Below are 113,821 nucleotides of genomic sequence, written 5' to 3'. Positions count from 1 at the left end.
TTCCTAAAGAAAAAGCCCGCCGACGAAGCCGCCGCCACGCCGGCGCCGGCGCAACCTGCTGCCTCGCCCGCTACCACTTCTTCCGAGCCGGAGGATACCAAAACCGCTGGCGGCCCGCGCTACCAGCGCCCGGCTTTTGCCGCCAAATCGGCCGCCGAAATGCAGCCGGCCGCTCCGGCTTTCTCCTCGGTTCCGGAGATGCCGCCGATGCCCGAAATGCCGCCCATGCCGCCTTTCGATCCGCAGAATAACCTGGAGAATGCGTTGCTGATGGCCTCGCAGGACCCGCAGTACCGCCTTGCCTTTTACCACGAGCTGCTGAACGCCGAAGTGCTGGTGCTCACGGCCGTGCCCGAGGGCGGCCAGCCCGGCGAAATGACGGTTGAGGAAGGCACCGAAATTCAGCTGCAAGTGCTGCACGACGGCCGCATTCCGATGTTCTCGTCGGAGGAGCGCATTTACGAAGGCGGCGCTACGCCCGAGCAAGTGGCGTTTATTCGGGTGCGTGGCGAGGGTTTCCTGCACATGACGCAGGGCGCCGAGTGCGTGCTCAACCCTTTCTCGCCCTACGGCAAGCTGCTGGTGCTGCCCGAAATCGAAGACCTGCTGAGCGGCCGCATCTTTGCGCCGCCCGCCGAGGAGCAGCAAGGCCCGCAGGCCCAGCTGGTGCCCATGGCCGAGCACCCCGCCGAGCTGAAAGCCGCGCTGCAGGATTTCTGCGCCCAGCACCCCCACATCGAAACCGTTTACCTCTCCGACGTACTCATCGAGGGCGAAGAAGCCCCCAGCCGCATGCTGCTGGCCTTTAAAGTCGACGGCGAAGACATGGATTTTCTGCAGGAGCTCGGCCCGATTTTGCAGGCCCACTTGCCCAACCAGAACACCATGGACGTTGCCCGCCTGAGCCCCGACCCCAACGAGCCGCTCACGCAGTACTTCAACCAGCAGGAACCCCTCTACGAGCGCACCCTGGCCTAAGCCCTAGGTGCCCGGGCCGAAAGCATTGCCCGGGAGCTAACCCAACAAAAAGCCCCGCGCCAAAAGGCTGCGGGGCTTTTTGTTGAATACACGTTTGGGGCTATTGCGCAACCTGAGCAGCAGCTTGGCGGCGTGCCACGCGCCGCAGCACCGGCAGCAAGCCCGCGTAGAGGGCCAGCGCCACCGGTATCGACCCAAGCAGCCACAAAATCAGCGCCCCGAGCTCGGCGCGCCAGAAAAGCTGAAACGCTGCGGCCCAGTCGTGGCTGAGCAGGTATTGCACCCGGGCCAGCGTTATCTGCGAGCTGCTGGGCCCGCCTAGTAAGCTGGCGCCCTGCCGTAGCAAAGGCAGCAACAGCAGCAATTGCACCGGGCTTAGCAAGTGGCTGATCAGCAGCATGGCGCCCACGTTCAGGCGCAGCCACACGGCTACCGCCGTACCCAGCACGCTGGTAACCCCAAGCAGCGGCACCAAGCCAAAGGCCGTACCCAGGGCAATGGTAAGGGCCAGTTGCGTGGGCGAAAGCCCTTGCCGCAGCTGGCTGAGCAACGGCTCGATTACACGACGACGAAAAAAACCTGGACGGGTGGGCGTAACAACTGATGACATGCCGGGCAGAAAAGCAGCGCGAGTACCTAGGATGAGTTGGCAGGTAACAGCCAACCCCGCCGCCGCGTTCTAACAACTTTCGCGCCGTGGCCGGCCAGGGTTGCTGCGCGGCTGATTATTTATGACAAAAATACGCCCCACCGGCCGGCTTCACCAACGTTGGCCCGATGTACTCGTTTTGCTGCGCCGCGCCGGCCGCGAGCTTTCGGCCCACGACCCGCTGCGGTTGGGCGCCGCAACGGCTTTTTTCACCACGTTTGCGCTGCCTCCCATCCTGATATTATTTATCAGCGTGCTCGGGGCCTTGTACCCGGCCTCGCAAATACGCGCGCTGCTGCTGGCCAAAATTGCCGACCTGGTGGGCACGACCGGCGCCGAGTTGCTGGCGCAAATCGTTACCAACATGGTCAACATCGAGCGCAACCTGATCGTGACCACCCTCGGCTTTGTATTCCTGATGTTCGTGGCTACTACCTTATTCGTAGTTATCCAAAACTCGCTCAACGACTTATGGCAGGTGAGGCCGCGGCCGCAAAAAGGCCGTCTGGGCAGGGTACTGCGCGAGCGGAGCCGCTCGGGCGGTGCTCTGGTTGGTACTGCCCTTCTGTCGGTAGTGGCCGTAATGGCCGACTCGGGCCTGCACTTGTTCGGCGAAATGGTGGCCGGCCTAGGGCAAAGCCTGTTGCTGATGCTGTTGCAGGGGCTAAACAACCTTATTTCGTTGCTGATCCTGGCGGCGTGGTTTGGGCTGGTGTTCCGCAACCTCAGCCACGCCTACGTGCCCTGGCCGGCGCTGTGGCGCGGCGCTTTGCTTACGGGGGTGCTGTTCGAAATGGGCGAGCAGGTGCTGCACTTGCTGCTGCGCCCGCGCAACCTAGGGCCCATCTACGGGCCGGCCTCGTCGGTGGTGCTGCTGTTGCTGTTCGTGTTCTACTCGGCCATGATTTTTTACTTCGGCGCCAGTTTCACCAAAGTATACGCCCAGTACACCGGCCACCCGCTGCGGCCCAAGCCCTCGGGCGTTCGCTACCGCCTGGTAAACATTGCGGAGCCCGAGGCGGCCTAGTTTCCCGGCCAGCCCGGTATTAAAGCCTGTTCCGCCAGCAGCACTAACGTTTCGTACCTTCGTGGCCTGCTTTTGAATTTCAGCCGATGTCCGACGCTCCGATTACGCCTGCCCCCGCCGCCCCCGACTTTGACAACCTAGGCCTGGCCGAGCCCCTGCAGCGTGCTCTGCAGGAGCTGGGCTACACCCAGCCCACCGCTATTCAGCAGCAGGTGGTGCCGCTGGTGCTGGCTGGCCAGGACATTGCCGGGCAGGCACCTACGGGCTCGGGCAAAACGGCGGCCTACGGCCTGCCGCTGCTACAGAAGCTTGATTTGCAGCTCGATGCCGTACAGGCCATTGTGCTGGTGCCCGCCCGCGAGCTGGCCCTGCAGGGCCGCGACGAGCTCAAGCGCCTGGGCAAGTACCTGCCGGGCTTGCGCGTGGCCGCTTTTTACGGCGGCCACGGTTTTCAGGAAGAAACCAAGAGCCTGCGCCAGGCGCCGCACGTGCTGGTAGCCACGCCCGGCCGCCTGTTCGACCACCTCGACCGCCGCACCTTCATCCCCAACAAGCTGCAGATCCTCGTTATCGACGAAACCGATAAGCTGCTGGAGCTGAAGTTTCAGGAGGCCCTGGCCAACATTGTGCAGCGCCTGCCGCGCCGCCGGCAAACCTTGCTGTTTTCGGCCACCATGCCCGAAAAAGTGCTGGAGCTGGTGCGCCGCAACCTCACCCGCCCGCGCCACGTGCAGGCCGGCGCCGAGGGCGAGTCGCTGCCCGAGTCGCTGACCTTGCTGGGCCAGTTTGGTCCGGCCGAGAAAAAGCCGGCTGCGCTGTTTCATTTGCTCCAAAAGCCCGAAACCGGCCGCACGCTCATCTTCTGCAACACGCGCCAACGCTGCGAGGAGCTAGCCCGCTTCCTGAGCAGCCGTGGCGTGGCCGCCGAAGCCCTGCACGGCAAAATGCCCCAGCCCGAGCGCGACAAAGCCCTGCTGAAACTGCGCAACGGCTCGGCCCTGGCCCTGGTGGCTACCGACGTGGCTGCCCGCGGCATCGACGTGCAGGACCTCGACACGGTTGTGCAGTTTGAGGTGCCCGACAAAGCCGACACCTTTCAGCACCGGGCCGGCCGCACCGCCCGCGCCGGCGCGGCGGGTACCGCCTACGTGCTGGCCACCCCAGCCGAGCAGCAACAGGTGCAACGGTGGCAACTACCGAAAGCCGTGCGCTGGCAGCCGCTGCACGCGCCCGCGCTGCCGCCCGCTGAGAAAACCATCCGGCCTACTACCGTTACGCTGCACGTTTCGGCCGGCCGCAAGGAGAAGGTTTCGGCCCACGACCTGGTTGGCGCCTTGGTGAACGTGGCCGGCCTGCAGCGCGAAGACGTAGGCCGAATCGAGATATTCGACCACTACAGCTACATTACCGTGCCGCGCGAAGCCGGCAAAGCCGTGCAGCAAAGCATGGCCGGCGCCCGCATCAAAGGCCAGAAAGTACGCGTGACGGAGGTACGCTAAGCGTACCCTCGTAGCCAGGCCGCCGCGGGGCTCCTGGGAGAACTGTTCTCCCGGGAGCCCCGCGGCGGCTTTTTAAGGCTGGTATTACTGCGCGCAAACTGCCAGGGAAGCTGGCGAGCGGCGGAGCTGGCACCGCCGCCAATGATGCGCTTTATAGGCGAAATGTGACCATCAGGCTTATCAATCTATTACAATCAACGAAAAATGCAGCAAGCTCGACAATTCCGGTATACATTGCGGTGCTCTAATCTTACCACACACCGATGCATAAACGTTTACTTACCCATCTGTTTACCTGGCTGCTAGTCATTGGCCTAGGTACCCACAGCTATGCCCAAACCCCGGCCGCGCCGGGTGGCGGCTACACTGCCTGGTTTGAGCTGCGCAACAACGTGCTGGTGCTGCACTCCGAAGGCAAAAACAAGCCCGTCAGCAAAAGCGTAACGCTGCTCAACGGCACCCGCCTCGATTACCAGACGCGCACCGCCACCCTGGCCGACGGCAAAAGCGTGGCCCTGCGCGAGGGCGACCAGGTAAGCCTCGACGGCACCATTACGCCCGCCGCCGGCGCTGCTACGGCCGCGGCCAAGCCTGCCGCGCCCGCCCCCGCTCCCCAGCCCACCGAGGCCGTGGCTTCGGTGGCGCCCGCTCCGGCTCCGGCCCCCGCAGTGGCCCCCGAGCCCGCCAAGCCTGCCCCGGCCCGCTTTGCCTACCAACCCGTAGCGCCGCGCAACGGCAAGCTCAAGGGCGTGGTGGAGCTGGGTTCGAGCGGCTTCAACTCGTTTGTGGTGCGCGTGGATGCCGACAAAAACTGGAAGCTGGAACGCTCGGAGTTCGGCAACAGCCTCGTGCTCGAAAATATGGCCACCGAAGACGACGTGCGCCGCGGCCTCAAAAGCTACATCGGCCAGATGCTCGACTACGGCGTGCGCGGCCAGGACATTCACTTCGTGGTGAGCTCCGGGGCGCTGATGGCCGACGTCACCAAGCGCATCGTACAAAGCCTCAAGGCCTTGGGCTACGTGGCCACCACCGTTACGCCCGAGCAAGAGGGCGTGTACGGCCTGCACGCCGTGCTGCCCTCCAGCTACACCGGCCGCGCCTTCGTCGTCGACCTGGGCTCGGGCAACACCAAAATTTCGTGGCTGCAGGGTTTGCGCCCCGTGAGCGAAGACACTTACGGGGCCAAGTACTACCAGAAAAACACCCCCGACGCCGCCGTAGCCGCCGGCGTGCGCGAGCAAGCCAGCAAAGTACCGGCAAGCCAGCGCGGCACCTGCTTTATCATCGGCGGAGTGCCCTACGAGCTGGCCAAGGCCGCGCGCCAGGGCCAGGAGCGCTACACCGTGCTGCGCGCCGCCACCGAGTACCCGCAGCTGACGGGCGCCAAAAACCTGGCCGGCCTCAACATTTACCAGGCGCTGCAGCAGGCCACCGGCTGCCAGGAGTTCGTGTTCGATTGGGACGCCAACTTCACCATCGGCTACCTGCTCTCGATACCCTAGGTGCCCACTGGGCCGCGGCGCCCCGCCACCTAGGGCGGGCGCCGCGGCCCTGGCCTGGCGCGCCCGCCGCGCCCCTCGTTTCCGGCTTTATGTATTGGGCGGCGCCTGGCAGCGCCTGTCCGTTTTTATCGTTTTCATGAAACTACGCGTTATCTGCTTATTGCTGAGCGGCTTGCTGCTGCTCGCCGGCCCGGGCCGCGCCGCCCGCCCCTGCGCCGATACCCCCGCTCCGGCCCGCACCCTCGACGGCCTCTGGAAAGGCCCCCTGAAAGTGCCCGGCGGCCAGCTCGAAGTGATTTTTCGGTTGGTGAAGCTAACTGGCGGCCAGTACTTTGCCACCCTCGATGTGCCCCTGCAGAAAGTTAGCCACATGGCCGTGCACGTGGATGTGCGCAGCGACACGGTGGTGTTTTTTGCCGAAGAAGCCGCCTCGCGCTTTACCGGCCGCCTCAGCCCCGATGGCCAGCAACTGATCGGCCAGTGGCACCAGCCCGGCTACGAGGTGCCCATGACGCTGCGCTACGCCCCGCCGGCCACCGCGCCCGGCGGCAAAGTGCGCCTCACGCCGCCCTACCGCGAAGAGGAAGTGGCCTTTGCCAACGCCGCCGCGGCCGTGCGCCTCGGGGGCATGCTCACGGTACCGCCCGGTCCCGGGCCGTTTCCGGCGGTGGTGCTGGTGAGCGACGCCGGCCCCCTCGACCGCGACGCCACCCTGGGCGAGTACCGCCCCATGGGCGCGCTGGCCGACTACCTTACCCGCCGCGGCATTGCCGTGCTGCGCTGCGATGCCCGCGGCGTGGGCAGCTCGGAGGGCCGCCCCAACCCCACCCTGGCCGAGCGCGTGGCCGATGTGGAGGCCGCCCTGAACTACATGCGCACCCGCCGCGAGGTTGATTTTGCGCGCCTCGGGGTGCTGGGCCACGGCGAGGGCGGCAACGTGGCGCTGCTATCGGCGGCGCGCGCCCTCGGGCCCACGTTTGTGGTGGCGCTGGCTGCCGCCGGCCTGCCCGGCCAGGAAATGGCCGTGGCCCAGCAAAAACGCGTGCTGCAGTCCATCGGGCTGGAGGCGGCGCAGGTGGCGGCCATGGTGCAGCGCCAGCAGCTCATGCTCGACGTGATTCGGCAAACGCCCGACAACCAGCAGGCCCAGCTCATGGTGGTGAACATGCTGCGCCAGAGCAATACGGCCCTGGAACCGGCCGCCGCGCAGGCCGCCGCCGCCGAGCTTACCTCGCCGCGCTACCGTTTCCTGCTCGGTTTCGACCCGGCCCCGCTGCTGGTGGCCGTAAAGTGCCCGGTGCTGCTGCTCAACGGCACCGCCGACGTGAGCGTGGACGCCGAAACCAACCTGGCTGCCCTCAGCAAAGGCCTGCGCGGCAACCACGCCGTAACGGTAAAAAAGCTGCCCGGCGTAAACCACGGCTTTCAGGCCGATGCCGCCGAGTGGCCCATCGTGTCGGGCGAGCGGCGGCCGGTGTTTTCGCCGGCGGCGCAGGAGCAAATCCGGGCCTGGGTAATGGCTCTTCAGAAGAAATAGACCCCAGGCACCTAGGGCCCCGGGCGCCCGCAACGCGGCCGGTGGGGCGGCGGGCACTGGCCCGCTGCTCCACCGGCCGCGGCCGTTGCAACCAACCTAGGGCGGGCGCGTTGTAGCGCAACATGACTTACCTGATTGGCCTGGCCCTGTTGGCTGGCATTTTCTTCCTGATTTACCGGTACGTAACGAGCGGCACGCGCGAGCGGGCACGCGCTTTGGCGAAACCTTTCCCCGAGGCCTGGCGCGAAATGCTGGCCGAGCGCGTAGCCTTTTACGTGGCCCTTACCGACACTGAGAAGCTGCGCTTCGAAAAACAAGTACAGCTGTTTCTGGCGCAAACGCGCATTACGGGCATCAAAACCCGCATCGACGATGCCACGCGGCTACTGGTGGCTGCTTCGGCCGTTATTCCCATTTTCGGCTTCCGGGGCGGTTGGGAGTACGACAACCTGGGCGAAGTGCTGGTGTTTCCGGATGCCTGGCAGCTGCCCGCCGACAAAGACAAGGAAGTAGCGCCGCTGGAAGGCACGCTGCTGGGCTCGGTGCAAAACTTCCAGACCGACCACTACATGCGCCTTTCCAAAGCCGCGCTGGAGCAGGGCTTCCGCGATGCCAAGGACAAACAGAACGTGGGCATTCACGAGTTTGCGCACCTGCTCGACGAAGCCGATGGCCAAATCGACGGCGTACCGCTGCTGATGCTGCCCCGTGAGCTGGTACCGCAGTGGAAACAGCTGATGCAGGCCGAGATGGAGCAAATTCAGGCGGGCAAATCAAGCATCGGCGACTACGCCGGCACTTCGCCGGCCGAGTTCTTTGCCGTGGTGCTGGAGTACTTCTTCGAGAAGCCCGAGCAGCTGGAAAGCCACCACCCCGAGCTGTACCAACTGCTCACGCGCACCTTCCGCCAGGACCCCGGCCTGCGTTTCGCCCGCTTCGATCCGCGCCGCCTGCTGAAGAAAGCCCCTAAGCGCCTAGGTCGAAACGACCCTTGCCCCTGCGGGTCGGGTAAGAAGTTCAAGCAGTGCTGTCAGCTGGAAGAAGTTGCCGAAGCCCAATCCTAGCGGTGTAGCGCGGGCTTTCCAGGCTGCGCTACAATGGATTCCGCAGCAGATGGTTATTTTGCCCACGCACCTCAGCCAGCTCCAACCCGGCTGCCATCCCCACGCTCTCCCATCATGAAAAAGCACCTCCTCCCGTTGTTCGCAGCTACGCTTCTGGCAGGCTGCGCGCAGAAAGCTTCGGCCCCAGCGGCCACCACGACCACCGAAACGGCGCCTGCCGCCGCGGCCCCGGCGCCGGTAAACTGGCGCGAGCAAGCCGATCAGTTTTTGCAAGCCTACTCGGCCAAGTACCAGCAGCTTTACACGCAGTCGGCCGAGGCTGAGTGGCGTTCCAACACGCGCATTGTGGCCGGCGACACCACCAACGCCGCGGCCACAGCCCGCGCCAACGAAGCTCTTGCTGCTTTCACCGGCTCGGTCGAAAATATCAACCGCCTCCGCGAGCTGCTGGAGCACAAAGCCGAGCTGACGCCCATTCAGGTAAAGCAGCTGCAAACCGCCCTTTACAACGCCGCTGGCTCGCCGCAAACCGTATCCGAGGTGGTGAAGCGCCGCATCAAGGCCGAAACCCAGCAAACCGAGAAGCTGTACGGCTTCGAGTACAAGTACAACGGCAAACCCGTAACCACCAACGACCTCGACCGCGTACTGCGCGACGAGAAAAACCCGCAGCGCCGCCTTGCGGCCTGGGAAGCCTCTAAAGCCGTGGGCCCCACCCTGAAGGAAGGCCTGCTGAACCTGCGCACCCTGCGCAACCAAGTGGTGCAGGCCCTAGGTTACCCCGACTACTTCACCTACCAGGCATCCGATTACGGCATGACGCGGGAGGAAATGATGCAGCTGGTGCGCAAAATCAACCAGGAGCTGCGCCCCCTTTACCGCGAGCTGCACACCTACGCTCGCTACGAGCTGGCCAAAAAATACGGCCAGAAACAGGTGCCCGACTACCTGCCCGCCCACTGGCTGCCCAACCGCTGGGGCCAGGATTGGAGCGCTATGGTGGACGTGAAAGGCCTGAACCTCGACGCCACCCTGCAAAAGAAAGGTGCCGAGTGGCAGGTGCAGCAGGCCGAGCGCTTCTACCAGAGCTTGGGCTTCCCGGCTCTGCCCAAAAGCTTCTACGACAAAAGCAGCCTCTTCCCGCTGCCAGCCGGCGCCAACTACAAGAAAAACAACCACGCCTCGGCCTGGCACATGGACCTAAACCAGGACGTGCGCAGCCTGATGAGCGTGGAGCCCAACACCGAGTGGTACGAAACCACGCACCACGAGCTCGGCCACATTTATTACTACCTCACCTACACCAACCCCGATGTGCCGGTGCTGCTGCGCGGCGGCGCCAACCGCGGCTACCACGAGGCCATGGGCTCCCTGATGGGCTTGGCCGCTACGCAAAAGCCCTTCCTGGCTGGCCTAGGCCTGGTTGATGCCAAAACCCAGACCAACGAAACGCAGACGCTGCTCAAGGAAGCACTCAACTACGTGGTGTTCATTCCGTTTGCTTCGGGCGTGATGAGCGAGTGGGAAAACAGCTTCTATGCCGATAACTTGTCGCAGGATCAGCTGAATGCCCGCTGGTGGGAGCTGGCCAAGCAATACCAGGGCATTGTGCCGCCCAGCACGCGCGGCGAGAACTTCCTCGACCCCGCCACCAAAACCCACATCAACGACGACCCGGCGCAGTACTACGACTACGCCCTTAGCTACGTCATCCTGTTCCAGCTGCACGACCACATTTCGCGCAACATCCTGAAGCAGGACCCGCACGCCACCAACTACTACGGCAACAAGGAAGTAGGCAAATTCCTGCACGACATCATGTACCCCGGCGCCTCGGCCGACTGGCGCCAACTCCTGCGCGAGAAAACCGGCGAAGACCTCTCGGCCCGCGCCATGGTAGCCTATTTCGAGCCGCTGATGACCTACCTGAAGCAGCAGAACAAAGGCCGGAAGTACACGATGTAATTCCAGGCCATTTAAGCACGAAAGCAAAATAGCGACGCCCAACAGCTTGTTGGGCGGCGCTATTTTGCTTCGGAATTGGGAGCTATACTTTACTAAGCAGGCAAACCTAGGTCCCCGATGGGTATAAATCGGGTGGCTCGTTGCCTTTTACCGGTGTATTGATTGGGTGCAGCGCAGTGGTTTTGTCCAGGTAGATAAAGGCATCGTAGCGCTGCGGAATTATGGATGGCACGTAGTTGCCAAATCGCTCCAGGCGCGGGCTGTATACCACCCCGATGGCTCGGTGACCTAGGCGCTTTTTGAAAAAGCTGATGTCGCGCAGGTCTTTTGAAAGCAGCAGTTTATCCGTCGGGCCAGCGGCGTGAAGCAGCTGCTCCCAGCTGCCTGTCTGGGCCTCGGGCACCAGCATTTGCTTAAGCGGGTCGCCCCAGGCATCGGCGGCAATTACCGAGCCCTGGTACGAGCCGAACCCCACGATGAACACGTTTTCGCGCCCAAGCTGTTGGCGTGCGAGTTGCCCCACGTTCACCTCGGCGCTGCTGGCCATGTCGGTGTAGCGGGCGTCGCCCACGTGCGTGTTGTGCTCCCACACAATGGCTTTGCTTGCGGGGCCGTGTAGCTCGAGCAAGCGGCGCAGGGTTTCCATCATGTGCCTATCGCGAATGTTCCACGACTCGGAGTTGCTGCGCGTCATGGCTTGGTAGTACCGCTCGCCGTTGTAGGCCACCAGGGCGTTTTGCTGGGCTACAAACAAACTTTCATCCTTTGGCACGGCACCGCCTGTCAGCCGCTCCATGCCTTTCCAGAGGCGGTTGGTTTCGGAGTAGCAGGTTTTGTCGGCGCGGGCTACGGCCATGGCGTACTCGTGCGCATCGCGGCCAAAGGGCTGAAAGCATTTATGGGCTTTTTGGGCGGCCTGCAACAGCTCGGGGTTGGCGCGTTGCAAGTGCGGCTGCAGGTCGGCCAGTGCTTCCCACAGGCAATACACATCGAGGCCGTAGAAGCCGGTGCGGTCGGCGGCGGGGCGTTGCTGGTTTTGCTGGTTGAGCCAGGTTACCAGCGAGGCCACTTCGTAGTTGCCCCACATCCAGGTGGGCCACCGGTTGAAGTGCCGCAGCACCTGCACCGCCGCGGCGCTGTCGCGCCTAGGCCCTTTCACAAAGTTGTTGACGCGGTAGGAGTCGGCCCACTCCCCTTCCGCGGCAATAAAGTCGAAGCCTTTCTCCTGAATCAGGCGCTTGCTCAGGGCCGCGCGCCAGGTGTAGTACTCGTGGGTGCCGTGCGAGGCCTCGCCCAGCAGCACCACCCGCGCATTACCAATTTGCTGGATTAATCGGTCAAGGTCTTTCTCGTTGCGCAAGGGGTAGTGCGGTATTTGCACGCGCACGGGTTTCTGCTGGGTTTGGCTGGCCAGCCGAACTGGCAACGCCGCGCCCGAAGGCAGCGGTGGCCCCGTGGGAGCAGGCTTTTTGTCGGAGCAGGCCAGCAGGTGGGCTCCCAAAAGCAGCACCGCGAGCCATTTAGCCAGGTGGTTTATCGTCAGCATCGGCTGGTGTTGTTAGCAAGTGCCCAGGGCAGGCAAATGCTACTTGGTACTCACGTGCGCATGCGGCTGTTGCGCGGCACCACACGTAATTCCGGCCCGATAAACCCTTAATCAATCAGGCATTAACCCCAACTATCTGGTAAGTATATTATGCAATGGCAGTGCTTGGGTGCCGATTGCCGCCAAAGCAAAAAGCCGACCTAGGGCCGGCTTTTCGTTGAACAGTAAAAATCCTAGGTCGGATCTTCCTTAATAATTGGCTTCGGCCGCGGGCAGGTCGATGAGGATGAACTGCGCGTCGCGCTCGGCCCGGATGTGAATAACGTGCTCGTCGGTGGCGCGTACCTGGTCGCCGGGGCCCATTTCGGTGCCGTTCACGAACAGGCTGCCCTCCTTCAGGTAAAGAAAGGTGTTGCGGATGGGGAACGTCTTGAATTCGATTTCTTTTTCGGCGCGCAGGTTGCTCCAGTAAATCGTGCTGTTGGAGTTGATGTACACCACGTCTTCGAGCACTTTTTGGCCCGACACCAGCGGAATCAGCTCGTTTTTCGAGTCCAGAAAATCAATGTCCTTCTGCTCGTAGCTCGGCGAAAGGCCCTTCATGTTCGGGATAAACCACAACTGGTAAAAGCGCAGCGGCTTGTCGGTGCGGTTGTACTCGGAGTGGGCCAGGCCGGTGCCGGCCGTCATGCGCTGCACCTCGCCGGCCTTGATGGTCGTTTTGTTGCCCATCGTGTCCTCGTGCGTGATTTCGCCCTCCAGCACAATGCTCACGATTTCCATTTCGTGGTGCGGGTGCTGCGGAAAGCCCGCGTTCGGGGCTACCGTGTCGTCGTTGAACACGCGCAACGGCCCAAAGTGCATGTTCTTGGGGTCGTAGTACTCGGCAAAGCTGAACAGGTGGAAGCTGCTGAGCCAGGCAACGGGCTGGGCGTGGTAACGTTCGGTAGCCGGAATGTAAGTGAGCATGGTCGTGGTCGGGCTTGGATGTCCTGTGTGGTTAGGATGCAATATAAGCTGCCCCGCATACGCGGCTCGGCCGGCTAAAGTTAGACCACGGATTCAAGCGGATTTTTCGGATTCCGCGGATTTTGAAACCGTCATACACGGCTGCGCATGTCTGGCGCGAGTCTTAGCACGCAGGGCGCGACTCGTGTTGCAGCATGGAGGGGAGTCTCCAGACTCCCGTGCCGTGAACGATGCCGCCTAGGTGCCGGTGATGGCTCAGAAGCCAAGGAGTTGACGCCAGCAAGCTGTTTCCTAGGTTACTATGGGCCGTTCAACGCCCGGGAGTCTGGAGACTCCCCTCCATGTTTGGGCACGAGTCGCGCCCTGCGGGCCCAGACTCGCGCCAGACATGCCAGGGTGCCAGATCAGTACAGTACAGCCAAAGCGGCAAACGCTGTTGCCAGCGCTGTGGCCGGCCTAGGGAGCAGTCTGCCAAGCCGCCGCGGCACTTCAGCGACCTAGGCTTGGGCTGAAAACGAAAGCAGCCCGACCAAACGGCCGGGCTGCTTTGTAGTTTATCGTCCAAAAAATCCGCGAAATCCGGCGAATCCGTCTAAATCCGCGGTCAGGCTTTCTTCATGGTGGTTACCTGCTTTTGCAGGTCGAGCACGATGCTGGCCAGGCGGTTGAGCGAGAGGTCGGCAATCGGGAAAGTGCTGCTGATGTAGCTTTTGGCTTCCCAGATTTCAAGTACGTCCTCCACGTCAATCTCGTAGGGCGAGTAAACGGGGTTGTCGGAGTGCAGCGTCAGCGAAGCGGCTTCCTTCAGGCGGTTGTACACGCGCTTGAAAACGATGCCTTCTTTTTTGCTTACTACCACGCAAGGCGTGCCGTCTTTCACCTCGTTCCAGTCGGCTACGTAGCGGCCCACGATTACGGTACCCGAGGCGATGGGCAGCATCGAGTCGCCCGAAATTTCGAAGGCGCGGAACGTGCCGTTCTGGCCCAGCATGGGCAGCCGGAACTTGGGCAGCTCCTCGATAAACTCCTGATCGGCGTAGCCATTCAGGTAGCCGGCCGAGGCCTTCAGGGGCACCAGCTCGATGTTTTCGTTCTGGTCCTGGTCAACCGTAAATGCCAGTACGCGCAGGTTGTCGCCTTTGGCTTTTTCGGCTACGGTTGCTACATCGGCGCCATCGGTACCGGTGGCACCCAGGGCGGGCACGTTCTGCAGCTGGCGCATCACGGCCGCGGCCTGGCGCTTCTTCGAGAAATCGGTGGTTACCAGGGCATCAAGCGAAATACCGAACAAGCGGGCCATCTTCACCAGCGTGGTGAGCTTGGGCTCGGCTCGGCCTTCTTCGTAGGCTCCGATCAGGGAGCGTTTGATGCCTAGTTTATCAGCAAGCTGCGCTTGGGTGAGTCCCAGTTCGCGGCGCCAAAATTTCAGGTTGGTGTTAATCATGGGGCGGGGTGGCCGGCTAACAAGATTCGCCCTCAGTGGCTTGCCGGCTCGTGAAGGTAGCAACAGGGAATTGCTTTTACTAATTCAATTAGCCAAAAGTTTTTCTGTTTTTGCACTTCGCCGGTTTGCTTCCGCATGGCGGGTGCTATTTACCACCAAGGTGCTTTTTCGTAGTAAGTGCCCCAACCGCGGCTCTTGTACTCGGGGCTGATATTGTAGCCGCCAAAGCGGCGCTCAAAGTCAGTGCTTATGGTGGCGGCATGATCCAGAAAATGCAGGCCCCACCTTACGCCCCGCCGCGGGGTGCCCGCCGGCCCCACCCACTGGCCTTCGAAGAGCGTGCCGGCTCCCTTGGCCTGGGCTTGCCCAAACCGCGTGATAAACAGCGGGAAGCCAGGGTTGCTGATGGTGAAGTTGGCGGCAACCGTTCCGGCAATCTGCCCTGCGTTAGGTCCATCTTCTTTCAGGCTGAACGTGCCGGTAAGGCCGTGCCAAGGCAGCGGTACCTGCACCCCAATCTGGTCGGAAAAATGTCCTACTTCAGCCGGATCCTGGGGTTTGAACCCCCACAGTTGCGTCCAGCGGACGGTGCCCCGGAAGGTTTTGATTTCGGATTTGTAGCGCGATTTGCCCTGTACCTGCCATGTACCCGGCTGGCCATCTACCGGTTGTACTTTGGTAAAAATCACCTCGTAGCGGGTGTTTTCAGCATCGCCAAAGCCATTCATCACAGCATCCGCGTCGTCTTCGGCTGTGGGCAGCAACCCCGGCAGTTGCTTGTGCCGGGCCAAAAATGCTTGCAGGTTTGGCAGCTTCCAGGTTTCAATGGCCTTCGCCACTGGCAACTGGGGGCGCCGGTAGGTTTGCATAGTCCTTACCCAGCTGTCCGTTTCCGGGTCGCCCCAGCCATCCGAGTCATGGGCGGTGCTGCCGCTTTGCTGCTCTGCCTGCATTGCGGGGGCCGCGCTTGGCCTGGGCCGGGTGCCAGACTGCGCGTGGCACGTAAGCACGCCCAGCAGCAGGGCGCCGGCGGCCGCCACCGCGGCCCTTGGTATATACATTTTTTACTTAGCTGGTTTTGGGTGGCAAAGCTACAGCCTGGCCGTCGGGCTTGCGGCCTCCACCCACCACTCGTCGTTTTCCCAGTAGGTATCCCAGCCGAGCTTCACGTATTTGGGGTTGATCTGCACCTCGCGCATGCCTACGCTAAACTCTTCCAGAATTTCGTTGCCGATGGCCGTGAAATCCTGCCCCCACAAAATGGGCTTGCGGTTGCCGGTTTTGTTGCTCACCCACTCGCCCTCGAACAGCGTGCCCGCGTTGCGCGCCGCTAGGTCCTGGCCCGCGTCAACCAGCAACAGGCCCTCGTCGCCGTCGAGCTGAAAATCGAGCCCGAAGTTGCCGCGGTACACGCCCGCTCCTTTGGTTGTGGGGTCTTCGCGCAGCTCAAATTGCCCCACCACCGAGTACGCCGGGTTGCTTTCGCTGATGAGGATTTCGGGGTCGGCCCTGAGGTCGCGGATTTCGCTGATGGTAAGCGTACCCTCAAAAGGCGTAATAATTTTTTTGTATCGGCTTTTGCCGCGTACGCGCATCAGCCCCGGCCGCTGCTCATCGCGGTGCATCTCCAGAAACACCATCTCGATGCGGTAGCGCTCAGCGCCGAAAAAGCCGTTGTTGGGGTACGTCGCGGGGCCCTCGGGGGTGGCCGTGCACCACACCTTCGTCAGGTCGTACTTGCGCAGAAAATCCTGCATTTCGGGCGTGAGCGGGGCCACAGCTTGGGCAACAGCCGACGCCGGGGCGGCCATTTTGTTGCTCGTGGCTACCGCCTCCGCAGCCGGCGCCGGCTGCGCACGCTGGGCAGCGGCCACGGGGCGGCTGGCTTCGGGCTGGCGCTGGCAGGCACCCAGGCACAGGCCGACCACGGCCAGGAGGTACACATACTTTTTCATGCGGGTACGGCGGGCTGAGCTTTGAGAGAAGGTTTGGGTGCAGCAAAATCGCGCAACAGCCGCTGGGCCACGCCGGCTTGCACCAGCACTTCGGCCACCAGCAAATTGCCCGTCCAGGAGAGCCACGTTACGGTGAGGTAGGTTTCCAGGGGCTTGGTCCCCAAAAAGTAGTACATGAAGTAGCTTTCGAGGCGCAGGCTCATGGCGGCCAGGGTTACGGCAAAGGCGCGCACCATCCAAGCGGTGTGCGGCTGCCACTGGCGGCGGCGCGCCAGCCGGTAGGCCTGCCACGTGGCCAGCCACCACACCACGCACTGCATGGTAAAGCCAGCTTTGGCTACCAGGCCGCCGTTGGCATACTGGGCCAAAATCAGCCCCGAGGGCGCCGCCAGGGCCAGAATGATAATCACGTACACGGTGCCTAACCGGCGGTGCAGTGCCCGCCGATGCCGCATCAGGCGCGGGAAAAACTGCGGCAAACCGACCAGCAGGGCTACCAGGCTGGTGGTGATGTGCACGTAAAAACCAATCCGAAAAAGCAGGTTGCCGTTGGTTTCGGCCGATTTCGTAGTCAGGAACCCAATGCCCGGCTCCAGCCCCAGGTATGGCACCGTGAGCACCAGCATACGGCCCGCAAACAGCAGCACGACAAGGCCAGCCAGTACCTGCAGGGCGCGGAAAACGGGCGAAAACCTAGGCATGACGAACCGCAATTGCTTGATGCCACAAAGTAGCAATTTGCTAAGCGCCAGTGTTGCGAAATGCGAAAAAACAAAAAACGCGTCCGGTAGGCAGCCGGCGTTGTGCAAGCGTAGTTACGGTTTAGTGCTTGCAACCGCTGCCCCAACGTGCAGTGGCAAGCAATACGCCCTAGGTCGCCGCTGCTTGGCAAGCGGGGTTGCGGTTTGCCCTAGGTCATCGATGCCTTTTAAGAGCCGCCAGCCCGGGCGGGCAACAACGACGAGCGGAACAAAAAGATAACATTACGGAAATGTTACGGGTCGGAACAATGCCTTAGTTTTGCGTCGTGCTTCATCCAAAACATCAGTTGCTGAAGCGCGGGGCCCTGCTCGACCAGGCACCGCGAATGGACCGAAAGGTCTGCGCCGCCATCGGTTTTCCCGATTTCGCCTCCGGCATTTCCGTTGTTTTTTCTGGGTTTTGCCCCGCCACCGTTTCGGATTCCGAAACGGTTTTTTTATGCCCAGAGGGTTCGGCCGTAGCTGCTCTGCAGCCGGTTGCCTCGTTCTGGATAGCGGCCGATACGACCTCATTTGTGCGTTTTAGCTACACGAAACTTCCTCAACTTCGGTATGGCACGTAAAGACCTGCTCGACATCGCATCCCTGCACCGGGAGGAAATCGAATTCCTGCTCGATCAATCCACGTCCTTTAAGGAAGTATTCACCTGCTCGGTGAAAAAGGTGCCCGCCCTCGAGGGCAAGTCGGTGCTTATGCTGTTCTACGAGCCCAGCACCCGCACGCACACTTCCTTCGAAGTGGCAGCCAAGCGCCTTTCGGCCGAGGTCACGAACTTCAACGTGGCGCATTCCTCCGTTACCAAGGGCGAGTCGGTTCGCGAAACGGTGGAAACGCTCCAGGCCATGCGCACCGATTACATCGTGGTGCGCCACAGCCGCTCGGGCCTGCCCGGCATGATTGCGCGCCAAACCAAAGCATCGGTCATTAACGCCGGCGACGGGGCGCACGAGCACCCCACCCAGGCCCTGCTCGATGCCTTTACTATTAAGGAGAAATTTCCCGATCCTAGGGGCAAAAAGGTCCTGATTATTGGGGATATTTTACACTCCCGCGTGGCGCGCTCCACCAGCACCCTGCTGCAAAAGCTGGGCATCGAAGTCGCCTACCTAGGGCCGGGCTCGTTGGTGCCCACCTACGGCCCGGCCACCATCCGCCGCTTCACCGATTACCAGGCAGCCATGGCCTGGGCGCCCGATGTGGTGTACCTGCTCCGGGTGCAGATGGAGCGCCAGGACGTGCAGTTTTTCCCCAGCCTGCGCGAGTACCACCGCCTCTACGGCATCACCAACACCCGCCTGGAGGAAATCCGCCAGCGCGGACTGTACCTGATGCACCCCGGCCCCGTGAACCGCGGCGTGGAGCTGTGCGACGCCGTGATGGACTACGAGCGTTGCCTGATCAACAACCAGGTGGAGAACGGCATTGCCGTGCGCATGGCCGTGCTCGACTGGCTTACGCCGGGCGGCGAGGCCCCGAAGTCGGAGCCGGCCTTCGAACGGTCGTTTGCGCCGCTGGTTCGCTAAGGGCCAGCCGGCTACGTGGCGCGGAGTGGCACTCCGCGTGGCGCCGCAAAGCGCCAAACCAGGGCTGCGCAGTTTCGCATGGCGGCTGTCAGCCACCCGCGGAGCATCACTCCGCGCCACGTCGCCCTGCTCGGTCCGCCTCCGATAGCCTGCTCCTCCCACCCCATTTTCCGTTTACCGAAATTCACCCCATGCTGCTCCTGCAAAACGCCCGCATCGCCTCCGAACATTCGCCCGAGCTCCGCGAAGCCGACGTCCTGATTGCCGAAGGAAAAATTCAGGAAATTGGTAGCAACCTGGCGCCTCCCGCGAATGCCCGCGTTATCGACGCCCGCGGCCGCATTCTGATGCCGGCCATGTTTGATGCCCACGTGCATTTCCGAGCTCCGGGCTTCGAGAACAAGGAAACCATTACCACGGGCAGCGAGGCGGCCATCAACGGCGGCGTTACGGGCGTGGTCATGATGCCCAACACCCGCCCGGCCATCGACTCGGCGGCGGTAGTGGCCACCGTGCTCGAAAGCGCCGCGCGCAAGGCGCGCATTCCGGTGTATACCTCCGGCTGCGTCACCAAAAACCGCGAAGGCAAGGAGCTGGCCGAAATCGACGGCATGCGCCTGCACGGGGTGAAAATGCTGACCGACGACGGCGACACCACCGGCGACCCGGCGGTGCTGCTGCGGGCCATGCAGTACGCCACCGAGTTCGGGATGTTTTTCGCCAGCCACTGCGAGGTGCCGGAGCTGGCCGGCCCGCGCGCCCTCAACGAAGGCGTAATGAGCTACCGCCTCGGCATCAAAGGCTCGCCGGCCTGCGCCGAGGAAATCATCATCGACCGCGACATCCGGCTGGCCCGGGCGGCGGGCGCGCACATCCACATCCAGCACGTATCGAGCAAAATGGGCATGGAAACCATCCGCTGGTGGAAATCGCGCGGCGACGTGAAGGTGACGGCCGAAGTGGCCCCGCACCACCTGTTGTTCACCGACGAGCACATCGGCGACTACGACACGAACTACAAGATGAACCCGCCGCTGCGCACGCAGGCCGATTGCGACGCGCTGCTCGAAGGCCTCAAGGAAGGCGTATTCGACATTATTGCCACCGACCACGCCCCGCACACGCCCTTCGAGAAAGCCCAGGATTTCATTAGCGCGCCCAACGGCATTACCGGCCTCGAAACGGCCCTGGTGTCGCTGTACCACTACTTCGTGCGGCCTGAGAAATTCGGTTGGGATTTGGTAGTGAAGCGCTACTCCGCCGAGCCGCGCCGCCTGATGGGCCTGCCGGTACCCACCATCGAAGCGGGCCAACCAGCCGATTGCCTTTTGTTCGATACCGAAGCAGAAACGACCTTCACGAAAGAGTTCATGAAATCCAAGTCCCAGAACACACCCTTCATCAACCAAACGCTGCAAGGCCGGGTGGATATGGTAATTCTGGGTTCGGAAATTCTGCTGGAGCGCGAAGAGGCCGTTGAGTCTATTGAGAAAACAAATGTTATTGAGTAAAACAAGAACGTCATGCTGAGCTTGCCGAAGCATCTCTACCGCTTCGTTATTGCTTCGTTCAACCTGCTGATATGATGGAAAGCGAAATAAGAGCCATCCGCCGCATAATAAACAATGAAGTTGTTTTCCGGCATTTTGGTTATTGGCCGGATTTCCTTGACTCTGAAATTACCAAAGTGACTTTTGAAACTCATCCAACCGGGCGGTACTCAGTCACTTTTGTAATAGCAGCCTTTGAAATAACGAAGGAGAAAGATGAAAGTGGTTTCTACAATCACAGGCATACAAAACATTGTGATGTTGAACTTCAACTCATAGGCATTAAAGAATTGAAGTTTGATTCTTTCAGTTCTCAAAATGTCATTCTCGATTTAGAGTTCGGAGAGTGCAGAGGCAATATCGAGTGTGTAGTAAATGCTTCTACCGGATTAGAATTCGCAATAGTAGCTGAAGAGGCATTTGTGTTAAGCCTAACCCCAACGAAGCGGTAGAGATGCTTGGCTTGCGCCTTCCTCCGGTTTGACTTCGCGCAGCCTGACGCCCAAATAATTTCGATGAGTACTTCTTCTCCTTCTAATGCTCCTAAGCCCCTGGTGGGCGTGGTAATGGGCTCCAGCAGCGACTGGAGCACCATGCAGCACGCCGTGCAGATTCTCACGCAGTTTGGCGTGGCCCACGAAGCGCGCGTGGTGTCGGCCCACCGCATGCCCGACGACCTCTTTGCCTACGCCGAACAGGCCGGGCCGCGGGGCCTACGGGCCATCATTGCCGGGGCCGGGGGCGCCGCCCACTTGCCGGGCATGATGGCCGCCAAAACCACCGTGCCCGTGCTGGGCGTACCGGTGGCCAGCCGCCACCTGCAGGGCGTCGACTCGCTGCACAGCATCGTGCAAATGCCCAAGGGCGTGCCGGTGGCCACGTTTGCCATCGGCGACGCCGGGGCCGCCAACGCCGCCCTGTTCGCCGTGAGCATGCTGGCCCTGCACAACGCAGACCTGGCGGCCAAGCTGCAGGCGTTTCGCACGGAACAAACCGCGGCCGCCCGCGCCATGGAACTGCCCCTATGAGCGCCACTGCCGACGTTGCGACGATGACCCCGATTTTGCCGGGCAGCCTAGGTGCCAAGGGCCGAATGGCTACCCTGGGGGTAATGGGCGGCGGGCAGTTGGGCCGCATGTTTGTGCACGCCGCCCAACGCCTGGGTTACCTTACCGCCGTGCTCGACCCGGACGCGCAAAGCCCCGCCGGCCTGGTGAGCCACCACCACATCCGAACCGGTTACAACGACCCGGCCGGGCTGGCGCAGCTAACCAACCTTTGCCAAGCCATTACCACCGAGTTTGAGAACGTGCCCGCCCAGGCTCTGCAAACGCTGGCCCAAGCCCGCCCCGTGGCACCGGGCGCGGCGGTGGTGGGCATTGCCCAAAACCGCATCGAGGAAAAAGCCCACTTCGCGGCCTGCGCCGCTATTTCGGGGGTAAGCTGCGCGCCCTACGCCGCGATTGAAACGCCGGCCCAGCTGCAGGCCGTCCAGGATGAGCGGGCGGATCTGCTACCCGGTATCCTGAAAACCGCCCGCATGGGCTACGATGGCAAGGGTCAGGTGCGCGTAAGCACCGCCGCCGAGTTGGCGGCCGCCTGGGCGGAGCTGGGTAGCGTGGCCTGCGTGCTGGAAAAAATGCTGCCGCTCAGGGCCGAGTGCTCGGTGCTGGTGGCACGCGGCTGGGACGGGCAGGTCGTCAGCTTCGCGCCGCAGCGCAACGTTCACGTGGCGGGCATTTTGGCCGTGACCCACGCCTACGAGGGTGCTTTGCCCGACGCCCTGGCCGAGCGGGCCCGCGAAGCGTCAGTGGCCATTGCGCAGCACCTCGGTTACGTGGGGGTGCTGTGCGTCGAGTTTTTCGTGGTGGACGACGGCAGCGCGCACGGCGGCCTGGTGGTCAACGAAATGGCCCCGCGCCCGCACAACAGCGGCCACTACACCCTGGATGCCTGCGACGTGTCGCAGTTCGACCTGCAGGTTCGGGCCATGGCGGGCTTGCCCTTGCCCAGGCCGCGTCAGCATTCCCCGGCCATCATGCTCAACTTGCTAGGTGACGTGTGGTTTGATAGCAACGGCGAGCGGCGTGAGCCGGATTGGCAAGCCGTGCTGCGCCTGCCGGGCACGCACCTGAACCTGTACGGCAAATCGGAGGCGCGCCTAGGTCGCAAAATGGGCCATCTGACCATCACCGGGCCCGATGTAGCGAGTGTGCAAACCGTAGCGCGTCGTGCCGCGGAGTTGCTCGGCTTGCCGGGGCTCAACGGTATCTAAACGCGCTTGTTTGCTGCTGGGCCTGCTGCGGACAGCCCCGGTCGCTCGCTTCAGAATAGCTACCTGAAAGTGAAGCCTGAGCATACTGTTCTGCTCCCTACCTCCAAGGGCAACCCGACGACCTAGGGAAACAGGCCGAGGCCCCGCCAACCTAGGGTTGGCGGGGCCTCGGTGTGATGCAACCAAATTATTTAAGCTTTCCAGCCGTTGCCGTAACCCAAAGCCGCAGCTGCCGCTTCCGCTAACTTAAGCTGGCACCTAGGCTTCGGCGGGTTGCGAGGGTAGCTCGCCGCGCATGCGCTTGTCGTAAATCAGGGCGATGCGCAGCTGGAAGTAGTCGTACCGCTCGCGTAGGTGGTCGAACAAGTCGCGCAGGCGCAGCTCCGGCCCCAGTTCCTGCACGGCCATTTTGATTTGGGCGAAGTCGTCCATGGTCAGGAACTCCTCGGTGCGCAGCTGGTAGCCTTTTTCGTACAGCGTTTCGAGGTGCGACTTCACGGTGCTGGGCGAGAGGCCCCGCTGCTCTGCAACTTGCTCCACGCTGAGGCCCTGGCGGTGCAGCTTCCACGAATCGAGAAAGGTGCTGCCCGGTGCGGGGCGCTTTTTGGCAGCGGGCACTTCTTCGTCGCCTAGGTCGGGGAGGTCGTCGGGCGAGGGGGCACCGGCCTGTTCGTTGATGAGCTGGATGAACTGCTCGCCGTAGGTTTCGAACTTCTTCATGCCCACGCCCGAAATGGCCAACATGGCCGTGCGCGTGCGCGGCCGCTCAATGGCCATTTCCTGCAGCGTGGTATCCGAAAACACCACATACGGCGGCACGCCCTGCTGATCGGCAATGCGCTTGCGCAGCTGGCGCAGGCGGTCGAACAGGTCGTCGGTAACCGACACGAGGCGCGGTCCGGCGGCCGCGGCTTTGGCGGCGCGGCCCTTGGGGGCTTTTTCCGCTTTTTCGGCCAGCTGAAACTGCTTGAGCTGCTGCTTCCGCTCGCCCTTCAGCACCTGCCAACCCAGGTCGGTGAGCTTCAGGGCGTAGCCTTGCTCGTAGGCAATGTACAGCAGCCCGTCGTTGAGGAGCTGGTGCAGGTAACTCTGCCAGTCCAAAAACGAAAGGTTGGCGCCGGCCCCGAAGGTCTTGATCTGGTCGTAGCCGCGGCTGATAACCGCTTGGTTGCGGCGGCCCAGGAGCACGTCGGCAATAAGCGTGAGCGGGGCTTGCTCGCGGGTGCGCGCCACGGCCGAAAGGGCTTTCTGGGCCAGCTCGGTACCATCGAAGGTAACGGGCGGGTTGCGGCAGATGTCGCAGTTGCCGCAGTCTTTGTCGAGCACTTCGCCGAAGTACGCCAGCAAAATGCGGCGGCGGCACGAGGCGGCCTCGGCAAACTGCTGCATGCGCTCGAGCTTGGTGGTGTTCAGCTGGGCCAGGCGCGGGTCGGCGTCCTTGGTAATCATGTCGCGCAGCTGGGCCACGTCGGCGTAGCTGTAGAACAGCACGGCCTCGGCGGGGGCACCGTCGCGGCCGGCCCGGCCGATTTCCTGGTAGTAGCCCTCGATGTTTTTGGGCAGGTTGTAGTGAATAACCCAGCGCACGTTGCTCTTGTCGATGCCCATGCCGAAGGCCACCGTGGCGCAAATAATCTGCAGGTCGTCGCGCAGGAACTGCTCCTGCACCTCGGAGCGCGAACGGTCCGTCATGCCGGCGTGGTAGAAACCCGCCCGGAAGCCTTTCTCCTTCAGCTTACCGGCCAGGGTTTCGCACTGCTTGCGCGAGAGGCAATACACGATGCCCGGCTCGGTGGGCCGCTGCTTCACGTAGTTGATGATGCCGTTTACGCGGTCCTGGCCCGGGCGCACGTTCAGCGACAGGTTGGGCCTATCGAACGACGAAAGGAACACCTGCGGGTCGTTCAGGCGCAGTTGCTGCTGAATGTCGCGCTGCGTGAGGCGGTCGGCCGTGGCCGTAAGGGCAATGATGGGCGTATCGGGAAACTGCTCGCGCAGCACCCGCAGCTGGGTGTACTCGGGCCGGAAGTCGTGGCCCCACGACGAAATGCAGTGCGCTTCGTCGATGGCAAACATGCTTACCCGAATGCGCTTCAGAAACGACAAAAAGCCTTCCGACAGCAGCTTTTCGGGCGATACGTACAGCAGCTTAAGTGCGCCGGCGTGGCAGGCTTTGCCGATGCTGTTCTGCTCGGCTTGCCCAATGCTGCTGTTGATGCAGGCGGCCGTAATACCGTTGGCTTTCAGGGCCTCCACCTGGTCTTTCATCAGGGCAATCAGCGGCGACACCACCACGCACACGCCCTCCTGCACCATGGCCGGCACCTGAAAGCACACCGATTTGCCCCCGCCCGTGGGCATGAGCACAACGGTATCGCGCCCACCCAAGATGGACTTGATGATGTCCTGCTGCATGGGCCGGAACGAGTCGTAGCCGTAGTACTGCTTCAGTACGCGGCGCGCCGAATCGAGCGAAGGTGCGAGGGGTTCGGTAGCAAATAACATTCGGTAAAAATACGGCTGTTTGGCGGTAGTTCCAGGCTAATAAAACTATCAAAAAACTAAAAACGTGCGTAAGCAACAGGGTTTCTGCCACACCGGCCGAGCTGGTTTTTCCGCAACTTCCATGAGCCTACCTCCTACCTCCCGCCTCCAGCGCCTGGGCCTGCTGGGCTTATCGGCCCTGTTTGTTACTGCGGGCATCTTCCATTTTGCCAAACCCCGGCCTTTCGAGCGCATCGTGCCGCCGCAGCTGCCCGCCCCGGAGGCGCTGGTGGCCATCAGCGGCGCGGCCGAAATTGGGTTGGGTTTGCTGCTGCTGCCGCGGGCCACCAGGCGGTCGGCGGCCTGGGGGCTGGTGGCGCTGCTGGTGGCGGTGTTTCCGGCCAACATTTACATGGCCCGCCTGCCCGGCGGCGGCCTGGGCCTGCCGCAATGGATGCTGTGGGCGCGCCTGCCGCTGCAGGGCGTGCTGGTGGCCTGGGCCTGGTGGTACACACGCCCCCAGAAAGTTCTGGACCTAGGGGATAATCGGTAGCCTGGCAGGCTATATTATCTGCCGATATGCAGAAGCCCTTCTTTTTCGACCCAAACAAAAGCCGGCTGTTTTACCTGGTGCTCTTTGTGGTGCTTACCGTGGCGGGGGTGGTATTCGCGCGGAGCCTCGGGGTGGAGTATTCCATTATTGGCAGCGTGGCATCGTTTCTGGGCTTGTTTGTGGCTTTCCAGAGCTGGCTGGCAGCCGATGCGGCCTCGCGCAAAACCGACGAAACCTTGGTGCAGATGCACCAGATGGCCGACGAAACGCGCCGCCTGGTGGCCAGCAGCAACCAGGCTGAGGAGCAAATCAGGATGGCCGTAACCACCATTTCCGACTCTACGCGCGAGCTGTTCAAGGGCTTTACCAACATCCAGAAGGAAATCCGGGATTTTCTGGCTGAGTCGGCGGGGGCCGAGTTCCTGGGCGTGATGGTGCCCACGGCCTCCATCGGCACCTTTTATGCGAAATACCACGTGCCGCCGCTCAACCAGGGCGAAATGCGCGGCCTCACGGGCCAGATTCACGAACAGCTGCTGCTCCGCTCGCACGACACGCGCGAGTTTTACCTGGCCACCCTGGCCGTCGACGAAGCCCAGAAGCACTACCCGCCGCCTTCGTCGAATATGCTCTACTACCACTATATCCTAGGTCTGTGGATGCAGTTCCGGGGCAACGAGCCGCTTACCGAGGCCACCTGGCTGGAGCACGTAAACCTGCACCTCACCACGCTGCGGCAAATCCGGGAATCGTTTGAGCTGTTTGCTGAGCACGACGATCAGAAGCAGGCCAAAGTGCCGCCTTGCCTAACCTTGCTCACCTTGCCGCTGCAGCTTTTTTTGTGCGTCGATAGCAAGGCCGCTAACCCTTACCGGGCCATGGTCACGTTCCTAGGTCAGTACAACCTGGAGAGCGTAACGGAGCCCCGCGCCATGCGCACCACCGACCCCGAGCTCGTGCGCACGCTCATCAGCATGTTCGAATCGATAACGGACCTGACGGAGTACCCCGGCTACAAGCAACTGCGCCAAAAGTACCCGCTGTAAGCAAGCCGGGCGGCGCGGCCCCGCGCGCGGCTTTTTCTATCTTTAACGCCTCCTTTCCCGTCAGCTTCCTACTATCCATGGCGACTCCCGTTTCGCAGGCTACTCCCCCACCCACCACCGGCCCGGCCACGGCGCGCAGCTACGCCCTGCCCATGGCGGCCATGACGTCGCTGTTCTTCCTGTTCGGGGCCGTCACGAACTTCAACGACGTGCTGATGCCCTACCTCAAGGACGTGTGCCAGCTCACGGATTTGCAGTCGTCGTTGGTGCAGTTCGCGTTTTTTGGGGCTTACTTTCTGATGTCGCTGCCGGCAGGCCGGGTGCTGGAGCGCCTGGGCTACAAGCGCGGCATTGTGGTAGGCCTGCTGGTAATGGCCGCCGGGGCACTGCTGTTTGTGCCGGCCGCCAACACGCGCACCTTTGGCGTGTTTTTGCTGGGCCTGAGCGTGTTGGGCGCGGGTGTTACGCTGCTGCAAGTAGCAGCCAACCCCTACGTATCGGTGCTGGGCCCGGCTAGCCGCGCCGCCAGCCGCGTGAGCATTGTGGGCGTAGCCAACAACTTCGGCGGTACGCTTTCGCCGCTGCTGGGCGGCATGTTGTTGTTTGGCGGCTCGGTGGCGCTGAAAGCCCGCTTGGCAGCCCTGCCCGAAGCGCAACGCCTGGCCGAAGAAGCAACGCTTGTTAAGGCTCCGTACATCGGCCTAGCGGTGTTTCTGACCTTGTTGGCCGGGGTTTTCTTCATGCTGAAGCTCCCCGAAATTGAGGGCATGCAAGCCGACGACGCAAGCGCGGCCGATAACACGGCCGCTACTAGCGGCCGCCGCTCAGCCCTCAACTTTCCGCACCTGGCCCTAGGTGTTGTGGCCATCTTCCTGTACGTGGGCGTGGAAGTCGGCCTTGGCTCGTTCCTGATCCGGTACGGCGAGGCCCAAGGCATTACGCAGCTGAGCGACTTTACCCAAAGCCTGGTACGCGGACTTAACGTGGCCACCAACTTTATTGCCGTAATGCTCGGTCAGCCGCCGGCCCCCATCGACACCACGGCCGGCTTTACCAAAGCTGTTGGGGCCGTAATGGTGGCTTCGTATTGGTTTGGCTCGTTGGTAGGCCGGGTGGTGGGCATTCCGCTGCTCACCCGCATCAACGACCGCAAAGCCCTCGTGGCCGTGTGTGCCGCGGCCGTGGCCTTCGTGCTGGCCTCCATTGCCACCCAGGGCGAAACGGCCTTGTGGCTGATTGTGCTCTGCGGCCTGATGAACTCGATTATGTGGCCGGTTATCTTCCCGCTGGCCATTAAAGGCCTGGGTCCGTTCACTAAGCAGGGCTCCTCGTACCTGATTATGGCCATTGTGGGCGGCGCCGTGGTGCCCCTGCTCATGGGCCTGCTCGCCACGTACGGCGGCGGGCTGCGCGTAGCATTTTTGCTGCCGGCCTTGTGCTACGCCTACCTGCTGTACTACTCGCTTAGCGGTTACCGCGTACGCTAGCCACCTAGGGCTGTGCCCCAAACGGCCGCGCCTGCCCCAATTTGGTGGCGGGCGCGGCCGTTTTCGTCCGGCGCCCGGCGCGTTGCACTACCTTTGTGGCTGCATTATTTCTACCTCCGTATGTCGGCCCAGCTCCAGCACCACGTTTCGCTTCTCCCCTACAACACGTTCGGTATCGATGTAAAAGCGCGCTACTTCGCCACCTTTGGCAGCGTGGAGGAACTGCGCGCGCTGCTGCAGCTGCCCGAGGTGCAGCAGGCCGAAAAGCTGGTGCTGGGTGGTGGCTCCAACCTGCTCTTCACCCGCGATTTTGGGGGCGTGGTGCTGAAAAACGAAATCCGGGGGCTCGAAACCACGGTGGAGGCCGATGGCGAAACTGCCCTCGTGCGCTCGGGCGCCGGCGAATCGTGGCACGGCCTGGTGGAGTTTGCCCTGGGCGAAGGCCTGGCCGGCATCGAGAACCTTTCGCTCATCCCCGGCACGGTGGGCGCGGCGCCGCTGCAGAACATCGGCGCGTACGGCGTGGAGTTGAAAGACGCCTTCGACCACCTCGAGGCTATGGAAATTGCCACCGGGCAGCTGCGCCGCTTTTCGCGCGAAGAATGCGGCTTCGGCTACCGCGAATCGGTGTTTAAGGGGCCGCTCAAAAACCAGTACATCGTGACGAGCGTGGCGTTGCGCCTGCACCGCCGCTACCAGCCCAACGTGTCGTACGGCGCCATCCGCTCCACCCTCGAAGACATGGGCATCAACGACGAGCCCACGCCGCAGCAGGTAAGCCAGGCTGTTATCAGCATCCGCCGCAGCAAACTGCCCGACCCTAAGGAAATCGGCAACGCGGGCTCGTTCTTCAAGAACCCCGAGGTGTCGCAGCAAAAGTACGACAGCCTGAAAGCCGACTACCCCGACCTGCCCGGCTACCCCGTGCCCGGCGGCGTAAAAGTGCCCGCCGGCTGGCTGATTGAGCAATGCGGCTGGAAAGGGCACCGCGCCGGCTCGCACGGCGTGCACGATAAGCAGGCCCTGGTGCTCGTGAACCTAGGCGGCGCCAACGGGGCCGAGGTGCACGCGCTGGCCCAGCAAATCATTGCCTCGGTGCGCGAGCGGTTCGGCATCGAGCTGCACCCCGAGGTAAATATTTTCTAGCCCAGGCAATTTTCGGCGCGACAAATCTTGCTCTTACGAAAGTGGGCTGCTTAGGTTTTGCTTGAAAGTGTGGATATTTAAGGCTCAACTTCCAAAGGTCTCTTCACAGTCACTTTTCCACCGCGCATGAAAACATCTATGCTTTTGGCTCTGCTGCTTGGGAGCAGCACCTTCGCAACCGCCCAAACGGTGGTAACCCTGTCGGCCGCCCGGGCGGCGGGCCCGGGGGCTTCCGTAACGGTTCGGGGCGTTGTGGTCAACGGTGCGGAGCTGGGGCCGTTGCGTTACATTCAAGACAAAGACGCGGGCCTGGCCGCTTTTTCAACGAAGCTGCCCGAGTTTGCGGGCTTGGTGGCCGGCGACAGCGTGCAGATTTCGGGTACGCTCAAAAACTACAACGGCCTGCTTGAGATGGACCCGGTTACGGCTGTATCGAAGCTGGCCTCGAAGCGCAACCTGAAAATGATTGAGGTGCCCGCCGCTTCGCTTACCTCGGTGTACAACGAAGCCCACGAGGGCCGACTCGTGAAAATCAAAGGCGTAACGAACCTTACCACCACCGGCGGCAACCCCGTATCGGGCACGCTCGCCGGCAACATGAACTACCTCATCAACGGGCAAGCTGGCGCCATTGTGCGCGTAAGCGCGGCCTCCAACGGCGCCGACGGCCTGGTGGGCCTGATTCCGCCCACCGGCAAGTTTGATCTGATTGGCATTCTGGGCCAGCATTCGCCCAGTGGCACACCCACGGGCTACCAGGTGCTGCCCCGCCTGAAATCGGATATGGAAGTGGACGGCGGCCTGCCGAGCATCGTGGGTACGCCCGTGCCTACCGAAATCGGCAAAAACGGCTTTACGGTGCACTTCAACACCATCAACCCCGGCAACACCAAAGTGGAGTACGGCACCAGCTCCAACCTGGGCAGCGTGCTCACCAACGCCGACATCACCACCGACCACGTTATCACGCTCAGCAACCTCGAGCCTTCCACGGTGTACTACGTGCGCGTGTCGTCAACCAACGCCAAAGGCACGTCGGTATCCGAAGCCGTGCCGATGATTACCGATTCGAAAAACCGCGTGGCCCCCAAGGCCAAAAAGTAAGCCCTAGGTCGGCAGCATAAAAAACGGGCGGCCCCTGCGCAGGGGCCGCCCGTTTGGCATTTGGGGGCTCGGGCGGGTTATTTGAGCACCGCCACGGTTACGCCGTCGCCGCCGCGGTCGGCGTGCTCGTCGGCCACGCTGGCCACCGAGCGCACCGAGCGCAGGTAGTCGCGCACCACCTGGCGCAGCACGCCGTTGCCGCGCCCGTGGATGAACTTCAGCTCGGGCACGCCCAGCATCACGGCATCGTCGACGTAATTCATGATGCGCTGCAGGGCGTCTTCGGCCCGCTCGCCGCGCAAGTCGAGGGTGGTGCTGAAACCGGCCATGCGGCCCGTTACGTCCATGCCGCCCGAGGCGCGGGCTTCGGTGGCGGGTGCTTTGCGCGCAGCTTCTTTTTCCCGTTCCCGGATTTCCGAGCGCGTAAGTTTTTCCAGCTGATTAACCTTCACCAGGGTTTTCAGGCCGCCAAACAGCACCTCGGCCGTTTTGCCCTTCACGCTTACCAGCTCGCCGTGGCCCTCCTGCCCTATCAGGGCAACTTTGTCGCCGGGCTTTAGGGCGTTGGGGTCGGCGGCTTCGCGGTGGGCCCGCGGCTTGGGGGCCTCCACCTTCAGCTCCGCCTGCACAAACGCATCGAGCTTCTGGCGGGCGGCTTTGGTTTGCTCCTTTTCGGCCTGCGCCGTCCGGATTTCGCTGATCGTAGCTTCGATTTGCGCGTTGGTATCCTTCAGCAGCAGCTTGGCTTTCTGTTTGGCTTCGCGGATTACCTCCTGCTTGGTTTCCTCAAGGTGGTTTTTCAGGTCCTGATACTCCTGCGCGGCCTTCTTCATGCGGCGCTCGTTTTTCTCGGCTTCGGCGCTGCGCTTTTCGAGCTGGGCCTTTTCGGCTTCCAGCTCTTCGAGCAGACGGTCGTAGCGCACTTTTTCCTTGCCCACCAGCTGCGAGGCGCGCTCCACAATGTTTTTGGGGAGGCCAATTTTGCGGGCAATTTCCAAGGCAAACGACGAGCCCGGCTTGCCAATTTCCAAGCGGTAGAGCGGCTGCAGGTGCTTGGGGTCGTAGCGCATGGCGCCGTTCACGAGGCCGGGCGTGCGCTCGGCCAGGTTTTTCAGGTTGGTGTAGTGCGTGGTGATGACGCCAAACGCCCGTACGCGGTTCAGCTCGCTCAGCACGGCTTCGGCAATGGCGCCGCCCAGCACGGGCTCGGTGCCGGTGCCAAACTCGTCGATCAGCACGAGGCTGCGCTTGTTAGCGAGCAACAAGAATTGCTTCATGTGCGTGAGGTGCGAGGAGTACGTGCTCAGGTCGTTTTCCAGGCTTTGCTCGTCGCCGATGTCGAGGAAAATATCGTCGAACACGCCCGCCTCCGAGCCGTCCTGCACGGGTATCAGCAGGCCGCACTGCAGCATGTACTGCAGCAAGCCTACCGTTTTCATGGCCACCGATTTACCGCCGGCGTTCGGCCCCGAAATCACCAGGATGCGCTGCTCGGGGTTCAGCTCCAGATCGAGCGGCACCACCTCGCGGCCTTGCTCCTTAAAGTTGAGGTACAGCAAGGGGTGGCGCGCGGCTTTCCAGTTCAGCAGGGGGCGCGAGCTGAGCTTGGGCAAGGTGGCCTCCAGCTGACGCGCAAAGCGGGCCTTGGCCCGGATAAAGTCGAGCAGACCTAGGAAGTGGTAGGCGCGGCGCAGATCCGGAATGTGCGGGCGCAGCTGATCGGTAAGGGCCGTGAGAATGCGCACCAGCTCGCGGTGCCAGGCGTTTTCGAGGTCCTTGATGTCGTTGTTCAGCTCAAACACCGCCTCCGGCTCGATGTAGACCGTTTGGCCCGTGGCCGATTCGTCGTGAATCAGGCCTTTGATGCGGCGCTTGTGCTCGGCCACAATGGGCAGCACTAGGCGGCCGCCCCGAATGGTGGGCTCGGCGCCTTCAGGCGTCCAGCCTTCGGAGCGGGCTTTGCGTAGCACGTCGGCAATCTGGCGGCGCAAAATACCCTGCCGGTTAATCAGCTCCTGCCGAATCTGGCGCAGCAGCGGCGAGGCATCGTCGCGCACCTGGCCTTCGTCGTCCACCACTTTGTCCATGGCGGCCAGCAGGTTGCGGTCGGCTTGCACGCCAATGCCCAGCAGGCGCAGCGTGGGGTACGCCCCCTCGGGTGCCTGCGTGAAAAAGGTAAGCGCCTGCCGAATGGTGCGCAGCGACATTTTCAGCTCGTAGAAGGCCGAAGCCTCCAGAAACGCGCCCGGCAGCTGCGCCCGCAGCAGGTGCGGGGTTACATCGTGGTAAAACTGGCTCGGAAAGTCGGCGCCGCTGTGCAGCAGCTGCCGGAACTCGTCGGTTTGCAGCAGCAGCTTGGTGAGCTCGTCGGCCCGCGGCTGAAACTGCATCTTCTGCACGTAGTTCCGACCTAGGGCGCTGAGGCACAGCTCGGCCAGCAGTTCGCGTACTTGCTGAAAGCCGATCTTCTGCTCGAATGTTTGCGGGTAAATCAAAAGGTATCTGGTACTGAGTAGTCCGTTGTCAGAAAATAAGGCTGCGGCGCTCGGCACCGACAGCCTTCCTTAACAGGCCAGCGGCCCGAAAGATTCAGACAAAGCTATACGATAGCGGCCCGAAAGTGTGCGAGCCCGGCGCCGGCGGTTGCCGCTATGCCCGCGCCAAATCGGCACCTAGGGCCGCAGCGAGGGCAGCGAAGGTAGCATCCCCTTGGCAGTGGTTCAGCACGATTATGGGGCGCTGCCCGCTGCGCAGGCGCAGTTGCAGCTTGGCGAGGCCGTCGTCGGAAATGCGGGCGGCGCAGCTTTCGACGTTGGCGCGCTGAATAACGCGGGCCCGGCGCCAGCCCATCCGCAGGCGAATCTCGGTTTCGGTAAGCTCTACCCGGCCCGGGCGGTTGCCGAGCCTGCACCCCAACCAAACGGACAAGCCAATCAGCCCCGCAACAAAGGCGGTTTTCGCCAGCCCACTCACTTCCATGCCCGAGGTATTAAAGGCGAACATCCCGAGTATCACCAAGCTAGTGGTAACCCACCACGAGCGCGCGTCGTCGTAAAACTTAACCGAAAACACCTGATTGGTTGCCTGCATAAGTCGACTGGGGTAAGTGCGCGGCCACGAACTGCAGCGGAGTGCCTGCGGGCCGCAAAATTTGGCCTCGAGTTACCTTTTTGGCGTAGCGTTTGGGGCTTAAATATATACATTAGTATTCCTGCACATTCCTGCTTGTGGTGCAGGTGACTAGCATTACCTAAGTATTGTTTTCTGCGATGAATATTTTGAAACGCAACAACGTGGTGCAATTTGGCAGCGGCGAGCAGGCCATGGTGTTTGTGCACGGCTTTGGCTGCGATACGCAGTCGTGGCGGTTTGTGGCGCCGGCGTTTGCCAGCAAATACCGCCTGGTGCTGTTCGACCACGTAGGCGCCGGCAAGTCCGATCTGCAAGCCTACGACCCCACCCATTACAACTCGCTGCAGCGCTACGCCAACGATTTGCTGGAGGTGCTCGACGAGCTGAAGCTAACCGACGTGATTTGCGTGGGCCACTCGGTGGGCGGCATGATTAGCCTGCTGGCGGCCACGCAGCAGCCCGAGCGGTTTGCCAAGCTGGTGCTCATCGGCGCCTCGCCTAGGTACATCAACGACGCCCAGTACACCGGGGGCTTCGAGCAAGCCGAGGTGGAGGAGCTGCTATCGTTTCTGGACAGCGACTTTAAGGCCTGGTCGAACTCCATTGCCCCATTGGTAATGGGCAACGTGGAGCGCCCCGAGCTTACCGACGAACTGATCAACAGCTACTTGTGCCTCGACCCGAAAGTGGCCCGCCAGTTCGGGCGCGTTACGTTTTTGAGCGATACGCGCGCCGAGTTGCCTAAGCTGCACGTGCCCACGCTCATTGTGCAGTCGGCCAACGACTTTGTGGTGCCGGTAATGGTGGGCGAGTACCTGCACCGCCACCTGGCCGCCAGCCGCCTGGCCGTGCTCGATACCGCCGGCCACTACCCGCACCTAAGCGCACCGGTGGCCACCATTTCGGTTATCGAGCAGTTTCTGAAGTCGCCGCAAAACTAGCGCCAGCGGCTGCCTGGCTTAAAAGTGCTCCTCGATACCTAGGCCGAACAAGGCAAAGTCGTACTTAACGGGGTCGGTGGGGTCGAAGCGGCGCAGGTTTTCGGTAAGCTCGGTGGCAGCTTGCCAATCGAGCTGCTTGCGCTGCAGCAACCCCAGGCGCCGGGCCACGCGCTCCACGTGCACATCGCAGGGGCACACGAGGTCGGCCGGCGAGAGGCGCTGCCACAGGCCGAAATCCACGCCGCGGGGGTCGCGGCGCACCATCCAGCGCAGGTACATATTCAGGCGTTTGCAGGCCGAGTTGCGGGCGGGCGTGGCCACGTGCTTGCGCGTGCGGTCGGGGGCATCGGGCAGGCTGAAGAACAAGTCGTGAAAGCCGATGAGCCGCTCGCGCTGGGTGCTGCCGTGCAGAAAGGCATCTTCCAGCGACTCGTGCTGCGCGTAGTACCAGCGCAGCCAGTGCACAAAGTACAGCAAGTCGGTGTCGCAGAACGTGCGGTGGCAAAAACGCTCCAGCCCGCGCAAGTCGTCGTCGTGGTGGTTCCGGATGAAATCGTAGGGCGCATTATCCATGCGGGCCAGCAGCTCGTGGCCTTTTTTCAGGATAATGCTCCGCTTGCCCCAGGCCAGCAACGCCGCAAACAACCCGCTGATTTCGATATCCTGCAGCCGGCTGAAGCGGTGCGGCAGGCTTATCGGATCGGGCGCAATAAACGACGGCTGGTCGTAGCGGTCGTATCGGTCGTTGAGCAGGGCTTCGAGCTGGGCGTGCGTCACGGGGGGGGCAGCGGGTAGTAAAGCAGTAAGCCCGACAAAGGCCGGGCTTACTGTAAATACGAACGTTTGGGCACGGCGGTACACCGCGGCAGCCTAGTCGGGCAGGTACGACGTTTCGACGCGGAAGCGCTGATCGGGCGTGTTCAGCTTGGCCACGGCTTTTTTCGACAGGCGAATAAGCACGGTGGAGTTGTCGCCGGTGTCGGGCAGCTTGCCGATTACGCGTACGTACACCACCTGCCCGTTCATAATGTTGCGCACCATCATGATGGTACCCACCGGGGCGGTTTTGTGCAGGGCCAGGTACTTCTCGGAGTTGCCGCCTTCGATTACCGCGGCCAGGCCGCTTTCGGTAACCTTGCGCACCACTTCGCTGGCGCGGGTGGGCTCGTCGGCGGGGGTTGCGGTGGGGCTGGGCGGGGCTACGTCCTTTTCGCGGGTGGCTTCGGCCTCCTTGGCTTTGGCTGCGTCGCGCTCCTTCTGCTCGGCTTCCCGCTCGCGCTCTTTCGTGCGCTCTTTTTCGGCTTCGTCGTCGCGCTCGGGGCGGGCGGTGGGCGGCGTGGGCACCGGCTTAGCCGCTACGGCAGGCTCGGCAGCCGAGGCAGCGGCGCCACCGGCCGGCACGATGATAAGGGTTTGACCCACGTTTACGCCGCCGCTGGCGGGCAGCTTGTTGTAGCGCTGCAGCGTGGCCGGCGCCACGCCAAACTTGCGCGAAATAGCAAACAGGGTTTGGCCGGGCTGCACTTTGTACACGCGGTTGCCTTTGGCATCGGTGGGCAGGCTGCGGGCGGCAGCCGTTGGGGCATCGGCAGCGGCAGCGGCCTTGGGGGCTGCCGCAGGCAGCACGGCCCGCACGCGCGGCACCAGCACCTCCTGCCCCGAAACCAGCGCCCCCTTGATGCTGGGGTTGGCTTCCATAATGTCCTCGACGCTTACGCGGTAGCGGCGCGCCAGCCCGTAGAGGGTTTCGCCGGCGGCCACGCGGTGGCGCACGTACGTTTTATTTTGGCGCGTAACCACGCCCACCGAATCGGGTGGCAGCACGGGGTTGGCAAGCGCCGCAACAGGTAGGCAGAGTAAAAAGAAGGCGGAGAGAGTATGCGAAATTCGGCTCATAAGGAGGGTGTCGTGCTGCGCCCGGGGCAGCCTAATTCGACGGGATAAGGCGCTGCCCGCGAGTGACTACGCCGGCGAAAGATACGGAATTATGCCTGCTGAGCGGGATTTTGTCATTGATCGTGCCAATTTTACCGCCCCTGGCAAGCCCGGCGGCTGCCAGCCGCTTGTTCTGCGTTTTCCTCCTCACCTTCAGCGCCCTTATGAAAAGCATCGGCATCATTCCGGCTCGGTACGCTTCTACCCGCCTGCCCGGCAAACCCCTCGTCGACCTAGGAGGCAAATCAATGATCCGGCGCGTGGTAGAGCAGGCCCGGCAGGCCGATTTGAGCCGCGTGGTGGTAGCTACCGACGATGAGCGCATTCTGGAGCACGTATTGGGCTTCGGCGGCGAGGCCGTGCTAACCCACCCTGAACACCCCAGCGGCACCGACCGCGTGTGGGAGGCCTACCAGCACCTAGGCGTCCCGGCCGATTGCGTGGTGAACATCCAGGGCGACGAGCCGTTTGTGCACCCGGCGCAAATAAACGCGCTGCTGGCCTTGTTTGCCGATGCCAGCACCCAGATTGCCACCCTGGTAAAGCCCGTGGTTAACAACGAAGAGCTGCTGAGCCCGCACTTGCCCAAGATGGTGCTGGGGGCCGCGGGCGAGGCGCTGTACTTCAGCCGGCACCCCATCCCCTACCTGCGCCAGCACCCGCAGGAACACTGGCTGCAGCACCACCGCTACCTGCGCCACATCGGGTTATATGCTTACCGCCCCAGCGTGTTGGAGCAGCTCACGCAGCTTGCCCCGGCGCCGCTGGAGCTGGCCGAGTCGCTGGAGCAGTTGCGCTGGCTAACGCACGGCTTTGCTATTCGCACGGCCGAAACCGAGCTCGAAACCATCGGCATCGACACACCCGACGACGTAGCCCGGGCGCTGGCTTACCTCCAGCAGGTCAGTTAGTACCTGGGCACCTAGGCAGTTACGTGGCGGCAGCTAAGTCGCCGAACCGGCCTGGCTTTTCTGCTCCACTACTTCTTCGGCCACTGAGGCCTGCTCCTCGCGCATCTCCTTCGATAAGAAGTAGTTGAGTAGCGTCCGGATAACGGCAATGGCCCCCAGCTGACCGATTTGCTCCCAGGTAGGCGCAATGGCCGTCGAGAGGATGTCGGCGCCGAGCTGGAACTCCAGTGCCAGTGCTAAGTAGCGGGCCAGCAACAAGCGCACGGCCGTGAAGTTGGCCGGGCGGCGCAGCAACAGCATCGGCACCAACCGCACCAAGGCCACTACCACCCCAATGCCGATAATGCCGGCGCCAACTGCCTCTACGCCAAGCTTTAGCCATTGCGCCAGCACCCGCACATTGCCTTCAACCAGTTCAAAGCTTCCACTCATGCCCGCGGCTGCTTTAGGTGATGACGACCGGACATAACACTCCCTAGGTGCAACCGCACCGGGTGCAGTGGGCAGGCAAGCCGGCCTGGTTTGCAGGGCAGCACAGGGCCAGCGTACAGAGGTAAGGGCGGGGCGGTTTTCATGCGGGGCGAAGGATGGGAGCTGGCTATACGTTGCCCCTCCTGCTGCAGCTACACGCCCGGGCTTAACCACCGATTTTTTTGGCTTTGTAGCCCTGGCTGATCAGCTCGGCCAGCACCTTGTCGCGGAAGTCGCCCTGAATCAGAATTTCGCCTTCCTTGGCATTGCCGCCTACCCCGCACTTGGTTTTCAGCAGCTTACCCAGGGCTTGCAGGTCTTCGTCGCGGCCCACAAAGCCCGTTATCAAAGTTACCTGCTTGCCGCCGCGCTGTTTGCGGTCGAGCTGTACCCGCAGCTGCTGTTGCTGCGGCGGCAGGGTTTGCGCCTCGCCGCCGGCATCTTCGTTCTGGTATTCAAAATCGGGGTTGGTGGAGTACACCACTCCGTCGCGGTTACGGTGGTTCTTAGCCATGGTCAGGCAATTAGGTAGTTGTTTGAAAGGTGCACGCCGTAACGCGCGGCCCTAGGTGCTACTGCTGAAACGACGTGCCCACCACCACCGGCAAGGCCAATGGCTCCAGGGTTACGGCTACGTCGGTGGCTTCGCCGGCAAAGTCGCCATCCAGATGAAAGCCCAAGGGCTGTTCGCTGCTTACGCGTACGGTGTGCGCGGTGTGGTAGGTGGCGGCGCCGGAGGTAGGCAGGTTGCCGGCGGCCAGGCCGTAGGCCACGCGCAAGGCACGGCTCAGGGGCATTTGGTCGATCAGGCACATATCGAGCAGCCCGTCGCGGATGTTGGCCAGCGGCGCGATGTACGCATTGTTGCCGTACTGGGCCGCGTTGGCAAAGGCCAGCACGTAGCAGCTGGTGCTCAGCTCCTGCTCGTTTACCTCGATGCGGATGGGCGTGGGGCGGTAGCGGCCGTACTCGCGCAGGGCCACGCGGACATAGGTGGCCAGGCCGCGCGTGCCTGCTTCGGCAAAACAGCGGCTCACGTGCGCATCAAACCCCAGCCCGGCCGTGCAGAAAAACGGCTTGCCGTTCAGCCGGCCTACATCAATGGGTAATACCCTAGGTGCCCGCAGCAAATCGATGGCCGCCGGCATCGTAAGCGGAATGCCCAGGTGCCGGGCCAAGCCGTTGCCCGAGCCACGAGGCAGCACGGCCATGGCCGCGCCGGTGCCCAGCAGGCCCCGGCCAACTTCGTTCACGGTGCCATCGCCGCCCACGGCCACCACCACGCCAAACCCTTGGTTGGCCGCCGTGCGAGCCAGCTCTTCGGCGTGGCCGGCGTACTGCGTGGGCCACACCTCGTAGTGCAAGCCGTGGTTGTTGCCCAGGTGCCGCCCCAGCAAGCCCGGCAAATCGAAGCGCCGGTTGGTGCCCGAAATCGGGTTAAAAATAAAGCAGAGGCGGCTGAGGTCGGGCGTCATAGCTGGGCAAGTTACACGATGCAGCGCACGCAGCAACGCCCGCCCCGCCGGGTGGCAGAGCGGGCGTTGCGTACGGTGGCTAAGGCAAATTACTTGTTGAAGTTGCCGAGCTTCTCGATCAGGTCGGCAGCGCGGGTGCTGTAGCCGGCCTCGTTGTCGTACCAGCCCACTACTTTCACCAGCGTACCGTTGGCCGAAGTCAACTCCGAGTCGAAGATGCACGAGTGGGTGTTGCCCACGATGTCGATGCTCACCAGCGGATCGGTGCTGTACTCCAGAATGCCTTTCATGGGGCCTTCGGCAGCGGCCTTCATGGCAGCGTTGATTTCGTCCTTGGTTACTTCGCGCTTCAGGATAGCCACGAAGTCAGTCGACGAGCCATCCGGCACGGGCACGCGCATAGCCACACCGTCGAGCTTGCCCTTCAGGTGGGGCAGTACCAGACCAACGGCCTTGGCGGCGCCGGTGCTGGTCGGGATGATGCTGTAGGCAGCGGCACGGGCGCGGCGCAGGTCTTTGTGCGGCGCGTCCTGCAGGTTCTGGTCGGAGGTGTAGGCGTGCACCGTGGTGATGTAGCCTTTCTCCAGGCCGAAAGCATCGTCGAGCACCTTAGCCATGGGAGCCAGGCAGTTGGTGGTGCACGAAGCATTCGACAGGATGGTTTCCGAGCCGGTCAGGATGTCTTCGTTCACGCCCAGAACTACCGTCGGGATGTTGCCGGTGGCGGGAGCCGAGATAACAACCGTTTTGCAGCCAGCCGTGATGTGCTGACCAGCGCCAGCCTCGTCGGTGAAGCGGCCGGTCGATTCCAGCACTACGTCCACGCCCATTTCGCCCCAAGGCAGTTGCTTCGGGTCGCGCTCGGCCAGAGCGGCGATGCGCTGGCCGTTTACGGTCAGGCTGGTTTCGTCGTACTCCACGGTGCCATCGAAGCGGCCGTGTACCGAGTCGTACTTCAGCAGGTGAGCCAGCGTCTTGTTATCCGTCAGGTCGTTAATGGCGACTACCTCCACGTTCGGGCGGCTCAGCAGCGACTTGAACGTCAGGCGGCCGATGCGGCCGAAGCCGTTGATGGCAACTTTAATTTTAGCCATAAGGGGAAGAAAAACGGGTTAGTGGCCCGCGCTCCGGGCCAGAGTGAGAATGCGCGGCGAAGGTACACGCCTGCGGGGGAAAAGCAAAAAACCCGCCCGGTGTGGTACCGGGCGGGTTTTGAAAGTATCAAGCGACAAGCGGTGTAGTCCGTAGGGGAATCGAACCCCTGTTGGCAGAATGAAAATCTGCAGTCCTAACCCCTAGACGAACGGACCAGTTAAGTTGCTTGCGCAGCGCCGTTGTCGTTTGATGATGCAAAGATAGCCGGCCGCCTTTTCAAGGCAATAGCCCGCGGCAAAAAAAACTCGTCAGCAGCCTGATGAAACTGATTCTCAAAGCGAAAATTTTACCCCGAAGCGGCCTGCAGCACCTGTTGGGCCGGCCGCGGCGCCCGGGCACCTAGGGCCGGCATGCGGCGCTGCCTTGGTTGCCGGGCAAAAAAAAAGCGGGCCGCCTGTCATGGCACGACACCACACCTGAAGTCGTACCAGTTGCCGCATTTGACAGGCAGCCCACTCTCACAAAGTAACGGCGCCCGAAAACCGGCTTGGGCAGGACTGATACGGATTTTGCCCGGCGAGAAATACGGATTTTACCACTGCGGCCCCAACATCAGCCCGCATGCAGGTGTTATGCAATGCCCTATATAAAAAACCCGATTCGTTTGATCCTTTGGGCACCTAGGCGCGTATAGAGCGCGGCAGCACCTGACACGCTGCGCTCAGCCATGGACGTGTACCACGAAATCCTGCCCGACCGGTACGTACTGTTGCTTACCGAAAGCCCCGTATCGGCCAACGGCACCGCCGCCGATACGCTGGCCCGCTGCCTGCTGCAAGCCTGGCGCAGCGGCAAAACCAGCGTGTGGGTTGATTGCAGCCGTTTGCACCACCTCCCGGCCAACGCCCGCGATTTGCTGCTGCGCTACCAAAAGCGCCTGGGCCGCCGCTCGGTTAAGCTGGTGCTCAGCAAGCCCAACGCCGAGGTGCAGCACGCCTTTGCCGATGTGGCGCCCGAAGCCCGGCCCGAAATCAGAAACACGGAGGCCTGACCAGCCGCCGGGCGGGCAAACTTACCGGTGCCGGGGTAGTTGTTAGGAGTCTTTCCTCCTACCTTCCGCGGCATGAAACTATTGTATGGGTACTTGCGCCAGTACTGGGGCTTGCTGGCGCTGGCATTGCTGTTGGCGGCCGTCAACCAGGTTTTCTCGCTGCTCGATCCGTGGATTTTCCGGAAGGTAATCGACCAGTACGTGGTGCTGCCGCCGGGCCGCAAGCAGGAGCTGGGCGCCACGGGCTTTATGGAAGGCGCCGGGCTGCTTATACTGGCGGCCATGGGCGTGGCCATGGTGTCGCGCATTGCCAAAAACTTCCAGGATTACTACGTCAACGTCATCACGCAGCGCCTGGGCGCGCAGCTGTATTCCGATGGCCTGCGGCACTCGCTCGACCTCCCCTACCAGGTGTTCGAGGATCAGCGCTCGGGCGAAACCCTGGGCAAGCTGCAAAAGGTGCGCACCGATGTGGAGCGGCTGATTTCCTCGTTCGTGAACGTGGTATTCACCTCGCTGGTGGGCATTTTGTTCGTGGTGGGGTACGCCGTTACGGTGTACTGGCTTATCGCCCCTATTTACTTCCTGACCATGCCGCTGCTGGGAGTGCTGTCGTCGGTGCTGAGCAAGAAAATCAAGGTAATTCAGAAAACCATTGTGGCCGAAACCACCGCGCTGGCCGGCTCTACCACCGAAAGCCTGCGCAACATTGAGCTGGTGAAAAGCCTGGGCCTGGCGCAGCAAGAAACCAAACGCCTGAACGATACCACCAGCCGCATTCTGGCCCTGGAGCTGAAAAAAGTGCGCTACATCCGGTCGTTGTCGTTCGTGCAGGGCACCTGCGTAAACCTGCTGCGCAACGGCATACTGCTGCTGATGCTGTACCTCGTGTTCGACGGGCGCATTACCGTGGGCGAGTTCTTCTCGCTGTTTATCTACTCGTTCTTCATTTTTGGCCCGCTGCAGGAGCTGGGCAACATCATCAACATCTACCGCGAAACCGAGGCGTCGCTGGCCAACTTCCAGCAGATACTCGACACGCCCCGCGACGTGAAACCCGCGGCCCCTAGGTCGATTGGGCAGCTGCGCACCCTGGAGTTCGACGACGTGCACTTCCGCCACCTCTCGGCCAGCACGGCCGCTCTCGATGGCATTTCGTTCCGCACCGACCTAGGGCAAACCGTGGCGTTCGTGGGGCCGTCGGGCTCGGGCAAAACCACCCTGGTTAAGCTGCTCGTTGGCTTGTACCCGCCGGCGCAGGGGCGCATTTTGTACAACGACGTACCCGGCTCGGAGCTCGACCTCGACGCGCTGCGCGAGCAAATTGGCTTCGTAACGCAGGATGCCCAGCTGTTTGCGGGCACCATCCGCGACAACCTGCGCTTTGTAGCCCCGCACGCCACCGACGACGAATGCCTGCAGGCCCTGCGCCAGGCCGCCGCCGACTCCTTGCTGCGCCGCGCGCCGCAGGGCCTCGATACCGTAATCGGCGAGGGCGGCGTGAAAGTGTCGGGCGGCGAAAAGCAGCGCCTCAGCATTGCGCGGGCCTTGCTGCGCCACCCTACCCTGCTGGTGTTCGACGAAGCCACTTCGGCCCTCGATTCGCTTACCGAAGAAGAAATCAGCCGCACGGTGCGCGAGCTTTCGGCTACGCGCCAGCACCTGACCATACTTATCGCCCACCGCCTGAGCACCATCCTGCACGCCGACCGCATTTTTGTGCTGGAACGCGGGCGCATCGTGGAGGCTGGCCGCCACGAAGAATTGCTCGAGCGCAAAGGCCTGTACTATGCCATGTGGCGCCAGCAAATTGGCGAACGGCAGCGCCCGGCTGCTACTGCCAAAACCGGTGGCGCGAACGGCCAGGAAGCTGCCGCTCACAAGCAACCCGCCTAGGTGCTGACTGGCCCGCAAATGGGCGAGGCCCTGCTAAGCATGCTTAGCAGGGCCTCGTTCTGTTATCAGGCTGATGATTAATGCTGCACCAGCACGCGGCGGCTCAACGGCTTGCCGCCGTCGGCCTGCCACTGCAGGGTATACAATCCGTTGCGCAAACCAGCTACGGGCACCTCGGCCGAGCTGCTGCCCGCAGGCAAGCGTAGCTCCTTCACCACGCGCCCGGCCGCATCGATGAGCACAATGCGAACCGTGGACGCCGGAGAGGCCAGCGGACCGCGCACCTGCAGCACATCGGCTACCGGGTTGGGGTAGGTTTGGAGTTCCGTAACGGCGCCAGCACCCGTAACCACTGCGGGAGAGGAGAAATGCTCTGAGCCATCGGTATCTACCTGGCGCAGGCGGTAGTAGCGCACCTGCCCGGCACCTAGGGGGCGGGCATCGGTAGCCTCGTAGGTGCGGCGGATGCTGCTTTGGCCGGCGGCGTTCACGCGGGCCACCTCCTGCCAGGTGGTAGCGTTGGCTTCGGCGGCAGCCTGCACAGCAAAGTAGCTGCTGCTCAGCTCGCTTGCCGTTGCCCAGCTGAGGCGTGTGCCGGGCAGGCCGGGCTCGTAGCGGGCTGCAAAGCCAATCAGCTCCACGGGCAAAGGCGTGGGTGCCTGCAGCAGCTGAATCAGGGCGAAGTCGCAGGGGTTGGGGCTTTTCAGGCTGAAATCGACCACGCTCAGGCCGCCGGCTACGTCGCTTTCGGCGCTGAGCGTGCGCGACTGCTGCCCGTTGGCAATGGCGTAGTGCATTACCGCCCCCGGCCGAATGATGTGGCCCAGCTGGTGGGCGTGGCCTTGCTCGTGCAGGGCCACGCTTTCAAAGTCGTACTGGGCAAAGGCCGGCGCCGTGGCGCTGAAGTTCCAGTTCGTGTCGTCGTTGAAGGTGAAGTCGGTTTCGGCCACCGACCAGTACGTGACGCCCCCGGTCGCGCAGCCGCTGTAGTACGAGGTGGTGCGGCCCAGCACGCCGGCCGGCAGCTCGGTGCCCACGTCAAAGCGCACCACGTTTACGCCGTCGGAGACGGCCGTGGAAGTGGTTACGTTGCTGCCAATGCGGCGGCTCAGGCGGGTGGCAGCGCCCCACGTACCCAGGGCGCGCTCAAACGACGAGCGGGCCGCGGGCCGGTCGGCAAAAGTAGCGTTGTACTGCAGCGTGTAGCCGCCCTGCTTGTCTTTGTTGATGAGGCGCGCCCGGGCCGGCACCGAGCCGATGTTGCTGTAGGAGAAAACGATATTCAGGCTGGTAGCGCTGCTGGCGCTGGCCCCGCCATCGGCGTACACCACAAACTTGCCCGAGCCGGCACCGCCGCTGCCCGTGCTCGAAGGCACGCGCACCTCAATTCTGGTATCCGACCACGAAACGTAATCCGAGCTGTTGGCGGCAACCTTGCTGAGCCCGCCTTGGTCGGCATTCGGAAACTCTACCCGGCCGGTACCGCGCGTACTTCCAAAGCCCGAGCCCTCGATGGTAAGCACCGCCCCCGTGCCGGAGGATAGGGTACTAGGCGAAAAGCTGCTGACGGCCGGGGCCGCCGCGCCGCGCGCCACCACTACGGGCGCCGTCAGCTCGGCATTGCGCCGCAGCTCCTGAAAGCGCCTGCCGGTGTGGCGCTCCACGGCCGGGTACAGCTCGTTTTCGATGGAGTTGTAACGCCCGAACGGCTCGGCAGCCACGCGGGTGGCCACATCGTAACGCACAAAGCCCTGCGGGCCGGCATACAACCGAAGCGCACCTAGGCCCGGAGCGGCCGGGTCGGCCTCCAGAAAGAACATACCCTGCTGGCCCACTTCGAGGCCGGCGGTGCCGCTTACTTCTTCGCGGCGCAAACCCAGGGTACCGCCGGGCTCGGCCAGCCGGATACCGGCGGCCGGCACCTGCCCCCGAAACACCTTGTAAACTTCGAGCTGGCTGATGGTGTAGATGTGCCCGGCCGCATCGGCTACGGCCTGCTGGCCCACAATGCGCGCCTCCACCACCAACGCCGATTCGGAGGCCCGGCGGCTCAATGCAACCGGCTCAAGCATGCACGTCTCTTGTGCTTGCGCGGCACCTGCGGCCGTCATCAACGAAAACAGTAAGAAAGCGAACGGTCGGCGTTTGGTCATACGTGCTGCTTTGTACTTGTCCGAGATAATACCTCGTCGGGGTTACTGATTCGGGGCAAACAGCTATCCGCGCAGCTTAATTCCGGCACGCATTTTTTTAGCCGAAATCAAACGAAAATCAGGGCAGGCTGCGTTACAGCTGAGGTAGTACGAAACACTGCTTCTGATTTAAAATTGGCAGCAAAATTGCACCACCCAGCCTCAGGCATAAAGGACTATTTCATGAACCACAACCGCATTTTTCGCCGCTTGTTTTCGGGCTTACTCCTCGGTTGGAGCCTCGTTTCGGGCGGGCAGGCCACGGCTGCTCAGCCAGCGCCGCAGCGCGATGTGCTGCGGGAAATCACGGACGTCGTGGGCCTGAAGCCGCGCTTTGAGCTGCGTGCTACTTCGCAAGTTGAAAACGCCGCCGCCGTGGTGTACGGGGGCAAGCGCTTCCTGCTATACAACCCCAATTTTGTGGGCGCCGTGAACCGCGCCGGCCGTACCGACTGGGCGGGCATCAGCATCATCGCACACGAAATGGGCCATCACCTGAACGGGCACACCCTGAAGCCCGGCGGCTCCAACCCGGGCGATGAGCTCGAAGCCGATGAGTTTTCGGGGTTTGTGCTGCGCAAGATGGGCGCCAGCCTGGCCGAGGCGCAAACGGCCATGTCGATGGTTGCTCAGGATTACGACTCGCCCACGCACCCGGGCCGCCCCACCCGCCTCACGGCAATCGGGCGCGGCTGGCAGCAGGCCAACCAGCAAATTATGGCCAGCGTACGTGGCGCGGTGCCCTCGGCCCAGCCGGTAGCCGTAGCTGCGCGTAGGCCCGCGCCGCGCCCCGTGGTGGTGCAGCCTGCCTCGACGGGCTTCTTGGGCAAGCTCACCTTCCGCAACAGCCCCAACGACCCGCTTTACGTTACCCGCAACCTCAACGTGGTACGGCTCGACTCGCAGGAGCGCACGGCCGCTGTTGTGGGCCGATTGACCCGCTCCACCAGCGCCGATTTCCCCTTCGTGCTGGTTGATGTGCAGCAGCGTATGCTTTACGTGAGTGCCCAGGGCGGCATTTTCAACCCGCAGGGTCAGCAAATCGGCCTCCTCACCGATCCTTCCTAGGTCCGTTGTCTTCCTGCTTTCCGCAAAAGCCAGCCTCTGTTCTAAGAGGCTGGCTTTTTTGTTGGCCGATGGATAACGCGCCCAATTCACAGCATCTGGCCGGTGAGGCTTATCATTGCTGCACCTCATCCAAACCGCTCCGCATATGCCCGCTTATCCTTTTCTGCTTGTCGATGCTTTTACCACGCGGCCTATGGGCGGCAACCCGTGCGCCGTGGTACTCGATGCCGACGACCTCTCCGCCGAAACCATGCAGCGGCTGGCGCGCGAGTTCAACCAATCCGAAACTGCGTTTGTGCGCCGCTCGTCGGTGGCCGATGTAGCCGTGCGCTACTTTACCCCTGCCGAGGAAATACCGCTGGCCGGCCACCCTACCATTGCCACGGCCGCCGCCCTGGTGCACGCCGGGCGCATCTCCCTCACCAACGGGCCGGTAGCCTTGCAATTTGAGCTGCGCGACGGGCCGATTGGGGTCGACATTACGCCTGCCTCGGCTACCCACCCGCTGCAGGTTACCATGACGCAGCGCCGCCCCGTGTTCGGCGCCGTGCACGACCCCGCCGTGGTAATGCCGCTGTTTGGCCTAGTGCCCGACGACGTGCTGCCCGGCGCCCCCATCCAAACGGTAAGCACCGGCACGCCGCAACTCATGGTGCTGCTGCGCGACCACGACGCCCTGCGCCGCGCCCAGGCCCCTGACGCTGACTTATATAATAAGTACCGGAGCAACAGCGACTTCTTCAGCCCGCACTTGTTTTGCCTGGGTGGTGCAACACCGGCCGGCCGCACCTTTGCCCGCCACTTCGGCACGCCGCCCGATATCATGGAAGACCCCGTAACAGGTTCGGCCACCGGCGCCATGGCCGCCTACCTCTGGCACTACAACCACCTGCCCGGCCCCGATTTTGTAGCCGAGCAAGGCCACTGGATGAACCGCCCCGGCACGGTGCAAGTGCGCGTGGTGGGCAGCCGCGAGGCCATCGAAACCGTGCAAATCAGCGGAGCTGCCGTGGTGTTGGTTGAAGGCCAGCTTCAGCTGTAGGCAGTTGTCAGTTGTCAGTTGTCAGTTGTCAGTTTCGAACGCGCTGGCTGAAAGCCGGTTGCGCGCGCAGTTGAGCTTTGCGGAACACTTTGCGCGCTGCGTTGGTAGTGTATAAGGTCGGGCTTGGAGCGCCTTGTGTGCTCCGGCTCCTACCTCGCTGTACCGACAACCGATTCATATGCCCGAGTTACCCGAAGTAGAAACCTACCGCCGCTTTCTGGATGAGCTTGTCGTGGGCCAGCGCGTTGTTGCCCTGGAGGTGCTCGACGCCAAAGTGCTGGCCGTGAAGGAGGACGACCTGCGCGCCGCCGTGGTAGGCGCCACCGTCACGGCCACGCGGCGCCTGGGTAAAAACTGCTTCCTGGAGCTTTCGAACGGGCAGGCGCTGGTGCTGCACTTTGGCATGACGGGCGACGTAGGCGCCTACCGCGACCAGCACGACCGGCCGCGGTTTACCCGCGTAGCCCTGCACCTGGCCGACGGCTTGCGCGTGGCCTTTATCGATCCGCGCAAGTTCGGCCGTATCCGGGTGGCCAGCAGCGTGGCCGCCTACCAGCGCGAAAAGCACCTAGGGCCCGATGCCCTCGACCTGACGCCCGACGAGTTGGCCACGGCCTTGGCCCGTAAGAAAACCCTGATCAAACCCGTGCTGCTCGATCAGCGCCTTACCGCCGGCCTCGGCAACTGGATTGTCGATGAGGTTTTGTTTCAGGCCGGCATCCACCCCGAGCGAGTGGCGGCCTCCCTGTCCCACGCTGAAGTAACCCGCCTGCACGCGGCCATACAGCTGGTATTGCGCACGGCCATCGGGCACGAAGCCAGCTACCAACGCTTCCCTCTTTCTTTTATTATACATGCCCGTGAGTGGCAGCCCTACCCCGTACCCAATTCCGACGATTACAAGCGCTGCCCCACCGACCAAACTACAATAGTAAAAAAGTATGTAGGCGGGCGTGCTACCTACTTCTGCCCTATTTGCCAAAAAGGCACCTAGGGCGTAAGTTTACAAACAGCCTTTAACCAAAAGCTGCTTAGCGTTTTACGCTGGCAGCTTTTGTATTTTACGGACGTAATAAAGTACAATATAAAATAGTATGGCACTTTCCGAACATAATGTTTGAATTATTGGCTTTTTCCGCGAAAGTCTGAAAAACGTTTTCTAGTTTAGCATTGTCAACGGCGACGAAGGGCGGTAGAAACCCCTTGAGGCGAGAAGTTGGAAAGTGTACAGAATGCAAAAAAGCCTGAGTGTAGTTGCTCATTTTTCTTCACCAAACCCATTACCTGTTTTCATGAAGAAACTGCCCGTTTACCTGAGCTTGGCGCTGGCCCTTACTGGCTTGGCATCGTGTGAGAAAGAATTGGAAGAAGTAGCGCAGCCCACCGCTAAAGCCGAAGCACAGGTGCAGCAGACCCCGCAGCAATTACTTGCAGCAGGACAATGGCATATGACGGACCTTGCCACCGTTTCGACCCCGGCTGGGGCCAAAGAGGCTGTAACCACCAGCATGTTTGCGCACATGAAAACCACGTTGCGCGACAACCTTACCCAGTTTACCACCGACGGCCGCTACGTGCTCGACGAGGGTGCTACCAAAGCCAACCCCCAGGCCGACCAACAAAAGTCCGGCTCGTACACGCTCAGCGAAGATGCCAAGACCCTGACCGTAAAGGTTGGCGACTCGGAGCGCACGTTCGCAGTAGAAGAACTTTCGGCTAACACCCTCCGCCTGAAAATGACCGAAGGCGAAGGTGCCAACGCCACCAGCTACGTGAGCACCTTCGCTCACTAAGCTTAACGATTTTCCAAGTCCCGTTGGCTCCACCCAACGGGGACGCCCGACCGCTGCGCGGTCGGGCGTTTTTTTGTTTTCCGGTTTCCCTAGGTGCCGGTCCAACAAAAAGCCGCCCCCAGGTTCGGAAACACCTGGGGGCGGCTTTGCTAGCGGCCAATGAAGGCGGCTAGGCTTCGGTTACAATGGCTTCGCGCAGAACCTGTTGCACCTGCGGCAGGGTAGCGTACAGCTGATCGAGCGACTCCAGCACGAAGTAGTTGGTCTGGAACTCGTCTTTGCGGAAGGCGGTATCGAGCACGGTGGGCACGCTGAAAGGCAGGCGCAGGGGTTCCTCGCCGAGGCTGAAGCGCGTTTCGCCCGCCGACGACAGAATACCCGCACCGTAGATGCGCGCCTCGCCGCTGCCCGCGTCGCGAATCAGGCCGAACTCAACCGTAAACCAGTACAGGCGCGCCAGCAGCTCCACGGCAGCCGGGTCGGAGGCGTGGCGCAGCCCAATGTGGCCTAGCTGGTGCAAGAAGCGGCAAAACTCGGCGTTGGTGAGCAAGGGCACGTGGCCGAACACGTCGTGAAACATATCGGGCTCCTCCAGGTAGTCGAGCTCCGAAAGCTTGCGCAGCCAGGTGGTGGCCGGAAACTGCTTGGCGGCCAGCATGCCAAAGAACGCGGCATCGTCCACAATGCCGGGCACGGCTACCAGCTCCCAGCCCGTGAGGCGACGGAGCAACGGATTTACCTGCCGAAAATCCGGAATGCGGTCGGCGGTGAAGCCGATGCGCGCCAGGCCTTCCATAAACTCCGGGGCAGCGCGGCCCGGCAAGGCTTGCAGCTGGCGTTCAAAGAGCAGTTGCCACACCTGGCGGTCTTCGGCGGTGTACTGGTCGTAGTGTTGTTGGAGGGGGGCTTGCATGGCACCTAGGGTTTGAAGTGGGGTAAAAACAAAAAGCCCCCGTCCGGCTATCGGACGGGGGCGGTATGAAGCGGTTTCGCGGAGACGTTAGTAAGTCTGCTCGGATGCCGTCGTACATACACGACCGTTGCCGAAGCCGGAGGGCTGGCAGGTCGGGTAATAATAATAGTACGACTGGCTGAACAGGTGCATGGGGTAAAGATGGGAAGAGTTTTGCCGGATTGAAACGCAAACCCGGCTATTTTTTTTCTGACGAGGTAAGGATCTGCGCTTTAAGCCGGATACGGCGAGTGGTTGTTCAGCTCGTTGTTTTCGCGTTCGGCCTTGCGCGTAAGCGTGGTCAGCCACGATCTGGTAACAGCCGATTCGCTCTCGAACCCGCGCCGCCGCTCGTTGCCCGCCTCGCCGGTGGGCCCGGGCAGGCTCCGGTTGGCCATGCTGAGCACGTTGGCCACGGTGCCCGGCGCGATGCCGTGGAGCAACGAAATGATTTTGGCCGGCATCCCCAGAATCAGCTCCGCGTCGCCGCGGCGGGCCGCATTCCACACTTGCCGGGCCGCGTACTGGGCGCTTACGGTAAGCACCGGCAGCGAGTCGGCCACCATAAACCAGGCAAACTCCAGCAAGTGCTGCCCTTTCACGATGGCCTGGCGCGGCGAGCCGGTGCGCATCAGGCCCGGGCACACGGTAGTAACGTACACGCCGTAGCGCAGTAGCTCGGCCCGAAAGCCTTCGGACAAGCCCACCAAAGCAAATTTGCTGGCGCAGTAAGGCGCCAGGTGCGGCACGGCTACCTTGCCTCCTACCGAGGCAATGTTGATGATGCGCCCTTCGCGGCGGCGCTTCATGTCGGGTAGCACGGCGTACATGGCGTGCAGCGCGGCCCAGAAGTGGATGTCCATCGACTCCTGGTAGTCGCGCACATCCATGTGCTCGAGCGGGCCGCCCGTGATGATGCCGGCGTTGTTGATGAGCACGTCAATCGGGCCCAACTCGTTGCGCACCTCGGCCACCATGGTGCGCACCTCGGTTTCGTCGCTGAGGTCGCGCGACAGGGCCAGAATTTCGGTGCCCTCGGCCAGCAGCTCCTTGCGGGCGCGCTCCAGCTCGTCGGCGTCGCGGGCGCAGATGGCCACGCGGGCACCCTCGGCGGCGGCCTGCCGGGCCAGTACCAGCCCGAGGCCGCGCGAACCGCCGGTTATCAGCACTACTTTGCCGCGCAAGTCGTACGAACCACGGCGGTTGGCCCAAAGGGCAGCGGCTGCTACGGCGGCACCTATGCCGGCGGCTTTGAGCCAGGTATTGCGGGAGGATTGCTGCTTCATGCTTCCTTCTATTGCTTAGCTACCCGAAAGGTTACAGGCACCTAGGGCGAACTGCCCCAACTTGTGGCCGAGCTTGGGAATAAATGCGGCCTCGGCAGCGTTTAGCAACCGAAAGAACTCTGGCACGCTATTTTCGCAGTGCTGCGCGCCAACGCCAAGCGTTGGCCCCTTTGCTTACCGAACGCGATGAACACTCTCACGAAATCGATTTTGCTGGCCGCCGTGCTGCTGGCGGCTGCCCCCACTGCCTGGGCCCAAACGGCTACCACCAAGCCCAAACCGGCCGATGCCACCGGCAAAACCCGGGGCTCTGCCACGCAAACAGCGCCCGCTCCCAAGCTCGACGATGCCAAAATTGAGGCGCAAGCCAACGGCCTTACGCAAGGCCTGAAGCAAGCCCTGGCCCTGAGCCCGCAGCAGGAAGAAAAAGTACGGCAGATAAACCTGCGCAGCGTGCGGCAGGTAGAGGAAGCCCGCATCCGCCACCGGGCCGATTTGCGCAAGCTGAACGTGATAATCGAAGACATTGGCCAGTCGCGCATGGCTGCGCTCAAGGACGTGCTGACGGCCGCGCAGTTCGATAAGTACCAGAAAGCCCGCGAGAAGAAAATGGGTATTCCGAACACGCAGGGCAACCAAGGCAACGCCGTACCCGGCCTGCCGCCCGGCCGCGGCGAGGAGTAACCCAGGCACAACCAAAAAACCGGCCCGGCCGCACCAATTGGTGCGGCCGGGCCGGTTTTTTGGTTGTAACGCGGCCGTAGCACGGACTTTGGCTACGCCGACCTTCGGTTGTAGTCCGCGTCCGCGGATAGTAACTTCTGTACCTAGGAATGTAGCGTGGGCTTCAGCCCGCGTTTGCGTAAACGATTGTATGTGCGCGGTTCTGCCCTAACGCCAGCCATTCTGGCACACGCGGGCTAAAGCCCGCGCTACACCGCGCTGCCTGCCTCGGTTACAAACGCAGTCCGAACGTATCAGCGCCGAGCTTGAGGATGATGCCGCCGACCACCGCCAGGAAAAGCACCCGCACAAAGCCCACCCCTTGCTTGAGGGCCGTGCGCGCACCTAGGCTGGAGCCCAGCATGTTGCAGGCGGCCATGGGCAGGGCCACTTGCCACAGAATATGCCCGGTGTAAGCGAAATAAGCCAGGGCCGTGAGGTTGGTGGCCACGTTCACCACCTTGGCCGAAGCCGACGCGCTGAGGAAGTTGTAGCCAAAAACCCCGACAAAGGCAAACAGCAGAAAGCTGCCGGTACCGGGCCCGAAAAACCCGTCGTAAAACCCGATTAGCACGCCGATGAGCACGCCGTAGTACGGCTCGCGGCTTTCGGGGAGGCGCGGCGCGTGGAGGGTGCCGAAATCTTTGCGCCAAAAGGTGTAGATGGCAATAACCACCAGCAAGCCCAGCACCAGCGGCCGCAGCAGCTCCGAGGGCAGCAGCGAAACCACCCGCGCCCCCAAAAACGAAAACAGCCCGGCCGCAACGGCCGCCGCCCCTACTGCCCGCCACCGAATGGGCACCTGCCCGGCGTAGCGCCGCAGCGCCGCCGCCGTACCGGCCACCGACGATACCTTGCCCGTGCCGAGCACCGTGGGCACCGGCACGCCCTTCAGCAGCAGCAGCATGGCGGGCAGCTGAATCAGCCCGCCGCCGCCCACGATCGAGTCAACAAAACCAGCCAGAAAAGCAAAGGCACAAAGCAGCGCCAGCGTAGCGTCGAGGTGTTCCATAAAAGGCCGTAAAGATAGCCGGTGTGTCGGGCCGATTATGCTTCTTCGCGGCCGTTGTAGCACTCCCGCCTGCGCATCTTACGTATGCAAGGCTTCAGCAACCCCAAGCCCAATGCACCACCCGCTTACGCACCGCGACCGAATGCTCACCCTGGCCGGCGTACTGATTGCCATGTTTCTGGGGGCGCTCGATCAAACCATCGTATCGACGGCGCTGCCGCGCATTGTGGCCGATTTGCAGGGGCTCGACCGGTTTACGTGGGTAGCTACGGCCTACCTGGCGGCCAGCACCGCGCTGGTGCCCATTTACGGCAAGCTGGCCGATACCTTCCCGCGGCGCAACATCGAAATCGTGGCCGTATCGGTGTTTTTGCTGGGCTCGGCGCTGTGCGGGCTGGCCGGCGAGTTCGGCCCGTTGCCGCTGCTCGGCGACGGCATGAGCCAGCTTATCTTCTTTCGGGTGGTGCAGGGCTTTGGCGGCGCGGGGCTGTTTGCCCTGGCTTTCATCATCATTGCCGATTTGTTTCCGCCGGCCGAGCGCGGCCGGTACCAGGGCTACGTGGGCGCAGTGTTCGGCATTTCGTCGGTGCTGGGTCCCTTCCTGGGCGGGCTGCTCACCGACCTAGGCGACAACCTGCTGCCCGGCGTGGCCGGCTGGCGGCTGGTGTTCTACGTGAACCTGCCCCTAGGTGCCGTGGCCCTGTGGTTTATCCTAAAGAACATGCCCAAGCTGCGTCCCACCGGCGCCAGCACCCGCCTCGATGTGCTGGCGGCCCTGCTGCTCATCGGCGGCGTGGGTGCCCTTATTGTGGCCCTGCAGCTCAACAAGGCTATTTATCCCTGGGCATCGGCCCCCACCCTGGGGTTGCTGGGCACGGCGGCGGCGCTGCTAGCCTTGTTTGTGTTGCGCTCGGTGCGCTCCGAGCATCCCATCCTCGATTTCAACTTGTTCGACAACAAGGTGTTTCGCTCGGCCAACGCGGCGTTGTTTCTGCTGGGCGGCACTTTCCTGAGCATCATCATTTTCGAGCCGCTGTTTATGGTGAATGTGCTGGGCACCTCGGCCACCCGGGCCGGCATGAGTTTGATTCCGCTTTCCCTAGGTGTGGTTACGGGCTCCAACGTGGCGGGGCAAATGGTATCGCGGCGGGGCGGGCACTACAAGCGCTGGATGCTGGCTGGCGGCGCGCTGCTGCTGGTGGGGCTGGGGCTGATGACCACGCTTTCGGCCGCTACCACTTACTGGCAGGTGCTGCTATACGTGTTTGTGTGCGGCGTGGGCGTGGGCCCGAGCATGCCGCTGTATACCCTTGCGGTTCAGAACGCTACCGAGCCGCGCCTGATCGGGCAAGCCACCTCGGCGAGCCAGTTTTTCCGGCAGATTGGCGGCGTGGTGGCCGCTGCGCTGCTCGGCACGGTGCTTACGCTGCAGCTGGCCACGGCGCTGCCGGCCCCAGCAGCCACGGCCAGCTCGCCCGCTGCCGCGCACAGCGCCATCGGCGAAGGCCCCGCTTTGCCGGCTGCAACCACCACGGCTGGCGGGCAAGCCACCCCGGCCGTTCGGCTGGCCTTCACCGAAGCAATCGGCACCATTTACCTGATTACGATGGGGTTGGTGGTGCTGGGCCTGGGTGCCACGTTGCTGATTCCGGAGCTGCCGCTGCGCAAAACCAACGCTGCGGCCCCGCCGGTGTTGGCCGAGTAAAACCTGGGCGCAAATCGTTAGCTTCCGGCCATGAAAAAGCTCGGTAAATCAGCTTTTTACCTGTGGGTTTCGGCCATGTTGCTGCTCACGCTCTGGAGCACGCTCAAGGGTTTGCTGCTGCACCCGGGGCAGCCTTCGGTGGCGGCGGCTTTTTGGCTGGGCGGCTTTGCGTGCACCACCGCGGTAGCCGGCGTATTTGGGATGCTGGGCCTGGCGGTGCCGGTGCACCGCTTGCTCGGCCCCGGCTTTTACCATTGCGTTGCCCCAAGCCACGTAAGCTGGCTTTACCGCGCGTTGCGGGTGGAGTGGCTCCGCCGATTTTTGTGCTGGGCCTACTACCACAAGCCCCGGCAGCGGCAGGCGTTTTACGGCGGCGGCCGGGCCCGGCTGGGCATTTTGCTCGATAACACGCAGGGCGCCGAAATCGGCCACCTGCTGGCATTTGCGGCGCAACTGCTGCTGCTGCCGTATTTCCTGCACCTGGGCCGCTACGATTTGGCGGCCGGGGCCGCGGTGGGCAACCTCATCGGCAACTTTTACCCCATTGTGTTGCAGCGCTACCACCGCATGCGCCTGCTACAGCTGGGTTTGGGGGCGCAACCCCACCCGGTTCGGCTACATCCTTCGCTTTAGCATCTGATATTTTGCATGGCCTTCTCCTCTGCCTCCCGCACGCGTTACCTGTACTGGCTTGCTGCCGGCGCCATTGCCGTTTCGCTCATCCTGAACTTGCAGAACGGCGGCACCACCTGGCCGCGCATCGCCAGCTCGGCGGCCCTGTTCACGGGCTTTGCCCTGATGGGCCTCTACCCCACGTACAGCCGCCCCAAGTGGGCCAGCACCCTGATTGTGGCCATGCTGGCCGTGGCTATTGTGCTGCTGATTTTGCGCGTAACCGGCCGGCTGGTGTAGGCCCGTAGGGCGGCGGTTTGCCTAGGTTCTGCGTAAGCTTGCAGCGCCCGGCACCTGCCGGCTATTTGCTATGCCATCTGCTCCTGCCTCCGCCACGCCGCCAAACCGCCCGGGCACCTTCCTCACCCGCCTCGGCCTCGATTGGTTTTTCTTCGGGCTGATTGCCGTGGTGGTGCTGGCGTACCTGGCACCGGGCATTGGCAGCAACAGCAGCCCGGTGCCGTGGCGGCGCATCACCACCCTGGGCGTGGCGGCTATCTTCTTCCTGTACGGGCTGCGGCTCAGCCCCGAAAAGCTGAAAGCCGGCATGCGCAACTGGCGCCTGCATGCCGTGGTGCAGCTCGTCACGTTCGGGGTGTTTCCGCTGCTGGCCCTGGCCGTGCGCCCGTGGTTTGGCCCCGAAGCCGGCCAAGCGCTGTGGGCCAGCGTGTTCTACCTGTGCACGCTGCCCAGCACGGTATCTACCTCGGTAGTAATGGTGAGCATTGCGGGCGGCAATTTGCCCGGCGCCATCTTCAACGCCAGCATATCCAGCCTGCTGGGCATTGTGCTCACGCCGTTGTGGGTGAGTGCAGTGCTGCAGGCGGGCGGCAACGGGGGGCACAACCTAAGTGGCATGGCTACCGATCTGGCCCTGCAGGTGCTGCTGCCGGTGGTGGGGGGCGTGCTGCTGCACGGGCGCCTAGGTGCCTGGGCCGAGCGCCATAAGCAGGGCCTGCGGCTGTTCGATCAGAGCATCATTCTGCTGATGGTGTACACCTCGTTTTGCGAGTCGTTTGCCGAAGATGTGTTCCGCGGCATCCGTACCACCGATCTGCTGCTGCTGGCCTTGGGTATGGTGGCGCTGTTTGCCGTGGTGTATGCCGTTATCATCGGCGTAAGCAAACTACTGGGCTTTACGGCCGACGACCAGATTACGGCCTTGTTCTGCGGCTCCAAAAAGTCGTTGGTGCACGGTACCGTAATGGCCAAGGTGCTGTTTGCGGGCACGGCCGCTACCGGCGTACTGTTGCTGCCCACCATGCTCTACCACGCCCTGCAGATATTGCTGGCCAGCGTAATTGCCCAGGCCATTGGCCGGCGCATGGCGGCCCGGCAGCCCGCCGCCACCTAGGGCGGCAAACAGGCCACAGCAATAGGCCAGGGCGGCGTTGGTTATGCGCAATTGGTAGCGCAACTCCTGCGCAGGTTGTTGGTTTTTTCGGGCTGAAAGACCGGTTGTTAAACCGCCCCGGCAAATAAGGAATTGCGCTGTACCGGGTAAGTAGTATTTTTACGGCTTACACCGCCCTACTTTACCTTATTGCAATGAAAAAATTCCTTCTCCTTTTCGGCCTGTTGCTGGGCGTGGTGTTTACGAGTGCTGCCCAGGCCCCCAACAAGGATTTGTTTAAGGCAGTGATGAAAAACGACGCTGCCACAGTGGAAGCCCTGCTCAAAGGTGGCGCCGATGCCAACACGCCCATCGAAGTAATGCCCGGCTTCAAAACCACTTACCTGATTACCGCTGCCACCAACGGCAATTTGGATATTGTAAAGAAGCTCGTGCAATATAAAGCGCAAGTAAACGCCAAAGATGCCGGCCTGGAAACCGCCCTGATGGCCGCCGCCGCCCGCGGCGACAAAGCCATGGTGGAGTTTCTGCTGGCCAGCGGCGCCGATGCCAAAGCCACCGACAGCCAGGGCAACACGGCCCTGAACTCGGCCAAAACCGGCGGCAACAAAGAAGTTATCAGCCTGATCGAGCAAAAGTCGAAGTAATAACACGCCGCTTCGCTACGCCTTACAACGGCCGGGCACCCTGCCCGGCCGTTTTGTTTTTAGCTTTACCTAGGCACGCTGTTGCTCATCTGCCTAAGCACCAGCTTTGGCCAACCTTCTCCGACACATGAGCAGTGCTGCACCCGCCCACCGCTACCAGGACTTTTCGGCCAAAGCCCGCTGCTCCGATGCGGCCCCGCTCGCGGCAGTGCTCGACCACCTAGGGGCGCATTTCATCGGCACCGACCACCAGCGCGACACCTACTACGCCACCTCCCGCGGCAAGCTTAAGCTGCGCGAAGGCAACATCGAGCACATCCTGATTCACTACGAGCGCCTGCCCGACGCGCACGGCCTCGAGCGCACCCACGTGTACCGCTACGACCAACACCCCACGCCCGAGCTACTGACCCAGGCACTGGCGGGCCGCGCGGTGCTGGGTGTGGTCGAGAAAACGCGCCGCATTTACCGCCTAGGGCACATCAAAATTCACCTCGACCTGTTTGCCACAGGCGAGCAGTTTGTGGAGGTAGAAGTACAAGACCACCTGGGGCAGCGCAACCTGGAGCAGCTACGGGAGGAATGCCTGGAATTCTTGCAACGGCTCGGCATTGCGCCCGGCGAGTTGCTGAACAACGGGTATTTGCCGCAGCCCAACACCTGATGCAATTACTGGCGCTCAAGGGCCATTTTTCGAGCTGTTTTGCAAGCTGATATCGTTACCGTTCCGCAATCCGCATGGCGCGCTTTCTCCTTTCCCTAAAGCATTGGCAACTCTTCTTGCTAAGCTTTATCGCTCCCTTTCTTATACAAGCAGTGGCTACCACACTGTCGTTTGGTAGCGCTAGCCCGGATATGTCAATCTTCCTGGCTGGCTTCGTTGCATCTACCTCGCTTATGATGAGTGTGTTGTTTGCTTGGTATTGGGCGGCCGGAACCACATTGTCCAGGCTGCTTCCCGGTACCGTTGCGGCGCACCCCAACCGCATCCGCCTGGCCCTGCTGGTCCCGGTTGTCTATATGCTTGCCATTTTGGCCTTGGTAGCTGGCGTAGTTCAACAGTCAGAGGTAAATCCCGCTTGGGCTGCGCTGATTGTGCCGTTGCACCTGCTGTCAATGGGCTGCATCTTTTACAGCATCTACCAAGTGGCGCGCAGCCTCAAGGCCGCTGAGGTACAACGCCCCGTGGGGTTTGGCGAGTTTGTGGCCGACCTGCTGCTGCTGTGGTTTTTTCCGGCGGGGGTTTGGCTGATTCAGCCACGCCTGAACAAGCTTGTTCAGGCTAAGTAACACCAACACGCCCCTTAACACCAACACCCACCTAGGCGCCTAGGTGGGTGTTAGTTTTAAGGGGCGAACAACCGATGAAAACAACCTAGCTGCCCACGGCTCCTCCTGCCACGGCTGGTTGCTGGGCTTGGGTAGTTTCGGGTGCGGGGTTCATTTGCAGCAGGCGCGCGATGAGGCCCGTCCAGCCGGTTTGGTGGCTGGCACCTAGGCCGTGGCCGTCGTCGCCGTGGAAGTACTCGTGAAAGAGCAGGTAGTCGCGGAAGTGTGGGTCGTGTTGCAGCAGCCCGGAGCTGCCGAGGGCCGGGCGGTGGCCGTTCTCATCGCGCAGGAAGAGCTTGTTGAGCCGGCCGGCCAGGGCCGTGGCTACCTCCAGCAAGGTGTGCTGCTGGCCCGAGCCGGTGGGGTACTCCACCTTAAACTCCTTGCCGTAATAGAAATAGAAGCGCTTGAGCGACTCGATGATGAGGTAATTGATGGGAAACCAGATGGGCCCGCGCCAGTTGGAGTTGCCGCCAAACAAATCCGATTCCGACTCGCCCGGCACGTACGTCACGGTAAAGTCGGCATCGAGGGTGCGGAACACGTAGGGGTTGTCGCGGTGGCAGCGCGAGAGGGCCCGGATGCCGTATTCCGACAAAAACTCCGTTTCATCGAGCATGCGCTCGAGCAGCTTTTTCATGCGGTGGCCGCGCAGCAGCGATAGCAGGTGCCGCTCGCCTTTGCCCGGCTCCTGCCACCTCGATACCAGCTCGGCCAGGTGCGGGCGGTTCTCGAACATCCAGCGCAGGCGCCGCGTGAAATCGGGCATGGCATCGAGCAGCTCCTCGTCGAGCACTTCCACGGCAAACAGCGGAATCAGCCCCACAATGGAGCGCACTTTTAGCTTGGTGCGCTGATCGTCGGGCAGGTGCAGCACGTCGTAGAAGAACTCGTCCTCCTCGTCCCACATATTAAATGAGCCGTCGCCGGCCTTGGTCATGGCCTCGGCGATGTAGAGGAAGTGCTCGAAAAACTTGCTGGCAATGTCCTGGTACACGGGGTTGGTTTTGGCCAGCTCCAGGGCAATGCGCATGAGGTTGAGCGCATACATGGCCATCCAGGAGGTGCCGTCGGCCTGCTCGATGTAGCCGCCGGTGGGCAACGGCGCCGAGCGGTCGAACACCCCAATGTTATCCAGACCCAGGAAGCCGCCCTCGAAGATGTTGTGGTTGTTGCGGTCTTTGCGGTTTACCCACCACGTGAAGTTGAGCGTGAGGCGATGAAACACCGACTCCAGGAAGTGCAGGTCGCCCACGCCGCCGTTCGCTTTTTTATCCATCTTGTACACGCGCCAGGTGGCCCAGGCGTGCACCGGCGGGTTCACGTCGCCGAAATTCCACTCGTAGGCGGGCAGCTGGCCGTTGGGGTGCAGGTACCAGTCGCGGGTGAGCAGGCGCAGCTGGCCCTTGGCAAAGTACGGGTCGACCATAGCCAGGGGCACGCAGTGGAAGGCCAGGTCCCAGGCAGCGTACCACGGGTACTCCCACTTGTCGGGCATCGAGATGATGTCGGCGTTGTAGAGGTGGCGCCAGTTGTTGTTGCGGCCGTTGCGGCGCTCGGCGGGCGGGGCCAGCATGGCCGGGTCGCCGTCGAGCCACTGGGCCACGTCGTAGTAGTAAAACTGCTTGCTCCAGAGCATGCCGGCCAGGGCTTGCCGCTGAATGTTTTGGGCGTCGCCATCGGGCAGCTTGTCCTGCAGCTCGGCGTAAAACTCGTCGGCCTCGCGCAGGCGCAAAGCCAGCACCTCGGCAAAATCGGCGAAGGGCTTGGCGTGCTCGGTTTTGCTTAGGCGCAGCCGCACTGTTCGCGCCTTGCCCGGCGCTACCACGGCGCGGTACTGGGCAGCCACTTTGGTGCCCTCGCGGGCGGGGTTCACGGCCGCGGCGTTGCCCTCCACCACGTAGTCGTTGATGCCGTCCTTGAAGTACAGCTCGGTGGCTTCGAGGTCGTAGAGGCGGGCGCCGTTGGTATCGTTGTCGCAAAACAGCAGCTCGGGCGCGTCGTCGCAGTACAGCCAATACGTGCCCAGCTCTTTGTGGTCGATCCGGACCACGCCGGGCGCGAGCTGGCGCATGGCGGGGCGGTAGTCGTCGATGCCCCAGGCCCAGGTGTTGCGGAACCACAGCTGCGGCAGCAAGCGCAAGGGCGCCGCCTCGGGGCCGCGGTTGTGGGCCGTCAGCTGAATCAGAATATCGTCGGGGCCGGCTTTGGCGTACTCAATGAACACATCGAAGTAGCGGCCTTCGTCGAAAATGCCGGTTTCGTGCAGCTCGTATTCGGGCTCGTGGCGCGTGCGGCGGGCGTTTTCTTCCACCAGCTCCAGGTACGGAAACTCCTGCTGCGGATACTTGTACAGCATCTTCATGTAGGAGTGCGTGGGCGTGTTGTCGAGGTAGTAATAGCACTCCTTCACGTCTTCGCCGTGGTTGCCCTGCCCGTTGGTGAGGCCAAACAGGCGCTCCTTCAGAATGCCGTCCTGCTCGTTCCAGAGCGCCACCGAAAAGCACAGCAACTGGCGGTGGTCCGAAATGCCGCCGATGCCCTCTTCGCCCCAGCGGTAGGCGTAGCTGCGGGCCATGTCGTGGGTAATGTGGTCCCAGGCGTTGCCTTCGGGGCTGTAATCCTCGCGCACGGTGCCCCACTGGCGTTCGGTCAGGTAAGGCCCAAAGTGTTGCCAATGCGCCGTTTGCGCTTTGGTTTCGGCCAAACGTAGTTGTTCCTGCGTCATAATGTACTCGCAAAGTATACCCGCGTTGCGGCGGGCATGATGAGGGATGCGGCGCGCGGCCGGCTATGCCCTAGGTGCCTTACCCGTTGCCAACAAAGCCGGGGTACAAGGTCATGCCGCCATCAACGTACAGGGTAGTTCCGTGTACGTAATCGGCCTCGTCGGATGCCAGCCAAACGGCCACTTTTCCAATGTCTTCCGTTTCGCCGATGCGGCCGTACGGAATCAGTTTCAGCAGCCGGTCGGCCGCTTCGGGGGTTTCCCAAGCTTCTTGGTTGATGGGGGTTTTGATGGCGCCCGGCGCAATGCTGTTGACCCGGATTTTGTAAGGGGCCAGCTCCTGCGCCATCGATTTCATCAGCAGCATCAGGCCGCCCTTGGAGGCGGCGTAGTTCACGTGCCCGGCCCACGGAATGGTTTCGTGCACCGAGCTCATGCAAATGATTTTGCCGGCGGCTTTGGACAGGCGCGGCTCGATGCCGCGCCGGATAAACTCGCGGGCGGCCTCGCGGGCACACAAAAACTGGCCGGTCAGGTTTACATCAATAACCTGTTGCCACTGCTCCAGGCTCATGTCAACCAGCGGGGCATCTTGCTGAATGCCGGAGTTGCTGACCAGGATGTGGACCGTGCCGAAGTGCTCCTTGGCTTGCCGGAACATGGCCTGCACCTCGACTTCCTTGCTCACATCGGCCTCAATGGCTATGGCCTGGCTGCCAGCCTGCCGAATTTGCTCGACCACTTGCTGGGCGGCCTCGGCATCGGAGCGGTAGTTTACCACCACCGATGCCCCCTCCGCTCCCATGGCCAGCGCCACACCTAGGCCAATGCCCGAGCTGGCGCCGGTAATCAGCGCCACCTGGCCGGCCAGGCGCTTTGCAGAAGTATCAGACATAGTTGGGTAACTGTTTCGCAGAACTCATCAGTATTGGCGGCAACCACATGCCCCTACTGATTTTTCGGCCAAACAGTTACCTAGGCGCTCGGGCCAAGGCAATGTGCAAACGGTTGCATAAGGCTTTGATAATGAAATAAATTACTGATTTCTTAAAGCTTAGAACCAGTGCGATACAGAAGGTTCTGTAGCTAATCTTTCGTAGCGGCGCGGCTACGATTAACTCCTTGGCCGCCGCCCAACTTCTTAAAAGCATACCATCAAAGCGCGGTAGTTGATTCTTCGTAACCTTGCCAATATGAAAGCCGCTTGCCCTTTACTGGTTTGCTTAAATCTTCTGCTGCCATGGTCGGCAGGCGCTCAAACGCTGAGTGTGCCTGCCAAAAAGTACGTCTTAATCGATGCGGCCCAGTTCAAGCGCGTGCGCCTGCAACGGGCGCTGCCCCAAGGCACGCAGCACCTCGAGATTTTTAACCTGGAGTTTACGCCCCGCCTAGCGGCCATGCAAAAACCCACGGGCCCAGTCGATTTTCGCTACGTGCCACCCGCCCAACGGCCAGCTCCAAACGACAGCATTCGGTATATACGCCCCGACGACCGAATGTTGATTGCCCTGGCCGTGCTACCGAACGAAGAATCGGGTCGGGTTGAATGGACCAAGGTAGACCGGCAAAGCCTCCCCGCCGAAGCCGTGCTCAGCCTACTGGAACTGCGCCAACAAACCGAGCACCGCATTATTGCTTACAAACGCAGCTCCGACCTCAACAACGACATTACCAGACGCTTCGATTTGCAGCCCGTGCTCTTCGACGGCACCCATTATTACACAACCCCAAACCTGACGGTAACGGAGGGCTTCGTCATCACCAACTTTGCCACTCGCCTGCCCTTCGACTCGGATAACGTAACCCTGAACCTAGGGGCTACTCCGTTTCCGCAGCGGCAGCTTTGGGCAAACGACTATAGAATATCCGACTACTTCGGCCCCAAATCAAGAGACTTAAATGATCTTATGCATTCATGCGTAGTGTTGGAGCGCAAAACTGAGGCCGGCTATTACTTCTCAACGTGTTCCCCAAGCATTATGGATGGGGGAGATTACTACTATGGGGCCGAGGAATTTATTTACCGCCCTGGAACCGGATTGGTGGCAGCCAAGTACACCAACTATTTCTGGTACAATTATTCTTACGACAGGGACAAGCTCTTTGAGCAGGTGCCGCCGGCCAGCCCGGCACCGAATAAACAGCGTGCTAATCGCTAAAACTCGCCGAGCCGCCGGCAAGTAGTTGACGGCGGCTCGGCGGTTTGTTTTTACATGGGTTGTTCGGGCCTAAGCTGGCACCGCCAGCCGCTGTGGCCGGTTGCTGCCTTCGGGCAATACTTCATCTAGGGGTTCCAGCGTAACCACCACCCACTTAGAGGTTGGCTGGTTGCTGACATCGGCCACGCTGGCCACGGGCACCAGCACGTTCATCTCGGGAAAGTAAGCGGCGCAGTTGCCCTTGGGGATGTCGTAGGGCACGGCCACGAAGCGCTCGGCCATGCGCTGCTGCCCCTCGAAACGGCTGGTGATGTTGACGAGCTGCCGCGCCCGGATGCCGCGCGCGGCCATGTCGTCGGGGTTCAGGAAAATGACGCGCCGCTCGCCGTGGATGCCGCGGTAACGGTCGTTGTAATCGTAAATCTGGGTGTTGAACTGGTCGTGGCTGCGCAGGCTCATCAGCACCAGCTGGTCGGGCGCCACGGTGTGCTTCTTGAACTCGGTGACGGTGAAGTTGGCCTTGCCGTTGGTGGTGGTAAACTTCCGCTCCCTAGGTCCGTTGGGCAGGTAAAACCCGCCGGGGTGCCGCACCTTGGCGTTGAAGTTCTCGAAGCCCGGAATCACGCGGGCAATATGGTCGCGGATGACGTCGTAGTTCTCCGTCATGGCCACCCAGTCGGTTTTGGTGCGGTTGCCCAGGGTGGCAATGGCCATGCCGCACACAATGGCCACCTCGCTCAGCACCTCCGGCCCAATCGGCTTCAGAATACCCTTCGACATGCTGACCACGCCCATGGAGTTTTCGCAGGAGGTAAACTGCTGACCCGCGCGCTGCATATCCACCTCGGAGCGCACCAAACAGGGCAGCAGCAGCGAGGTGCGGCCCGTAACCAAGTGCCCGCGGTTGAGCTTGGGCGCCACAAACACCGTGAGGTTTTGCTTGCGCATGCCTTCGGCAATGAACTCGGTATCGGCCATGGCCGAAAGGTAGTTGCCGCCCATGCTCACAAACGCCTTAATGCGGCCATCGTGCATGGCTTTGGCGGTTTCTACCGAGTCGAGGCCGTGCTTGTAGGGCGGCGAAAAGCCGAACTCCTTACCTAGGGCGTCGAGAAACTCCTTATGGGGTCGCTCCCAAATGCCCATGGTTCGGTCGCCCTGCACGTTGCTGTGGCCGCGCACCGGGCACAGGCCCGCGCCGGGTATGCCCACGGCGCCTTTCAGCAGGTGCAGGTTCACGATTTCGCCGATGCTGTACACGGCGTTTTTCTGCTGGGTAAGGCCCATGGCCCAGCAGGTGATGATGCGCTTTTTGGGCGCAATCATGTTGGCGGCTTCGCGCAGCTGCTCGCGCGCAATGCCGCTCACTTCCTCAATATCTTCCCAGGAGGTATTGCGCAGCTCCGCAATCATCTCCTCGTAGTGCGCAGTGTACTCCCGGATGAAGGCGTGGTCGAGCACCATGCCGGGGTTCAGCTCTTCGGCCTCGAGCAGGTACTTCATAATCCCACGCAGCACGGCCATGTCGCCGTTCACCTTCACCTGCAGCCATAGGTCGGTTATGGGGGTGCCGTCGCCGAGCAAGGCACCTAGGGCCCGCAGCGGGTTCATGAAATCCTGCGGGTTTTTGAAGTGGTTGAGGCCGGCTTCCATCAGCGGGTTCACGCTGATGATTTGGGCGCCGTTGCGCTTGGCTTGCTGCAGGGCCGTGAGCATGCGCGGGTGGTTGGTGCCCGGGTTCTGCCCCATAATAATGATGACCTCGGCCTCGTAAAAGTCGTTGAGCGTGACGGAGCCTTTGCCCAAGCCCACCGTGTTGGTAAGCGCCGAGCCGCTGCTCTCGTGGCACATATTGGAGCAGTCGGGCAGGTTGTTGGTGCCGAACTCGCGCACAAACAACTGGTAGGCAAAGGCCGGCTCGTTGGGCACTTTGCCCGAGGTGTAAAACGCCGCCTCGTCGGGCGACTGCAGCGCGTTTAGCTCATCGGCCACCAGCTGAAACGCCTCAGGCCAAGAGATTTGCCGGTAGTGCGTGTCGCCGGGGTGCTTTACCAAGGGATGCGTAATGCGGCCGGCGCTGTTCAGGTCGCGGTCGGTGAAGTGCGAGAGGTCGGCCAGGCTGTGCTTGGCAAAAAACTCGGGCCCAATGGTTTGGTGGTCGGTATCGGAAGCGGTAGCCTTGGCACCGTTCTCGCAGAACTCGGCCACCGAGCGGTGGTCGTCGGGGTCGGGCCAGGCGCAGCTCGAGCAGTCGAAACCGTCTTTCTGGTTTAGCTTCAGCAGGGCTTGCGTGCCGCGCGTAAGGCCGGCCTCGCCCCACGAAAACTGCATCGATTTGATAACGGCCGTAATGCCCGCCGCCACTTTGCTGGGCTCGGTAATGGTGAGGCCGGTAAACTCTTCGGGCGGCTGGGCCAGCACGGGGTGGTTGTGCTTGGCACCTAGGGTATCGGGGGCGTGCATGGGGCGTTTGTCGGCGTCGGGCTTGCCGCCGGCGTCGTAGTGGTCGTTGGTAGGCGCGGCCCCTTGGTCGGGGCGCTGTCCGCTTACCGGCACGTTGTTGCTGGCGGTTTGCTCGGGCGTTTTGCCGGCTTTATCGGGCTCGTGCGCGGGTGATTTTTCCATGGTGGCCTCACTCCCCGCCCCCTCTCCGAAGAGAGGGGAGCCTGACGACCTAGGGAGGTTGTTTATTTTGATGAAGAAAAGCGAATCAGAAACGGCTGCGCTCATCAGTCGGAAGAGCACGTTACCTGTTACGTGTAACCTGTTACCCCACTCAATGCCGGCAGCCTAGGTCCTTCTCCACCAGTATACGCAATTCGTTTCCGTCGGTCAGGCGCAGGGTGGCGCTCAGGCCGATTTGGTCGGGCGCCAGCCAGCGCTGCGCCAACGAGGCCGGCACCAGCACCGACAGGGTGCCCGGCGTGTAGGCCACGCGCAAGGTTTGCTCGGCGGCGGTCGAGTCGTCGTCGGCTAGTTGCAAGGCGTAAGTCAGGCGGCCATCGGGCCCCGGCGCCAGCGGTACCACCGAGGCCAGGTGGCCGGTTTGGGCAAACTGTTGCACTTCCTCGTCGGAAAGGCGCAGGCGCAGGGTACTGTCTTCGAGGCGGAGCTTCATTTATGAATTATGAATTATGAATTATGAATTATGAATTATGAATTATGAATTATGAATTATGAATTATGAATTATGAATTAAAGCGTATGTTCTGATTGGTCATGGGTTACGTTTGTAAGCTTTTATTTTCCTTTTATCTGCAATCGGCACTTAAGCTCCATTACTGATTACTTAATACTAAATACCCACTATCAACTACCAATTATCCGCCACGGGTGCGTGTAGATGTTGTAGCGCTGCTGCCGCACAAAGCCCAGCAGCGTCATGCCGAAATCGTGGGCGGCTTGCACGGCCAGGCTGCTAGGTGCGCCCACGGCAGCCAGCACGGGTATGCCTGCTACGGCGGCTTTCTGCACCAGCTCAAAAGAGGCACGGCCGCTTACCAGCAGCACGTGCGTGTTCAGGGGCAACTGGTTGGCGAGCAATGCGGCCCCGATAACCTTATCCAGGGCATTGTGCCGGCCTACGTCTTCGCGCAATAGTAGCAGCTCGCCGCTGGCATCAAACAAAGCCGAGGCGTGCAGGCCGCCGGTTTGCTCGAACACCGCTTGTGCAGCGCGCTGCCGCTCGGGCAAGGAGTGGATTACCTCGGCGGCAATCCTAGGTCCGGTGGCGGGCAGCACGGGGCAGGCAGCCGCATGCACCGCCTCGATGCTGGTTTTGCCGCACACGCCGCAGCTGCTCGAGGTGTAAAAGTGCCGCTCCAACCTAGGCAAATCGAGGAGCACGGTGGTAGCTAGCTCGGCGCGCACTACGTTTTCGCGCTCTTCGGGCTTCTGCACATCGGGGCAGTAAAGCAGGCCATTCAGGTCGTCGCGGCCGCGGATGATGCCCTCCGAGAGCAGGAAGCCAGCGGCCAGCTCCATGTCGTGGCCGGGCGTGCGCATGGTTATGGCCAGCGTGCGGTGCGTGCGGGCACCGGCCGGCCCGAAACCGACGCGTATTTCGAGGGGCTCTTCGGCGGCCAGCACATCGTTAGCCTCGGTAACCTCGGCCCCCACCACCTTATGCACGGTGGCGTACTCGTAGCTGGTGGGCGGCAAAAAAACATCCATTACGAGTAGGTAAGCAGTTGGGAGTTGAGGGCGGCAGCTTGGTAAAACTTACCTGCTGACCCTAGGTTTACGGCAGGCAAAGCGCTGCGGGCAAGGTAGCATTTCAGGCGCTTACCAGCGAGGATGTGCTGGCAGCAGCAAAACTGCTTTTATAAGCCCAACGCGTTGCATTGGCAACCGTACATACTAGCTTCAGGCTGCTTTACCTAAGCCGGCAGCAGCCTCATTCCCCTGCTGCTCCGCACCACTACCTAGGGCACTCCGGCCCACGTTGCATCTGCCACCTAGGGCCGATGTTGTTGCCGCCCACCCTTTCAACCACTACCCTACTGGCCTGGCCAGTGCGGGATACTCCGATACCAACATGGCAGACGAACAACCAGGACTTTCGCTCGACCACGACGAGCACAGCCAGGCCCGCCGCACTTTCCTGAAACAATCCTCTCTGCTTACGGCGCTGGCTTTTACGCCCGGCCCCGTGGTGCGCGCCGCCGTAGCCGAGTTCGACGAGAAAGTGGCCGCGGCGTTCGAGAAGGTGCCGCTGAAGCTCTCCGTGAACGGCAAGCGCTACAAGCTGCAAGTGGAGCCCCGCACTACCCTGCTCGATTTGCTGCGCGAACAGCTGAACCTCACGGGCACCAAAAAAGGCTGCGACTACGGCCAGTGCGGCGCCTGCACCGTGCACGTCGATGGCAAGCGCATTAACAGCTGCCTGACGCTGGCCGTGATGCAGGACGGCAAGGAAGTTACCACCATCGAAGGCCTGGCCGACGGCGACAAGCTGCACCCCATGCAGGAGGCCTTCATCAAGCACGATGGCTTTCAGTGCGGCTACTGCACCTCGGGGCAAATCATGTCGGGCGTGGCGTGCATCCGCGAGGGGCACGCCAATTCGGAGGGCGAAATACGCGAGTACATGAGCGGCAACATCTGCCGGTGCGGGGCCTATACCAACATTGTAGCGGCCATTCAGGAAGTCAAAAACGGAGGTCAGCGGGTCTGATTTCAATTAATAATTAAGAATTAATAATTATTAATTCCCTCCTCATGAACCAGTTCCAATACGTGCGGGCCACCAAGCAGAAGGCGGCCATCGATGCCCTGGCCCGCGACGCAAACGCGCAGTTCATTGCCGGCGGCACCAACCTGCTCGACCTGATGAAGCGTGGGGTGATGACGCCGCAGAAGCTCGTCGACATCAACAAGCTCCCGCTCGACAAGATCGAACGCGAAAACGGCAGCATCCGCATTGGAGCACTGGCGCTGAACGGTGCCGTGGCCGAAGACAAGCTGGTGCTCGAAAAGCTGCCCCTGCTGGCCCAGGCCCTGAATGCCGGTGCCTCGGCGCAGCTGCGCAACATGGCTACTGTGGGCGGCAACATGCTGCAGCGCACCCGCTGTTACTACTTCTACGACACCACCATGCCCTGCAACAAGCGCGAGCCGGGCTCGGGCTGCGGCGCCTTGGAGGGCTTCAACCGCATGCACGCCATTTTCGGCTTCTCCGACAAGTGCATTGCCGTGCACCCCTCCGATATGAGCGTGGCCCTGGCCGCGCTCGATGCCACCGTGCTCATCAGCGGCCCCAAAGGCGACCGGCGCATTCCCTTCACCGACCTGCACCGCCTGCCTGGTGACCAGCCCGAACTGGATACCACCCTAGGTGCCGGCGAGCTGATAACGGCCGTGGAGGTGCCCGACAACGTCTTCACCCGCAATGTGCATTACCTAAAAGTGCGCGAACGGGCTTCCTACGCTTTCGCGCTGGTGTCGGTGGCAGCGGCGTTGCAGCTCGATGGCAACACCATTAAAGATGCGCGCCTGGCTATGGGCGGCGTGGCGCACAAGCCCTGGCGGCTGACCGAAGCTGAAAAGGCTTTGGTTGGTAAGCCTGCCACCGAAGAGACGTTTCGGCAGGCGGCCGAGGTTGCCATGCGCGGCGCCAAGGCCTTTAAGCACAACGCTTACAAGCTGAAGCTGGCCCCGAACTCCATTGTGCAGGCCCTGAAAAACGCTGCTGCTGCCTAACCCCCGATTCCCGATGAATACACCTCAGAAGCAAATCGGAGCCCCGATGAATCGGGTAGACGGCCGGCAGAAAGTGACCGGTGCCGCCAAGTACTCGGCCGAGTACGAACTGCCCAACATGGCCTATGCCGTGCTGGTGGGCAGCACCATTGCCAAAGGGCGCCTTACCAGCATCGACACAAAAGCCGCCGAGCGCGCCCCCGGCGTGCTGGCGGTAATTACCCACCAGAACGGACCTAAGCTGCCCGGCCACAAGCCGGTAGGTAAAGACCCCTCGCAGCCGCAAACGGTAGGCAGCGCCCTGCGCGTGTTTACCGACGACAAAATCCGCTTCAACGACCAGCCCATTGCCGTAGTGGTGGCCGATTCGTGGGAGCGGGCCCGCTACGCGGCGCGTTTGGTGAAGGCGCAGTACGCGCAGGAAGCGCACCAGACCAACCTGGAGGCCAACAAGCCAAACGCCTTTCTGCCCACCCAAGCCAAGAAGAATCCCAAGTCGCCAGTGGCTGATTACCAGCGCGGCCAAGTAGACGCTTATAAAACCGGCGCGCTAAAACTCGAAGCCGAGTACGTGATTCCGACGGAAGTGCACCACCCCATCGAGATGCAGTCCATCACGGCGCACTGGGAAGCTCCCGACCGGCTCACCCTTTACGATAAAACTCAGGGCACCATGGCCACCCGCCGCGACTTTGCCCGCGAATGGGGCCTGCCCGAGGAGAACGTAAAGGTGATTGCCACCTACGTGGGCGGCGCCTTCGGCAACGGCCTGCACAGCTGGCCGCACGAGTCGGCCGCCATTATCGCGGCCAAGGTGGTAAACCGGCCGGTAAAGCTGATGCTCACCCGCGAGCAGATGTTTACGATGGTGGGCTACCGGCCTCACACCTGGCAGAAAATCGGGATGAGTGCTTCGCCAGATGGCAAAATCACGGCCATCACCCACGAGGCCATTGGGCAGACGTCGACTTACGAAGAGTTTACCGAAGCGACGCTGGGCCAGACGCGCATGATGTACGAGTCGCCGAACCTGACGACGCGCTACCGGCTGGCGGCGCTCGATATCGGCTCGCCCATTTGGATGCGCGGCCCCGGCGAGGCTACCGGCGCTTTTGCCCTGGAGTCGGCCATGGACGAAATGGCTTACCTGCTGAACCTCGACCCATTGGAGTTTCGGCTGCGCAACTACACCGAAAAAGACCCCGAAAACGGCAAGCCCTGGTCGAGCAAGTTTCTGAAGGAGTGCTACCAGGCCGGTGCCGAGCGCATCGGCTGGAACAAGCGCCAGCTCAAGCCTGGCTCCTTGCGCGAGGGCGACTGGCTGATCGGCTACGGTATGGGTGTGGGCACTTTCGGGGCGCACCGCGGCACGTCCAAAGCTACCGCTAAGCTGTTGGCCGATGGCACCGTGCTGCTGCAGAGCGCCGTAACGGACATTGGCCCGGGCACCGGCACGGCCATGACCCAGATTGCCGCCGACACGCTGGGCGTAGCCCCGGCGAAGGTTCGGTTTGAGTGGGGCAATTCCGACTTTGCAAGGGCGCCAACGCAGGGCGGCTCGGCCATTGTGAATACAGTAGGCCCGGCTGTGCAGGAAGCTTGCCTGGCCCTCAAGGATAAGCTGCGCGAGTTGGCAGCGGCCAGCAACGGTGCCTTTGCCGCGGCCCGCAAGGAAGACGTGACGTTTGCCGATGGCTACCTGACGCTGGCTGGCAACGCTACCGCCCGCGCTACCTACGCCGACCTGGTGAAGCAAGCGGGCGGGCAGGCCGTAACCGTCGAGTCGAAGCCCAGCGACAAGGGCCGGGAGTACTCGATGTACTCGTTCTCGGTGCATTTTGCTCAGGTGCGGGTGCACCAGCTTACGGGCGAGGTGCGGGTGAGCAAGCTGGTATCGTGCGCCGATGCGGGCACCATCATCAACGAGAAAACGGCCGGCAACCAAATGAAAGGCGGCGCCGTGGGTGGCATCGGCATGGCCCTGATGGAGGCAGCCGTGATAGACGACCGGTTCGGCCGTTACGTAACCAAAGACCTGGCCGAGTACCACGTGCCCGTGCACGCCGACGCGCCCGCCGTGGAGGTGTACTTCGTGAACCAACCCGACCCGCACGTAAACGCGCTGGGCACCAAAGGCATCGGCGAAATTGCGACCATCGGCGTGGCCCCCGCCATTGCCAACGCCGTGTTCAACGCCACCGGCAAGCGCATTCGGGAGCTGCCCATTACGCCCGATAAGTTGATTTAGGGTATCCTGGCGACTTAGGGAACGTCTGTCATGTCGAGCGAAGCGAGACATCTGGCGTACTGACGACAGATACTAACTGTCATCCTGACGAAGGAAGGACCTTATCACGCCGGGACCTCCCTCCCTAGCCCCTCTCCAAAAGAGAGGGGAGCGGTTAGTATCAGCCGACAGCACGCGAGATGCCTCGACAAGCTCGGCATGACGTTCTTAGGGCTACAAAAATCAAAACCCGCTCTTCATCACCCCTCCTCTATCCTTATGAGCGAGTTTTCACCTAGGGGGCCGCAGTCAGTAGCCGCCATCATTCTGGCAGCCGGCAGCTCATCGCGCATGGGCAGGCCCAAGCAGTTGCTCAACTACCAAGGCACTACCCTGCTCCGCCGCGTGGCGGAGCAGGCCGTGGCGGCGGGTTGCGCCCCTGTGGTGCTGGTAACCGGGCATTTGCACGAGCCGCTGCTGAGCGAGGTGCACGGCTTGCCCATCATCAGCGCGCACAACCCCGATTCGGCCCTAGGTATGGGGAGTTCTCTGCGGGTTGGCCTACAAGCGCTGGAGCAGCATGCAGCCTACGAGCAAGTTAGCGGCGTGCTGGTGCTGCTCAGCGACCAGCCGCTGGTAACTACCGCGTTGCTTCAGAGCCTTGTAGCCCTGCACCTCGCTTCCGATGCACCAGCAGTAGCTACGCAGTACGCGGGCAGCATTGGCGTGCCCGCCGTATTTGCGCGCAGCCAGTGGCAAACTCTTACTGACCTGCCGCCGCAGCAAGGCGCCAAAAAGCTGCTCGAGCACCTAGGCTCGGCGGTACAAACCATCGACTTTGCCCCCGCCGCGCTCGATATCGATACGCCCGAGCAGTACGCCGAGCTGCTTGCCCGGAGCTAACGCCATGCTTCTACCTTTGCCCTAGGCCTTGGCCGCTTGGTGGCCCTAGGTGCGTACACGCGCCCAGCGCCAACTAGCTGCTTGGCTTACCGTTGTTTTCTTACGTATTGGGCTGAACCCTGCCCCGCTTGCCGTGCTTACTCCCGACGAACGCCACCGCTACCGCCGCCACTTACAACTGCCCGAAATTGGCGAGGCGGGCCAGCTACGCCTGCGCTCGGCGCGGGTGCTGGTGGTGGGTGCCGGCGGCCTGGGCTGCCCCGTGCTGCAGTATCTGGCCGCGGCCGGCGTAGGCACCCTGGGCATTGCCGATGCCGACCAGGTCGAGCTGAGCAACCTGCAGCGGCAAATCCTCTACGGCCCCGCCGACCTAGGGCAACCAAAAGCCGCCACGGCCGCCCGCGAGGTGCAGCGCCTCAACCCGCTGGTGCAGTGCGAAGTGCACATACTTCGCGTAGGCCCCGACAACGTGCGCGAGCTGGTAGCGGCCTACGATGTGGTGGTGGATGGCTCCGACAACTTTGCCACGCGCTACCTGCTCAACGATGCCTGCGTGAGCTTGGGCAAGCCGCTGGTTTCGGGGGCTATCTACAAGTTTGAGGGGCAGGTATCGGTGTTCAACTACCAGGGCGGCCCAACCTACCGCTGCCTGTTTCCGGAGCCGCCCGGCCCCGACGAAGCGCCCAACTGCAACACCACCGGCGTGCTAGGCGTGTTGCCCGGCGTGGTAGGCACCACCCAAGCTCTTGAGACTTTGAAGGTGATTTTGCACCTAGGCAACGTGCTGAGCGGGCGCATGTGGGTGCTCGATGCCCTCACGTTTCAAACCCGCACCCTGCGCTTTGAGCGGCACCCCGAGCGCAGCCTCATCAACCTCGATACCGCCGACCCCGCCGCTTACCAAGAGGTGTGCGCGCCCAGCACCGGCAGCATCAAACCCCAGGAGTTGCACCAGCTGATGCAAGCCGGCCAGGCGCCCTACCTGCTCGATGTGCGCGAGCCCGACGAGTTCGAATTCTGCCACTTGCCCCAAGCTACCTTGCTCCCGCTTTCGCACCTCGCCGATGGCGTTGCCATGCTCCCGCGGCAAGGCAACATTGTGGTGTACTGCCACCACGGCGGCCGCAGCGCCCGCGCCATTCAGCAGCTGCAGCAGCAGGGCTTCAGCAACCTGCTTAATCTGGAAGGCGGCATTGATGCGTGGGCTACCGATGTGGATACGCAAATGCCCAGGTACTAACTCACGCCTCAGCGTTACCCCACCCGATCGGCCACCTTTACGCACCCAATGCCGCTTACCGCAACTCCACCTTCGCGCCCGCGCCTGCGCTTCGACCGCAACGAGCTGGCCGGCGCCTTCGGCGACCTGGGCACCGATTTGCCTTTGCTCATCGGCATCATCGCGGCTTCGGGCATCGATAGCGCGGGCGTACTGGTCATGTTTGGGCTGATGCAGGTTTTCTCGGGGTTGTGGTACGGCTTGCCCATGCCCGTGCAGCCGCTAAAGGCTTTTGCGGCCTTGGTTATTGCCCAGAAAATTCCGGAGCGCACCATTTTAGGCGGCGGGCTGGCAGTGGGTTTGGGCATGCTGCTGCTGTCGGTAACGGGGCTGATTGATGCGCTGGCCCGGCTGGTGCCCAAACCCGTGGTGCGCGGCATTCAGTTTGGCCTGGCCATGCAGCTTACCACACTGGCCCTGAAGGAGTACGTACCCGCCGACGGGGCTGCCGGCTACGCGCTGGCCGCGGCGGGTTTCTTGATAACGGTGGTGCTGCTGGGCAACCGCCGCTGGCCGGCGGCCTTGGTGGTAATTGCCCTAGGTGCCGCTTATGCCCTGCTGTTCAAGCTCGATTTAGCCACGGCGCAGAAGGCCATTGGCTTCCATCTACCCACCTGGCACGTGCCCAGCACGGCCGACATCCTTACCGGAGCGGTGCTGCTGGCCCTGCCGCAAATACCCTTGTCGCTCGGCAACTCGGTGCTGGCCACCCGGCAGGTGCTGCACGACCACTTTCCGGAGCGCAACATCACCGTGCGGCAAATCAGCTTCACCTACGCCCTCATGAACCTGGTGAACCCCTTCCTGGGTGGTTTTCCGGTGTGCCACGGCTCCGGCGGCTTGGTGGGGCACTACGCTTTTGGGGCGCGCACGGGTGGCTCGGCGGTGCTCTACGGGTGCTTGTTCCTGACGATGGGCTTGTTCTTCAGCCAGGGTTTTCAGCAAGTGGTGCAGATTTTCCCGCTGCCCATCCTAGGTGTAATTCTCTTGTTCGAAGCCCTGGCGCTGGCCGGGCTGCTGCGCGATGTAGCCGAATCGAAGGCCAACCTGCTGGTGGCCCTGCTGGTAGGCTTGCTGTGCAGTGGCTTGCCTTATGGTTACCTGGTGGGCTTGGTGGTGGGCACGGCGCTGTACTACGCTATGCAGCGCGGCTGGGTAGGGCTGGGCAAGTAGTAAAGCCGGGCTTATTGGCCAGAAAACCCGCTTTCGCTACAGCACTTCGGCCAATACCCGCAGGTATTCAGGGTTCTCGGTAATGCCGTTGTGCCCGGCGCCACCTAGGGTAATCAGCCGGTCGTGCGGCTTGAGCAAGGGCTGCAGCGCCTCGGCCGATGTGTAGGGTACCACCTCGTCACGGTCGCCGTGGAAGAGCACGATGGGCGCTTGGATGCGTGGCAACAATGCGTGAGTGCGCAGCGGATAGCGCACCAAAAAACCAGGCACCCACGGAAAATGATGCCGCGCCACGCGCTCGAGGCTGTAGTAAGCTGCCTGCAAAATCAGCAGGCGGGGCTGGTAGTTGGCGGCCAGCCAGGCGGCCGGGCCAGTGCCCAGCGAGTAACCCAGCACCACAACGCGGTCTTCGGGGTACTCGGCCAATACGTGCTGAAAGGCGGCGCGCACATCGCCCAACAACTGCTGTTCGCTGCTGATGCGGCCCTCGCTTTTGCCGTAGCCGCGGTAATCGAGCATGAATACGTCGTAGCCCAGGCGCGTGTAAGCCTCGGCCACATAGCCCCAGTTATCGAGGGCGCCGCCGTTGCCGTGCAGGTAAAACACCAGTCCCCTGGGTGCCGCCGTGCGGAAGAGCAACCCGTGCAGCCGCACGCCGTCGGGTGCGGTAATCCAGCGCTCCTCGAAACGGGTGCGAAACGTAAACCGGTAGTTGGCGGGCAGCTTGTCGGGGAAAAACAGCAGACGCTCCTGGCTCCAGTACAGCAGCAGGCACACCAGCATGTACAGCCCCGCGCCTACCCCCAGGGTTATCAGCAATGCCTTCATCGCAGCGCCTCGAATTGGTTTAGCCTAAGCCTACGCAAAAGGCCGCCCATTCGCCGCAAATTGCTTCTGTTCAGGCGCTACCCTACCGATTCGCATAGATAACTCCCCGAGCCCGGAGCCGGCGCACAAATACGTAAGATCAGCTAAATATTCGCGAAACCATATACGTACTCGCGCTTCGGAAAAGCCGTATTTCCTCGGTTGCGTGCAAGCGGCAGTAGTTGCTAGCTTGCTGAATGGCCGAAGCATCCTCCACCTCGCCCCTGCAAAACGCCGAGCAGCGCAGACGCGCGGTAACCTGGGCCCTGCGCTTAGCGAAGCATTCGGCGCTGGCGCCCGGTAAGTACGAGCGCCGGTTGCTGGCGCAGTTTATCCGCGGCGACCTTACCCTGGAGCAGGTGCTGCAGCGGCTGGAGTAGCCCCCTCAAACCCAGGCCCCTCGCCTCTCGAAATAGCCAACCCGCAACGCCGCCTACCCACCAATCGTCGACATCGACTCGAAGCTGATTTGATGCACCGGGCGCTGCTGCTCGGCCTCGAAGCCATTGGCGGCGCGGTAGCGGAAGGCAGTAGTTAGGGCCGCACGTAGCTCGTTGTCGGAGGCGCCGGCGCGCAGCAGGGCCCGCACATCGAGCACGCCCTGGTCGTAGAGGCAGGTTTTGAGCCCGCCCTCGGCCGTGAGGCGGATGCGGTTGCAGGTGCCGCAAAACGTGCGCGAATAGGCCGCAATAATGCCAACGCGCCCTGCGTGGCCCGGCACCAGGTAGCTGGTAGCCGTAGCGCCCGCGGCGGTAGGCAGCGGCAACAGCTCGCCCAAGTGGGCGCCTAGGTGCTGGCGGATGCGCACGTGGTTCCAGGGCAGGGCAGCCGGCGTAGCGTGGCTGCCCCCGTTGAAGGGCATCTCCTCGATGAAGCGCACCTCCACGGGTAATTCGCGCGTCAGCTCGGCCAGGGGCACCAGGTCTTCGATGTTCTGGCCGTCCATCACCACGGCGTTGATTTTCACCTGAATGCCGTGGGCGAGCAAGGCCTGAAACGTTTCGAGCACGCGGGGCAGCTCGTCGCGGCGGGTAATGCGCCGGAACCGTTCCCGATCGAGCGTATCGAGGCTGAGGTTGACGGAGCGCACCCCCAGCCGCGCCAGCTCGGGCACGTAGGGCGCAGTCAATACCCCGTTGGTAGTCAGGCCGATGTCGTCGATACCCGCAAGGTGGCTTAGCCGCTCGATGAAGGACATCAGCCCGCGGCGCACGAAAGGCTCGCCGCCGGTTAGGCGCACTTTGCGCACGCCCAGGCCGGCCAGCACCTGCACCACGCGCTCCAGCTCTTCGTAGCTTAGCAGCGCCTGCCGGGGCACGTAGTCGATACCCTCTTCGGGCATGCAGTAAAAACAGCGCAGGTTGCACCGGTCGGTTACGGCCACACGTACGTATTCGAGCGGACGCCCGTGGTTGTCGTATAGCACCGGTGAGGCAGAGTTAGGCATGTACTACAAGCCGAGCCGCTCCCCCACTCGCCATGGGATTGTCAGCTCCGCGTCAGAAAAACGTAAAGCTGGCATTTCTGTTCTTTTTCTTTGCCAATTGCCGCGCATTTCTTCCGTTGCTCCCTATGACATTATCCATTGCCCTGTTCGGCATTACCCGCGAAATCGTTGGCGCCCCCACGCTGGAGGTGGCCCTGGCGCCGGGCCAATCGGTGCAGCAATTGCTTGATCAGCTGCGCCAAACTTACCCGGCCCTGGGCCAGTTGCGCAGCCTGGCCGTAGCCGTAAACAACGAGTACGCCCCCGCCGATGCCCCGCTGCACGAGCGCGACGAAATAGCCCTGATTCCGCCCGTGAGCGGCGGCTAGCAGATAATTAAGAATTAGAAATTATGAATCAGGAATTGGGCCTCCCGATTGCGCGCCGGCTCGCTCATCAATTCATAATTATTAATTCATAATTCATAATTAAAACTCCATGCTCATTCAGCTCACCGACCAGCCCATTGATGTTGCGGCCGTACTGCAGGCCGTGCAGGCCGATGGCGCGGGTGCGGTAAATTCCTTTATCGGCACCATTCGTAACCAAAGCACCGGCCGGCGCGTGGTGCGCCTGCACTACGAGGCCTACGATGCCATGGCCGTGCACCAGCTGCGGCGCGTAGCCGAGCAAGCCCAGGAGCGTTGGCCCATGCTGCAGCAAGTAGCCGTGGTGCACCGCAAAGGCACCCTCGGAATCGGCGACGTGGCCGTGGTAGTTGCCGTGTCAACACCGCACCGCGCCGAGTCGTTTGCCGCTTGCCAGTACATCATCGACACGCTGAAAGAAGTAGTGCCGATCTGGAAAAAGGAAGAGTACGAAGATGGTACGGTGTGGGTGGCGGCGCATCCCTAGGTTGCCAGTGGTCTACTGGCACGAAGCCACTGACCAGTAGCCACTGAAGCTACCACTGGCGCGAGTCTTAGCGCTTTAGCGCGCGACTCGTGCCTAAACATGGCAGGGAGTCTCCAGACTCCCGGGCGTTGCACGGTGCGGCCTAGGTGTTGTGGGTGTGTTGTTGCCGAAAGAGTACGCCTAAGCTGTTCTCTAGGTGACGTTCACGGTACGGGAGTCTGGAGACTCCCCTCCATGCTGCGGCACGAGTCGCGCCCTGCGGGCTAAGACGCGCGCCAGTGGCCAGTATCCACTGAAGCTACACTCCGCAGCTTGGCTCAGTAACCACTACGTGGTGGTACCGGGCTTTGCTGTCAGATGCTTCCTTGGAATCGGGAGCAGCTACGTTGGTTGGCCGGGCATGAATAGGGTCGGTGGTGTGGGTGAGCATGCCGCCCGGCCGGCCTTGCCGTACGGCTTGTATCTCGGCCACAATCGATAAGGCAATTTCCTCGGGGGTTTCAGCCCCTAGGTTCAGGCCCACAGGGCTATAGAGGCGGCCTTGCAAACGAGCTTCGGCATCGGGTACCTCCTGGCTTAGCTCCTCGAGCAAACGGGTGGCCTTGGTACGCGGGCCCAGCAGGCCAATATAGCTCGTGGGCGCATCGAGCAGGCTCTGCAGCACGGCTAAATCGTAGGCGTAGTTGTGCGTAAGCAACACGGCGTAATCGGCCGTGAGCGGCAATGCGGGCACTTCGGCCAGGGGCACCACGCGTACTTCGGCGGCATCGGGGAAGCGCTCCGACGCGGCTTGGCGCGGCCGGCCATCCACTACCGTTACGTGCCAACCTAGGGAAGCCGCCAGCCGAACGAGGGGCTGGGCATCGTTGCCGGCGCCGTACACCGTGAGGCGCAACGGTGGGCGCAGCACTTCCAGAAACACGCGCACGGTACCGCCCGCCGGTGCCGGGTACTCGCGTATCAGCGACTGATCCTGCGTTAGGGCCTGAGCGGCATCCTGGCGAAGCTGAGCCGTGAGCGGGAGGTTATCGAGCACGGAGCCACGCACTTGCCCGGCGGGCATTAGCAGCAGGCGTTGGCCTAGGTCGGCTATAGCCTGGCCGGCGGCGCACCTGAACACCGTGGCCAGCACCGCCTGCTCGGGGTGCAGGGCAAAGCCGCGCAGCAGTTCCAGGGGATTATCAGGGTCGGTAAAATCGAGCGGTTCGAGCAGGATGCGCACTACGCCCTGGCAGCCGGGGCCGAGGCCGTGACGCGGGTCGTCTTCGTCGCTGGTGTCGTAGGTTACGAGCGTGGGGCGCTGCTGCTGCAAGGCCTGTCGGGCGCGCTGGCGGGCGTCGCCTTCGAGGCAGCCGCCGCTGATGGCGCCGGTCAGCTGGCCGTCGTCGCCGACGAGCATGCGGGCGCCGGGGCGGCGGTAAGCCGAGCCTTCTACCTCCACCACAGTGGCCAGGGCGCAGGCGCGGCCGGCGGCGCGGTAGTTGTCGTAGGCGGCAAGCAGGCGTTGGAGTTCGGTCATGAGTGAGCGGAGGTCGGAAGAATCAGCAGGGCAACAGCCAAGCAAGAGCCCTTCCGCGCAAGGTTGGTGTGGTGAAGCAAGCGGCTTTGGCAGTACGCCTGCCCAGGGCAAGCGGTTGTAAGTTGGCTAACCACCAGGATAAGCAACGCACCAAAACCCGTTTGCCGATTGGCAGGCTGCGGCGGGGTTACATCTGGTTACCTTCCTGAATTAAGCCCGGCGAAGGCAGTCGGAGTGCAAGCAAATCAGCAGGGCCCAGCAGTGTTTTCAACTTCAGCGAACCGCAGATGGAAACAAACGAAGCAGAAAACCAAGAACAACAGTCGCAGCCGTTTTACCATGGCACCAAGGCCAATCTGCACCTAGGCGACCTGATTGAACCCGGTTTCAACTCGAATTACGGGCAGCGCAAAAAGGCCGCTTACGTGTACCTGACTGCCACCCTGGATGCGGCCACCTGGGGCGCCGAACTCGCCTTGGGCGACGGCCCCGGCCGCATTTACCTTGTGGAGCCAACCGGCCCGTTTGAGGACGACCCCAACCTCACGGACAAGAAATTTCCCGGCAATCCTACCAAATCCTACCGCACGCAGCATCCGCTACGGGTTGTGGGCGAGGTTACCGATTGGCAAGGCCACTCGCCCGAGCAGCTCAATGCCATGAAAGCGCACCTCGAGCGGCTGAAGGAGCAGGGCATTGAGGCAATTGAGGACTAGGATTTAGCTATTTCGCCAAAAGTTTCCTTCCAGGTCATGCTCATCTGACGTCCGCGCAGTCGAAGCATCTACCGCTTTGCTGAGAATACTATCAGCGGAGATGCTTCGACTGCGCTCAGCATGACATGGGGGCGTCAATCTTTTCCTTTAGAGCAACTTATCCAGATAAATAGGCAAGCGGCGCACGCGTTTGCCGGTGGCGTGGTACACGGCGTTGCTAATAGCGGCAGCTACGCCCAGCAGGCCGAGCTCCCCGATGCCTTTTACACCTAGGGGGTTTACGTAGGGGTCTTCCTCCTCCACAAACAACACCTCTATGTTGTGAATGTCGGCGTTGACGGGGATGTGGTACTCGGCGTAGTTGTGGTTCATGTAGCGCCCGAAGCGGTGGTCGGGCACGGTTTCCTCCATCAGGGCCATGCTGATGCCCCACACCACCGAGCCGAGCACCTGCGAGCGGGCCGTTTTTTGGTTGAGGATGCGGCCCGCGGCGCACACGTTGAGCACCCGCGTTACGTGCACCGTGCCTAGGTCCTCGTCCACCATCACCTCGGCAAACACTACGTTGTGCGAGTGCATGGAGTATTTGGCCATGTTGATGAGGTTGGGAATGGCTGTGGAGTCGGCCGCTATTTCCCGTTCGCCGCTGGTTTGCAGCACGTCGCGCAGCACCACCGATTGCTCGGGAGCAGTGCGCAGGCGCATCTGGCCATTCACGAACTCCACGTCGTCGAGGCTGGCGCCTTTCAGGGGCGAGTCGTCCATCTTCTGCGCCAGTTTCAGCAGTTTTTCACCTAGGGCCTGGCAGGCCTGCTGCACGGCGGTGCCCACAGTGGCGGCCGTCCAGGAGCCGCCTTGCACGGGCGCTTCGGGCATGTTGGTGTCGCCGAGGCGGAAGGTTACGGCCTCGAGCGGCAGGCCCAGGGCTTCGGCCGCAATCTGCGTCATGATGGTGTAGGTGCCGGTGCCGTTTTCGCCGGCGGCGCTTTCTACGGTCAGGTACCCGTCGGCCGTGATGGTGGCTTTGGCCGAGGCCTTTTGCATTTGGGCATCCCACACGCCGCCGGCCACGCCCCAGCCTATCAGCCGGTTACCCTCGCGCATGGAGCGTGGGGCCACGGGCCGCTTGTGCCAGCCAAACTTCTCGGCGCCTAGGTGGTAGCAGTCGCGCAGGCGCTTGCTGCTGAAGGGTAGGTTCTCGCTCTGGTCGGTTTCGGCGTAGTTGCGGATGCGGAAGTCTAAGGGGTCAAGGCCGGCGGCGTAGGCCATTTCGTCCATGGCTACCTCCAGGGCAAACGAGCCGGTGGCGGCCCCGGGGGCGCGCATGTCCTGCGGGGTGTACACATCCAAGGCGGCCACCTGGTTGCTCAGGTGCACGTTGTCGCACTGGTACAGCATGCCCGACCAGTTCACCACGTTTTCGGTGTACTCCTCGAAGCGCGAAGTTTCGTGTAGGCAGTAGTGTTTGAGGGCGGCCAGGGTACCGTCGGGATTGGTGCCCATTTCCAGGGTTTGCAGCGTGTGCGGCCGGTGCCCAATCGAAAACATCTGCTGCCGCGTGAGCGTGACACGCACCGAACGCTTCAGCTCCAGCGCTGCCATTACCGACAAAAACAGTTCGTACTGCGGCCGCAGCCCCGAGCCGAAGGCCCCGCCGTTGTAGAGGTTGATGACGCGGGCATCATCCTTGCTCAGCCCGAACACCTTGGCTACGTACTGCTGGCAGTTGTACACGCCCTGCGTTTTGTCGTAGATGGTGAGCTTGCCATCGGGGTGGTAGTGCACCGTGCTGGCGTACAGCTCCATGGGGTTGTGGTGCTGCGTGCCGTGGATGTACTCCGCCCGAACGCGGTGCTCGGCTTCGTCGAGGGCTTTGTTGGCGTTGCCGCGGCTTTTGGGCGGCTTGTAGCCCGATTTCCCCTTGCCCGGCGCGTGGCCGTCGTCGCGCTTCTGCTCGATGTCGGTTTCGTGCTTTTCCTCCTTGTACTCCACCTCCAAAATGCCGGCGGCGTAGCGGGCCAGCTCGAAGGTTTCGGCCACTACCAGCGCCACGGGCTGCTGGCTGAACTTCACTTCGTCGTCGTGCAGGGGCCGGAAGGGCGAGCCGCCGGGCGCAATGTCGTCTTTCCAGGCGCGGTCGAACCAGGCCTGCCTAGGTACGTTTTCGTGCGAGAACACCTGCAGCACGCCCGGCAGCGCCAGCACCTTATCGGCCCCAATGCTTTTGATGCGCCCCTTGGCAATGGTGCTGCTCACAACCACGCCATAGGCCAGGTTGGGCACCTCAAACTCCGCCGAATACTTGGCCGTGCCGGTTACTTTCGCCGGGCCCTCCACGCGGTTGGGCGATTTGCCGACGTATTTGGTATTGATGCTCATGGGTTGCTGTTCAGAAATACGTCGGATGCTTTTCCGCCTGCGGTGGCTTGCTGCAGCGCGCGCACGATAGCGCGCCGGCCCAGCTCAATCTTGAAGTCGTTGGCGCCTTGCCCTACCGCATCTTTCAGCACGGCTTCGGCCACTTGCTTGAAGGTGCTGGTGCTGGCGGGTTGGCCAATCAGCATGGCCTCGGCGGCTTTGTCGCGCCAGGGTTTGTGGGCCACGCCACCTAGGGCCAACCGGGCATCTCGGATGGTAGTACCATCGAGCTCCAGCGCCGCCGCTACCGACACCAGCGCAAACGCGTAGCTGGTCCGGTCGCGCAGCTTCAGGTAGCTGAAGTGCTTCTCGAAGCCTTTTTGGGGCAGCTCCAAGGCCACAATCAGCTCGCCGGGCTCCAGCGTGTTGTCGCGCTCAGGTTGGTCGCCCGGTAAGCGGTGAAAATCTTCGAACTTAATAACGCGGCTGCCCCCGGGGCCTACCACGTGCACCTCGGCTTCGAGCGCGGCCAAGGCAATGCACATATCCGAGGGATGCGTAGCAATGCACTGCTCGCTGGCTCCCAGTATGGCATGAATACGGTTATAGCCGCCAATGGCGCCGCAGCCCGAACCCGGCTCGCGCTTGTTGCAGGGCGTGGCCGTGTCGTAGAAATAGTAGCAACGGGTGCGTTGCATCAGGTTGCCGCCGTTGGTAGCCATGTTGCGCAGCTGCGGCGAGGCGCCGGCCAAAATGGCCTGGCTCAGCAAGGGGTAACGGCGCTGCACCTCGGGGTGCCAGGCCGTGTCGGCGTTGGTGGCGGTGGCACCTAGGCGAAGTCCGCCCTCGGCCGTGGGCTCAATGGTGTTGAGCGGCAGCTTGTTCAGCCCGATGAGGTGCGTGGGGCGCGCCACGTTTTCCTTCATCAGGTCGAGGATGTTGGTGCCGCCGGCAATAAAGGCCGGGCTGTCGAAGTCGCTGAAACTGCTCACGGCGCCCTCCACCGTTTCGGCGCGGGTTAGGGTAAACGGGTTCATCGGCGGCTGGCGGTTTGGGCGTCCACTACTTCCTTCACCGCGTTCAAGATGCCTACGTAGGCGCCGCAACGGCACAAATTGCCGCTCATCATCTCCCGAATTTCATCCTCGGTGTGGGCTTTGCCTTCGTTGATGAGCCCCTGCGCCGAGCAGATCTGGCCCGGCGTGCAGTAGCCGCACTGAAAAGCGTCGTGGTCGAGGAAGGCTTGCTGCAAGGGGTGCAGGTTGTCTGGCTGACCTAGGCCTTCGATGGTGGTAATTTCACTGCCCTCCTGCAGCATGGCCAAGGTCAGGCAGGAATTAATGCGCTTGCCATCGACGAGCACGGTGCAGGAGCCGCATTGGCCGTGGTCGCAGCCCTTTTTGGTGCCCGTCAGGCCAGCATACTCGCGCAGGGCATCGAGCAGGGTCGTCCAGGGGGCCAGTGGCAGGGTCATGTCGTTGCCGTTGATGCGCAGCGTAACGGGCGAGGGGGCCGGCGGTGCCAGCGGCGGACTGTCGGCGGTGTTTGGTGTGGCTGAATTGCTCATACAAGCAGGGGTTAATGGTAGCGGCCTTATCCCCGGGCTTACGCTTTTACCGCCCCCGCGTTGACCCAACTCGCTATTCAGCCGGCAGTTGTGGCTTACGCTGTCGCCCCGACGCATCAAGCGTCAGCACGCGCCTCTGCCACGCGTTATGGACGCTGTCATTCTGATCTAATGCCCAGGACCTTGCCACGCCTGAACAGCTGACGTAACAACGCGTCAGTTATTCAGGCGTGGTAAGGCCCTGGGCTTTGCTGAAGGCAGATAAAGGACTACGCTTTACTTCAGCCCTGGCTTGAAGGCTGCCCAAGCTCCTGCTGCGCGGCGTCGCGCTCGGCGGGCGTATTTACGTTGCGCAACTCCTGCGGCGCCGGGGCCTGCAGCAGCTCTACATCGGAGTTGATGAGCGCTTTGCGCGGGCACGAGTAACCCAGCGCCAGGAACTGCAGCAACACGCCGTAGCTGCCGGGCTCCCAAATGGTAATCAGCGGCTCCGGAAACTCGTTTTCGGGGCTTTGAAATGCGGTAGCCACCCGGGCAGGGTTGCGGTGCTGCACCAGGTGTTGCAAAGTGGTTTCGGAGAGAAAAGGCAGGTCGCAGGCCACCACCAGCCACGCCGCGTTGGGGTCGTGGCGCAGCGCCGACAAAATGCCGCCCATCGGCCCTAGGTCGAGGAACTGATCGGGCAGCGGCTGCAGCCCGGCCGGCAACTCAGCGGCCTGCTTGGCCCGGCACGATACGAACACCTCCTGGCACCAAGGCGCTAGCAACGCTGCGGCATGCGCGCGCTGTTCGCGGCCGTGGTACTGCAGGCGGCCTTTATCGGTTTGCATGCGCTGGCTTTGCCCACCGGCCAGCACCAGGCCGCGCAGCGGCGGCACGCGTAGCTGCCACCACTGCCGCACCCAAGCGGCTATGCCGGCAGTATCACCTAGGGCCAACACGGGCAGCCCGGCGGCATTGGGTAGGTGCGCCCGTAAGTAGTCGGGCAGCTCGGTTTGGTTTTCGGTGGTCAGCACCAACTGCACGTCGGTCAGGCGGTCGAGCTTTTTCTCGAGCGGCTTGCGCGGATCGATAATGATAACCTGCTGCCTGGCCCGAAAATGGTTGCCGTTTACCAGCACCAGGCTTTGCCCGGCCAGCCAATGCTGCTGGCTGAACTTGTCCATGCCCTGCCGCGCATCGAGCCGCCGAAACTGGATTTTGTCGGTTAGTTCGGCAGCGGCTCCGGCTTGCAGAATGGCATCGGCTCCGCCCGCGCCGCCCTGCTCGGCATCGTCGCCGGCGGCGTGGTCGGCATCTACGTAGGCCACGCGCATAGCAGTGCTCAGCTCGGGCAGCAGACGCGCTACTAAGTCCTTGATTACCCCGCACGGGGCACCCAGCACGGCCAACTCGTGGCGGCCGAACTCGCCTAGGTCGGGCCGGGCCAAGGCAGCGTGTTTGCTGTGGGCAGGCTTATTCATCCTGGTAGTGGTAGTCGCTTTTGCCGCCGGTTTTCGACAGCAGGCGCGTATGCTCAATTACAATGTTGTGCGACAAGGCCTTACACATATCATAAATGGTAAGGGCCGCTACGGAGGCGCCGGTCAGGGCTTCCATCTCCACGCCGGTTTTGCCCGTTACGGTGGCCGTGCACTCAATTACCACGGCCTCGGGCGGCGCTACCTGTATGGTAACCTGGCAGTCGTCCAGACCTAGGGGGTGGCAGAGCGGAATGAGGTCGGCGGTTTTTTTGGCCGCCATTATGCCCGCCAGAATAGCCGTCTGGAACACCGGGCCTTTGCGCGTGGGCAAGTCGCCGTGCTGCACCAGCGCCAGAATATCGGCACCGAGCACCACGCGGCTGCGGGCGCGGGCCACGCGGCGCGTTATGGCCTTGCCGCCCACATCAACCATGGCGGGTTGGCCGGCGGCATTGAGGTGCGTGAGCTTGGAATTGGAATCGGACATGATCAGAAGTCGAAAACAAGCGGGGCGGGCACCGGCAATAGGCCACAACTGACCGTTGCGCGCCTAGCTGCGTAGAGCTGCCCGCCGGCGGCAAGTTACGGCAGCCAGCCGGCTACTGCCCCGCCACCCTTTACCTTAGCGCGCTGCCCAGGGTTTGGCTACCTAGGGCGGCCTCTCTCCTACCTGCCTGCTACGCAACCCGCATGCTTTCCGTCGACGAAGCTACCCGCCTTGTTCAAAGCACCGCCCGGCCGCTGCCCACCGAAACTGTTCCGCTGGACCAGGCGTTGGGTCGGGTGCTGCGCGAGCCCCTGCACGCCGACCGCGACTTTCCGCCCTTCGACCGGGTTGCCATGGATGGTATTGCCCTGCGCTACGCCGCCGTGGCCGCTGGCCAGCAGGTGTTTGAGCTTGAGCGCACGCAGTTTGCCGGCCAGGCGCCTACCCCGCTGCTCAACCCGCTCGCGGCCATCGAGATAATGACCGGTGCAGCCATGCCGCCCGGCACCGATGCCGTGGTGCGCTACGAGGATTTGCTGATTGCCGAGCACACTGATGGCCGCCGCACGGCCACCGTGCAAGTGCCGCCCACGGGGCCCGGCTTCAATGTGCATCGCCGCGCTTCCGACCGCCAGCAGGGCGAGCTGCTGCTGCCCGCCGGCACCGTGCTCGGCCCCGCCGAAGTAGCCGTGGCGGCTACTGTGGGTGCCGCGCACCTGCACGTGTCGCGGGCACCTAGGGTAGCGGTAGTGAGTACCGGCGACGAGCTGGTGGAGGTAACCGAAACCCCGCTGCCGCATCAGATTCGGCGCTCCAACGCGCAGATGCTGCAAGCCGCCGCCCAGCAAGTTGGTGCCACAGCCGAAGCCTTCCACTTCAACGACGACCTCGCTTCCTTGCGCGCGGGCCTGCCCGCTTTGCTGCTGCAGTTCGATGCCGTACTGCTAAGCGGCGGCGTATCGAAAGGCAAAGCCGACTACCTGCCGCAGGCCCTGCGCGAATGCGGCGCCGAGCAGATTTTTCATGAGGTGCAGCAGCGGCCGGGCAAGCCGTTTTGGTTTGGCCGGCACCCGCAGGGCGCGGTGGTGTTTGCCTTGCCCGGCAACCCGGTGTCTACGTTCGTCAACTACTTCCGCTATGCCGCACCGTGGCTGCGGGCCGTGCAGCTGCCCGAGCCGGCTTTTGCCTCGCCCGGCTACGCCGTGCTGGCTGCCGATGTGGTTTTCAAGCCCAGGCTCACGCACTTTTTGCTGGTGAGCCTGCAAAGCAGCCCCACGGGCCAGTTGCTGGCTACGCCCGAGCGCGCCCACGGCTCCGGTGACCTGGCCAGCCTGCTCCCCAGCGACGGTTTTCTGGAGCTGCCCGCCGAGCGTGAGCAGTTTGCGGCCGGCGAGGTGCTGCCGGTGTGGCGCTTTCGGTGGTAGTAAGCCTAGGCCGCCGCCCAACCGACGACGCCCTTTTCAGCCCCGCTTTCCACCTCATCGGTACAATTTTACGAAGGAAAACCCTGCGTTTACATGACTATTGTCATATAATTAATTAGCTTAGTTATATACATTGATTATCGAACCGTTACTGCGGTTCTGGCTGGTGTCGGTTGTGCCTACCGTCGGGCTTTTTAGCTTGGCCAACTCCCCCTAGGCGCCGGTTTAAGAGCATTTGCTCTCCGGCATATCTTACTGTCAGTGGCTTATAAGCAACCGCAACAGGCCGGCTTGCAAGCTCACGCCCGCGCTTTTTATCAATTATTACCGGTTACCCTTTGTATGCTACGTCTACCCAAGGCTGCTTCCGTTGGGCTATGCAGCTGTTTGCTTCCGCTGATTTCGGCAACCGCGCAGCCCACCATCACCAAACTATCCCCGGCCGCCAACGCAACCAACGTGCTGCGCACCGAGCCGGTGGAGGTGACTTTCAGGCAAGCTATTGGCCGGGCAAGCGCCTACGGCCTGCTGGTGCACAGTACCCTACGCGGGGGCATGCGGGTGGGCCATACGGCCTACAATAAAGTTACCGGTACGCACCTTACCTGCACGCCCGATTTTGCGTGGCAGCCCGGCGAAGTGATTACGGCCGTGGTAACCACCGCTGTGCACGACCCGCGCGGACAAGCCCTGAAGGCCCCCTGGGTCTTTCAGTTTACCACCGCAACGGGGGGCAGCGGCCGAGGCAATTTTACTCCGCCAGCCGCGGGCGGCGAGCTTGCAGTAGGCAGCAGCCCGGGCCAGGTAGTGATGGGCGACGTGGACAACGACGGCGACATTGACCTGGTAACCAGCAATGACCTGGCCGACGCCAACTCCAACCACACCATTTCGGTGCGCCTCAACAACGGCAGCGGGGCTTTCTCGGGCGGTGGCGAGTACGCCATGGCCCGGCCCGATGCCGGCGTGCTGAACCTTGACATGGGTGACGTGGACAACGACGGCGACCTCGACCTGGTAGGCTACACCTATGGCGCCAACGTGCGGCAAATGGTAACCTGCCTCAACGACGGCCGAGGAAAGTTTACACGCTCGGAATTGGGTTTCCCGCAGGTCGGCCGTTTTGTCAACGCGGTTACCCTAGGTGACATCGACGGGGATGGCGACCTGGATATGGTAGCCAGCAACAGCTTCCCGCCCCAGTTCGACGTGTGCAAAAACAACGGTAACGGCGTTTTTACGACAACAGCAACCCTGTTTTTGACACAGGGCGCCGGCATTGCCTCGCTGGCCGATGTAGACAACGACGGCGACTTGGATTTCCTTAGCCCGACCTGGGGAACGGGAACGGTTTCTGTGCTGCCGAACGATGGCAGCGGTACCTTCTCGAACGAGGCGCGATACAGCGTGGGTGCTGGTCCGACCATCGCCAAAACTGCCGACGTTGATCGTGACGGCGACCTGGACTTGATTTCAGCCAACACCAACAGCCTGAGCGTACGCCTGAACAACGGCCGGGGCGTTTTCGGGAATGGCTCCGACGTTGCCATTAACCCAGGCGCGCACAAAATGGAGCCAGCTGATGTGGATGCCGATGGCGACCTGGACCTGGTGCTGGTTAACCAGGAAACCAGCCAACTATCGGTGTTGCGCAACAACGGCAGCGGCAACTTTCAGGCAACGGAGTACGGCAGGGTGGGCAGCTTTCCGACAAGCATGGCCGTGGTTGATATGGATGGCGACAACGACCTGGATGTGCTAACGGCTAACAACGGCGCCAGCTCTTTGAGCCTCCGCATGAACCTAGGTGCCCCGTTGCCCGTGGAGCTGGCCAGCTTTACGGCCGAGCGCCGGGGCCAGGCCGCACACCTGGCCTGGACCACTGCCTCCGAGCGGGCCAACAAGGGCTTCGGGGTGGAGGCTTCGCTCAACGGCCAACAATTCCGGCGCATTGGCTGGGTACCCGGCAAAGGCACCTCAACCAGCCCCACCCGGTACCAGTTTGTGGACGCCCGGCTGCAGCAGTACGCCAGCCCAATTGTGTACTACCGCCTTGTGCAGGTAGATGCCGATGGCACCGAGCGCATCAGCCCCACCCGCGCCATAACCATCGAACGGGTTGGTAACCTGGTTGCCGAGGGCTGGCCGAACCCTTTCGGGGAGCAGCTGACGGTGCAACTCCAGGCGCCGCAGCCCGGCAAAGCCGACTTCGTGCTCTACGATGCCCGGGGCGTGGTTCAGCTGCGCTTTAGCAGCAACGTAGCGGGCGGGCCCAACCAGCTGCCCTTGCCGCTGCGCAGCAACCTGCCCGCCGGCCTTTATTGGCTGGCCGTGCAGCAAGCCGGCCAGCAACAAGTACTCCAGCTTTACCGGCGCAACGAATGACGCCCGACCCGGCCCAGGCGCCTACTGAAACAGCCCGGCAATGCGCTGCTCGTTTTTGGCGCTGATGATCTTGCGTTTCAGCTTCATGGTGGGCGTCAGCTCGCCGGTTTCCACCGTCCAGGGGTTGTGCAGCAGGGCTACTTTTTTCACCTGCTCCCACTGGGCAAAGGCGGCGTTGTACTGCTGCACCAGCTCTTTGTAGAGCTTTTGCACCCGCTCGTGCGCTACCAGAGCCGCATCGTTGGCAAACGATAGCTGCTGCTGCTTGGCCCAGCTGCGCAACTCCTCAAAAGCCGGCACCAGCAAGGCCGCGGCGTATTTCTGCCCGTCGCCCACCACCATGGCCTGCTCGATGAGCGGGGACTCCTTGAGCTTGTTTTCGATGACCTGCGGGGCCACGTACTTGCCGCCCGAGGTCTTGAACATCTCCTTCTTGCGGTCGGTGATTTTGAGGAAGCGCCCGTTGACGAACTCGCCGATGTCGCCCGTGTGAAACCAGCCCTCCTGGTCAATCACCTCGGCCGTCAGGTCGGGCCGGTTGTAGTAGCCTTTCATCACCGACGGCGACTTGGTCAGAATCTCCCCGTCGGGCGCAATTTTCACCTCCACACCCGGAATTACCGGGCCCACCGTGCCGGGCATGTTGTCCTCGCGGTTGTAGCGGCAGGCGGCAATTACCGGCGAGGTTTCGGTGAGGCCATAACCTTCCATCACGTGAATACCGGCCGCCCAAAACACCCGCGCCAGCCGCGGCTGCAGCGCCCCGCCGCCCGAGATGATGCACTTTACCTGATTACCTAGCGCTTCGCGCCACTTGCTGAACACCAGCTTGTTGGCCACAGCAAGTTGAGCGTTGTACACCGGCCCCAGGTTGCGTTGCGGGTCGTAGCGCAGGCCCAGGTCAAGCGACCAGAAGAACAGCTTTTTCTTCAGGCCTTCGAGCGTCTGGCCTTTGGCCACAATCTTGTCGTAAATCTTTTCGAGCAGGCGCGGCACCGTGGTAAACACCTGCGGCTGCACTTCGCGCAGGTTGTCGGCAATTACCTCCAGGCCCTCGGCGTAGTACACGGCCAAACCCAGCTTCAGGTACAGAAAAGTGGCCGTGCGCTCGAAGATGTGCGAAAGCGGCAGAAAGCTCAGGGCTTTCTCACCGGGCACCACGGGTATAAACTCGCGCAGCGAGTGGCAGTTGCTCAGGATATTGGCGTGCGAGAGCATTACGCCTTTGGGCCGCCCGGTGGTGCCCGAGGTGTAAATGAGCGTCAGCAGATCGTCGGGCTGCACGGCGGCTTTCAACGGCTCCAGCTCGCCCGCACCGGCCTGCTTACCTAGGGCCAGCAGCTCGTCGAAGTGGCGGGCGCCGGGCACCTGGTCGAAGGTGAATACGTGCTCGGGCGCTTGCTCCAGGTCTTTCAGCGCCTCCTTCACGCGGGCGTACAGCTTGCGGTCCGACACCAGCACCACTTTCACGGCCGCATCCTGAAAAATGTAGCGGTAATCCTCCACCGTAATGGTGGGGTACATGGGCACGCTCACGGCGCCGAGCTGCGCAATACCGAAATCGGCCTGCACCCACTCGGGCCGGTTGTTCGAGATGATGGCCACCTTATCGCCGCGCTCCACGCCTAGGCGGCGCAGGCCCAGGCTGCAGGCATCGGCTGCGGCCTGCACCTGTTGGTTGCTCAGGGGCAGCCAGTTGCCGCCGGTTTTGGCCACGAGGCAATCAGCCTGCGGGGCTTCGGCGGCGCGCTGATTCAGGATTTCGAAAGTGCGATGAAAGCGCATCGGTGTGTCGTCGGAAGTATGCGGAACCAAAGGAGCCGGCCCACAAAAGCGGGCGGCGCTAAGGCAAAAACGGCGAAAAGTTACGGCAAGTTGGGCTCAGCGGCCGGGTATCAGCCCCAGGATTGTTTTGCGGCCGGTGCTGGCCCGGGGTTGGCCGCCTTTTGTGGGCCGGCTGGCCTTAAATCCCCTTTTGCCGGTATCAGTGCTGGCCTCCCAGCCCCAAACCAAGCTCAACCCATTGATAAGCAATGATTAACCGCAACCAAAACCCCGTATTTATCCCTGATAAATCTCAGTAATATTATCTGCTTCAAACATGAACTATCCAAGCTAATTTTGCCTTATCCCGTCAAACATATAAACACGGTTATGCTAAAGGTGCAGTTGAGCGAGGCAGGTTTCTACGAAGTAAATTGGCCCCACACCGAGGTGGTAGCCGGCGTAACTTACGTTCGGCCGGGCATGCGCGAGTCGGTACGGGTGTTTCTGCCCGACGATGCGCTGGAGGTAGAAGTTTACGCCGGCGACCTGCAGAACGGCCGCCTGGTGTACCGCGGCCCCGCCGCCGAAGCCGCCCAGCTACGTTACCTGGCCAACCGCACCAACTAAGTCTCCCCCTACGCTCTTTTCGATACTACTCTGCAACCAAAACACCAAAAATGCAAAAGCCCGAGGCTCTAGCCCCGGGCTTTTGTGTGCCGGTACCTAGGGCCGGGCGGCTTACCCCACCGCCACCGTGCGCATGCTGATGCCGCCGTACGACACCTCCTCGAACAGGTGCGCAATGGGCTCGTCTTTGTCGGCCAGGGCTAAGGTGTAGAGCAGCGGCCAGTAGTGGTCGGGCGTAGGCACCGCAAGGGCTCCGCTGGCACCGGCATTCTGCACATCGAACAGGCTGCTGAACTCGCGGCGGTCGATGCGCTGCTTTACCCACTCGTCGAACTCCGCGGCCCACGCGTAGGGCTGCGCGTCGCCGCTCATTAGCTTGGGCATGCTCTGGCGCAGGTTGTGCACCACGTTGCCCGAGCCCACAATCAGCACGCCGCGCATGCGCAGCTCCTGCAGCTGGGCGGCCAAGGCAAAATGCTGCGCGGGCGTTTTGTAGAAGTCGAGGCTCAGCTGAAACACGGGCACGTTGGCCTCCGGAAAGAGGTGGTGCAGCACCGTCCAGGTGCCGTGGTCGAGGCCCCATTCGTCGGAGCCGTGCAAATCGGGCACCAGCGCCATGGCCTGCCGGGCGTACGCGGGCGCGCCGGGCGCGGGGTACTGCATGGCAAACAGCTCCGGCGGAAAGCCGCCGAAGTCGTGGATGGTTTCGGGCCGCTCGTTCAGCGTCACGAACGAGCCGCGGGTAAGCCAGTGCGCCGATACCACCAGAATGGCGTTGGGCACCTGCCGCTGCCGGATTGCCTCGCCCTGCCGGCGCAGCATGCGCGTAAAGGCGTTGTCTTCGAGCGCGTTCATGGGCGAGCCGTGCCCGATGAACAGCACCGGCATTTTGCTGCTTTTCTGAAACGACGAGGTGGCGGTACGGAGGTCTTGCAGGTTCATAGCAGAAGCAATGGGCAGCACAGCCAGGGCTTTCAGGAAAGTCTTGCGGTCCATGGCGGTTGTTGCGGTGTTGGTTACACGGCAAAATTACCCCGCCACCTAGGGCCCATGCCTTGATGTATGGTAAGAAATGGCCCGGTGTAGCGCGTGTAGCGCGGGCTTTAGCCCGCGTTGGCGTGAACGACGTCGTTGGGGCGGTACCGCGCGGCACCAATCGTTCACGCCAACGCGGGCTGAACCGCAGGAAGGCGTAGCCAAGCCCACGCTACACGCGCTGCCGCCCTAGGTCAGAAATCACTATCCGGGGACGCGGACTACAACCGAAGGTCGGCGTAGCCAAAGTCCGCGCTACACGCGTTACCGTTCAGTGCCCGGCCAGCTCGCGGCGGATGCGGCTCAGCGACTCCGGCGTTACGCCCAGGTACGCCGCAATCAGGCGCTGGGGCAGGCGTTGCGCCAGCGTCGGGTAGGTCTGCACAAAGTCGAGGTAGCGCTCCTCGCCCGTGGCGCTCAGCGCGAGCACCAGTCGTTTTTGCATGGTGCGCATGTTGTTCTGCAGCAGCGTGGTAAAGAACTCCGGGAAGGCGGGCGTAATCTGGCTGAGCTTGCGGTAAAAGGCCGCGTCGAAGAGCAACACCTCCGATTCCTCCACGGCATCGATGGCAAACATGGCCGGCTCGCGGCGGTGCAGGCTGTTTTGGTCGGCAATCCACCAATGCTCGGGCGCAAACTGCACCACGTGCTCCTTGCCTTTGGCGTCAACCACAAACGCCCGCAAGCAGCCCCGCGCCACAAAAGCCCCCACCCGGGCCACCTCGCCGGCGCGGTGCAGCACCTCGTGGCGGCGCAGCACGCGCGGCTCGAACAAGGCTTCTACGGCGGTGAGCTGGGCTTCGCTGAGCGGTAGCCGCTCGGCAAAATAGGCTCGCAGTACGTCGGCCGACCTTAGGTTCATAGTCGCAATATCGGCAGCAACGCCTGCGTGCCGGCCACTAACCCGGGCGGCTTGAAGCGGCTGCGCATCACTAACCGGAGCTGGTCGTGGCCGGCTAGGATTAAAGACTCACCCGAAACCCTTTCAGCTAAAACGGGCCAGAGCACCTAGGAGCGCAGAAAACGGGCACTACGATCAAGCCAAATTAAAAAGTTTAACCTCAGCCGTATTTTTATTTGGACTGGATCTAAATAGATGTTTGCTTTGCGTCACTTTTGAATCAGTCTAAATAACTGAATGCGCCGCACCCTCCCCCTCCTGCTTCTGGTTTCTGCTCCGGCAGCCGTTACTGCCCAATCGTTACTGGCTTATAACAACCACCCCTCCGACCAACCCACCAACTCGCCTTATGTAGCCCACGGCCAGGTGGTAGGCCGCGTGGTGCTGGCCGATGGCCAGGCGGCCGAGCAGGTTTCGGTGATGGTGAAGGGCACCACCATCGGCACCAGCACCGATGCCGATGGGTCGTTTCGCCTGCGCCTGCCCAGCGGCAAGCAAACCCTGGCAGTGGCCTTTTTGGGGTATGTAACCCAGGAAATTGAGGTGGAGGTGCCCAACCGCAGCACCCTCAGCCTGAACACGATTACGCTGGCCAAAAGCGCGCAGCAGCTTACTGAGGTGCGCATTACCGAGACGCGCTCCATCAACCAGCGCCCCACCGGCGTGAGCAAGATGCCCATCCGCCCGCTCGATTTGCCGCAGGCAGTGCTCAGCGTCAACCAGGAAACGCTGGAACGCCAGCAGGTGCTGCGCCTTAGCGACGCCATCGTGAACACGCCGGGCCTGTACGTGATGGCAGCCACCGGCGGCACCCAGGAAGAGTTGGGCGGCCGCGGCTTTGCCTACGGCTCGAACAACACCTTCAAAAACGGGGTGCGTTTCAACAACGGCATCATGCCCGAGGCGTCGTCGCTGGAGAGCATGGAGGTCTTGAAGGGCAGCACCGCCATTTTGTACGGCAACGTGTCGGCCGGCGGCGCCCTCAACCTGATTACCAAAAAGCCCAAGTTCGAGCGCGGCGGTTCGGTGGCCCTGCGCACCGGCTCCTTTGGTTTCTGGAAACCGATGGTGGATGTGTACGGCGCCGTGGGCCAGAGCGATAAAGTGGCCTACCGCCTGAACACCACCTACGAGCAAGGCAACAGCTTCCGCGACGGGGTGCAATCGGAGCGTTTCTACGTAAATCCCTCGCTGCTCTTTAAGCTGACGCCCAAAACCGATCTGGTGCTGGAGGGCGACCACCTGCGCGACAACCGCACGCCCGATTTCGGGGTGGGCGCCATCGATTACCAGGTGCTGGAATCGCGCACGCGCTTTCTCAACCTAGGCAACGCCCGCAACGCTGCCAGCCAAACCAGCGCAACCGCTACGCTCACCAGCCGCCTCAGCAACACCTGGCAGGTGCGGGGCGTGGCCGGCTTCCAGCGTTACGAGGTGGAGCAGCGCAGCGCCGCCCGCCCCACCAACATTAACAATGGCAAAACCAACCCGGCCCTGCGCGGCAACTGGACGCGCAACCTGCAGCGCAGCCAAAACGCCGAAAACTACTTCCTGGGTCAGCTCGATCTGACGGGCTCGTTCCACACCGGTTTTCTGGGCCACACCCTGCTGCTCGGGGCCGATGCCGACCAGTACCAGACGCGCACGATTTCGTACGTGGCGGCCCCCTTCGACAACATCAACGTGCTCGACCTAGGCCGCGAGCTGAGCCGCCCGGCCGGCGCCGTGAGCGGCTACAACGACCTGAAGCGCAACCAGCTGACGCTGGGCAACACCCGCCGCGCCGGTTTCTACGCACAGGATTTGCTCAGCATCAGCGAGAAGCTGAAAGTGCTGGCGGGCCTGCGCTGGAGCTACCAGGAAACGCCCAGCGACGTGTACACCTACGCTACGGGCAAATTCGACGAAAATCGCCGCTTCGACAACGCCTTCTCGCCCCGCGTGGGCCTGGTGTACCAGCCCATCAAGAATACCTCGCTGTTTGCCTCGTACGCCAACTCTTTTCAGCCCAACACCGGCCGCGACGCCAACGGCGCCTCGCTGGCGCCTTCTACCTTCGATCAGTACGAGGTGGGCGTAAAGAACGACCTGTTCAACGGCGCGCTGTCGGCCAACGTAACGGCCTACCGCATCGTCAACAGCAACCTGGCCCAAACCTACCTAGGGCCGCTGTACCAGGCCGATGGCTCGCCGGTGCTCAACGCCGACGGCACGGTTAAAATGAACCTCGATGCCAACATTAAGGAACTGGCCGGCGAGGTAACCAGCAAAGGCCTGGAGCTGGATGTGCAAAGCAAGCCTTACCTGGGGTGGTCGGTTATTGCGGGCTACAGCTACAACATGACGACCTACACCCGCAGCAACATCTACGAAGTAGGCAGCCGCCTGCGCTACAACCCCGCGCACACCGCCAACCTCAGCCTGTTCTACACCTTCGAGCACTCCTTGCTGAAGGGCCTGAACGCCGGCGTAACCGGCTACTACATGGGCGACAAAGTAGCGGGCCGCAACACGCGCCTCTACAACCCCGCCGACGGCAAGCCCTGGCCGGCCAGCACCGGCGATGCGTTCCAGCTGATCGAGGTGCCCAACTACCTGCTGTTCGATGCCTCGCTGGGCTACACCTACAACCGTTTTTCGTTGCGCCTGAAACTTGCCAACTTGCTGAACGAGTTGAGCTACAACATGCACGACGACAACAGCGTGAACCCCATTGCGCCGCGTAACTACTCGGCCACCTTCTCCTTCAAAATCTAACGCTCCCAACCCTTTTCGCTGCCGCCAACCCATCGGGCCGCCTAGGTTCGGTGGGTTCGGCATATCAGGCGCCCTACTACCATGAAGGTTCTTTTCCGCAACATCCACCTTTACCTGAGCCTGATTTCGGGGCTGGTTATTGCCGTTGTGTGCTTTACGGGCGCCGTGCTCGTGTTCGAGAAAGAGCTCGAGCAGGCATTTAACCCCGAGCGCTACTTCGTCGCGCAGCCAGGCACGCAGCGCCTCTCGCCCGAGCAAATGGTAGCGGCCGTGCAGGCGCAGGTGCCCCAGGCCAAGGTGGCCAGCATTAAGCTCTACGCCGACCCCATGCGCACCGCCGAGGTAAACCTGGCCGGTGGCCCCGGCGGTAAAGAGGGTGGTAAGGAAGGTGCCATGCGCGGCAGCCAGGGCGGCGAGAAGCGCGCAGGCGCCCCTGCCGAACAAGGCGCGAAAGCCGGCAAAGAAGGCAAAGGTGAGAAGGGCGGCAAAGGCGGTGGCGAAGGCGGCCGTGGCCCGGTTTACTTCGTGAACCCCTACACCGGCGCCGTGGTAGGCCCCTACGTGTACCGCGAAACGTTCTTCTACGCCATGATGGCGCTGCACCGCGGCATGGTGGGCGGCCCCGTGGGCAAGCTGATCGTGGGCGTGAGCACCCTCATGTTCCTGTTCATCATCGCCACGGGTTTGGTGCTGTGGTTCCCGGCTACCGGCAAGGTGCTCAAGCAGCGCCTCACCGTTAAGTGGGATGCCAGCTGGAAGCGCCTCAACCACGATCTGCACATTGTGCTGGGCTTCTACTCGGCCTTGTTCCTGTTCGTGTTTGCTTTCACGGGTTTGGCGTGGTCGTTCGAGTGGTTCAACAACGGCATCTTCGCCGTTACCAGCTCCAACCCCAAAGGCCCCGAAGCACCCAAATCGGAAGTGCTGCTGAGCGGCGGCAAGCTGGGCTTCAACCAGGCCTATGCCGTGGCCCAACAGCAAGTGCCCAACGCCCTGTCGTACGCCATTGCCATGCCCAAAGACTCGGCCGAAGCCGTGCGCGTGATGACCACCACCGCCAACGCCGCCTACGAAGGTGCCACCGACGAGCTGTACCTCGACCAATACACCGGCCGCCCCCTAGGTAAGCTCGCCTTCGCGGACCGTAACCTGGGCCAGCGCGTGCGCCGCACCTTAAAGCCGGTGCACACGGGCGCCATTTACGGCACGCCCTCCAAAATTATTGCCCTGGTGGTGTGCGTGCTGGGCGTTACGTTCCCGGTTACGGGCGTAATCCTGTGGCTGAACCGCCTGAAGAAGGAGCGCAAAAAGCAGCGCAAGGCTGCCCTGGTTTCCGCCTGACACTGAAGCCGGCTTACTCCCAAGCAAAAGGCCCTAGGTGCATACCTAGGGCCTTTTGCTTGGGAGTAATTATTTAAGCTTAAAACGGCGGATCCTCGTTGCCGAAGTTGCTCTTCGGGAAGGGCTGGGGCGAGGCACCCAGGTCGTTCATGCGCGAACCCAAGCGGATGGTGTTCGGCGCGAAGCCCGGGTCGTCCTCAAAGCCGCTGTCGAAGTTGCTGGCGGGCAGTTGGCCGGTGTTGTAGTTGGCCGCTTCGGGCGCAAAGCCACCGCTGTCGAGGTCCGAGAACTTGGTAAAGCGGCCGATAAACTTCAGCGGAACCGTATCGAGGCCGCCGTTACGGTGCTTGGCAATGATTACCTCGCCTACGCCCTGCGTGGGGTTGCCCATTTCGTCTTCGGTAATGCCGTAGTACTCGGGGCGGTACAGGAACATTACCATGTCGGCGTCCTGCTCGATCGAGCCCGATTCGCGAAGGTCGCTCAGCTGCGGGCGCTTGTCGCCGCCACGGGTTTCAACCGAGCGCGAAAGCTGCGACAGCGCGATTACCGGGATGTTCAGCTCCTTGGCAATACCCTTGAGCGCGCGCGAAATCGAGGCAATTTCCTGTTCGCGGTTGCCGCCCGGCTTGCCGTCGCCGTTGCCGGTCATCAGCTGCAGGTAGTCGATGATGATCATCTGAATGTCGTGGTGCGACTTCAGGCGGCGGCACTTCGTGCGCAGCTCCCGAATGCTCAGGCCGGGCGTATCGTCGATGAAAATGGGCGCGTTCGAGAGCGTGGCAATTTTGTGGTTGAGCTGCTGCCACTCGTAATCGGCCAGGTTGCCCTTCTTGATCTTCTCCGAATCCAGCTCCGCTTCCGCCGAAATCAGACGGTTTACCAGCTGAATCGAGGACATTTCGAGCGAGAAGAACGCCACGGCTTTCTTATCGAGCACGGCCGCATTGCGCATGCACGAGAGCACGAAAGCGGTTTTACCCATGGCCGGGCGCGCCGCAATAATCACCAGATCCGACTTTTGCCAGCCCGACGTGACGCGGTCCAGCGCCACCATGCCGGAGGTTACGCCGGTAAGGCCGCCGGTTTGCTTGCTCTTCTCTTCCAGCTCCTTGATGGCTTTGCCCATCAGGCTGCGCATGTCGTCGAAGTTCTTCCGGATGTTCGACTCCGACACCTCGAACAAGGCCTGCTCGGTTTGGTCGAGCAGGTTAAACACGTCCATCGTGTCCTCGTAGGCGTCGCGGTGCACATTGGAGGCAATGGCAATCAGCTCGCGCTTAATGGCGTGCTCCGTAATGATGCGGGCGTGCGTTTCGATGTTGGCCGCCGACTGAATGCGGTACGTAAGCGAGGCTACGTACTGCGGGCCCCCGGCCATTTCCAACGCCCCCATGGCACGCAGCTCCTGCGTTACCGTCAGGATATCGATGGGCTCGGTTTTGTCGAACAGCGACAAAATGGCCTGAAAGATCTGTTGGTGCGCCTCCTTGTAAAAGCTTTTGGGCTTCAGGATGTCGATAACGCTGGTGAGGGCATCTTTTTCGAGCATCAGGGCTCCCAGCACGGCCGACTCCAGATCGAGGGCTTGCGGGGGGAGCTTGCCGGTTGGGTTGGTGGCTACAACGGGCTTGTTCCAGGCTTTGTGGGCCCTGGCGGCCAGTTGCTTAACGCGGCTGTTGCTTTCGTCCATCATCGTGCGGCAGATCCACTTATTCCGAAAGTACCAGAAAAGGGCTACAAAACTACGCCCGCCGGCGTGATTTGTCGACGTTGATTGCCGACAGAGTTTTCGCTACTTTGGCCCAATTAGCCCGGGTGTAGCAGCCGACCCGCGCGGCCTTTGCTACTTTTGTGGCTCGGCTTTTGAGCCGCCCTTGTGTAGCGTACCACCTACTGCCCGCATGGCCTTACCAAACTATCGGCGCGTCCACCTGATTGCGGTGGGCGGCAGCATTATGCACAACCTGGCCTTGGCACTGCACCGCCAAGGCATACACGTAACCGGCTCCGACGACGAGATTTTCGATCCGGCGCGAACCCGCCTGCAGCAAGCCGGCCTATTGCCCGAGCAAATGGGCTGGGATGCCGCCCGCATCACCGACGACCTCGACGCGGTAATCGTGGGCATGCACGCCCGCCCCGATAACCCGGAGCTGCACCGCGCCCAGGAGCTGGGTTTGCGCATTTTCTCCTTCCCCGAGTTTATTTACGAGGCCTCCAGGGATAAGCAGCGCATCGTAATTGGCGGCTCGCACGGCAAAACCAGCATTACCAGCATCATTCTGCACGTGCTGCGCCACCACGGCCTCAAGTTCGACTACGCCGTTGGGGCCCAGCTCGAAGGCTTCGATTTGATGGTGAAGCTCACCGACGACGCACCCATCATTATCATCGAAGGCGACGAGTACCTCTCCTCGCCCGTGGATCGGCGACCGAAGTTTCACCTGTACCAGCACCACATCGGGGTGATTTCGGGCATCAGCTGGGACCACATCAACGTGTTTCCGACCGAAGAAATCTACCGCGAGCAGTTTGCCATTTTTGCCCGCATGACGCCCAAAGCCGGCGTGCTCATCTACGACCGCGACGACGAGCAGGCGCAGTTGGTAAGCGTGCCCTCCAACCCCGATGTGAAGTACGTGGGCTACGGCCCGCACGAGCACGTTATCAAGAACGGCGTCACCTCGCTGGTTACCAAGAAAGACGAGCTGGTGCCCATTCAGGTGTTCGGCGAGCACAACCTGCGCAACATTTCGGCGGCCAAAGAGGTGTGCAAGCAGCTCGGCATCAAGGGCAAAGACTTTTACGAAGCCGTGGCCACGTTTAAGGGCGCGGCCCGCCGCCTCGAGCTGGTAAAGCAAGGCGCTACCTCGGTGGTGTACAAAGATTTTGCGCACGCGCCCTCCAAGCTCAAGGCTACCTCGGCAGCGCTCAAGAAGCAGTACCCGCAGCGCCGCCTGATTGCCTGCCTGGAGCTGCACACCTTCAGCTCGCTGAACCCCGATTTCCTGCCCCAGTACGAAGGCACCTTCGACGCGCCCGACGTGGCCGTGGTGTACTTCAACCCGCAGGTGCTGGCCCACAAGCGCCTGCCTCCGCTCAGCGACCTGCAGGTGGCCGAGGCCTTCCACCGCGCCGATTTGCGTGTGTTTACCGACAGCAGCAAACTTGCGGCGTATCTGCAGGAGCAAAACTGGCAAAACACCAACCTGCTGATGATGACCTCGGGCACCTTCGACGGCATCGACCTGGGCAAGCTGGCCAGCGAGGTAACCGGCAACTAACTGGCGGCGTGCTTGGCACGTTTGGTTTTGAATACGCAACAGCCCGGAGCTATCCTCCGGGCTGTTGCGGTTTTGAGCAGACTTCTGACCCAGGCAGCCGCAGGCAACGTATCTGCTGGTTGCAGCCCCTTTCAAAAGTCGTGAAGCGCTGGCTTCTGTTACATTTAACGCCGCTATGAAACCCACCCTCCTGCTACTCCACGGCGCCCTAGGTTCGGCGGCTCAGCTCGAGCCCCTGGCCCAGCGGCTGGCGGCCGATTTCGAAGTGCATTCTTTCTCGTTCAGCGGCCACGGCGGGCGCGAGCTGCACCCCGAGCAGTTCAACATGACGCACTTCGCGGCCGAAGTAAGCTACTTTCTGGCCGAGCACCACCTCGACAACGTGCACGTATTCGGCTACAGCATGGGCGGCTACGCGGCCATCCTGAGCGCGGTATCCGACCCCGGCCGCATCCGTTCCATCACTACCCTAGGTACCAAATTCGATTGGTCGCCGGAGGTAGCGGCCCGGGAGGTGCAGATGCTGGACGCGGATAAGATGCAAGCCAAAGTGCCGCAGTTTGTGGAGCACCTGCAGCGCACCCACGGCCCCGGCAACTGGCAAGCGGTGGTAACCTCCACCGCCGCCATGATGCAGGAACTGGGCACCGCCCCGGCCCTGCACGAGCTAAACCTTTCGGCGCTGGCCATTCCGGTGCAGGTGCTGGTAGGCGACGGCGACAAAACCGCCGGCGTGGAGCCCTCGCGGCAGTTTGCCATGTACTTGCCCACGGCCACCTTCGAGGTACTGCCGAATACGCCGCACCCCTTTGAGCGCGCCGACCTAGGGGCGCTGACGCACCGCATCCGGGAGTTTGCCATAGCGGCGGCTGTTTAGCCCGCTACCTGCCCAACGCAAAAGCGGCCTGCTCCACCTAGGGGCAGGCCGCTTTTTATTCGTCGGCGGGTTTGGGGGGCGGCGGTGGCGCGGGTGCAGCGGGTTTCCGGCGCCGGTCGGTGGTTACCAGCAGCGCCAGGGCCGTTAGCGTCAGGCGCAAAATCCACTTGCGGCTCATCGGCTGTTGTTGGCGGTGGTGGGGAAAAACGTGTTCTTCTCCTTGATTTCCAGGTCGCAGGTGCCGCCGCCCGAGTTGTCTTCGCACGTGGAGCCGGTAATGGCGCTGCGGTTGAAGTTGAAGTAGCACATCTGGCAGCCGCGGCCTTCCAGCACGTAGCGCTCGGTGGCCGAGCTCAGGTACAGCTCGTTGTCGGTGGTTAGCTCCAGCGGCATGGCCATGGCCCGGAACATGCCGTTGCGCAAGCCCATGCCCACCAAAAAGTACGAGGGTTTCTCCTTGGCCGAGCTTTGCACCTTGCGCACCTGGGCGTTGTTCACCACGGTGCCGTCGCCGAACTGCCGCGTGAAGTTTACCATCAGCTGCTGGCGCGGCACTTTGTACTCCACTTTTCCGGCCTCCACCACGGCCACCAGCCGGTTGGGCGAATCGAGTACGCGCAGGCTCTCCTCCACCTTGCGGTTGGGGCCCCGGCCTTCGGGGAAATTTTGCCTGGATGTTTCGCAGGCCGATAGGAGCGCAATACCTAGGGCGGCGGTGGTAAGCAGACGGGAAAAACGGGTCGTGAACACAGGTGTAGCCCGCGTTAGCGGGCGGTATAGTACTTACGGGCCTCCGGCAACTGGCGCTGAATGTCGGCGATGCGCGTAGCGCTGGAGGGGTGGGTTGAGAGGAATTCGATGTTGCCGCCCTGCTCCTGGGCCGCCATCCGTTGCCAGAACGCAACGGCCGCGTCGGGGTTGTAGCCGGCCATGGCCATGAAGATAAGCCCCAGCCGGTCGGCTTCCGACTCCTGGTTGCGGCCGTACTTCAGCAAGCCCAGCTGCGAGCCGACGCCCACTGCCTGCAGAAACACGTTTTGGGTGGCCGAGGGGTTCTGGCCCACGGCCGTCGAGAGCACGCCGCCCAGGCCCTGCGTGGCCATTTGCTGGCTCATCCGCTCGCTGCTGTGCTTGGCCACGGCGTGGGCAATTTCGTGGCCCATCACCACGGCCAGGCCGGTTTCATCCTGCGTGATGGGCAGAATGCCCGTGTACACGGCTACTTTGCCGCCGGGCATGCACCACGCGTTTTGCTGGTCTTCCTGAATCAGGTTGAACTCCCACTGATACCCCTCGAGCTGGGCCGCGGCGTTGTTCTGGCGAAAGTACTGCTCCACGGCCTGCTGAATGCGCTGCCCCACGCGGCGTACCATGGCGGTTTGGGCCGCATCCGCGGAAAGCCGGCTCGACTGCAGCACCTTCTGGTACTCCTGGGCGGCCATGGCGTTCATTTCCTGATCGGACACGAGGTTGAGCTGCGAGCGGCCGGTGATGGGCACCGTGGAGCAGCTCACGGCCGCGAACATGGCCGCGGCTACCATCAGCTTTTTTAACATCGGGGTGGTGTGTGTTTCAGAGGGCAGGAGGGCAAAAACCGCATCCGGCGGCTAGAATACTGATTTCAGCCGAGCTCCGCGGTATGGCTGCTATACGGTGGCACCCAGGCCAAATGTTGTGCGCGGGCCTAACGTGCTCAGCCGCTTTTGCGTAAGGGGCCGCATTGCCGCCGGCGTTTTCTGCGCGGCCGCAATGGTGTACTTTTGCTTAGGGCCGGTCGTTTACCGGTTTCCTCCCCCATCCCCCCCGACTCCGCCTCTCATGAAGATTCTCTGCATCGGCCGTAACTACGCCGAACATATTGCTGAGCTGAATAACGAAGTACCCGACGAGCCCGTCATCTTCCTGAAGCCCGATACGGCCCTGCTGCAGCGCGGCATGCCGTTTTTCTACCCCGAGTTCACGCAGGACATTCACCACGAGATTGAGCTGGTGCTGCGCGTGTGCAAAAACGGCCGCCACATCGAGGAGCAGTTTGCCCACACCTACTACGATGCCGTTGGCCTGGGCCTCGACCTGACGGCCCGCGACCTGCAAAGCAAAGCCAAAAGCAAAGGCCTGCCCTGGGATTTGGCCAAGGGTTTCGACGGCTCGGCCCCGCTCAGCACCACCTTCAAGCCCGTTTCGGAGTTTGCCGACCTAGGCAACATCAACTTCCGGCTGGAGGTAAACGGCGAGGTGCGCCAGCAAGGCAACTCCGGCCTGATGCTGCACGATTTCAACAAAATCATCAGCTACGTGTCGCGGTTCATCACCCTGAAAATGGGCGACCTGATTTTTACCGGCACGCCCAGCGGCGTCGGGCCCATTAAAGTGGGCGACCAGCTCACGGGCTACCTCGAAGACGAAAAGCTGCTCGACGTAGCCGTGAAATAAGGAGTAGTTGGTTGAACGTTGATTGTTGATTGTGCTGAAGAATAGCCTGCTCTCTACCTGGCTGCTGGCTGGCCCAGCTATGCTGTTGCTTGCCTCGGCGGCCCCCTCGGCCTGCACCACCGATACCAACAAAGGCGACAAGCCGGCGGCCGCCAAACCCGCCCCCGCCCCGCCCGACAGCGTTTCGGTACCTAGGGATTATTTCCTGTTCCCCATCAAGCCCGGCAAGCCCAACCTGCTGGCGGCCAGCATGGGCGAGCTGCGCCCCAACCACTTCCACGGCGGGCTCGACATTAAAACCGACGGCGTGGTGGGCCTGCCCGTGTACGCCTCCGCCGACGGCTACATCTCGCGCCTCAAGCAGTCGTCGTTTGGCTACGGCAACGTGCTCTATATCACCCACCCCAACGGGTTGGTTACGGTGTACGGCCACCTCAACCAGTTTAAAGGCCCGGTGGCCCAGGAGCTGCTGAAGCGCCAGTACGAAAAGCAGACCTACGAGCTGGAGCTGTTCTTCCGGCCCGGCGAGTTTGCGGTGAAGCGCGGCGACGTGGTGGCCCTTTCGGGCAACACCGGCGGCTCGGCGGGCCCGCACCTGCACTGGGAAGTACGCGACGCCAAAGACACCCAGCTGAACCCGCTGCAGTGGGGCGGCTTTGCCGAAATTCAGGACCACATACCGCCCACCGCCGTGATGACGGCCGTGGAGCCGCTGAGCATCGATGGCCGCGTGCAGGGCCGCTTCGAGAAGCGCCTGTTTGCCCCCACCGGCACCAACACCGCGGGCTTTGCCGTAGCCGATACCATTCCGGTGGCGGGCACGGTGGGCTTGCTGCTGCAGGGCTTCGACCGGTTCGACAACGCCTGGAACAAAAACGGCCTGCAGCGGGTGGAGGTACGCGTGAACGGCGCGCCGCACTACACGCACGCCATCAACGGCGTGGGCTTCCCCGACGAAACCCGGCAGGTAAACCACCACACCGACTACGAGTACATGATGACCACTCGTAGGACGATGGAAAAGCTGTGGGTTGACGAAGGCAACACCCTGCCCATTTACGAAACCGGCCCCAGCAAAGGCCGCCTGCGTACCGAGCCCGGCAAGGTGTACACCATAGAAATGCGCTTGTCCGACTCGTACGGCAACACCACACCGCTGCGCATGGTGCTGCGCGGCGTGGCCTCCGATTACTGGCAAACGCGCTCGGCCGCGGTGCGCAAGCCCGCCCTGCGCTACGATGTGCTGCGCAACATTTTGCGCGTAACCGCCGACGATACCGCCCGCCAGGCGCCCAACCTGACGCTGCTGCGCGGCAACCGCCAACTGCAGCTGAAGCCCAGCTACACCGACCAAAGCCGCTCGGTGTACCTCTACGACTTGCGCGCTGGCCTGCCCGATTCCCTGCGCTTCCCCGGTATCCGGCTGGCCCAACGCTTCGACCGGGTGGCGGCCATACCGGCCCAAACCGAGCAGCTGTTCTCGAATCAGCACCTGAATATTGCGTTCAGCCCCAACACCCTGTTCGATACGCTGTACCTGCAAACCAGCTACAAAAACGGCCTCTGGACGGTACAAAACCCGCGTACGCCGCTGCTGGCGCCTATTCGCGTCACCCTGAAGCCTGAGGTACCCGTGGCCGACAAGCGCCGCTCGGCGGTGTACCTGATTCGCGGCAACGGGCGCATTTACCAGGGTGGTAAGTGGGACGGCGAGGCCGTTTCCTTCACCACCAAAATCCTGGGTCAGTACCGCATCCTGGCCGATACCACGGCACCTTCGGCCAGGCTGGTGAGCAAAGGCTACGGTGGGCTGGTATTTAAAGTAGGCGACGACCTGTCGGGCCTGGCCAGCTACCGCCTCGAAATCAACGGGCAGTTTAAACGCCTTCGCTTCGAGCACAAAAACGCCACGCTGTTTACCGAGCGCGAAGACACCCTCGGGCCGCCGCTGCGCGGGGCCGCCCGCCTGCACATCACCGACCAGGCCGGCAACGAAAAGACCCTCACATTTCAGCTGTAAAGCATAAAAAGCGGAGCCCAGGCTCCGCTTTTTTCTTGTGCCCCCATTCGGGCAGGGTTGCAGCACGGGGTGCGCGGCAGGCCTAACGTAAATGTCGCCCCAACGTACCTAGGGCTGGCACCCAGCGCCCCAAACCACACCCCAACCATATGCCTACTCCCAACATCCGTAAGCCTGGCCTGCTCACGGCCGCCGCGGCCACCGTGGCAGCCGGTGCGGCCGTGTACGCCCTTACGCGCCGCAAACGCCCCGAGCTGATTACCGTTCCGCACGTCGATTTGCACCGCTACGCCGGTTTGTGGTACGAAATAGCGCGCCTGCCGCAGCGCTTCGAGCGCCGCTGCACCAACGTAACGGCCGAGTACCACCCCATGGCCGATGGCCGCATTGAGGTGAAGAATACCTGCCGCAAAAACTCGGTGTACGGGCCTGCTGAGGCCGTGCACGGCGTGGCCCGCGTGGTTGATACCGAAACCAACGCCAAGCTGAAGGTGCAGTTTCAGTGGCCGTTCGAGGGCGACTACTGGATTCTGACGCTCGACCCCGAGTACCAGTTTGCCCTGGTAGGCACGCCCAACCGCAAAGCCCTCTGGATACTCGCCCGCAGGCCACACCTTTCGCTGCCTACCCTGCACAACCTCGTGGAGGTAGCCCGGCAAAAAGGCTATCCGGTCGAGAAACTCATTTACACCGAGCAGCTAGAGGCCGAGCAGCCCTAGGTGCTGCCGGCTCCGGGGCACCCGGGCACCTAGGGAGGCGCTACATCTGGCCAAGGCTTTTACCTTTGCCCCGATGATTACGCTGAACCCCGGCGACCAAGCCCCCGATTTCGCGTCGCAAGACCAGCACGGCCAAACCGTGCGCCTTTCCGATTTGCGCGGCCAGCGCGTGGCCCTGTACTTCTACCCCAAAGACGACACCCCCGGCTGTACGGCCCAGGCCTGCTCGCTGCGCGACGGCGAAACCGAGCTGAAAGCCGCCGGCATTACCGTACTCGGCGTCAGCCCCGATACCGGGGAGTCGCACCAGCGGTTTGCTCAGAAATACGAGCTGCCCTTTCAGTTGCTCGCCGACCCCGACAAGCAGCTGGCCCAGGCCTACGGCGTGTGGCAGGAAAAGAAAAACTACGGCCGCACCTATTGGGGCGTGGTGCGTACCACTTTCCTGATCGATGCCGACGGCCGCGTGGAGCGTATCATCCGCCGACCCGACACCAAGAACCACGCTGCTCAATTGCTCAAGTAATTTCAGCCGCCGGCGGACCTCTTGTAGGCCCGCCGGTTTGGTTTTGGCGAGGTGCTGCCCACTGCCGATTTTTGCTGGCACCTAGGCGCTATTGCCTGAACCTGGCCCGTAACCTTCGCCAACGATTTGCCGCATAAGGCGGCGCTGTTGTTGGCTTATTCTCCCGAACCCCCTCACTTACCCCATATGTCAGCTTCTTCTTCTCCCGCCGCAGCCACGGCGACCCGCTCCATCACCGAGCTCAAGCAAATTGCCGCGCAAGTGCGCCGCGACATCGTGCGCATGGTGCACGCCGTAAACTCGGGCCACCCCGGCGGCTCGCTGGGCTGCACCGATTTGCTGGTGGCCTTGTACTTCAAGTTCATGAAGCACACACCCGAGCCCTTCGATATGAACGGCGTGGGCCAGGACCTGTTCTTCCTCTCCAACGGCCACATTTCGCCGGTGTTTTACTCGGTGCTGGCCCGCTCGGGCTACTTCCCGGTAAGCGAGCTGGCTACTTTCCGCAAGCTCGATTCGCGCCTGCAGGGCCACCCCACCACGCACGAGCACCTGCCCGGCGTACGCGTGGCTTCGGGCTCGTTGGGCCAGGGCCTGAGCGTGGCCGTTGGCGCGGCGCAAGCCAAAAAGCTGAACAACGACGACCGCACCGTGTACGTGCTGATGGGCGACGGCGAGCTGGAAGAAGGCCAGATTTGGGAAGCCGCCATGTACGCCCCGCACCACAAGGTGGATAACCTGATTGCCGTAGTCGACCGCAACGGCCAGCAGATCGACGGCCCCACCGACAAAGTGGGCGGCCTGGGCGATTTGCGCGCCAAGTTCGAAGCCTTCGGCTGGCAGGTAATTGAAGCCGACGGCAACCAGTTCGAAACGCTGCTGCCCGCGCTGGAAGAAGCCCAGTCGCTGCTTGGCCAGGGCAAGCCCGTAATGCTGCTGATGGATACCCAAATGGGCTTCGGCGTCGATTACATGATGGGCTCGCACAAATGGCACGGCGTGGCCCCCAACGACGAGCAGCTGGAGAAGGCCCTGCAGCAGCTCGAGGTTGAGCAGAACTCCGACTACTAAGCCCCTGAACTGCCTCGGCACAGACGATTGCCGCACGTTTGGCGTTAGCCTGCGGTACTGCTTTCTGCGCTCGTCAATGCTAGGTTAAGCTGCTCCTACCCTGTATTTTGGAGGGGCAGCCCAGGCCTCCACCGCATGTTACTCCGCCCGCTCATCCTCTGGCTTTTGGTTATTGCCGGCTTGCTGGCCGGCCGGCCTTTGCGCGCCCAGCAAGCTGGGCCGCAAAGCCAGCCCAAAACCACGCGCATTCTGTTCGTGCTCGATGCTTCGGGCTCGATGCTGGCGCCGTGGGAGGGCGAGCCGCGCTGGAACGTAGCCAAACGCTTGCTGGCCCGCATGGCCGATTCGCTCAATGCTTACCCCAACCTGGAGCTGGGTTTGCGCGCCTACGGCCACCTGCACGACAAAGACGAAAACAACTGCGAAGACTCGCGGCTGGAAGTACCCTTTGCGCGCAAAAATGCGGCCGCCATCAAGCAAAAGCTGCAGGAGCTGAAGCCGCAGGGCAACACGCCCATCACGTACTCGCTGCTGCAGTCGGCCTCGGATTTTCCGTCGGAGAAAACCTCGCGCAACGTGCTCATCTTGATTACCGACGGGCTGGAGTCGTGCAACGGCGACCCGTGCGCTACCTCGTTGGCGTTGCAGCGCAAGCGCATCTTCCTCAAGCCGTTTGTAATTGGCATCGGGGCCGAGCGCGACTTCGGCAAGCAGCTGGAGTGCCTGGGTCAGTACTACAATGCGGCCGACGTGAAGACTTTCCGGACCATCCTCAACGACGTAATTGCCCAGACCCTGGCCAAAACCACGGTGGCGGTAAACCTGACGGACGAGAACGGCCGGCCCGTGGAGTCGAACGTGAACCTGACTTTCCTGAACAGCCTCACCGAAACGCCCGAGTACAACTACGTGCACTGGCGCGACGCCAAAGGCCAGCCCGATGTGCTCGACGTTGATCCGCTGCAGTCGTACGACCTAGTAATCAACACGGTGCCGCCGGTGCGGCAGGCCAACTTGCCCATTAAGCCGGGCAAGGCCAATGTACTGAGCTTCAAGACGCCGCAAGGAACCCTGAACCTGCAAAACCCGCAGCTTACGCCCAACCCCTACGGCACCATGCACGCGGTGGTGCGGCAGCAGGGCAACCCGGCCACGTTGGTGTCGCGGCCCTTCGGCAGCAAGCAAAAGCTGCTGGCGGGCAATTACGAGGTGGAAATCCTGACCCTGCCCAGGCAAACCCGGCGCGTGAGCATCAAGCAAGGCAAGGAAACCGTGGTGACGTACGATGCCCCCGGCGCCCTCAACATCCTGTCGGATTTGAAAGGCTACGGCAGCATTTACCGCTTGAACCAGGACGACACCCAAACCTGGGTGTACACCCTGGGCGATAATGCCAGCAGCAAAATCAACCTGACGATGCAGCCCGGCAACTACCGCCTGGTGTTCCGGACCAGCACCGCCACCGGCAGCAAGTTCACCGACGTGCGCACCTTCACCATCCGCAGTGGGCAAACCACTTCGGTCAGCATTTTTGGCAAGTGATGAACGGAGTTGACGTGCACGAACTCCCCTCCTCAGATGAGGAGGAGACGCAGCCGCCAAAGGCTGCGGCTGGGGTGGTTGCCCCCGCGTCAGATACTAACCTCAACCCCTCCGTTCGTTTGATGAAAGAACGTCATGCTGAGCTCCGCCGAAGCATCTCTACCGCTTCGCCAGATAGTATAATTCCTCTCTGATATCCGCACGCGCGATTCCTCGACTTCGCTCGGAATGACGAACCTGCCGAGCCCAACGAAGCGGTAGAGATGCTTCGGCGGAGCTCAGCATGACGCCCTAGGTAATCAGCCTAGGATAATCGTTCAACAACCCACTGTTCAACGATTGTCAACCACCCCGCCCTTCGGGCACCCCTCCTCAGCTGAGGAGGGGAGTTTGTTCTTCCTTTTTTAGAAACCCTCTCCCAACCTCATACATGAAAGATTTCCCGTACACCGAGAAGAAAGACACCCGCTCCGGCTTTGGCGCCGGCCTGCACGAGCTTGGCCAAACCAATCCCAACGTGGTAGCCCTGTGCGCCGACCTGATTGGCTCCCTTAAAATGGATGCCTTTGTGAAGGACTTTCCGGAGCGCTTCTTCCAGGTAGGTATTGCCGAGGCCAACATGATGGGCCTGGCGGCCGGCCTCACCATCGGTGGCAAAATTCCGTTCACGGGCACCTTCGCCAACTTCAGCACGGGCCGCGTATACGACCAGATTCGCCAGAGCATTGCTTACTCGGGCAAGAACGTGAAGATCTGCGCATCGCACGCGGGCCTTACCCTAGGTGAAGACGGCGCTACGCACCAGATTCTGGAAGACGTAGGCATGATGAAAATGCTGCCCGGCATGACGGTCATCAACCCTTGCGACTACAACCAAACCAAAGCCGCCACCCTGGCCATTGCCGACTACGAAGGCCCGGTGTACCTGCGCTTTGGCCGCCCGGTGGTGCCCAACTTTACGCCCGCCGACCAGAAGTTCGAAATCGGCAAAGCCCTGATGCTGAACGAAGGCACCGACGTGAGCATTTTCGCTACGGGCCACTTGGTATGGAAGGCTATCCTGGCCGGCCACCTGCTAGCCGAGAAGGGCATCAACGCCGAAATCATCAACATTCACACCATCAAGCCGCTTGATGAGGAAGCCGTGCTGCAGTCGGTGCGCAAAACCCGCTGCGTGGTAACAGCCGAAGAGCACCAAATGCACGGCGGCCTGGGCGACAGCATTGCCCAGCTGCTGGCCCGCGAGGAGCCCCTGCCCCTCGAAATGGTAGCCGTAAACGACTCGTTCGGCGAATCGGGCACGCCCGATCAGCTGATGGAGAAGTACGGCCTGAACGAGCAAGCCATTGTGGCGGCCGTTGAGAAGGTAATGAGCCGCCGGAAGTAACCTGCTGCCGAAGCCCCCGTCGCGCGAAACGTCCCGGCCACCTAGGTGGCCGGGGCGTTTGCATTCAGAGCCGCCGGGGTTTCCAATAATCCGGTTATGCCAAGCCGGAGGTGCGCTGGTGCCGAAACACCGAAAAGCGCCCTGCCTCTTCGCCCAGGCTGAGGCAGCGGCACGAGGCCACCAGCACCGCTGCCAGTACGCCCAGCCACAGCAACGCCAGCCAGGGTACATGCAGCGGACCGTAGCTAGCCAGCACGCCCACGCGCAGCAGCGGGTTCAGCACCCCTGCCACCACCACGGCGTTGGCCACCAGCGGCACCACCAGCATGCCCAGAAACACCACGCCGCGCCTAGGGTGCACCAAGGCATCGTGGGCCCTAATGGCGGGCGGCACCACCAGCAGCAGCACCAGCAAAATGGTAGCCAGCCAGCTGGCCCCCCACTCGCCCATAAGCTGGCGGAGCACGTAGGTTTCGGGCCCGGCGGCGAGGGTGGCCGAGGTGAGCCGCGCCAACGGCAAGCCGGCAAACACCAGGGCCAGGCCAAAAGCGCGGGTGCGGGCCTGGTTCGATTCGTCGAGCAGCAGGTAGCCCAGCCACATTTGCAGGTAGGGCAAACCGGCACCTAGGGCCTGCCCGCCCAGCTGCCCGGCCTCGGTGGCGGCGCAGGTGGTGCAGCTTTCCCAGTCGCTGAAGGTGCGGTTGCCCCAGCAGCCACACGTGGCGCGCAGCAGCAGCATACGCAGGCTCATGCGCACCTCTTGCGTGAGGAACATGAGGGCCAGCAGTGCTACCGCGTAGCCGGCGGTAAGGCGGAATCGGAGCATAAGATCAGGCTGATTATTCTTCCGAAACCATAAGCCTGCCGGCACGCCCTATGCCTGAGCTACGGCAACACAGTCCGCACAGAGCGTGGGCAGGGTCTATCAATATACATTCTCTTAGGGACTTATAAAACAAAATAACCCACAACTATCTGGGTAAG

At 62.2% G+C, this 113,821-nt stretch carries 100 protein-coding genes and 1 tRNA gene (1 of these 101 only partly in view); 59 read left to right on the top strand and 42 right to left on the bottom strand.

What is annotated here, in order from left to right:
- Positions 1 to 978, top strand: the 3' portion of a protein-coding gene (locus tag OIS50_RS03595; protein WP_264692961.1) for an enhanced serine sensitivity protein SseB C-terminal domain-containing protein. It extends 15 nt beyond the left edge of the window; the window shows 978 of its 993 coding nt (coding positions 16–993); the start codon falls outside the window, past its left edge; it ends in the stop codon at positions 976 to 978.
- 100 nt (positions 979 to 1,078) lie between these two features.
- On the opposite strand, the gene OIS50_RS03590 is transcribed toward OIS50_RS03595, so the two are convergent.
- Entirely contained in the window at positions 1,079 to 1,588 is a 510-nt protein-coding gene (locus tag OIS50_RS03590; protein WP_264692960.1) for a DUF2062 domain-containing protein, read from the bottom strand.
- 121 nt (positions 1,589 to 1,709) lie between these two features.
- On the opposite strand from OIS50_RS03590, the gene OIS50_RS03585 reads away from it, so the two are divergent.
- The 6 genes from OIS50_RS03585 (at position 1,710) to OIS50_RS03560 (ending at position 10,224) form a co-directional block, all read left to right on the top strand.
- On the top strand, positions 1,710 to 2,654 hold the full coding sequence (locus tag OIS50_RS03585; RefSeq protein ID WP_264692959.1) for a YihY/virulence factor BrkB family protein: 945 nt from the start codon (positions 1,710 to 1,712) through the stop codon (positions 2,652 to 2,654).
- Between the two features lie 86 nt (positions 2,655 to 2,740).
- Positions 2,741 to 4,153, top strand: coding sequence for a DEAD/DEAH box helicase (locus OIS50_RS03580; RefSeq protein ID WP_264692958.1), 1,413 nt, complete (start codon positions 2,741 to 2,743; stop codon positions 4,151 to 4,153).
- A 263-nt stretch (positions 4,154 to 4,416) separates the two neighbouring features.
- A complete protein-coding gene (locus tag OIS50_RS03575) occupies positions 4,417 to 5,658 on the top strand; it encodes a DUF6799 domain-containing protein (RefSeq protein ID WP_264692957.1) in 1,242 nt (413 codons plus the stop codon).
- 136 nt (positions 5,659 to 5,794) lie between these two features.
- The gene (locus OIS50_RS03570; RefSeq protein WP_264692956.1) at positions 5,795 to 7,195 is read left to right on the top strand and encodes an alpha/beta hydrolase family protein; all 1,401 of its coding nucleotides are present in this window, start codon (positions 5,795 to 5,797) and stop codon (positions 7,193 to 7,195) included.
- Positions 7,196 to 7,317: 122 nt separating this feature from the next.
- Entirely contained in the window at positions 7,318 to 8,259 is a 942-nt protein-coding gene (locus OIS50_RS03565) for a zinc-dependent peptidase (protein WP_264692955.1), read from the top strand.
- 114 nt (positions 8,260 to 8,373) lie between these two features.
- Positions 8,374 to 10,224 carry a M2 family metallopeptidase gene (locus tag OIS50_RS03560; RefSeq protein ID WP_264692954.1) on the top strand — a complete coding sequence of 617 codons (1,851 nt, stop codon included), beginning with the start codon at positions 8,374 to 8,376 and terminating at the stop codon, positions 10,222 to 10,224.
- A gap of 106 nt (positions 10,225 to 10,330) precedes the next feature.
- Here the strand turns inward: OIS50_RS03560 and OIS50_RS03555 are convergent, their stop codons facing one another.
- From OIS50_RS03555 to OIS50_RS03530, 6 genes are all read right to left on the bottom strand, one after another.
- A complete protein-coding gene (locus OIS50_RS03555; protein ID WP_264692953.1) occupies positions 10,331 to 11,770 on the bottom strand; it encodes an erythromycin esterase family protein in 1,440 nt (479 codons plus the stop codon).
- A gap of 249 nt (positions 11,771 to 12,019) precedes the next feature.
- Complete coding sequence (locus OIS50_RS03550) at positions 12,020 to 12,739, bottom strand: pirin family protein (protein ID WP_264692952.1); 720 nt, start codon at positions 12,737 to 12,739, stop codon at positions 12,020 to 12,022.
- Positions 12,740 to 13,343: 604 nt separating this feature from the next.
- Positions 13,344 to 14,183, bottom strand: a complete 840-nt coding sequence (locus tag OIS50_RS03545; RefSeq protein WP_264692951.1) for a helix-turn-helix domain-containing protein — start codon at positions 14,181 to 14,183, stop codon at positions 13,344 to 13,346.
- Between the two features lie 149 nt (positions 14,184 to 14,332).
- A complete protein-coding gene (locus tag OIS50_RS03540; RefSeq protein ID WP_264692950.1) occupies positions 14,333 to 15,244 on the bottom strand; it encodes a hypothetical protein in 912 nt (303 codons plus the stop codon).
- Between the two features lie 30 nt (positions 15,245 to 15,274).
- Positions 15,275 to 16,138 (bottom strand): hypothetical protein, encoded by an 864-nt coding sequence (locus OIS50_RS03535; protein ID WP_264692949.1) that lies wholly within the window; start codon positions 16,136 to 16,138, stop codon positions 15,275 to 15,277.
- The gene (locus OIS50_RS03530; RefSeq protein WP_264692948.1) at positions 16,135 to 16,839 is read right to left on the bottom strand and encodes a DUF2306 domain-containing protein; all 705 of its coding nucleotides are present in this window, start codon (positions 16,837 to 16,839) and stop codon (positions 16,135 to 16,137) included. Before OIS50_RS03530 ends, OIS50_RS03535 begins: the two co-directional genes overlap by 4 nt.
- Before the next feature lie 326 nt (positions 16,840 to 17,165).
- Here OIS50_RS03530 and OIS50_RS03525 point away from each other — a divergent pair, with 326 nt between their 5' ends.
- From OIS50_RS03525 to OIS50_RS03500, 6 genes are all read left to right on the top strand, one after another.
- A complete protein-coding gene (locus OIS50_RS03525; RefSeq protein ID WP_264692947.1) occupies positions 17,166 to 17,462 on the top strand; it encodes a hypothetical protein in 297 nt (98 codons plus the stop codon).
- On the top strand, positions 17,452 to 18,423 hold the full coding sequence (locus tag OIS50_RS03520; RefSeq protein ID WP_264692945.1) for an aspartate carbamoyltransferase catalytic subunit: 972 nt from the start codon (positions 17,452 to 17,454) through the stop codon (positions 18,421 to 18,423). The genes OIS50_RS03525 and OIS50_RS03520 overlap by 11 nt, the downstream gene beginning before the upstream one ends.
- 191 nt (positions 18,424 to 18,614) lie before the next feature.
- Positions 18,615 to 19,934, top strand: a complete 1,320-nt coding sequence (locus OIS50_RS03515; protein ID WP_264692944.1) for a dihydroorotase — start codon at positions 18,615 to 18,617, stop codon at positions 19,932 to 19,934.
- A gap of 71 nt (positions 19,935 to 20,005) precedes the next feature.
- Entirely contained in the window at positions 20,006 to 20,425 is a 420-nt protein-coding gene (locus tag OIS50_RS03510) for an immunity 50 family protein (RefSeq protein ID WP_264692943.1), read from the top strand.
- Positions 20,426 to 20,488: 63 nt separating this feature from the next.
- The gene (gene purE / locus OIS50_RS03505) at positions 20,489 to 21,001 is read left to right on the top strand and encodes a 5-(carboxyamino)imidazole ribonucleotide mutase (protein ID WP_264692942.1); all 513 of its coding nucleotides are present in this window, start codon (positions 20,489 to 20,491) and stop codon (positions 20,999 to 21,001) included.
- On the top strand, positions 20,998 to 22,248 hold the full coding sequence (locus OIS50_RS03500) for a 5-(carboxyamino)imidazole ribonucleotide synthase (RefSeq protein ID WP_264692941.1): 1,251 nt from the start codon (positions 20,998 to 21,000) through the stop codon (positions 22,246 to 22,248). The genes purE and OIS50_RS03500 overlap by 4 nt, the downstream gene beginning before the upstream one ends.
- 258 nt (positions 22,249 to 22,506) lie before the next feature.
- On the opposite strand, the gene recQ is transcribed toward OIS50_RS03500, so the two are convergent.
- The gene (gene recQ / locus OIS50_RS03495; protein ID WP_264692940.1) at positions 22,507 to 24,753 is read right to left on the bottom strand and encodes a DNA helicase RecQ; all 2,247 of its coding nucleotides are present in this window, start codon (positions 24,751 to 24,753) and stop codon (positions 22,507 to 22,509) included.
- A gap of 121 nt (positions 24,754 to 24,874) precedes the next feature.
- On the opposite strand from recQ, the gene OIS50_RS03490 reads away from it, so the two are divergent.
- The 5 genes from OIS50_RS03490 to OIS50_RS03470 all read left to right on the top strand — a co-directional run bounded on the left by OIS50_RS03490 (position 24,875) and on the right by OIS50_RS03470 (position 30,068).
- Positions 24,875 to 25,285 carry a DoxX family protein gene (locus OIS50_RS03490; protein ID WP_264692939.1) on the top strand — a complete coding sequence of 137 codons (411 nt, stop codon included), beginning with the start codon at positions 24,875 to 24,877 and terminating at the stop codon, positions 25,283 to 25,285.
- A gap of 26 nt (positions 25,286 to 25,311) precedes the next feature.
- Complete coding sequence (locus tag OIS50_RS03485; protein ID WP_264692938.1) at positions 25,312 to 26,331, top strand: hypothetical protein; 1,020 nt, start codon at positions 25,312 to 25,314, stop codon at positions 26,329 to 26,331.
- A 77-nt stretch (positions 26,332 to 26,408) separates the two neighbouring features.
- Positions 26,409 to 27,818: a sugar MFS transporter gene (locus OIS50_RS03480; RefSeq protein WP_264692937.1), complete on the top strand. Its 1,410-nt coding sequence runs from the start codon at positions 26,409 to 26,411 to the stop codon at positions 27,816 to 27,818.
- A gap of 120 nt (positions 27,819 to 27,938) precedes the next feature.
- Positions 27,939 to 28,964 carry a UDP-N-acetylmuramate dehydrogenase gene (gene murB / locus OIS50_RS03475; RefSeq protein WP_264692936.1) on the top strand — a complete coding sequence of 342 codons (1,026 nt, stop codon included), beginning with the start codon at positions 27,939 to 27,941 and terminating at the stop codon, positions 28,962 to 28,964.
- Positions 28,965 to 29,090: 126 nt separating this feature from the next.
- Positions 29,091 to 30,068 (top strand): hypothetical protein, encoded by a 978-nt coding sequence (locus OIS50_RS03470; RefSeq protein WP_264692935.1) that lies wholly within the window; start codon positions 29,091 to 29,093, stop codon positions 30,066 to 30,068.
- Positions 30,069 to 30,145: 77 nt separating this feature from the next.
- Here OIS50_RS03470 and OIS50_RS03465 read toward each other — a convergent pair whose 3' ends face one another.
- Together OIS50_RS03465 and OIS50_RS03460 are read right to left on the bottom strand one after the other, a co-directional pair.
- Entirely contained in the window at positions 30,146 to 32,563 is a 2,418-nt protein-coding gene (locus OIS50_RS03465) for an endonuclease MutS2 (protein WP_264692934.1), read from the bottom strand.
- Between the two features lie 154 nt (positions 32,564 to 32,717).
- Complete coding sequence (locus OIS50_RS03460; protein ID WP_264692933.1) at positions 32,718 to 33,158, bottom strand: hypothetical protein; 441 nt, start codon at positions 33,156 to 33,158, stop codon at positions 32,718 to 32,720.
- A gap of 179 nt (positions 33,159 to 33,337) precedes the next feature.
- On the opposite strand from OIS50_RS03460, the gene OIS50_RS03455 reads away from it, so the two are divergent.
- The gene (locus OIS50_RS03455) at positions 33,338 to 34,141 is read left to right on the top strand and encodes an alpha/beta fold hydrolase (protein WP_264692932.1); all 804 of its coding nucleotides are present in this window, start codon (positions 33,338 to 33,340) and stop codon (positions 34,139 to 34,141) included.
- 18 nt (positions 34,142 to 34,159) lie between these two features.
- Here the strand turns inward: OIS50_RS03455 and OIS50_RS03450 are convergent, their stop codons facing one another.
- Positions 34,160 to 34,918, bottom strand: a complete 759-nt coding sequence (locus OIS50_RS03450; protein WP_264692931.1) for a TIGR02757 family protein — start codon at positions 34,916 to 34,918, stop codon at positions 34,160 to 34,162.
- A gap of 93 nt (positions 34,919 to 35,011) precedes the next feature.
- Positions 35,012 to 35,965, bottom strand: coding sequence for a LysM peptidoglycan-binding domain-containing protein (locus tag OIS50_RS03445; protein ID WP_264692930.1), 954 nt, complete (start codon positions 35,963 to 35,965; stop codon positions 35,012 to 35,014).
- 275 nt (positions 35,966 to 36,240) lie between these two features.
- Here OIS50_RS03445 and kdsB point away from each other — a divergent pair, with 275 nt between their 5' ends.
- Positions 36,241 to 36,987, top strand: coding sequence for a 3-deoxy-manno-octulosonate cytidylyltransferase (kdsB, locus tag OIS50_RS03440; protein WP_264692929.1), 747 nt, complete (start codon positions 36,241 to 36,243; stop codon positions 36,985 to 36,987).
- A 33-nt stretch (positions 36,988 to 37,020) separates the two neighbouring features.
- On the opposite strand, the gene OIS50_RS03435 is transcribed toward kdsB, so the two are convergent.
- From OIS50_RS03435 to OIS50_RS03415, 5 genes are all read right to left on the bottom strand, one after another.
- The gene (locus tag OIS50_RS03435) at positions 37,021 to 37,419 is read right to left on the bottom strand and encodes a DUF1622 domain-containing protein (RefSeq protein WP_264692928.1); all 399 of its coding nucleotides are present in this window, start codon (positions 37,417 to 37,419) and stop codon (positions 37,021 to 37,023) included.
- 205 nt (positions 37,420 to 37,624) lie between these two features.
- Positions 37,625 to 37,972, bottom strand: coding sequence for a translation initiation factor (locus tag OIS50_RS03430; protein WP_264692927.1), 348 nt, complete (start codon positions 37,970 to 37,972; stop codon positions 37,625 to 37,627).
- Between the two features lie 58 nt (positions 37,973 to 38,030).
- Complete coding sequence (locus OIS50_RS03425) at positions 38,031 to 38,933, bottom strand: diacylglycerol/lipid kinase family protein (RefSeq protein ID WP_264692926.1); 903 nt, start codon at positions 38,931 to 38,933, stop codon at positions 38,031 to 38,033.
- 89 nt (positions 38,934 to 39,022) lie between these two features.
- Entirely contained in the window at positions 39,023 to 40,027 is a 1,005-nt protein-coding gene (gap, locus tag OIS50_RS03420) for a type I glyceraldehyde-3-phosphate dehydrogenase (protein WP_264692925.1), read from the bottom strand.
- Between the two features lie 144 nt (positions 40,028 to 40,171).
- Positions 40,172 to 40,243, bottom strand: a tRNA-Glu gene (locus OIS50_RS03415).
- 512 nt (positions 40,244 to 40,755) lie between these two features.
- On the opposite strand from OIS50_RS03415, the gene OIS50_RS03410 reads away from it, so the two are divergent.
- Positions 40,756 to 41,079, top strand: coding sequence for an STAS domain-containing protein (locus OIS50_RS03410; RefSeq protein WP_264692924.1), 324 nt, complete (start codon positions 40,756 to 40,758; stop codon positions 41,077 to 41,079).
- Positions 41,080 to 41,151: 72 nt separating this feature from the next.
- On the top strand, positions 41,152 to 42,975 hold the full coding sequence (locus tag OIS50_RS03405; protein ID WP_264692923.1) for an ABC transporter ATP-binding protein: 1,824 nt from the start codon (positions 41,152 to 41,154) through the stop codon (positions 42,973 to 42,975).
- A 77-nt stretch (positions 42,976 to 43,052) separates the two neighbouring features.
- Here the strand turns inward: OIS50_RS03405 and OIS50_RS03400 are convergent, their stop codons facing one another.
- A complete protein-coding gene (locus OIS50_RS03400) occupies positions 43,053 to 45,047 on the bottom strand; it encodes a matrixin family metalloprotease (protein ID WP_264692922.1) in 1,995 nt (664 codons plus the stop codon).
- Positions 45,048 to 45,350: 303 nt separating this feature from the next.
- On the opposite strand from OIS50_RS03400, the gene OIS50_RS03395 reads away from it, so the two are divergent.
- The 4 genes from OIS50_RS03395 to OIS50_RS03380 all read left to right on the top strand — a co-directional run bounded on the left by OIS50_RS03395 (position 45,351) and on the right by OIS50_RS03380 (position 49,070).
- Positions 45,351 to 46,235, top strand: a complete 885-nt coding sequence (locus OIS50_RS03395) for a M48 family metalloprotease (RefSeq protein ID WP_264692921.1) — start codon at positions 45,351 to 45,353, stop codon at positions 46,233 to 46,235.
- Between the two features lie 145 nt (positions 46,236 to 46,380).
- Positions 46,381 to 47,277, top strand: a complete 897-nt coding sequence (locus OIS50_RS03390) for a PhzF family phenazine biosynthesis protein (protein ID WP_264692920.1) — start codon at positions 46,381 to 46,383, stop codon at positions 47,275 to 47,277.
- A gap of 178 nt (positions 47,278 to 47,455) precedes the next feature.
- Complete coding sequence (gene mutM, locus OIS50_RS03385) at positions 47,456 to 48,271, top strand: DNA-formamidopyrimidine glycosylase (protein ID WP_264692919.1); 816 nt, start codon at positions 47,456 to 47,458, stop codon at positions 48,269 to 48,271.
- 298 nt (positions 48,272 to 48,569) lie between these two features.
- Positions 48,570 to 49,070, top strand: a complete 501-nt coding sequence (locus tag OIS50_RS03380) for a lipocalin family protein (RefSeq protein ID WP_264692918.1) — start codon at positions 48,570 to 48,572, stop codon at positions 49,068 to 49,070.
- A 169-nt stretch (positions 49,071 to 49,239) separates the two neighbouring features.
- On the opposite strand, the gene phhA is transcribed toward OIS50_RS03380, so the two are convergent.
- Both phhA and OIS50_RS03370 read right to left on the bottom strand, forming a co-directional pair.
- Positions 49,240 to 49,983, bottom strand: coding sequence for a phenylalanine 4-monooxygenase (gene phhA / locus OIS50_RS03375; protein ID WP_264692917.1), 744 nt, complete (start codon positions 49,981 to 49,983; stop codon positions 49,240 to 49,242).
- 272 nt (positions 49,984 to 50,255) lie between these two features.
- A complete protein-coding gene (locus OIS50_RS03370; protein WP_264692916.1) occupies positions 50,256 to 51,308 on the bottom strand; it encodes an SDR family NAD(P)-dependent oxidoreductase in 1,053 nt (350 codons plus the stop codon).
- A 186-nt stretch (positions 51,309 to 51,494) separates the two neighbouring features.
- On the opposite strand from OIS50_RS03370, the gene OIS50_RS03365 reads away from it, so the two are divergent.
- The gene (locus OIS50_RS03365) at positions 51,495 to 51,992 is read left to right on the top strand and encodes a hypothetical protein (protein WP_264692915.1); all 498 of its coding nucleotides are present in this window, start codon (positions 51,495 to 51,497) and stop codon (positions 51,990 to 51,992) included.
- Between the two features lie 271 nt (positions 51,993 to 52,263).
- Here the strand turns inward: OIS50_RS03365 and OIS50_RS03360 are convergent, their stop codons facing one another.
- A complete protein-coding gene (locus OIS50_RS03360) occupies positions 52,264 to 53,043 on the bottom strand; it encodes a sulfite exporter TauE/SafE family protein (RefSeq protein ID WP_264692914.1) in 780 nt (259 codons plus the stop codon).
- 112 nt (positions 53,044 to 53,155) lie between these two features.
- Here OIS50_RS03360 and OIS50_RS03355 point away from each other — a divergent pair, with 112 nt between their 5' ends.
- The 7 genes from OIS50_RS03355 (at position 53,156) to OIS50_RS03325 (ending at position 58,711) form a co-directional block, all read left to right on the top strand.
- Entirely contained in the window at positions 53,156 to 54,748 is a 1,593-nt protein-coding gene (locus OIS50_RS03355; RefSeq protein WP_264692913.1) for an MDR family MFS transporter, read from the top strand.
- A 30-nt stretch (positions 54,749 to 54,778) separates the two neighbouring features.
- Positions 54,779 to 55,381 (top strand): glycosyl-4,4'-diaponeurosporenoate acyltransferase CrtO family protein, encoded by a 603-nt coding sequence (locus OIS50_RS03350; RefSeq protein WP_264692912.1) that lies wholly within the window; start codon positions 54,779 to 54,781, stop codon positions 55,379 to 55,381.
- Positions 55,382 to 55,396: 15 nt separating this feature from the next.
- Positions 55,397 to 55,660 (top strand): hypothetical protein, encoded by a 264-nt coding sequence (locus tag OIS50_RS03345; protein WP_264692911.1) that lies wholly within the window; start codon positions 55,397 to 55,399, stop codon positions 55,658 to 55,660.
- A 70-nt stretch (positions 55,661 to 55,730) separates the two neighbouring features.
- Positions 55,731 to 56,774 (top strand): bile acid:sodium symporter family protein, encoded by a 1,044-nt coding sequence (locus tag OIS50_RS03340; protein ID WP_264692910.1) that lies wholly within the window; start codon positions 55,731 to 55,733, stop codon positions 56,772 to 56,774.
- A 194-nt stretch (positions 56,775 to 56,968) separates the two neighbouring features.
- On the top strand, positions 56,969 to 57,421 hold the full coding sequence (locus OIS50_RS03335; RefSeq protein ID WP_264692909.1) for an ankyrin repeat domain-containing protein: 453 nt from the start codon (positions 56,969 to 56,971) through the stop codon (positions 57,419 to 57,421).
- Positions 57,422 to 57,548: 127 nt separating this feature from the next.
- Positions 57,549 to 58,085 (top strand): class IV adenylate cyclase, encoded by a 537-nt coding sequence (locus OIS50_RS03330; protein WP_264692908.1) that lies wholly within the window; start codon positions 57,549 to 57,551, stop codon positions 58,083 to 58,085.
- 74 nt (positions 58,086 to 58,159) lie between these two features.
- On the top strand, positions 58,160 to 58,711 hold the full coding sequence (locus OIS50_RS03325) for a hypothetical protein (RefSeq protein ID WP_264692907.1): 552 nt from the start codon (positions 58,160 to 58,162) through the stop codon (positions 58,709 to 58,711).
- An 85-nt stretch (positions 58,712 to 58,796) separates the two neighbouring features.
- On the opposite strand, the gene OIS50_RS03320 is transcribed toward OIS50_RS03325, so the two are convergent.
- Together OIS50_RS03320 and OIS50_RS03315 are read right to left on the bottom strand one after the other, a co-directional pair.
- Positions 58,797 to 61,478 (bottom strand): MGH1-like glycoside hydrolase domain-containing protein, encoded by a 2,682-nt coding sequence (locus OIS50_RS03320; protein WP_264692906.1) that lies wholly within the window; start codon positions 61,476 to 61,478, stop codon positions 58,797 to 58,799.
- Positions 61,479 to 61,557: 79 nt separating this feature from the next.
- A complete protein-coding gene (locus OIS50_RS03315; protein WP_264692905.1) occupies positions 61,558 to 62,373 on the bottom strand; it encodes an SDR family oxidoreductase in 816 nt (271 codons plus the stop codon).
- A gap of 274 nt (positions 62,374 to 62,647) precedes the next feature.
- On the opposite strand from OIS50_RS03315, the gene OIS50_RS03310 reads away from it, so the two are divergent.
- The gene (locus OIS50_RS03310) at positions 62,648 to 63,637 is read left to right on the top strand and encodes a hypothetical protein (protein WP_264692904.1); all 990 of its coding nucleotides are present in this window, start codon (positions 62,648 to 62,650) and stop codon (positions 63,635 to 63,637) included.
- 69 nt (positions 63,638 to 63,706) lie between these two features.
- Here OIS50_RS03310 and OIS50_RS03305 read toward each other — a convergent pair whose 3' ends face one another.
- The 3 genes from OIS50_RS03305 to fdhD form a co-directional block, all read right to left on the bottom strand.
- Complete coding sequence (locus OIS50_RS03305; RefSeq protein WP_264694325.1) at positions 63,707 to 66,262, bottom strand: FdhF/YdeP family oxidoreductase; 2,556 nt, start codon at positions 66,260 to 66,262, stop codon at positions 63,707 to 63,709.
- 151 nt (positions 66,263 to 66,413) lie between these two features.
- Complete coding sequence (locus OIS50_RS03300) at positions 66,414 to 66,755, bottom strand: DUF7009 family protein (protein WP_264692903.1); 342 nt, start codon at positions 66,753 to 66,755, stop codon at positions 66,414 to 66,416.
- 191 nt (positions 66,756 to 66,946) lie between these two features.
- On the bottom strand, positions 66,947 to 67,810 hold the full coding sequence (gene fdhD / locus OIS50_RS03295) for a formate dehydrogenase accessory sulfurtransferase FdhD (protein WP_264692902.1): 864 nt from the start codon (positions 67,808 to 67,810) through the stop codon (positions 66,947 to 66,949).
- Positions 67,811 to 68,174: 364 nt separating this feature from the next.
- Here fdhD and OIS50_RS03290 point away from each other — a divergent pair, with 364 nt between their 5' ends.
- From OIS50_RS03290 to OIS50_RS03265, 6 genes are all read left to right on the top strand, one after another.
- Positions 68,175 to 68,813, top strand: a complete 639-nt coding sequence (locus OIS50_RS03290) for a (2Fe-2S)-binding protein (protein WP_264692901.1) — start codon at positions 68,175 to 68,177, stop codon at positions 68,811 to 68,813.
- Positions 68,814 to 68,857: 44 nt separating this feature from the next.
- Positions 68,858 to 69,838: an FAD binding domain-containing protein gene (locus OIS50_RS03285; protein WP_264692900.1), complete on the top strand. Its 981-nt coding sequence runs from the start codon at positions 68,858 to 68,860 to the stop codon at positions 69,836 to 69,838.
- A 13-nt stretch (positions 69,839 to 69,851) separates the two neighbouring features.
- Complete coding sequence (locus OIS50_RS03280) at positions 69,852 to 72,086, top strand: xanthine dehydrogenase family protein molybdopterin-binding subunit (protein WP_264692899.1); 2,235 nt, start codon at positions 69,852 to 69,854, stop codon at positions 72,084 to 72,086.
- 258 nt (positions 72,087 to 72,344) lie between these two features.
- Positions 72,345 to 72,968, top strand: coding sequence for a nucleotidyltransferase family protein (locus tag OIS50_RS03275; protein ID WP_264692898.1), 624 nt, complete (start codon positions 72,345 to 72,347; stop codon positions 72,966 to 72,968).
- A 133-nt stretch (positions 72,969 to 73,101) separates the two neighbouring features.
- Positions 73,102 to 74,208 (top strand): molybdopterin-synthase adenylyltransferase MoeB, encoded by a 1,107-nt coding sequence (gene moeB / locus OIS50_RS03270; protein ID WP_264692897.1) that lies wholly within the window; start codon positions 73,102 to 73,104, stop codon positions 74,206 to 74,208.
- A gap of 48 nt (positions 74,209 to 74,256) precedes the next feature.
- Positions 74,257 to 75,420, top strand: a complete 1,164-nt coding sequence (locus OIS50_RS03265; protein WP_264692896.1) for a putative sulfate/molybdate transporter — start codon at positions 74,257 to 74,259, stop codon at positions 75,418 to 75,420.
- A gap of 36 nt (positions 75,421 to 75,456) precedes the next feature.
- Here OIS50_RS03265 and OIS50_RS03260 read toward each other — a convergent pair whose 3' ends face one another.
- Complete coding sequence (locus OIS50_RS03260; RefSeq protein WP_264692895.1) at positions 75,457 to 76,248, bottom strand: alpha/beta hydrolase; 792 nt, start codon at positions 76,246 to 76,248, stop codon at positions 75,457 to 75,459.
- 236 nt (positions 76,249 to 76,484) lie between these two features.
- Here OIS50_RS03260 and OIS50_RS03255 point away from each other — a divergent pair, with 236 nt between their 5' ends.
- Positions 76,485 to 76,667 (top strand): hypothetical protein, encoded by a 183-nt coding sequence (locus OIS50_RS03255; protein ID WP_264692894.1) that lies wholly within the window; start codon positions 76,485 to 76,487, stop codon positions 76,665 to 76,667.
- A 53-nt stretch (positions 76,668 to 76,720) separates the two neighbouring features.
- Here OIS50_RS03255 and moaA read toward each other — a convergent pair whose 3' ends face one another.
- The gene (gene moaA / locus OIS50_RS03250) at positions 76,721 to 77,713 is read right to left on the bottom strand and encodes a GTP 3',8-cyclase MoaA (RefSeq protein WP_264694323.1); all 993 of its coding nucleotides are present in this window, start codon (positions 77,711 to 77,713) and stop codon (positions 76,721 to 76,723) included.
- Between the two features lie 146 nt (positions 77,714 to 77,859).
- Between moaA and OIS50_RS03245 the strand changes: the two genes are divergently transcribed.
- Entirely contained in the window at positions 77,860 to 78,102 is a 243-nt protein-coding gene (locus OIS50_RS03245; RefSeq protein ID WP_264692892.1) for a MoaD/ThiS family protein, read from the top strand.
- 109 nt (positions 78,103 to 78,211) lie between these two features.
- A complete protein-coding gene (locus OIS50_RS03240; RefSeq protein WP_264692891.1) occupies positions 78,212 to 78,628 on the top strand; it encodes a molybdenum cofactor biosynthesis protein MoaE in 417 nt (138 codons plus the stop codon).
- 298 nt (positions 78,629 to 78,926) lie between these two features.
- Here OIS50_RS03240 and OIS50_RS03235 read toward each other — a convergent pair whose 3' ends face one another.
- Entirely contained in the window at positions 78,927 to 80,147 is a 1,221-nt protein-coding gene (locus OIS50_RS03235; RefSeq protein ID WP_264692890.1) for an XdhC family protein, read from the bottom strand.
- A 287-nt stretch (positions 80,148 to 80,434) separates the two neighbouring features.
- Between OIS50_RS03235 and arr the strand changes: the two genes are divergently transcribed.
- Positions 80,435 to 80,863 (top strand): NAD(+)--rifampin ADP-ribosyltransferase, encoded by a 429-nt coding sequence (gene arr, locus OIS50_RS03230; protein WP_264692889.1) that lies wholly within the window; start codon positions 80,435 to 80,437, stop codon positions 80,861 to 80,863.
- Between the two features lie 147 nt (positions 80,864 to 81,010).
- Here the strand turns inward: arr and OIS50_RS03225 are convergent, their stop codons facing one another.
- The 5 genes from OIS50_RS03225 to moaC form a co-directional block, all read right to left on the bottom strand.
- On the bottom strand, positions 81,011 to 83,242 hold the full coding sequence (locus OIS50_RS03225) for a xanthine dehydrogenase family protein molybdopterin-binding subunit (RefSeq protein WP_264692888.1): 2,232 nt from the start codon (positions 83,240 to 83,242) through the stop codon (positions 81,011 to 81,013).
- Positions 83,239 to 84,258, bottom strand: a complete 1,020-nt coding sequence (locus OIS50_RS03220) for an FAD binding domain-containing protein (RefSeq protein ID WP_264692887.1) — start codon at positions 84,256 to 84,258, stop codon at positions 83,239 to 83,241. The genes OIS50_RS03225 and OIS50_RS03220 overlap by 4 nt, the downstream gene beginning before the upstream one ends.
- Positions 84,255 to 84,788 carry a (2Fe-2S)-binding protein gene (locus OIS50_RS03215; RefSeq protein WP_264692886.1) on the bottom strand — a complete coding sequence of 178 codons (534 nt, stop codon included), beginning with the start codon at positions 84,786 to 84,788 and terminating at the stop codon, positions 84,255 to 84,257. The genes OIS50_RS03220 and OIS50_RS03215 overlap by 4 nt, the downstream gene beginning before the upstream one ends.
- 281 nt (positions 84,789 to 85,069) lie before the next feature.
- Positions 85,070 to 86,251 carry an NTP transferase domain-containing protein gene (locus OIS50_RS03210; RefSeq protein ID WP_264692885.1) on the bottom strand — a complete coding sequence of 394 codons (1,182 nt, stop codon included), beginning with the start codon at positions 86,249 to 86,251 and terminating at the stop codon, positions 85,070 to 85,072.
- Entirely contained in the window at positions 86,244 to 86,738 is a 495-nt protein-coding gene (gene moaC, locus OIS50_RS03205) for a cyclic pyranopterin monophosphate synthase MoaC (protein ID WP_264692884.1), read from the bottom strand. The genes OIS50_RS03210 and moaC overlap by 8 nt, the downstream gene beginning before the upstream one ends.
- Positions 86,739 to 86,941: 203 nt before the next feature.
- On the opposite strand from moaC, the gene OIS50_RS03200 reads away from it, so the two are divergent.
- Positions 86,942 to 88,162 carry a molybdopterin molybdotransferase MoeA gene (locus tag OIS50_RS03200; protein WP_264692883.1) on the top strand — a complete coding sequence of 407 codons (1,221 nt, stop codon included), beginning with the start codon at positions 86,942 to 86,944 and terminating at the stop codon, positions 88,160 to 88,162.
- Between the two features lie 342 nt (positions 88,163 to 88,504).
- Positions 88,505 to 90,547, top strand: coding sequence for an FG-GAP-like repeat-containing protein (locus tag OIS50_RS03195; protein ID WP_264692882.1), 2,043 nt, complete (start codon positions 88,505 to 88,507; stop codon positions 90,545 to 90,547).
- A 21-nt stretch (positions 90,548 to 90,568) separates the two neighbouring features.
- On the opposite strand, the gene OIS50_RS03190 is transcribed toward OIS50_RS03195, so the two are convergent.
- Positions 90,569 to 92,332, bottom strand: coding sequence for an AMP-dependent synthetase/ligase (locus OIS50_RS03190; protein WP_264692881.1), 1,764 nt, complete (start codon positions 92,330 to 92,332; stop codon positions 90,569 to 90,571).
- Positions 92,333 to 92,701: 369 nt separating this feature from the next.
- Here OIS50_RS03190 and OIS50_RS03185 point away from each other — a divergent pair, with 369 nt between their 5' ends.
- Positions 92,702 to 92,941 carry a hypothetical protein gene (locus tag OIS50_RS03185; protein ID WP_264692880.1) on the top strand — a complete coding sequence of 80 codons (240 nt, stop codon included), beginning with the start codon at positions 92,702 to 92,704 and terminating at the stop codon, positions 92,939 to 92,941.
- Between the two features lie 111 nt (positions 92,942 to 93,052).
- On the opposite strand, the gene ygiD is transcribed toward OIS50_RS03185, so the two are convergent.
- Positions 93,053 to 93,937, bottom strand: a complete 885-nt coding sequence (ygiD, locus tag OIS50_RS03180; RefSeq protein WP_264692879.1) for a 4,5-DOPA-extradiol-dioxygenase — start codon at positions 93,935 to 93,937, stop codon at positions 93,053 to 93,055.
- A 310-nt stretch (positions 93,938 to 94,247) separates the two neighbouring features.
- Positions 94,248 to 94,838 (bottom strand): Crp/Fnr family transcriptional regulator, encoded by a 591-nt coding sequence (locus OIS50_RS03175; RefSeq protein WP_264692878.1) that lies wholly within the window; start codon positions 94,836 to 94,838, stop codon positions 94,248 to 94,250.
- Positions 94,839 to 95,114: 276 nt separating this feature from the next.
- Between OIS50_RS03175 and OIS50_RS03170 the strand changes: the two genes are divergently transcribed.
- Entirely contained in the window at positions 95,115 to 97,634 is a 2,520-nt protein-coding gene (locus tag OIS50_RS03170; protein WP_264692877.1) for a TonB-dependent receptor, read from the top strand.
- 81 nt (positions 97,635 to 97,715) lie between these two features.
- Positions 97,716 to 98,975, top strand: a complete 1,260-nt coding sequence (locus OIS50_RS03165; protein WP_264692876.1) for a PepSY-associated TM helix domain-containing protein — start codon at positions 97,716 to 97,718, stop codon at positions 98,973 to 98,975.
- Between the two features lie 79 nt (positions 98,976 to 99,054).
- On the opposite strand, the gene dnaB is transcribed toward OIS50_RS03165, so the two are convergent.
- Positions 99,055 to 100,668 (bottom strand): replicative DNA helicase, encoded by a 1,614-nt coding sequence (dnaB, locus tag OIS50_RS03160; RefSeq protein WP_413617038.1) that lies wholly within the window; start codon positions 100,666 to 100,668, stop codon positions 99,055 to 99,057.
- Between the two features lie 211 nt (positions 100,669 to 100,879).
- On the opposite strand from dnaB, the gene OIS50_RS03155 reads away from it, so the two are divergent.
- Together OIS50_RS03155 and OIS50_RS03150 are read left to right on the top strand one after the other, a co-directional pair.
- Positions 100,880 to 102,262 carry a UDP-N-acetylmuramate--L-alanine ligase gene (locus tag OIS50_RS03155; RefSeq protein WP_264692874.1) on the top strand — a complete coding sequence of 461 codons (1,383 nt, stop codon included), beginning with the start codon at positions 100,880 to 100,882 and terminating at the stop codon, positions 102,260 to 102,262.
- Between the two features lie 175 nt (positions 102,263 to 102,437).
- Positions 102,438 to 103,139 (top strand): alpha/beta fold hydrolase, encoded by a 702-nt coding sequence (locus OIS50_RS03150; protein WP_264692873.1) that lies wholly within the window; start codon positions 102,438 to 102,440, stop codon positions 103,137 to 103,139.
- A 55-nt stretch (positions 103,140 to 103,194) separates the two neighbouring features.
- Here OIS50_RS03150 and OIS50_RS03145 read toward each other — a convergent pair whose 3' ends face one another.
- The 3 genes from OIS50_RS03145 to OIS50_RS03135 are packed head-to-tail and all read right to left on the bottom strand — an operon-like array spanning position 103,195 to position 104,695.
- Positions 103,195 to 103,317: a hypothetical protein gene (locus OIS50_RS03145; protein WP_264692872.1), complete on the bottom strand. Its 123-nt coding sequence runs from the start codon at positions 103,315 to 103,317 to the stop codon at positions 103,195 to 103,197.
- On the bottom strand, positions 103,314 to 103,889 hold the full coding sequence (locus OIS50_RS03140; protein ID WP_264692871.1) for a hypothetical protein: 576 nt from the start codon (positions 103,887 to 103,889) through the stop codon (positions 103,314 to 103,316). The genes OIS50_RS03145 and OIS50_RS03140 overlap by 4 nt, the downstream gene beginning before the upstream one ends.
- 14 nt (positions 103,890 to 103,903) lie before the next feature.
- Entirely contained in the window at positions 103,904 to 104,695 is a 792-nt protein-coding gene (locus tag OIS50_RS03135) for a M48 family metallopeptidase (RefSeq protein WP_264692870.1), read from the bottom strand.
- Positions 104,696 to 104,957: 262 nt separating this feature from the next.
- Here OIS50_RS03135 and OIS50_RS03130 point away from each other — a divergent pair, with 262 nt between their 5' ends.
- The 7 genes from OIS50_RS03130 to OIS50_RS03100 all read left to right on the top strand — a co-directional run bounded on the left by OIS50_RS03130 (position 104,958) and on the right by OIS50_RS03100 (position 112,837).
- Complete coding sequence (locus OIS50_RS03130) at positions 104,958 to 105,572, top strand: fumarylacetoacetate hydrolase family protein (RefSeq protein WP_264692869.1); 615 nt, start codon at positions 104,958 to 104,960, stop codon at positions 105,570 to 105,572.
- Positions 105,573 to 105,651: 79 nt separating this feature from the next.
- Complete coding sequence (locus OIS50_RS03125; RefSeq protein ID WP_264692868.1) at positions 105,652 to 107,592, top strand: M23 family metallopeptidase; 1,941 nt, start codon at positions 105,652 to 105,654, stop codon at positions 107,590 to 107,592.
- A 149-nt stretch (positions 107,593 to 107,741) separates the two neighbouring features.
- Positions 107,742 to 108,311, top strand: a complete 570-nt coding sequence (locus OIS50_RS03120; RefSeq protein WP_264692867.1) for a lipocalin family protein — start codon at positions 107,742 to 107,744, stop codon at positions 108,309 to 108,311.
- Positions 108,312 to 108,387: 76 nt separating this feature from the next.
- Positions 108,388 to 108,837: a thioredoxin-dependent thiol peroxidase gene (gene bcp, locus OIS50_RS03115; RefSeq protein ID WP_264694321.1), complete on the top strand. Its 450-nt coding sequence runs from the start codon at positions 108,388 to 108,390 to the stop codon at positions 108,835 to 108,837.
- Positions 108,838 to 109,023: 186 nt separating this feature from the next.
- Positions 109,024 to 109,908, top strand: coding sequence for a transketolase (locus OIS50_RS03110; RefSeq protein WP_264692866.1), 885 nt, complete (start codon positions 109,024 to 109,026; stop codon positions 109,906 to 109,908).
- A gap of 135 nt (positions 109,909 to 110,043) precedes the next feature.
- Positions 110,044 to 111,450 (top strand): vWA domain-containing protein, encoded by a 1,407-nt coding sequence (locus tag OIS50_RS03105; RefSeq protein ID WP_264692865.1) that lies wholly within the window; start codon positions 110,044 to 110,046, stop codon positions 111,448 to 111,450.
- A 430-nt stretch (positions 111,451 to 111,880) separates the two neighbouring features.
- Positions 111,881 to 112,837: a transketolase family protein gene (locus tag OIS50_RS03100; RefSeq protein WP_264692864.1), complete on the top strand. Its 957-nt coding sequence runs from the start codon at positions 111,881 to 111,883 to the stop codon at positions 112,835 to 112,837.
- Positions 112,838 to 112,931: 94 nt separating this feature from the next.
- Here OIS50_RS03100 and OIS50_RS03095 read toward each other — a convergent pair whose 3' ends face one another.
- Positions 112,932 to 113,663 (bottom strand): hypothetical protein, encoded by a 732-nt coding sequence (locus OIS50_RS03095; protein WP_264692863.1) that lies wholly within the window; start codon positions 113,661 to 113,663, stop codon positions 112,932 to 112,934.
- Between the last annotated feature and the right edge of the window lie 158 nt (positions 113,664 to 113,821).

The sequence above is a fragment of the Hymenobacter sp. YIM 151858-1 genome, from assembly GCF_025979705.1.
Taxonomy (GTDB): Bacteria; Bacteroidota; Bacteroidia; order Cytophagales; family Hymenobacteraceae; genus Solirubrum.
The sequence above is the reverse complement of the archived record's forward strand: the minus strand, read 5'-3'. Positions and strand labels throughout refer to the sequence as shown.

Coding starts and splice junctions, on each gene's coding strand:
- OIS50_RS03255 (WP_264692894.1), top strand. CDS start 76,485: ATGGCCGAAGCATCCTCCACCTCGCCCCTGCAAAACGCCGAGCAGCGC.
- OIS50_RS03285 (WP_264692900.1), top strand. CDS start 68,858: ATGAACCAGTTCCAATACGTGCGGGCCACCAAGCAGAAGGCGGCCATC.
- OIS50_RS03485 (WP_264692938.1), top strand. CDS start 25,312: ATGCAGAAGCCCTTCTTTTTCGACCCAAACAAAAGCCGGCTGTTTTAC.
- OIS50_RS03240 (WP_264692891.1), top strand. CDS start 78,212: ATGCTCATTCAGCTCACCGACCAGCCCATTGATGTTGCGGCCGTACTG.
- OIS50_RS03320 (WP_264692906.1), bottom strand. CDS start 61,478: ATGACGCAGGAACAACTACGTTTGGCCGAAACCAAAGCGCAAACGGCG.
- OIS50_RS03215 (WP_264692886.1), bottom strand. CDS start 84,788: ATGAGCAATTCAGCCACACCAAACACCGCCGACAGTCCGCCGCTGGCA.
- OIS50_RS03330 (WP_264692908.1), top strand. CDS start 57,549: ATGAGCAGTGCTGCACCCGCCCACCGCTACCAGGACTTTTCGGCCAAA.
- OIS50_RS03580 (WP_264692958.1), top strand. CDS start 2,741: ATGTCCGACGCTCCGATTACGCCTGCCCCCGCCGCCCCCGACTTTGAC.
- OIS50_RS03410 (WP_264692924.1), top strand. CDS start 40,756: ATGGACGTGTACCACGAAATCCTGCCCGACCGGTACGTACTGTTGCTT.
- OIS50_RS03360 (WP_264692914.1), bottom strand. CDS start 53,043: ATGGAACACCTCGACGCTACGCTGGCGCTGCTTTGTGCCTTTGCTTTT.
- OIS50_RS03175 (WP_264692878.1), bottom strand. CDS start 94,838: ATGAACCTAAGGTCGGCCGACGTACTGCGAGCCTATTTTGCCGAGCGG.
- OIS50_RS03490 (WP_264692939.1), top strand. CDS start 24,875: ATGAGCCTACCTCCTACCTCCCGCCTCCAGCGCCTGGGCCTGCTGGGC.
- OIS50_RS03315 (WP_264692905.1), bottom strand. CDS start 62,373: ATGTCTGATACTTCTGCAAAGCGCCTGGCCGGCCAGGTGGCGCTGATT.
- mutM (WP_264692919.1), top strand. CDS start 47,456: ATGCCCGAGTTACCCGAAGTAGAAACCTACCGCCGCTTTCTGGATGAG.
- OIS50_RS03430 (WP_264692927.1), bottom strand. CDS start 37,972: ATGGCTAAGAACCACCGTAACCGCGACGGAGTGGTGTACTCCACCAAC.
- OIS50_RS03585 (WP_264692959.1), top strand. CDS start 1,710: ATGACAAAAATACGCCCCACCGGCCGGCTTCACCAACGTTGGCCCGAT.
- OIS50_RS03340 (WP_264692910.1), top strand. CDS start 55,731: ATGCCATCTGCTCCTGCCTCCGCCACGCCGCCAAACCGCCCGGGCACC.
- OIS50_RS03575 (WP_264692957.1), top strand. CDS start 4,417: ATGCATAAACGTTTACTTACCCATCTGTTTACCTGGCTGCTAGTCATT.
- OIS50_RS03460 (WP_264692933.1), bottom strand. CDS start 33,158: ATGCAGGCAACCAATCAGGTGTTTTCGGTTAAGTTTTACGACGACGCG.
- OIS50_RS03510 (WP_264692943.1), top strand. CDS start 20,006: ATGATGGAAAGCGAAATAAGAGCCATCCGCCGCATAATAAACAATGAA.
- OIS50_RS03290 (WP_264692901.1), top strand. CDS start 68,175: ATGGCAGACGAACAACCAGGACTTTCGCTCGACCACGACGAGCACAGC.
- OIS50_RS03400 (WP_264692922.1), bottom strand. CDS start 45,047: ATGCTTGAGCCGGTTGCATTGAGCCGCCGGGCCTCCGAATCGGCGTTG.
- ygiD (WP_264692879.1), bottom strand. CDS start 93,937: ATGGACCGCAAGACTTTCCTGAAAGCCCTGGCTGTGCTGCCCATTGCT.
- OIS50_RS03480 (WP_264692937.1), top strand. CDS start 26,409: ATGGCGACTCCCGTTTCGCAGGCTACTCCCCCACCCACCACCGGCCCG.
- OIS50_RS03120 (WP_264692867.1), top strand. CDS start 107,742: ATGCCTACTCCCAACATCCGTAAGCCTGGCCTGCTCACGGCCGCCGCG.
- OIS50_RS03570 (WP_264692956.1), top strand. CDS start 5,795: ATGAAACTACGCGTTATCTGCTTATTGCTGAGCGGCTTGCTGCTGCTC.
- OIS50_RS03325 (WP_264692907.1), top strand. CDS start 58,160: ATGGCGCGCTTTCTCCTTTCCCTAAAGCATTGGCAACTCTTCTTGCTA.
- OIS50_RS03470 (WP_264692935.1), top strand. CDS start 29,091: ATGAAAACATCTATGCTTTTGGCTCTGCTGCTTGGGAGCAGCACCTTC.
- phhA (WP_264692917.1), bottom strand. CDS start 49,983: ATGCAAGCCCCCCTCCAACAACACTACGACCAGTACACCGCCGAAGAC.
- OIS50_RS03195 (WP_264692882.1), top strand. CDS start 88,505: ATGCTACGTCTACCCAAGGCTGCTTCCGTTGGGCTATGCAGCTGTTTG.
- OIS50_RS03305 (WP_264694325.1), bottom strand. CDS start 66,262: ATGGAAAAATCACCCGCGCACGAGCCCGATAAAGCCGGCAAAACGCCC.
- kdsB (WP_264692929.1), top strand. CDS start 36,241: ATGAAAAGCATCGGCATCATTCCGGCTCGGTACGCTTCTACCCGCCTG.
- OIS50_RS03560 (WP_264692954.1), top strand. CDS start 8,374: ATGAAAAAGCACCTCCTCCCGTTGTTCGCAGCTACGCTTCTGGCAGGC.
- OIS50_RS03190 (WP_264692881.1), bottom strand. CDS start 92,332: ATGCGCTTTCATCGCACTTTCGAAATCCTGAATCAGCGCGCCGCCGAA.
- OIS50_RS03275 (WP_264692898.1), top strand. CDS start 72,345: ATGAGCGAGTTTTCACCTAGGGGGCCGCAGTCAGTAGCCGCCATCATT.
- OIS50_RS03265 (WP_264692896.1), top strand. CDS start 74,257: ATGCCGCTTACCGCAACTCCACCTTCGCGCCCGCGCCTGCGCTTCGAC.
- OIS50_RS03335 (WP_264692909.1), top strand. CDS start 56,969: ATGAAAAAATTCCTTCTCCTTTTCGGCCTGTTGCTGGGCGTGGTGTTT.
- OIS50_RS03095 (WP_264692863.1), bottom strand. CDS start 113,663: ATGCTCCGATTCCGCCTTACCGCCGGCTACGCGGTAGCACTGCTGGCC.
- OIS50_RS03535 (WP_264692949.1), bottom strand. CDS start 16,138: ATGAAAAAGTATGTGTACCTCCTGGCCGTGGTCGGCCTGTGCCTGGGT.
- OIS50_RS03185 (WP_264692880.1), top strand. CDS start 92,702: ATGCTAAAGGTGCAGTTGAGCGAGGCAGGTTTCTACGAAGTAAATTGG.
- purE (WP_264692942.1), top strand. CDS start 20,489: ATGAGTACTTCTTCTCCTTCTAATGCTCCTAAGCCCCTGGTGGGCGTG.
- OIS50_RS03425 (WP_264692926.1), bottom strand. CDS start 38,933: ATGACGCCCGACCTCAGCCGCCTCTGCTTTATTTTTAACCCGATTTCG.
- OIS50_RS03395 (WP_264692921.1), top strand. CDS start 45,351: ATGAACCACAACCGCATTTTTCGCCGCTTGTTTTCGGGCTTACTCCTC.
- gap (WP_264692925.1), bottom strand. CDS start 40,027: ATGGCTAAAATTAAAGTTGCCATCAACGGCTTCGGCCGCATCGGCCGC.
- OIS50_RS03370 (WP_264692916.1), bottom strand. CDS start 51,308: ATGAAGCAGCAATCCTCCCGCAATACCTGGCTCAAAGCCGCCGGCATA.
- OIS50_RS03590 (WP_264692960.1), bottom strand. CDS start 1,588: ATGTCATCAGTTGTTACGCCCACCCGTCCAGGTTTTTTTCGTCGTCGT.
- OIS50_RS03565 (WP_264692955.1), top strand. CDS start 7,318: ATGACTTACCTGATTGGCCTGGCCCTGTTGGCTGGCATTTTCTTCCTG.
- OIS50_RS03500 (WP_264692941.1), top strand. CDS start 20,998: ATGAGCGCCACTGCCGACGTTGCGACGATGACCCCGATTTTGCCGGGC.
- OIS50_RS03345 (WP_264692911.1), top strand. CDS start 55,397: ATGGCCTTCTCCTCTGCCTCCCGCACGCGTTACCTGTACTGGCTTGCT.
- OIS50_RS03350 (WP_264692912.1), top strand. CDS start 54,779: ATGAAAAAGCTCGGTAAATCAGCTTTTTACCTGTGGGTTTCGGCCATG.
- OIS50_RS03355 (WP_264692913.1), top strand. CDS start 53,156: ATGCACCACCCGCTTACGCACCGCGACCGAATGCTCACCCTGGCCGGC.
- OIS50_RS03105 (WP_264692865.1), top strand. CDS start 110,044: ATGTTACTCCGCCCGCTCATCCTCTGGCTTTTGGTTATTGCCGGCTTG.
- OIS50_RS03135 (WP_264692870.1), bottom strand. CDS start 104,695: ATGTTAAAAAAGCTGATGGTAGCCGCGGCCATGTTCGCGGCCGTGAGC.
- OIS50_RS03150 (WP_264692873.1), top strand. CDS start 102,438: ATGAAACCCACCCTCCTGCTACTCCACGGCGCCCTAGGTTCGGCGGCT.
- OIS50_RS03435 (WP_264692928.1), bottom strand. CDS start 37,419: ATGAGTGGAAGCTTTGAACTGGTTGAAGGCAATGTGCGGGTGCTGGCG.
- OIS50_RS03245 (WP_264692892.1), top strand. CDS start 77,860: ATGACATTATCCATTGCCCTGTTCGGCATTACCCGCGAAATCGTTGGC.
- OIS50_RS03100 (WP_264692864.1), top strand. CDS start 111,881: ATGAAAGATTTCCCGTACACCGAGAAGAAAGACACCCGCTCCGGCTTT.
- OIS50_RS03300 (WP_264692903.1), bottom strand. CDS start 66,755: ATGAAGCTCCGCCTCGAAGACAGTACCCTGCGCCTGCGCCTTTCCGAC.
- OIS50_RS03220 (WP_264692887.1), bottom strand. CDS start 84,258: ATGAACCCGTTTACCCTAACCCGCGCCGAAACGGTGGAGGGCGCCGTG.
- OIS50_RS03390 (WP_264692920.1), top strand. CDS start 46,381: ATGCCCGCTTATCCTTTTCTGCTTGTCGATGCTTTTACCACGCGGCCT.
- OIS50_RS03280 (WP_264692899.1), top strand. CDS start 69,852: ATGAATACACCTCAGAAGCAAATCGGAGCCCCGATGAATCGGGTAGAC.
- OIS50_RS03365 (WP_264692915.1), top strand. CDS start 51,495: ATGAACACTCTCACGAAATCGATTTTGCTGGCCGCCGTGCTGCTGGCG.
- OIS50_RS03515 (WP_264692944.1), top strand. CDS start 18,615: ATGCTGCTCCTGCAAAACGCCCGCATCGCCTCCGAACATTCGCCCGAG.
- OIS50_RS03130 (WP_264692869.1), top strand. CDS start 104,958: ATGAAGATTCTCTGCATCGGCCGTAACTACGCCGAACATATTGCTGAG.
- fdhD (WP_264692902.1), bottom strand. CDS start 67,810: ATGGATGTTTTTTTGCCGCCCACCAGCTACGAGTACGCCACCGTGCAT.
- OIS50_RS03555 (WP_264692953.1), bottom strand. CDS start 11,770: ATGCTGACGATAAACCACCTGGCTAAATGGCTCGCGGTGCTGCTTTTG.
- OIS50_RS03405 (WP_264692923.1), top strand. CDS start 41,152: ATGAAACTATTGTATGGGTACTTGCGCCAGTACTGGGGCTTGCTGGCG.
- OIS50_RS03225 (WP_264692888.1), bottom strand. CDS start 83,242: ATGAGCATCAATACCAAATACGTCGGCAAATCGCCCAACCGCGTGGAG.
- OIS50_RS03210 (WP_264692885.1), bottom strand. CDS start 86,251: ATGAATAAGCCTGCCCACAGCAAACACGCTGCCTTGGCCCGGCCCGAC.
- OIS50_RS03520 (WP_264692945.1), top strand. CDS start 17,452: ATGGCACGTAAAGACCTGCTCGACATCGCATCCCTGCACCGGGAGGAA.
- murB (WP_264692936.1), top strand. CDS start 27,939: ATGTCGGCCCAGCTCCAGCACCACGTTTCGCTTCTCCCCTACAACACG.
- OIS50_RS03380 (WP_264692918.1), top strand. CDS start 48,570: ATGAAGAAACTGCCCGTTTACCTGAGCTTGGCGCTGGCCCTTACTGGC.
- OIS50_RS03540 (WP_264692950.1), bottom strand. CDS start 15,244: ATGTATATACCAAGGGCCGCGGTGGCGGCCGCCGGCGCCCTGCTGCTG.
- OIS50_RS03530 (WP_264692948.1), bottom strand. CDS start 16,839: ATGCCTAGGTTTTCGCCCGTTTTCCGCGCCCTGCAGGTACTGGCTGGC.
- OIS50_RS03165 (WP_264692876.1), top strand. CDS start 97,716: ATGAAGGTTCTTTTCCGCAACATCCACCTTTACCTGAGCCTGATTTCG.
- OIS50_RS03455 (WP_264692932.1), top strand. CDS start 33,338: ATGAATATTTTGAAACGCAACAACGTGGTGCAATTTGGCAGCGGCGAG.
- recQ (WP_264692940.1), bottom strand. CDS start 24,753: ATGTTATTTGCTACCGAACCCCTCGCACCTTCGCTCGATTCGGCGCGC.
- dnaB (WP_413617038.1), bottom strand. CDS start 100,668: ATGGACGAAAGCAACAGCCGCGTTAAGCAACTGGCCGCCAGGGCCCAC.
- arr (WP_264692889.1), top strand. CDS start 80,435: ATGGAAACAAACGAAGCAGAAAACCAAGAACAACAGTCGCAGCCGTTT.
- OIS50_RS03170 (WP_264692877.1), top strand. CDS start 95,115: ATGCGCCGCACCCTCCCCCTCCTGCTTCTGGTTTCTGCTCCGGCAGCC.
- OIS50_RS03145 (WP_264692872.1), bottom strand. CDS start 103,317: ATGAGCCGCAAGTGGATTTTGCGCCTGACGCTAACGGCCCTGGCGCTG.
- OIS50_RS03155 (WP_264692874.1), top strand. CDS start 100,880: ATGGCCTTACCAAACTATCGGCGCGTCCACCTGATTGCGGTGGGCGGC.
- OIS50_RS03235 (WP_264692890.1), bottom strand. CDS start 80,147: ATGACCGAACTCCAACGCCTGCTTGCCGCCTACGACAACTACCGCGCC.
- OIS50_RS03110 (WP_264692866.1), top strand. CDS start 109,024: ATGTCAGCTTCTTCTTCTCCCGCCGCAGCCACGGCGACCCGCTCCATC.
- OIS50_RS03545 (WP_264692951.1), bottom strand. CDS start 14,183: ATGATTAACACCAACCTGAAATTTTGGCGCCGCGAACTGGGACTCACC.
- OIS50_RS03125 (WP_264692868.1), top strand. CDS start 105,652: ATGCTGTTGCTTGCCTCGGCGGCCCCCTCGGCCTGCACCACCGATACC.
- OIS50_RS03550 (WP_264692952.1), bottom strand. CDS start 12,739: ATGCTCACTTACATTCCGGCTACCGAACGTTACCACGCCCAGCCCGTT.
- moaC (WP_264692884.1), bottom strand. CDS start 86,738: ATGTCCGATTCCAATTCCAAGCTCACGCACCTCAATGCCGCCGGCCAA.
- OIS50_RS03200 (WP_264692883.1), top strand. CDS start 86,942: ATGCTTTCCGTCGACGAAGCTACCCGCCTTGTTCAAAGCACCGCCCGG.
- OIS50_RS03260 (WP_264692895.1), bottom strand. CDS start 76,248: ATGAAGGCATTGCTGATAACCCTGGGGGTAGGCGCGGGGCTGTACATG.